This window comes from Acidaminococcus massiliensis (assembly GCF_900095825.1).
In the GTDB taxonomy this organism is placed as follows: Bacteria; Bacillota; Negativicutes; order Acidaminococcales; family Acidaminococcaceae; genus Acidaminococcus; species Acidaminococcus massiliensis.
Window position 1 is genome coordinate 1,266,444 of record NZ_LT608315.1, and the last position, 115,343, is coordinate 1,381,786.

Annotated in this window: 96 protein-coding genes, 2 pseudogenes and 1 other annotated feature (2 of these 99 cut by a window edge); of the genes and pseudogenes, 85 read left to right on the top strand and 13 right to left on the bottom strand. The window is 51.4% G+C overall.

Annotation, left to right across the window (positions count from 1 at the left end; all coding sequences use genetic code 11):
* From typA to BQ2657_RS06250, 7 genes are all read left to right on the top strand, one after another.
* Positions 1 to 1,485, top strand: the 3' portion of a protein-coding gene (gene typA, locus BQ2657_RS06220) for a translational GTPase TypA (protein ID WP_075579853.1). 336 nt of this gene lie to the left of the window's left edge; the window shows 1,485 of its 1,821 coding nt (coding positions 337–1,821); its start codon lies off the left edge, out of view; the stop codon is at positions 1,483 to 1,485.
* A gap of 91 nt (positions 1,486 to 1,576) precedes the next feature.
* Positions 1,577 to 1,891 carry a cell division protein SepF gene (gene sepF, locus BQ2657_RS06225; protein WP_075579854.1) on the top strand — a complete coding sequence of 105 codons (315 nt, stop codon included), beginning with the start codon at positions 1,577 to 1,579 and terminating at the stop codon, positions 1,889 to 1,891.
* Between the two features lie 273 nt (positions 1,892 to 2,164).
* Positions 2,165 to 5,581 (top strand): DNA polymerase III subunit alpha, encoded by a 3,417-nt coding sequence (locus BQ2657_RS06230; RefSeq protein ID WP_075579855.1) that lies wholly within the window; start codon positions 2,165 to 2,167, stop codon positions 5,579 to 5,581.
* A gap of 306 nt (positions 5,582 to 5,887) precedes the next feature.
* Positions 5,888 to 6,679 carry an electron transfer flavoprotein subunit beta/FixA family protein gene (locus BQ2657_RS06235; RefSeq protein WP_075579856.1) on the top strand — a complete coding sequence of 264 codons (792 nt, stop codon included), beginning with the start codon at positions 5,888 to 5,890 and terminating at the stop codon, positions 6,677 to 6,679.
* A gap of 12 nt (positions 6,680 to 6,691) precedes the next feature.
* Positions 6,692 to 7,714 (top strand): electron transfer flavoprotein subunit alpha/FixB family protein, encoded by a 1,023-nt coding sequence (locus tag BQ2657_RS06240; RefSeq protein ID WP_075579857.1) that lies wholly within the window; start codon positions 6,692 to 6,694, stop codon positions 7,712 to 7,714.
* Between the two features lie 69 nt (positions 7,715 to 7,783).
* On the top strand, positions 7,784 to 9,532 hold the full coding sequence (pyk, locus tag BQ2657_RS06245) for a pyruvate kinase (RefSeq protein WP_075579858.1): 1,749 nt from the start codon (positions 7,784 to 7,786) through the stop codon (positions 9,530 to 9,532).
* A 166-nt stretch (positions 9,533 to 9,698) separates the two neighbouring features.
* Entirely contained in the window at positions 9,699 to 10,064 is a 366-nt protein-coding gene (locus BQ2657_RS06250; protein WP_075579859.1) for a four helix bundle protein, read from the top strand.
* A gap of 265 nt (positions 10,065 to 10,329) precedes the next feature.
* Here BQ2657_RS06250 and BQ2657_RS06255 read toward each other — a convergent pair whose 3' ends face one another.
* Complete coding sequence (locus BQ2657_RS06255; protein ID WP_075579860.1) at positions 10,330 to 11,412, bottom strand: acyltransferase; 1,083 nt, start codon at positions 11,410 to 11,412, stop codon at positions 10,330 to 10,332.
* A gap of 300 nt (positions 11,413 to 11,712) precedes the next feature.
* Between BQ2657_RS06255 and BQ2657_RS06260 the strand changes: the two genes are divergently transcribed.
* The 20 genes from BQ2657_RS06260 to rfbB all read left to right on the top strand — a co-directional run bounded on the left by BQ2657_RS06260 (position 11,713) and on the right by rfbB (position 35,862).
* Entirely contained in the window at positions 11,713 to 12,270 is a 558-nt protein-coding gene (locus BQ2657_RS06260; protein WP_075579861.1) for a hypothetical protein, read from the top strand.
* A 574-nt stretch (positions 12,271 to 12,844) separates the two neighbouring features.
* On the top strand, positions 12,845 to 14,014 hold the full coding sequence (locus tag BQ2657_RS06265) for an IS110 family RNA-guided transposase (protein ID WP_075579862.1): 1,170 nt from the start codon (positions 12,845 to 12,847) through the stop codon (positions 14,012 to 14,014).
* Between the two features lie 753 nt (positions 14,015 to 14,767).
* Positions 14,768 to 16,123 (top strand): Trk system potassium transporter TrkA, encoded by a 1,356-nt coding sequence (trkA, locus tag BQ2657_RS06270; RefSeq protein WP_075579863.1) that lies wholly within the window; start codon positions 14,768 to 14,770, stop codon positions 16,121 to 16,123.
* A gap of 15 nt (positions 16,124 to 16,138) precedes the next feature.
* Positions 16,139 to 17,581: a TrkH family potassium uptake protein gene (locus tag BQ2657_RS06275; protein ID WP_075579864.1), complete on the top strand. Its 1,443-nt coding sequence runs from the start codon at positions 16,139 to 16,141 to the stop codon at positions 17,579 to 17,581.
* A 63-nt stretch (positions 17,582 to 17,644) separates the two neighbouring features.
* Positions 17,645 to 18,439 carry a tyrosine-protein phosphatase gene (locus BQ2657_RS06280; RefSeq protein ID WP_075579865.1) on the top strand — a complete coding sequence of 265 codons (795 nt, stop codon included), beginning with the start codon at positions 17,645 to 17,647 and terminating at the stop codon, positions 18,437 to 18,439.
* Between the two features lie 440 nt (positions 18,440 to 18,879).
* A complete protein-coding gene (locus BQ2657_RS06285; RefSeq protein ID WP_075579866.1) occupies positions 18,880 to 19,533 on the top strand; it encodes a polysaccharide biosynthesis/export family protein in 654 nt (217 codons plus the stop codon).
* 15 nt (positions 19,534 to 19,548) lie between these two features.
* A complete protein-coding gene (locus BQ2657_RS06290; RefSeq protein ID WP_075579867.1) occupies positions 19,549 to 20,997 on the top strand; it encodes a GumC family protein in 1,449 nt (482 codons plus the stop codon).
* On the top strand, positions 20,985 to 21,713 hold the full coding sequence (locus tag BQ2657_RS06295; RefSeq protein WP_075579868.1) for a CpsD/CapB family tyrosine-protein kinase: 729 nt from the start codon (positions 20,985 to 20,987) through the stop codon (positions 21,711 to 21,713). The genes BQ2657_RS06290 and BQ2657_RS06295 overlap by 13 nt, the downstream gene beginning before the upstream one ends.
* A 112-nt stretch (positions 21,714 to 21,825) precedes the next feature.
* On the top strand, positions 21,826 to 23,193 hold the full coding sequence (locus BQ2657_RS06300) for a sugar transferase (protein ID WP_075579869.1): 1,368 nt from the start codon (positions 21,826 to 21,828) through the stop codon (positions 23,191 to 23,193).
* An 83-nt stretch (positions 23,194 to 23,276) separates the two neighbouring features.
* Complete coding sequence (locus BQ2657_RS06305) at positions 23,277 to 24,410, top strand: glycosyltransferase family 1 protein (RefSeq protein WP_075579870.1); 1,134 nt, start codon at positions 23,277 to 23,279, stop codon at positions 24,408 to 24,410.
* A gap of 28 nt (positions 24,411 to 24,438) precedes the next feature.
* Entirely contained in the window at positions 24,439 to 25,938 is a 1,500-nt protein-coding gene (locus BQ2657_RS06310; RefSeq protein ID WP_075579871.1) for an O-antigen polysaccharide polymerase Wzy family protein, read from the top strand.
* A gap of 1 nt (position 25,939) precedes the next feature.
* Complete coding sequence (locus tag BQ2657_RS06315) at positions 25,940 to 27,166, top strand: glycosyltransferase (RefSeq protein ID WP_075579872.1); 1,227 nt, start codon at positions 25,940 to 25,942, stop codon at positions 27,164 to 27,166.
* A 17-nt stretch (positions 27,167 to 27,183) separates the two neighbouring features.
* Positions 27,184 to 28,467, top strand: coding sequence for an oligosaccharide flippase family protein (locus BQ2657_RS06320; protein WP_075579873.1), 1,284 nt, complete (start codon positions 27,184 to 27,186; stop codon positions 28,465 to 28,467).
* A 33-nt stretch (positions 28,468 to 28,500) separates the two neighbouring features.
* The gene (locus BQ2657_RS06325) at positions 28,501 to 29,709 is read left to right on the top strand and encodes a glycosyltransferase family protein (protein ID WP_075579874.1); all 1,209 of its coding nucleotides are present in this window, start codon (positions 28,501 to 28,503) and stop codon (positions 29,707 to 29,709) included.
* A gap of 23 nt (positions 29,710 to 29,732) precedes the next feature.
* Complete coding sequence (locus tag BQ2657_RS06330) at positions 29,733 to 30,956, top strand: nucleotide sugar dehydrogenase (protein WP_075579875.1); 1,224 nt, start codon at positions 29,733 to 29,735, stop codon at positions 30,954 to 30,956.
* Between the two features lie 177 nt (positions 30,957 to 31,133).
* Positions 31,134 to 31,697: an acyltransferase gene (locus BQ2657_RS06335; protein WP_222704320.1), complete on the top strand. Its 564-nt coding sequence runs from the start codon at positions 31,134 to 31,136 to the stop codon at positions 31,695 to 31,697.
* Between the two features lie 250 nt (positions 31,698 to 31,947).
* Positions 31,948 to 32,820 carry an abortive infection family protein gene (locus BQ2657_RS06340; protein WP_198524522.1) on the top strand — a complete coding sequence of 291 codons (873 nt, stop codon included), beginning with the start codon at positions 31,948 to 31,950 and terminating at the stop codon, positions 32,818 to 32,820.
* A gap of 265 nt (positions 32,821 to 33,085) precedes the next feature.
* Positions 33,086 to 33,601: a DUF6978 family protein gene (locus BQ2657_RS06345; protein ID WP_143224845.1), complete on the top strand. Its 516-nt coding sequence runs from the start codon at positions 33,086 to 33,088 to the stop codon at positions 33,599 to 33,601.
* Positions 33,598 to 34,386 carry a DUF1828 domain-containing protein gene (locus BQ2657_RS06350; protein ID WP_075579878.1) on the top strand — a complete coding sequence of 263 codons (789 nt, stop codon included), beginning with the start codon at positions 33,598 to 33,600 and terminating at the stop codon, positions 34,384 to 34,386. The genes BQ2657_RS06345 and BQ2657_RS06350 overlap by 4 nt, the downstream gene beginning before the upstream one ends.
* Positions 34,387 to 34,842: 456 nt before the next feature.
* The gene (gene rfbB, locus BQ2657_RS06360; protein ID WP_075579880.1) at positions 34,843 to 35,862 is read left to right on the top strand and encodes a dTDP-glucose 4,6-dehydratase; all 1,020 of its coding nucleotides are present in this window, start codon (positions 34,843 to 34,845) and stop codon (positions 35,860 to 35,862) included.
* A 366-nt stretch (positions 35,863 to 36,228) separates the two neighbouring features.
* Here rfbB and BQ2657_RS06365 read toward each other — a convergent pair whose 3' ends face one another.
* On the bottom strand, positions 36,229 to 37,086 hold the full coding sequence (locus tag BQ2657_RS06365; RefSeq protein ID WP_075579881.1) for an Rpn family recombination-promoting nuclease/putative transposase: 858 nt from the start codon (positions 37,084 to 37,086) through the stop codon (positions 36,229 to 36,231).
* 342 nt (positions 37,087 to 37,428) lie between these two features.
* On the opposite strand from BQ2657_RS06365, the gene BQ2657_RS06370 reads away from it, so the two are divergent.
* Positions 37,429 to 37,695, top strand: coding sequence for a DUF4160 domain-containing protein (locus BQ2657_RS06370; RefSeq protein WP_075579882.1), 267 nt, complete (start codon positions 37,429 to 37,431; stop codon positions 37,693 to 37,695).
* Between the two features lie 4 nt (positions 37,696 to 37,699).
* Positions 37,700 to 37,999, top strand: a complete 300-nt coding sequence (locus BQ2657_RS06375) for a DUF2442 domain-containing protein (RefSeq protein WP_075579883.1) — start codon at positions 37,700 to 37,702, stop codon at positions 37,997 to 37,999.
* Between the two features lie 731 nt (positions 38,000 to 38,730).
* On the opposite strand, the gene BQ2657_RS06380 is transcribed toward BQ2657_RS06375, so the two are convergent.
* On the bottom strand, positions 38,731 to 39,423 hold the full coding sequence (locus tag BQ2657_RS06380; RefSeq protein ID WP_232709023.1) for an Rpn family recombination-promoting nuclease/putative transposase: 693 nt from the start codon (positions 39,421 to 39,423) through the stop codon (positions 38,731 to 38,733).
* Positions 39,424 to 39,430: 7 nt separating this feature from the next.
* Positions 39,431 to 39,589 carry a hypothetical protein gene (locus BQ2657_RS13240; RefSeq protein ID WP_232709024.1) on the bottom strand — a complete coding sequence of 53 codons (159 nt, stop codon included), beginning with the start codon at positions 39,587 to 39,589 and terminating at the stop codon, positions 39,431 to 39,433.
* Positions 39,590 to 40,355: 766 nt separating this feature from the next.
* Here BQ2657_RS13240 and BQ2657_RS13835 point away from each other — a divergent pair.
* The 5 genes from BQ2657_RS13835 (at position 40,356) to BQ2657_RS06400 (ending at position 48,939) form a co-directional block, all read left to right on the top strand.
* Positions 40,356 to 40,544 (top strand): ESPR domain-containing protein, encoded by a 189-nt coding sequence (locus tag BQ2657_RS13835; protein WP_198524523.1) that lies wholly within the window; start codon positions 40,356 to 40,358, stop codon positions 40,542 to 40,544.
* Positions 40,513 to 46,560, top strand: a complete 6,048-nt coding sequence (locus tag BQ2657_RS06385) for a YadA-like family protein (protein WP_198524524.1) — start codon at positions 40,513 to 40,515, stop codon at positions 46,558 to 46,560. Before BQ2657_RS13835 ends, BQ2657_RS06385 begins: the two co-directional genes overlap by 32 nt.
* An 85-nt stretch (positions 46,561 to 46,645) precedes the next feature.
* Positions 46,646 to 47,305, top strand: coding sequence for an MIP/aquaporin family protein (locus tag BQ2657_RS06390; protein ID WP_075579884.1), 660 nt, complete (start codon positions 46,646 to 46,648; stop codon positions 47,303 to 47,305).
* Between the two features lie 149 nt (positions 47,306 to 47,454).
* Complete coding sequence (locus BQ2657_RS06395) at positions 47,455 to 47,859, top strand: hypothetical protein (RefSeq protein WP_075579885.1); 405 nt, start codon at positions 47,455 to 47,457, stop codon at positions 47,857 to 47,859.
* A 129-nt stretch (positions 47,860 to 47,988) separates the two neighbouring features.
* A complete protein-coding gene (locus BQ2657_RS06400) occupies positions 47,989 to 48,939 on the top strand; it encodes a hypothetical protein (RefSeq protein ID WP_075579886.1) in 951 nt (316 codons plus the stop codon).
* Between the two features lie 121 nt (positions 48,940 to 49,060).
* Here BQ2657_RS06400 and BQ2657_RS06405 read toward each other — a convergent pair whose 3' ends face one another.
* Positions 49,061 to 50,446 (bottom strand): NCS2 family permease, encoded by a 1,386-nt coding sequence (locus tag BQ2657_RS06405; RefSeq protein WP_075579887.1) that lies wholly within the window; start codon positions 50,444 to 50,446, stop codon positions 49,061 to 49,063.
* A 106-nt stretch (positions 50,447 to 50,552) separates the two neighbouring features.
* On the opposite strand from BQ2657_RS06405, the gene pcrA reads away from it, so the two are divergent.
* From pcrA to BQ2657_RS06435, 6 genes are all read left to right on the top strand, one after another.
* Positions 50,553 to 52,805 carry a DNA helicase PcrA gene (gene pcrA / locus BQ2657_RS06410; RefSeq protein WP_075579888.1) on the top strand — a complete coding sequence of 751 codons (2,253 nt, stop codon included), beginning with the start codon at positions 50,553 to 50,555 and terminating at the stop codon, positions 52,803 to 52,805.
* Between the two features lie 12 nt (positions 52,806 to 52,817).
* A complete protein-coding gene (gene ligA, locus BQ2657_RS06415) occupies positions 52,818 to 54,845 on the top strand; it encodes an NAD-dependent DNA ligase LigA (protein ID WP_075579889.1) in 2,028 nt (675 codons plus the stop codon).
* Positions 54,846 to 54,981: 136 nt separating this feature from the next.
* Entirely contained in the window at positions 54,982 to 55,953 is a 972-nt protein-coding gene (locus BQ2657_RS06420) for a DMT family transporter (RefSeq protein ID WP_075579890.1), read from the top strand.
* A gap of 14 nt (positions 55,954 to 55,967) precedes the next feature.
* On the top strand, positions 55,968 to 56,858 hold the full coding sequence (locus BQ2657_RS06425) for a LysR family transcriptional regulator (protein ID WP_232709095.1): 891 nt from the start codon (positions 55,968 to 55,970) through the stop codon (positions 56,856 to 56,858).
* A gap of 40 nt (positions 56,859 to 56,898) precedes the next feature.
* The gene (locus tag BQ2657_RS06430; RefSeq protein WP_075579892.1) at positions 56,899 to 57,150 is read left to right on the top strand and encodes a DUF6282 family protein; all 252 of its coding nucleotides are present in this window, start codon (positions 56,899 to 56,901) and stop codon (positions 57,148 to 57,150) included.
* A complete protein-coding gene (locus BQ2657_RS06435; protein ID WP_143224847.1) occupies positions 57,101 to 57,712 on the top strand; it encodes a DUF6282 family protein in 612 nt (203 codons plus the stop codon). Before BQ2657_RS06430 ends, BQ2657_RS06435 begins: the two co-directional genes overlap by 50 nt.
* Positions 57,713 to 57,834: 122 nt before the next feature.
* On the opposite strand, the gene BQ2657_RS06440 is transcribed toward BQ2657_RS06435, so the two are convergent.
* Positions 57,835 to 59,508, bottom strand: coding sequence for a carbon starvation CstA family protein (locus BQ2657_RS06440; protein WP_075579894.1), 1,674 nt, complete (start codon positions 59,506 to 59,508; stop codon positions 57,835 to 57,837).
* Between the two features lie 451 nt (positions 59,509 to 59,959).
* Positions 59,960 to 60,218: a binding site (T-box leader), on the top strand.
* A 45-nt stretch (positions 60,219 to 60,263) separates the two neighbouring features.
* Between BQ2657_RS06440 and BQ2657_RS06445 the strand changes: the two genes are divergently transcribed.
* Positions 60,264 to 61,496, top strand: a complete 1,233-nt coding sequence (locus BQ2657_RS06445) for an SLC13 family permease (RefSeq protein ID WP_075579895.1) — start codon at positions 60,264 to 60,266, stop codon at positions 61,494 to 61,496.
* Positions 61,497 to 61,531: 35 nt separating this feature from the next.
* Here the strand turns inward: BQ2657_RS06445 and BQ2657_RS06450 are convergent, their stop codons facing one another.
* On the bottom strand, positions 61,532 to 61,717 hold the full coding sequence (locus BQ2657_RS06450; protein WP_075579896.1) for a hypothetical protein: 186 nt from the start codon (positions 61,715 to 61,717) through the stop codon (positions 61,532 to 61,534).
* Between the two features lie 193 nt (positions 61,718 to 61,910).
* On the opposite strand from BQ2657_RS06450, the gene BQ2657_RS06455 reads away from it, so the two are divergent.
* Complete coding sequence (locus tag BQ2657_RS06455; protein WP_075579897.1) at positions 61,911 to 62,771, top strand: fumarylacetoacetate hydrolase family protein; 861 nt, start codon at positions 61,911 to 61,913, stop codon at positions 62,769 to 62,771.
* Between the two features lie 58 nt (positions 62,772 to 62,829).
* Here BQ2657_RS06455 and BQ2657_RS06460 read toward each other — a convergent pair whose 3' ends face one another.
* Positions 62,830 to 64,047, bottom strand: coding sequence for a tRNA(Met) cytidine acetate ligase (locus tag BQ2657_RS06460; RefSeq protein WP_075579898.1), 1,218 nt, complete (start codon positions 64,045 to 64,047; stop codon positions 62,830 to 62,832).
* Positions 64,048 to 64,162: 115 nt separating this feature from the next.
* On the opposite strand from BQ2657_RS06460, the gene BQ2657_RS06465 reads away from it, so the two are divergent.
* From BQ2657_RS06465 to BQ2657_RS13625, 15 genes and pseudogenes are all read left to right on the top strand, one after another.
* Complete coding sequence (locus tag BQ2657_RS06465) at positions 64,163 to 65,356, top strand: acetate/propionate family kinase (RefSeq protein ID WP_075579899.1); 1,194 nt, start codon at positions 64,163 to 64,165, stop codon at positions 65,354 to 65,356.
* Between the two features lie 62 nt (positions 65,357 to 65,418).
* The gene (locus tag BQ2657_RS06470) at positions 65,419 to 65,922 is read left to right on the top strand and encodes a YceD family protein (RefSeq protein WP_075579900.1); all 504 of its coding nucleotides are present in this window, start codon (positions 65,419 to 65,421) and stop codon (positions 65,920 to 65,922) included.
* A gap of 24 nt (positions 65,923 to 65,946) precedes the next feature.
* Positions 65,947 to 66,129, top strand: a complete 183-nt coding sequence (gene rpmF / locus BQ2657_RS06475) for a 50S ribosomal protein L32 (protein WP_075579901.1) — start codon at positions 65,947 to 65,949, stop codon at positions 66,127 to 66,129.
* A 146-nt stretch (positions 66,130 to 66,275) separates the two neighbouring features.
* Positions 66,276 to 66,932 (top strand): fructose-6-phosphate aldolase, encoded by a 657-nt coding sequence (gene fsa / locus BQ2657_RS06480; RefSeq protein ID WP_075579902.1) that lies wholly within the window; start codon positions 66,276 to 66,278, stop codon positions 66,930 to 66,932.
* Between the two features lie 115 nt (positions 66,933 to 67,047).
* A complete protein-coding gene (gene fapR / locus BQ2657_RS06485; protein ID WP_075579903.1) occupies positions 67,048 to 67,638 on the top strand; it encodes a transcription factor FapR in 591 nt (196 codons plus the stop codon).
* Entirely contained in the window at positions 67,622 to 68,638 is a 1,017-nt protein-coding gene (gene plsX / locus BQ2657_RS06490; RefSeq protein ID WP_075579904.1) for a phosphate acyltransferase PlsX, read from the top strand. The genes fapR and plsX overlap by 17 nt, the downstream gene beginning before the upstream one ends.
* A complete protein-coding gene (locus BQ2657_RS06495) occupies positions 68,639 to 69,649 on the top strand; it encodes a beta-ketoacyl-ACP synthase III (protein WP_075579905.1) in 1,011 nt (336 codons plus the stop codon). It abuts the gene before it with no gap.
* Positions 69,646 to 70,593 carry an ACP S-malonyltransferase gene (gene fabD, locus BQ2657_RS06500; RefSeq protein WP_075579906.1) on the top strand — a complete coding sequence of 316 codons (948 nt, stop codon included), beginning with the start codon at positions 69,646 to 69,648 and terminating at the stop codon, positions 70,591 to 70,593. The genes BQ2657_RS06495 and fabD overlap by 4 nt, the downstream gene beginning before the upstream one ends.
* Before the next feature lies 1 nt (position 70,594).
* Positions 70,595 to 71,338 carry a 3-oxoacyl-[acyl-carrier-protein] reductase gene (gene fabG / locus BQ2657_RS06505; protein ID WP_075579907.1) on the top strand — a complete coding sequence of 248 codons (744 nt, stop codon included), beginning with the start codon at positions 70,595 to 70,597 and terminating at the stop codon, positions 71,336 to 71,338.
* Positions 71,339 to 71,378: 40 nt separating this feature from the next.
* Complete coding sequence (locus BQ2657_RS06510; RefSeq protein ID WP_075579908.1) at positions 71,379 to 71,621, top strand: acyl carrier protein; 243 nt, start codon at positions 71,379 to 71,381, stop codon at positions 71,619 to 71,621.
* Between the two features lie 87 nt (positions 71,622 to 71,708).
* Entirely contained in the window at positions 71,709 to 72,662 is a 954-nt protein-coding gene (locus tag BQ2657_RS06515; RefSeq protein WP_075579909.1) for a nitronate monooxygenase, read from the top strand.
* 11 nt (positions 72,663 to 72,673) lie between these two features.
* A complete protein-coding gene (fabF, locus tag BQ2657_RS06520; RefSeq protein WP_075581010.1) occupies positions 72,674 to 73,921 on the top strand; it encodes a beta-ketoacyl-ACP synthase II in 1,248 nt (415 codons plus the stop codon).
* A gap of 12 nt (positions 73,922 to 73,933) precedes the next feature.
* Positions 73,934 to 74,635, top strand: a complete 702-nt coding sequence (gene rnc / locus BQ2657_RS06525; protein WP_075579910.1) for a ribonuclease III — start codon at positions 73,934 to 73,936, stop codon at positions 74,633 to 74,635.
* A 222-nt stretch (positions 74,636 to 74,857) separates the two neighbouring features.
* Positions 74,858 to 75,940: pseudogene (locus tag BQ2657_RS13840) on the top strand (transposase); the annotation flags it as partial.
* A gap of 396 nt (positions 75,941 to 76,336) precedes the next feature.
* Positions 76,337 to 77,371 (top strand): annotated as a pseudogene (locus BQ2657_RS13625) (carboxylesterase family protein); the annotation flags it as partial.
* A 765-nt stretch (positions 77,372 to 78,136) separates the two neighbouring features.
* Here BQ2657_RS13625 and BQ2657_RS06540 read toward each other — a convergent pair.
* Positions 78,137 to 79,162 (bottom strand): branched-chain amino acid aminotransferase, encoded by a 1,026-nt coding sequence (locus BQ2657_RS06540; RefSeq protein ID WP_075579911.1) that lies wholly within the window; start codon positions 79,160 to 79,162, stop codon positions 78,137 to 78,139.
* Between the two features lie 188 nt (positions 79,163 to 79,350).
* Here BQ2657_RS06540 and BQ2657_RS06545 point away from each other — a divergent pair, with 188 nt between their 5' ends.
* The 7 genes from BQ2657_RS06545 (at position 79,351) to BQ2657_RS06580 (ending at position 85,362) form a co-directional block, all read left to right on the top strand.
* A complete protein-coding gene (locus tag BQ2657_RS06545) occupies positions 79,351 to 80,349 on the top strand; it encodes an elongator complex protein 3 (RefSeq protein ID WP_075579912.1) in 999 nt (332 codons plus the stop codon).
* Positions 80,330 to 81,523 (top strand): alanyl-tRNA editing protein, encoded by a 1,194-nt coding sequence (locus BQ2657_RS06550; protein ID WP_075579913.1) that lies wholly within the window; start codon positions 80,330 to 80,332, stop codon positions 81,521 to 81,523. The genes BQ2657_RS06545 and BQ2657_RS06550 overlap by 20 nt, the downstream gene beginning before the upstream one ends.
* A 273-nt stretch (positions 81,524 to 81,796) precedes the next feature.
* Positions 81,797 to 82,549: a 30S ribosomal protein S2 gene (gene rpsB / locus BQ2657_RS06555; RefSeq protein ID WP_075579914.1), complete on the top strand. Its 753-nt coding sequence runs from the start codon at positions 81,797 to 81,799 to the stop codon at positions 82,547 to 82,549.
* 35 nt (positions 82,550 to 82,584) lie between these two features.
* A complete protein-coding gene (tsf, locus tag BQ2657_RS06560) occupies positions 82,585 to 83,466 on the top strand; it encodes a translation elongation factor Ts (RefSeq protein ID WP_075579915.1) in 882 nt (293 codons plus the stop codon).
* Positions 83,467 to 83,667: 201 nt separating this feature from the next.
* Positions 83,668 to 84,393, top strand: coding sequence for a UMP kinase (pyrH, locus tag BQ2657_RS06565; RefSeq protein WP_075579916.1), 726 nt, complete (start codon positions 83,668 to 83,670; stop codon positions 84,391 to 84,393).
* The gene (gene frr, locus BQ2657_RS06570; RefSeq protein WP_075579917.1) at positions 84,394 to 84,957 is read left to right on the top strand and encodes a ribosome recycling factor; all 564 of its coding nucleotides are present in this window, start codon (positions 84,394 to 84,396) and stop codon (positions 84,955 to 84,957) included.
* Positions 84,958 to 85,188: 231 nt separating this feature from the next.
* On the top strand, positions 85,189 to 85,362 hold the full coding sequence (locus BQ2657_RS06580; protein WP_075579919.1) for an indolepyruvate ferredoxin oxidoreductase subunit alpha: 174 nt from the start codon (positions 85,189 to 85,191) through the stop codon (positions 85,360 to 85,362).
* Between the two features lie 158 nt (positions 85,363 to 85,520).
* Here the strand turns inward: BQ2657_RS06580 and BQ2657_RS06585 are convergent, their stop codons facing one another.
* Complete coding sequence (locus BQ2657_RS06585) at positions 85,521 to 85,874, bottom strand: transposase (RefSeq protein WP_075579920.1); 354 nt, start codon at positions 85,872 to 85,874, stop codon at positions 85,521 to 85,523.
* Here BQ2657_RS06585 and BQ2657_RS06590 point away from each other — a divergent pair.
* The 18 genes from BQ2657_RS06590 (at position 85,874) to dusB (ending at position 108,412) form a co-directional block, all read left to right on the top strand.
* A complete protein-coding gene (locus BQ2657_RS06590; RefSeq protein ID WP_075579921.1) occupies positions 85,874 to 86,665 on the top strand; it encodes an isoprenyl transferase in 792 nt (263 codons plus the stop codon). The two genes, BQ2657_RS06585 and BQ2657_RS06590, sit on opposite strands and share 1 nt — an antisense overlap.
* A gap of 12 nt (positions 86,666 to 86,677) precedes the next feature.
* The gene (locus BQ2657_RS06595) at positions 86,678 to 87,508 is read left to right on the top strand and encodes a phosphatidate cytidylyltransferase (RefSeq protein WP_075579922.1); all 831 of its coding nucleotides are present in this window, start codon (positions 86,678 to 86,680) and stop codon (positions 87,506 to 87,508) included.
* 11 nt (positions 87,509 to 87,519) lie between these two features.
* Positions 87,520 to 88,674, top strand: a complete 1,155-nt coding sequence (locus tag BQ2657_RS06600) for a 1-deoxy-D-xylulose-5-phosphate reductoisomerase (protein WP_075579923.1) — start codon at positions 87,520 to 87,522, stop codon at positions 88,672 to 88,674.
* Between the two features lie 11 nt (positions 88,675 to 88,685).
* Positions 88,686 to 89,702, top strand: a complete 1,017-nt coding sequence (gene rseP, locus BQ2657_RS06605) for an RIP metalloprotease RseP (RefSeq protein WP_075579924.1) — start codon at positions 88,686 to 88,688, stop codon at positions 89,700 to 89,702.
* Positions 89,686 to 90,786, top strand: coding sequence for a flavodoxin-dependent (E)-4-hydroxy-3-methylbut-2-enyl-diphosphate synthase (gene ispG / locus BQ2657_RS06610; RefSeq protein WP_075579925.1), 1,101 nt, complete (start codon positions 89,686 to 89,688; stop codon positions 90,784 to 90,786). The genes rseP and ispG overlap by 17 nt, the downstream gene beginning before the upstream one ends.
* A 2-nt stretch (positions 90,787 to 90,788) precedes the next feature.
* A complete protein-coding gene (locus tag BQ2657_RS06615) occupies positions 90,789 to 92,504 on the top strand; it encodes a proline--tRNA ligase (RefSeq protein WP_075579926.1) in 1,716 nt (571 codons plus the stop codon).
* 236 nt (positions 92,505 to 92,740) lie between these two features.
* Positions 92,741 to 93,418, top strand: coding sequence for an MgtC/SapB family protein (locus BQ2657_RS06620; protein ID WP_075579927.1), 678 nt, complete (start codon positions 92,741 to 92,743; stop codon positions 93,416 to 93,418).
* Between the two features lie 10 nt (positions 93,419 to 93,428).
* The gene (locus BQ2657_RS06625) at positions 93,429 to 97,001 is read left to right on the top strand and encodes a PolC-type DNA polymerase III (protein ID WP_075579928.1); all 3,573 of its coding nucleotides are present in this window, start codon (positions 93,429 to 93,431) and stop codon (positions 96,999 to 97,001) included.
* 134 nt (positions 97,002 to 97,135) lie between these two features.
* Positions 97,136 to 99,946 (top strand): heavy metal translocating P-type ATPase, encoded by a 2,811-nt coding sequence (locus tag BQ2657_RS06630; protein ID WP_075579929.1) that lies wholly within the window; start codon positions 97,136 to 97,138, stop codon positions 99,944 to 99,946.
* 133 nt (positions 99,947 to 100,079) lie between these two features.
* A complete protein-coding gene (locus BQ2657_RS06635; RefSeq protein WP_075579930.1) occupies positions 100,080 to 100,568 on the top strand; it encodes a S1 RNA-binding domain-containing protein in 489 nt (162 codons plus the stop codon).
* 55 nt (positions 100,569 to 100,623) lie between these two features.
* Complete coding sequence (tilS, locus tag BQ2657_RS06640; protein ID WP_075579931.1) at positions 100,624 to 101,676, top strand: tRNA lysidine(34) synthetase TilS; 1,053 nt, start codon at positions 100,624 to 100,626, stop codon at positions 101,674 to 101,676.
* Positions 101,660 to 102,199, top strand: a complete 540-nt coding sequence (gene hpt / locus BQ2657_RS06645) for a hypoxanthine phosphoribosyltransferase (RefSeq protein ID WP_075579932.1) — start codon at positions 101,660 to 101,662, stop codon at positions 102,197 to 102,199. Before tilS ends, hpt begins: the two co-directional genes overlap by 17 nt.
* A 56-nt stretch (positions 102,200 to 102,255) precedes the next feature.
* Complete coding sequence (gene ftsH / locus BQ2657_RS06650) at positions 102,256 to 104,193, top strand: ATP-dependent zinc metalloprotease FtsH (RefSeq protein ID WP_075579933.1); 1,938 nt, start codon at positions 102,256 to 102,258, stop codon at positions 104,191 to 104,193.
* A 270-nt stretch (positions 104,194 to 104,463) separates the two neighbouring features.
* Complete coding sequence (locus tag BQ2657_RS06655; RefSeq protein WP_075579934.1) at positions 104,464 to 105,459, top strand: biotin--[acetyl-CoA-carboxylase] ligase; 996 nt, start codon at positions 104,464 to 104,466, stop codon at positions 105,457 to 105,459.
* Positions 105,456 to 106,016: a biotin transporter BioY gene (locus BQ2657_RS06660; RefSeq protein WP_075579935.1), complete on the top strand. Its 561-nt coding sequence runs from the start codon at positions 105,456 to 105,458 to the stop codon at positions 106,014 to 106,016. Before BQ2657_RS06655 ends, BQ2657_RS06660 begins: the two co-directional genes overlap by 4 nt.
* Positions 106,017 to 106,275: 259 nt before the next feature.
* Complete coding sequence (locus tag BQ2657_RS06665; RefSeq protein ID WP_075579936.1) at positions 106,276 to 107,046, top strand: type III pantothenate kinase; 771 nt, start codon at positions 106,276 to 106,278, stop codon at positions 107,044 to 107,046.
* A gap of 22 nt (positions 107,047 to 107,068) precedes the next feature.
* On the top strand, positions 107,069 to 107,191 hold the full coding sequence (locus BQ2657_RS13375; RefSeq protein WP_261796380.1) for a hypothetical protein: 123 nt from the start codon (positions 107,069 to 107,071) through the stop codon (positions 107,189 to 107,191).
* Between the two features lie 225 nt (positions 107,192 to 107,416).
* On the top strand, positions 107,417 to 108,412 hold the full coding sequence (dusB, locus tag BQ2657_RS06670) for a tRNA dihydrouridine synthase DusB (RefSeq protein ID WP_075579937.1): 996 nt from the start codon (positions 107,417 to 107,419) through the stop codon (positions 108,410 to 108,412).
* A 126-nt stretch (positions 108,413 to 108,538) separates the two neighbouring features.
* On the opposite strand, the gene BQ2657_RS13630 is transcribed toward dusB, so the two are convergent.
* The 3 genes from BQ2657_RS13630 to BQ2657_RS06685 all read right to left on the bottom strand — a co-directional run bounded on the left by BQ2657_RS13630 (position 108,539) and on the right by BQ2657_RS06685 (position 111,431).
* Complete coding sequence (locus BQ2657_RS13630; RefSeq protein ID WP_408607743.1) at positions 108,539 to 109,414, bottom strand: IS3 family transposase; 876 nt, start codon at positions 109,412 to 109,414, stop codon at positions 108,539 to 108,541.
* The gene (locus BQ2657_RS13635; protein ID WP_075579938.1) at positions 109,381 to 109,959 is read right to left on the bottom strand and encodes a helix-turn-helix domain-containing protein; all 579 of its coding nucleotides are present in this window, start codon (positions 109,957 to 109,959) and stop codon (positions 109,381 to 109,383) included. Before BQ2657_RS13635 ends, BQ2657_RS13630 begins: the two co-directional genes overlap by 34 nt.
* A gap of 77 nt (positions 109,960 to 110,036) precedes the next feature.
* Positions 110,037 to 111,431, bottom strand: coding sequence for a serine hydrolase domain-containing protein (locus tag BQ2657_RS06685; RefSeq protein ID WP_075579939.1), 1,395 nt, complete (start codon positions 111,429 to 111,431; stop codon positions 110,037 to 110,039).
* Between the two features lie 364 nt (positions 111,432 to 111,795).
* Here BQ2657_RS06685 and pepV point away from each other — a divergent pair, with 364 nt between their 5' ends.
* The 3 genes from pepV to BQ2657_RS06700 form a co-directional block, all read left to right on the top strand.
* Entirely contained in the window at positions 111,796 to 113,175 is a 1,380-nt protein-coding gene (gene pepV, locus BQ2657_RS06690; protein ID WP_075579940.1) for a dipeptidase PepV, read from the top strand.
* Positions 113,176 to 113,268: 93 nt separating this feature from the next.
* Positions 113,269 to 114,363 carry a dipeptide epimerase gene (locus BQ2657_RS06695; RefSeq protein ID WP_075579941.1) on the top strand — a complete coding sequence of 365 codons (1,095 nt, stop codon included), beginning with the start codon at positions 113,269 to 113,271 and terminating at the stop codon, positions 114,361 to 114,363.
* 33 nt (positions 114,364 to 114,396) lie between these two features.
* A protein-coding gene (locus BQ2657_RS06700) for a DUF819 family protein (protein WP_075579942.1) crosses the window boundary here: on the top strand, positions 114,397 to 115,343 show its 5' portion. It continues 235 nt past the right edge of the window; only the first 947 of its 1,182 coding nucleotides appear in the window; its start codon is at positions 114,397 to 114,399; its stop codon lies off the right edge, out of view.

Sequence of the window (115,343 nt, forward strand, 5' to 3'; positions counted from 1 at the left end):
GTGCTGCGCAAAGCCCTGGAACATCATCTGAAACCGGTGGTGGTCATCAACAAGATCGACCGTCCTGATCAGCGGGTGGAAGAAGTGGTGGACGAAGTGCTGGATCTGTTCATCGAACTGAACGCCAACGATGACCAGCTGGATTTCCCGGTGGTCTATGCTTCCGCCAAGAAGGGCGTTGCCAAGCTGTCCATGGATGACGACAGCGACAACCTGGAACCTCTGTTCCGCACCATCATCGACAGCATCCCCGCTCCCGATGTGGATGTGGATGCACCGCTCCAGATGCTGGTGAACACCCTGGACCACGATGATTATGTGGGCCGGATCGTGGTAGGCCGTGTGGTCCGCGGGACCATCCGGAACGGCCAGAATGTATGCCTGATGCACGATGACCAGCGCTCCAACCAGAAAATCGGCCGTCTGTACACCTATGAAGGGCTGAAACGGGTGGAAGTGCCGGAAGCCAAGGCCGGGGACATCATCGCCCTGATCGGCCTGAACACGGCAGAAATCGGCGACACCATCGCTGACGTGGACAACCCGGAACAGCTCCAGGGGATCAAAGTGGATGAACCCACCCTGTCCATGACTTTCTCCGTCAACGACAGCCCCTTTGCCGGCCAGGAAGGGGATTTCATCACCAGCCGTCACCTTCGTGACCGTCTGTACAAGGAAGTGGAGACCAACGTTTCCATGCGGGTAGAAGATACGGACAGCGCCGATACCTTCAAGGTATCCGGTCGTGGGGAACTGCACCTGTCCGTGCTCATCGAAGCCATGCGTCGGGAAGGGTTCGAACTCCAGGTCGGGAAACCCACCGTCATCATGCGCCGGGATGAAAACGGCAAGCTGCTGGAACCTATGGAAGCTCTGACCATCGAAGTGCCCCAAGATTTCATGGGTGCTGTGATGGAAGGCCTGGGGATCCGGAAAGCGGAACTCCAGAACATGACCGAAATGGCCGGCTATCTGCGGATGGACTTCATCATCCCGGCCCGGGGCCTGATCGGCTTCCGGAACCAATTCCTCACCGATACCAAGGGCAACGGCATCATGAACCATGTGTTCGCTGGCTGGGGTGCCTATAAGGGCGAGATCCCGGGCCGTACCCGGGGCAGCCTGGTGGCTTTCGAAGCCGGCACCACCACGGCTTACGGCATCGACAAATGCCAGGCCAGAGGCACCATGTACGTGAACCCTGGTGAAGAAGTGTACGAAGGGGAAATCGTCGGCGAAAACAGCCGGGAAGACGATATGGACGTAAACCCCTGCAAGAAGAAACACGTTTCCAACATGCGTGCTGCTGGGAGCGATGATGCGGTCCGTCTGGTTCCGCCCCAGACCTTCTCTCTGGAAGGGGCCCTGGAACACATCAATGACGATGAAACCGTGGAAGTCACCCCCAAGAGCATCCGTATGAGAAAACGGGTCCTGTCCCGCCTGGAACGGGCCCGCACCAGAGCACGGAACGCTCGGGCGTAAGAAAAAAGCTGCCGCATTGCGGCGGCTTTTTTGCTTTCTCCTCCAAATTGGTGTAAAATAAAAAGATACAAAGAAGGGAGGGATGTCACCCATGTTTGCCAGTTTCAAATCCGGGAAAGCTCACCAGGAGGAACGGGAAAATCCCGGCTTGACTCTTTTGGATACGCCCAATCTGGATTTGTGTCTCCGGACACCGGGCAGCCTGGAAGACATCGTCTCCTACGGCGACCTGATCATGGCGGGGAAGGGGCTGCTCGTATGCCTCAACGACCTGCCGGAACCGGATAAGATCCGGGCCCAGGACTACCTGGCCGGCATCGCCTACACCATCGGCGCCACCGAAACCGAAATTTCCCCGGAAGTGACCATGTACCTGCCGGGAGAAGTGGATACGATACGAGGATAAGAGAAAGCTGTTGCTTGGCAACAGCTTCTCAGTCGGGAGTCGGAAGTCTGAAGCCTTAGGACAGGACCTGTCTTAACAGGCAGGTCCTTTTGATTGTGTAGAACCAGGAACGAAATCATTTTTAGAAATCATTTCGTACAAGATTTTGCTTATTCAAAAATTTGCCTGCAAATTTATCATCCGGCTCCAGACTTCAGACTTCTGACTTGAGCCGCTATGCGGCGCTACAGCTAAGGGTGTTGCTACGCAACACCCTTTTTTAAAGGAGCACCCATGAACCAATTCGTCCATTTACATACCCATACCCAATACAGCCTCCTGGATGGGTCCTGCCGTATCCCGGAACTGGTCCAGTATGCCAAGGAACTGGGGATGCCGGCTTTGGCCATTACGGACCACGGGGTCATGTACGGAGTCATCGAGTTCTACCAGGAATGCAGGAAAGCCGGGATCAAGCCCATCATCGGCTGTGAAGTGTACATCACCTCCGGGTCCCACCTGGACAAAAGCCTGGAAACCCGGAACAAGCTCTACCACTTGATCCTCCTGGCGGAAAACAAGGCTGGCTATCAGAACCTGATGAAGCTGGTATCCATCGGCGAAGTGGAAGGCTTCTATTATAAACCCCGGATCGATAAAGAAGTCCTCCGCCAGCACAGCGAAGGGCTCATCTGCCTGTCCGCCTGCATCGCCGGGGAAGTGCCCCGCCACCTGATCCGGGGCGAACTGGAAACCGCCGAGAAGACCATGCTGGAATACCTGGATATCTTCGATAGGGATCACTACTACCTGGAGATCCAGAACCATGGCCTGCCGGAAGAAGCCACCGTCCGCCGGGAACTCCACCGGCTGGCCCAGAAACACAATATCAAACTGGTGGCCACCAACGACCTCCACTACATCCATAAAGAAGATGCTTCCGGCCAGGATATCCTCCTGTGCATCCAGACCAACGCCCGGTACCTGGATCCCCAGCGGATGCGCTTCAACAACGATTCCTACTACCTGAAGAGCCGGGAGGAAATGGAAGCCATTTTCCCAGAAGACCAGGAAGCCCTGGACAATACCCTGGAAATCGCCCAGCGGTGCAGCCTGGAACTGGAATTCGGCCATCTGCTCCTGCCGGAATTCCCCCTGCCTCCCGGAGAGACCATGGACGGTTTCCTGCGGAAGCTCTGTGAAGAAGGCTTCCCTTCCCGGTACCCCCAGGATGACGGCACCGCTCGGAAACGGATGGAATACGAACTGGGGATCATCAAACAGATGGGCTATTCCGGCTATTTCCTCATCGTCTGGGATTTCATCAACTACAGCCGGACCCACGATATCCCGGTGGGGCCGGGGAGAGGTAGTGCTGCCGGCAGCATCGTGGCCTATCTGACGGGCATCACCAACATCGACCCGCTGAAGTACAACCTGATCTTTGAACGGTTCCTGAACCCGGAACGGGTGAGCATGCCCGATATCGATACGGATATCTGTTACGTGAAGCGCCACCTGGTGGTGGATTACTTGGCTCGGAAATACGGGGAGAGCCATGTGGCCCAGATCATCACTTTCGGGACCCTGGCGGCCAAAGCGGCCATCAAGGACGTGGGCCGGGCCATGGACATCCCCCTGAACGTGGTGAATCAAGTGAACAAGCTGATCCCCAACACCCCGGGCACCACCCTGAAAGGCGCCCTGGAAGGCAGCCGGGAACTCCGGGAACTCCGGGACCAGGATCCCAACATCGCCCAGCTCCTGGATTTCGCCCAGAAAGTGGAAGGGATGCCCCGGCATACCTCCACCCATGCAGCCGGCGTGGTGATCACTCCGGGGGAACTGACCAATTATGTCCCCCTCCAGATCACTTCCAGCAGCGACGACGAACATGAATACATCTGCACCCAATACGACAAGGACCGGTCGGAAAGCCTGGGCCTTTTGAAGATGGATCTCCTGGGTCTCCGGACCTTGACCGTCATCGACGATGCCTTGAAGATGATCAAAAAGAACCGGGGCACGGAAGTGGATATCCAGCACATCGACCTCCATGACCCCAAGACTTACAAAATGCTCTGCCAAGGAGATACGGCAGCGGTGTTCCAGATGGAAAGCGACGGCATGACCCGGCTCATGAAGCAGCTGGCTCCAGAAGGTTTCGAAGATTTGATCCCTCTGGTGGCCCTGTACCGGCCCGGCCCCCTGGGCAGCGGCATGGCGGAAGACTTCATCGCCGGCCGCCACGGCAAACGGACCGCCCAGGTGCTCCATCCCCTGATGGAACCCATCGTGGCCGATACCTACGGAGTGATCCTCTACCAGGAGCAGGTGATGCAGATCGTTTCTGCCCTGGGGGGCTTTACCCTGGGGGAAGCAGACATCCTGCGCCGGGCCATGGGGAAGAAAAAGGCCAAACTGCTGGATTCCATGAAAGAGAAGTTCCTGGATGGGGCCCAAAAGCTCCACGGCATCAGCCGGGAACTGGGGGACAAGATCTTTGCCCTCCTGCAGCATTTCGCAGGCTACGGCTTCAACAAATCCCATTCTGCCGCCTATGCCTTAGTGGCTTATGAGACCGCCTGGCTGAAAGCCAACTATCCGGTAGAATACATGGCGGCTTTCCTGAACAGCATCATCACCGTGGCGGACAAGGTGAGCTGGTACATCGGTGTCTGCCGGGATATGGATATCAAAGTGCTGCCCCCGGACATCAATACCAGCGAAGCCGGCTTTTCCGTGGATGGGCACACCATCCGGTTCGGCCTGGGAGCCATCAAGAGCGTGGGGGATGCGGCGGTTTCCGTGATCCTGGAAGAACGGGAGAAACGGGGCCCCTTCAAAGATTTCTTTGATTTCACCCGCCGGGTGGATCTTTCCAAAGTGAACAAGCGGGTGGTGGAAGCCCTGATCAAAAGCGGTGCTCTCAATGGCTTCGGCCTGCGCCGGAGCCAGATGCTGGCCATCATGGACCCGGCCCTGGAAGCGGCGGCCAGTGAACAGCGGGACCGGATCACCGGGCAGCTGGGATTGTTCGGAGAAGAAGAAATCGCTTCGGCCAGCACCATTCCCGTCCCGGATCTGCCGGAAATCCCCAAGGAAGAGATCCTCCGGCTGGAACGGGAACTGATCGGCTTCTATGTCACCGGCCATCCGTTAGATGCTTTCCGCACCGCCCTTCGTCGGCTGACGCCTTTGGCAAAATGCAGCGAGGAGAATTTCCGGGATGGAGAGCGGATCACCGTAGGAGGGATCATCTCGGAACTGCGGATCCGTTCTACCAAGAACGGGGACCGGATGGCTTCTTTCACCCTGGAAGACCTCAGCGGCAGCCTGGATGTGATCGCCTTCCCCCGGGCCTATTCCCTCAGCCGGCTCCAGATCGAGAAGGACCGGATCGTCATGGTCCAGGGCGTCCTGAAATTGGACGAGGAACAGGCCCGGATCTTCGCCAACAAAGTGGAACCCCTCCAGGAGGCGTCCAAAGAAGTCCATCTCCACATCGGACCGGGGAAGAATACCCAAACCGTCCAGCAGCAGCTGGGAGGTATCTTTGCCGCCTTTCACGGAAAGAATCCGGTGTACCTCCACATCGCCGATACCCGGAAAGTGATCCGGACCAATCCCCGATTTTGGGTGGACCTGGAAGCACCCGGCTTCCAAGAAGCCATAGAGCGGGTGCTGGGCAAGGGGAGTATGGAATTGTAGGGGGGTGTTGCCTGGGCAACACCCCCTTTTTCATAAGCAATCCCTTATGTTCTCGGAAAAATCCCCATTATTTGTCGTGCAATTCTGTAGAAATTTCCGTTACAGAACTTGTATAGAATTATCCGTCAATTTAGAATTAAAGAGGAAAAGAGAGGAAAACCCAGTATACAACTGGTGTTTCCGGGGGAGCGGGAGTTGCTACGCTAGTCTGACAAGTTTGTGCAATCCCTTGCATACCGGTAGAACACGTGTTAAAATGAGCTTGTGTGGTTTTGAACTATATGATTTTTAGGAGGTCGCTTTGTAATGAACATCGTTGTATGTGTTAAACAGGTGCCGGATACCGCTGAAATGAAGATCGATCCGGTTACCAACAACCTCGTCAGAGATGGTGTAACCAATATTATGAACCCCTATGACCAGTATGCTCTGGAAACGGCTCTGCAGCTGAAAGACGAACTGGGTGCCCATGTCACCGTCATCACCATGGGACCGCCCCATGCTGAATCCGTCCTGAGAGACTGCCTGGCAGTAGGTGCTGATGAAGCCAAACTGGTCAGTGACAGAGCTTTCGGCGGCGCCGACACCCTGGCTACTTCCGCAGCCATGGCCAACACCATCAAACATTTCGGGATTCCTGATCTGATCCTCTGCGGCCGTCAGGCTATCGATGGGGATACCGCTCAGGTAGGTCCTGAAATCGCAGAACACCTGGATCTGCCCCAGGTTACCGCTGCTCTGAAAGTTCAGGTCAAAGGCGACGAAGTCATCGTAGATAGAGACAATGAACAAATGTCCATGACCTTCACCATGAAGATGCCCTGCGTGGTGACCGTAATGCGCAGCAAGGATCTGCGTTTTGCCAGCATCAGAGGCAAAATGAAAGCCAGAAAGGCTGAAGTTCCTGTCTACACCGCTGCTGCCCTGGAAATCCCTCTGGACATCATCGGCAAAGCTGGCTCTCCGACTCAGGTCATGAAGAGCTTCACTCCGAAAGTGACTCAGGTCCACGGCGAAATCTTCGACGACGAAGATCCTGCAGTTGCAGTCGATAAGTTAGTGAACAAACTGATCGAAGACAAGATTATTACGAAGTGAGGTTGGGTATAAATGGCTAACACGAAAGGTTTAAAGACCGGTAACGAAAAAGATTTATGGGTCTATGTTGAACATTACAAAGGCGAACCTGTCCATGTAGTATATGAACTGTTGGGTGAATGCCGGAAACTGGCTGACAAATGCAACCAGAAACTGGCCGCTGTCCTGATCACCGACGATGCCAAAGACGTTCCGTCCAAGCTGATCGCTCGGGGCGCTGATCTGGTCTATGTCTGCCAGGATCCTGCTTTCAAATATTATTCCACGGATGAATACACCAATGCTTTCTGCGAAATGATCGCTGAATATCAGCCTTCTTCCGTATTCATCGGCGCTACCAACGACGGCCGTGACCTGGGGCCCCGTATCGCTGCCCGGGTGAACACCGGTCTGTGCGCAGACTGCACCATCCTGGATGCAGAAGAAGACGGTCTGATCGAATGGACTCGTCCTGCTGCCGGCGGTAACATCATGGCTACCATCCTGTGCAAAGAACATCGTCCCCAGATGGGTACTGTCCGTCCCAAGACCTTCAAGGCCATGGAACCGGATGCTTCCCGTACCGGTGAAGTCATCAACTACACCCTGAAGAACCATGTGGATGACCGTGTCACCTGCGTCCGCAGAGAAGAAGTGGTCAGCGAAGGCGAAATGGCCATCGATGATGCACCGTTCGTCTGCTCCGGCGGCCGTGGCATGAAAGCCAAAGAAAACTTCTCCCTGCTGTATGACCTGGCCCATGTGCTGGGCGGCGCTGTAGGCGGCAGCCGTGCTGCAGTGGATGAAGGGTTCATCGAACATCCTCGGCAAGTTGGCCAGTCCGGTAAGACCGTTACCCCGAAGATTTACTTCGCCTGCGGGATTTCCGGTTCTGTACAGCACAAAGCCGGCATGAGCAAATCCGATACCATTGTCTGCATCAACAAGGATCCGGACGCTCCTATGTTCGAAATCTCTAAATATGGTATCGTTGGCGATGCTTTGAAGATCCTGCCTCTGCTGACCGCAAAGATCAAAGCCTTCAAAGAATCCTAATTGTAGATACGGAACTGAAAAGTCCGGGCTTTTATAAGTCCGGACTTTTTTTCAGAGGGGGAAACGTTCATGAAGAAAACAAAAATCATCTGCACCCTGGGGCCAGCCACGGACAAAAAAGACCTGCTGGTGGACATGATCAAAGCAGGGATGGATCTGGCCCGGTTCAACTTCTCCCATGGCTCCCACAGCGAATGTGAAGCCCGGCTGAACCTGCTGAAGGAAGCCGAAAAGGAAGCAGGGCGGCTGGTAGGCTATGTGGCAGATACCAAAGGGCCGGAAATGCGTCTGGGGCTTTTCAAAGGGGATAAGACCACTTTGGTGCCCGGCCACGAATTCATCCTCACCACGGAAGACGTGGAGGGGACGGCGGAGAAGGCCCATGTGAACTATGCCGGACTGCCGGAAGAAGTGAAGCGGGGAGATACCATTCTCCTGAACGACGGGAAACTATCCCTGGAAGTGGAATCCACCACAGCAACGGAAATCCGGACCAAAGTGGTGAATGGCGGGGAAATCTCCTCCCGGAAACGGGTGGCTGTGCCTGGGGCCTTCTTGAAACTGCCCTTCCTGTCCGAAGCGGATGTTTCCGATATCACCTTTGCCGCCCAGCACGGCATGACTTATGTGGCTGCTTCTTTCGTGCGGAACGCCCATGATGCCATGGAGATCCGCCGGCTCCTGGAACGGCTGGGGTCCCCCATGGGGATCATCGCCAAAATCGAGAACCAGGAAGGAGTGGACAACATCGACGAAATCCTCCAGGTGGTGGACGGGGTCATGGTGGCCCGGGGCGATCTGGGGGTGGAGATCCCCATGGAAGACGTGCCCATTGTCCAGAAGGAAATCATCGCCAAATGCAATATGCTGGGCAAGCCGGTGGTCACCGCCACCCAGATGCTGGAAAGCATGATCACCAACTACCGGGCTACCCGGGCTGAAGCCAACGACATCGCCAACTCCATCTTTGACGGCACGGACGCCATCATGCTCAGTGGGGAAACGGCCTCCGGCGCCTATCCTCTGGAAGCGGTGAAGACCATGGCCCGGATTGCCAAACGGACGGAAGAAGCCATCGATTATGTCCAGGTGTTCCAGCACAAGGGCATCGGGGCCCAGGTGCAGATGACCGATGCCATCAGCCATGCTACCGTGCAGATCGCCCAGGAACTGGAAGCCAATGCCATCATGTCCATCACCGAAAGCGGCTACACCGCCCGGATGGTGGCCAAATACCGGCCCAAGGCCCATGTGCTGGGGGTCTCTCCCAAAGAAGAGAGCCTGCGCCGGATGAACCTGTACTGGGGTGTGACACCTCTCCAGGGTGAGAACAAGGCCAGCACCGATGCTCTGATCGATGCGTCCCTGAAGAAGGCCCTGGATTCCGGCCTCATCAAGAAAGGGGATTCCCTGGTGGTCACTGCCGGCATGAACGTGGGCAAGGTGGGCAGCACCAACCTGATCCAGGTGGTCAATGTGGGCCAGAAAGTGGTTTCCGGCCAGGGCATCGGCAAAAAAGCCGTCAGCGGGGTGGTCCTGCGGGTGGAAAAGAAAACAGATCTGGAGAAATTCCGCCCCGGTATGATCCTGGCTGTGGCCGCCCTGGAAAATGAAATGGGGACTACAGCAGCCCAGGCCGGCGGCATCATCGCCGAAGAAGGCGGCTTCACTTCCCCGGCAGCCATCATCGGCATCAACTATGGCATCCCCGTCATCGTAGGAGCCAAAGGAGCCATGGAAGCCCTGGAAACCGGCGACCTGGTGACCCTGGACGTAGCAACCGGGAGTGTGTATGCAGGGAAGATCAATGTGAAGTAAATAGTCTCGAGTCTCGAAACCCTGTCTCTGGTCACTTGTCACTGGTCACTGGACGAAGGAAGGCAGCCGGGCTGCGGCTGCCTTTCAATTTATACTGCAGGCTTGGACTCACCTTCGGCTTGTCCTTGCCTTCTTTTCTGAACAAACTGCTACAGGAGTCGCACTCATGGAATACTCACATAAAAAGCTGGTGGTATGGCAACGGAGCATGCAGCTGGCCAACCACATTTATACATTGACCGACCATTATCCATCTAAAGAATTGTTTACTCTGGTAAATCAGATGCGAAGGGCTGCTATATCCATTCCCAGCAATATTGCTGAAGGAAGGTCAAGAGGCAGTGACAGAGATTTTGTCCATTTTCTGCTGATTTCCAGAGGATCCTGTTCTGAACTGGATACCCAACTGCTGCTGAGCCATTCACAGGGGTATATTTCAGAAAAAGAATGTCAGGAAGCCTGCCAGATGTGTGAAGAACTGGGAAACAGACTTACCCGTCTTATCCAGCATCTGGATCCTTCCAAACGCTGATAAGACTCATGTTTGCAAAAAGTGTGCTGCACCATAAAATGCAGCACACTTTTTGTTTGCATTTGAAAAAATGCAGGGTTCAGACAGAATGATAAAATTTGCTAGCAAATTTTAGAATGAGTTTTTCGCCGGAACCAGTGACAAGCAGCCGTATCCAGGAACAGCACAATTTTGGCTTTCTTCCTTCAAAAGAACCCGTTAGCCACGGGTTCTTGCCTGCGGCTAGTGACCAGTGACAAGAGACCAGTGACAGCCTCAAAATCCTTTAGGATTTTGAGGCCCTGAATCGATGCCACATCTCCGCACATCCCCAGGACAGCAGCAGCACCGCCAGATAGAAGGCCTCCATGGGAACATGCTGCATCCCAACGGTCCGGTTCAATACATATTCCAGCTGATCGATGAACACCGGGTGGATCAGGTAGATGATGAAGGAGCGGTCGCTCATGCCCTTCAGGGCTTTTTTCAGGGGGTAGCGGCCGCTTTGGATCACCATGCTGAAGAAGAGTACGGAAGCAATGGTGTATACCAGACCCGGCAGGCTCAGCTGCTGAAGGTAGTTCACCGTGCTTTCATAGGGCATCTGCCATTTGAAGGTCCACCGGTAAAACAGCCAGGTGTTGAACCCAGCGCTGGCAGCAAAGAACGCCGTCAGCAAGGCTTTCCGTTGGGTGATCAGCTGCTGGAATTTGCCATAATGCCGGGCAATCACTCCCCCCAGCATAAAGATGAATAAGTAGAAGAAGGGGAAATAGTTCAGTCGGTAATTGCACAGGTTCAGCAGGGTCGGGCTGGAAGCAATCCATTCAGGATAGACCCAGAACCGGAAATTTCCCTCGAACAGCAGCACTTGGGCCACAAACAACAGAGGCAGGGCCAATTTCAGGCCGATTTTTTCCATCCCTCCCATCAGGGCCCGCCACAGCGGGAACAGCAGGTAGAACCAGATCAGGATCACCAGGAAATAGATGTGGTACTGGGCAGTGCCGAAGAACAGGGAAAACAGGATGTTGGAAGGATCCAGCACGCTCATGTCCCGGTTCAAAAAGGCATAGTAGCACAGGTACAGCAGGGACGCCAGCAGGTAAGGACGGCCGATACTTTTCATCCGTTTCTTCACAAAGCTCCCATACCGGAGAGGTTGCTCCAGAGGCTTGCTGTAGAACAGCCCATAGCCGGAGATGAAAAAGAAGGCCGGTACGCTGTAGCGGCTCAGGATGTTGGTGATGAGCACCAGAAAAGGAGAAGCTACGGCGTCGCTGACCGCCATGCTCCCCACATGGATGGCAATGACCCCCAGCATGCAGATGCCCCGGAGGTTGTCGAATACAAGATTGCGCTGTTTCACAGAAAGCTCCTTTGCAGGTTTACAGGAATATGGGGTACGCAGGATCGGTCCCTGCAGTATTGAAATGAATCTATCTTATCTATTATAATGACCGCCAACGGGATTCTCAACCCTCATTTTGTGAGCACTAGGGTTTTACATCTTCAAAGGAACCTGGCCAGGGGACAGGTTCTATCCAGAGGTTCCCGACTCCAGACTTCCGACTTCCGACTGTTGAACACCGTCCGTCTTGCCTTTTTCCGTCCGGCTGATTACAATAAGTTCAGAATATCTGCACATAACCTGAAAGGAGCCGATCCCATGTCCCATTCTCTCCGTCTTTTGGTCCGGGGCGGCCTGCTCCTGGCCATCGGGGCCCTCAGCCAGCAGCTCCGGCTGGTGCTGCCTCTGCCCGTTCCTGTCATGACTCTCCTCATCGGCACCTTGGTGAACGCCGTCTTGGTGCTGGCGGGCCGGTACACCACCCGGCTCCTGGCCTGGGTCATCTGCGTGGCCTTGGCGGTCATCGCCTTTTTCCAGGGCCATATCCTGGGTCCGGTGGTCCCGGTGATCGCCCTGGGGAACGGCATGTACGTGGAACTGACCCGCAGCTTCACCCGGGGTCCGGTCCTTTTCCTGGGAGCTCCTCTGGGGAAAGCGGTGGTGCTGGGCATCGGCATGGTGGGGGCCCTCCATCTCCTCCAGCTGCCTTGGGCCGCCATCAGCAAAACATTGGCCCTGTTCCTGCCCCTCCAGCTGGCCACCGGGATCCTGGGCCTTTTCCTGGCCAAAGGGGTGGAAAAGAGGCTCCAAGGGAACGCTCCTGCCCCTCAGCCACCCTCGAAAAGGAAATCCAAGGGAAAACAAAAGAAAAAGTGATCAGAACACTGTACGGAATGTAACAAAAATGTGGATTTTTTTCGGCGGCTGGTGTATAGTAGAGGAGATTAACAAGAGGCCCTCTGGGAGGCCAGGGAAGGACGGGCCTGTGGCACGTCCCTACGCCGTTACGGGCGGCTGTTGGGACTATTTGCCGATGGCCCGACACCAACGCCCGTAGGGGCTGGCCAAAGGCAAGCCCTCTGGGAGGCCAGGGAAGGGCGGGCCTGCGGCACGCCCCTCGTATAATAGAGTTGTACCAGATATTCCCTTTTATAGTGAATTACGGTACGATTAGAATGGAGCTGTGGATCGGTTGCGCGCCCCTCGTATAATAGAGTTGTACCAGATATTCCCTTTTATAGTGAATTACGGTACGATTAGAATGGAGCTGTGGATCGGTTGCGCGCCCCTACCGCTTGACGGTTTTTGTAGAGTCCGACCACAGAATTCATTCAATTTGTTAATGAGTTGGATACCGCTCGACGGTTCATATCTAGCGAGGATACATTATGATGAAGTCTCTGTGGCTTTGATGCACAGCTGCCAATTCAAAAAAAGGAGGTTGATTTTTATGCTTTGTGTCGGAATTGACGTTGCAAAGCGGAAACATGACTGCTGTATCATTGACTCGGATGCATTGAAAACAGTTGAATCTTTTACATTTCCCAATTCACGGGAAGGCTTTGACATGCTCCTTTCCAAGATTTCTGAACTGGGCATTCCAAAAGATAAAATAAGAGTAGGATTGGAAGCAACCGGTCACTATTCCTCGAATCTCGCCCATTTCATCTCAGAACATGACCTTCCACTGCTCACTTTCAATCCGCTTCTCACGAATAGATACAAGCAAGGATTCAGCCTGCGTAAGACCAAGACTGATAAAGTCGATGCCTGCGCTATTGCACAGATGATTGTGTCAGGGAAAGGTTCCCAAACCTACTCTTCTTCATTGTACCATAACGAGGAAATGAAATCACTCTCTCGTTACAGATCTCAAACCATGCAGAAGTGTTCCAAGCTAAAGATATCAGTTTCCCGTCTGGTTACGATTTTATTCCCAGAGCTGGAAGGGCTGACATCTTCCATCCATCTTGCTTCAATCTATGCGCTTCTAAAAGCCTATCCTGGCCATGAACAGATTGCTCATTGCAGCATGAAGCGGCTGACGCGCCTGTTAAGTGATGCCTCACAGGGGAGATTTGACAAAAGCAAGGCTTTGGAAATCCACCAGGCAGCATGCCGTTCTATCGGTAAAGTCTCGCTTTCGGCTTCTATGGAACTCGTCCATACCATTACGGATATTGAAGTGTTGAAGCAGCATATCGTTGAAATCGATGAGAAGCTTAAGGAAATGGTGGACCAGGAAGAATCTTCGATTATTGACATACCAGGGATCGGTTATACCCTTTGTGCCAGCATTCTGGGCGAAGTTGGTGATTTCAAGCGTTTTCCGGATGTCGACAAGCTCCTGGCTTACGCAGGGATGTCACCTTCCAAACATGACTCTGGAGACTACCATTCGAAGCATAACAAGATGGAAAAAAGAGGATCCCCCTATCTGCGAAAGACACTGTACCTTGCCGCCCGCCTGGTTGCACAGAACGTACCGAAATTCAAAGAATACCTTGAAAAGAAACTGTCAGAACACAAACCTTACAAAGTCGCTTTGTCCCATGTAGCCAAGAAACTGATCCGATTGATTTACCGGCTGGGTATTAGTGGCTGCCCTTATTTAGCCTGATTTTTTTAAGCCCACAAGAGGGGGCTTGGGTAAGTGCGCCCTTTTGCCAAGATCCATAGCAACTGAAATTTATTTTAAAATTGGCTTGACTTTATATAGTTGGTCTACGCCGTTACGGGCGGTTGTTGGGACTGTTTGCTGATGGTCCGGCACCAACGCCCGTAGGGGCTGGCCAAAGACAAGCCCTCTGGGAGGCCAGGGAAGGGCGGGCCTGCGGCACGTCCCTACGCCGTTACAGGCGGTTGTTGGGACTGTTTGCCGATGGCCCGGCACCAACGCCCGTAGGGGCTGGCCAAAGACAAGCCCTCTGGGAGGCCAGGGAAGGACGGGCCTGTGGCACGTCCCTACGCCGTTACAGGCGGCTGTTGGGACTATTTGCCGATGGTCCGGCACCAACGCCCGTAGGGGCTGGCCAAAGGCAAGCCCTCTGGGAGGCCAGGGAAGGGCGGGCCTGCGGCACACGCCCCTACGCCGTTACAGGCGGCTGTTGGGACTATTTGCCGATGGTCCGGCACCAACGCCCGTAGGGGCTGGCCAAAGGCAAGCCCGTCCCGGCCTCCCGGAGGGGTATTCCATTCCAGCCAAACGCCGCCGCGTTTCTGGATTTAGCGGGCCTCCCAGCATGAGGCCCCTACGGTTTTTATACGCTCATAAGAACTTGGACGAAGGACAAGTTCTGTCCAGGGGCCCGAGACTCGAGGACCCGAGACCCGAGACCAGGGGCGTCAGCCCCTTACAAAAGGAGTTCCTATTATGCAAATCATAGTTGTAGGCTGCGGGAAAGTGGGGCGCAGCATCATTTCTCAGCTTGCCCAGGAAAATAACAATGTGACGGTGATCGATATCGACGCCACCATCATCCGGAACATCTCTACCAGTTACGATGTAATGGGGATCGTGGGCAATGGGTCCAGCTTCAATATCCTGGCCAAAGCCGATCTGGAACATACGGATATGCTCATCGCCGTCACCGAAAGCGACGAAGTGAACCTGCTTACCTGCGTCATCGCCAAGCTGAACAACAGCCAGTGCCATACCATCGCCCGGGTCCGCAGTCCCCATTATTCCGACGAGCGACACTATCTCCAGAAGGGTCTGAACCTTTCCATGACCATCAACCCGGAAATGGAAGCGGCCAAAGAAATCTCCCGGCTGCTGAATTTCCCTTCCGCCATCGAGATCGTCAGCTTCGCCAAAGACCGGATCGACATGCTCCGGTTCCGGGTGCCTGCTTCTTCCGTGCTCATCGGCCGTTCCCTGAAGGACATCGCCGACCTGACTGTGAACTTGTTGGTGTGCATCATCGAACGGAACAGCAACATCCTGGTCCCTGACGGCAATACGGTGATCCAGGAAGGGGACATCCTCACCATCATCGCCATGCCCCGGGATGCCCAGGCCTTCTTCAAGAAAATCGGGGTCCGTACCAACAAATGCAAGAGCGTGATGATCGTAGGGGGCGGCCAGCTCAGCTATTATCTGGCCAAGATGCTCCTGAAGAGCCATACCGACGTGACCATCATCGAACGGGATATGGCCCGGTGCGAAGAACTGGTGGAAGCCCTTCCCGGTGCCACCATCGACTGCGGAGACGGCACCGAGGAAGAACTGCTGAAAGAAGAACATCTGGAAAGCATGGACGGCTTCGTGGCTTGTACCGGTATGGACGAAGTGAACGCCATCCTTTCCCTATACGCCTTGAAGCATATGGGGAAGAAAGTGGTCACCAAAGTGAACCATGTGGATTTCGGGGACGTGATCGAAGGGCTCCAGCTGGACAGCATCGTGAACCCCAAGGAACTCACCGCCCAGCAGATCGTCCAGTACGTCCGGGCTGCCGGCAACAGCATGGAATCCAACGTAGAAACCCTGTACCGGCTCATGAACGGCCGGGTGGAAGCCCTGGAATTCCTGCTGGATAAGGAATCTCCCATCATCGGTCCCAAACTGGCGGAGATGCAGATCAAAAAGAATGTACTGATTGCCGGCATCGTCCGGGAAGGGAAGCTGATCATCCCCGGAGGCCAGGACGCCTTCCAAGTAGGGGATACGGTGATCGTAGTCACCACCAATCTGGGCTTCCACGATATTGAAAACATCCTGGCATAAAGGAGCATGACTTCTATGAATTATCCTGTGATCGGGCAGGTGCTCTCCTGGATCCTCTGTACGGAAGGCACCTTGATGCTGCTGCCCGGCCTCATCTCCCTCATCTATCGGGAAGACCAAGGAATGGTATATTTCGCCCTGGCCCTCCTGGCCATTGCCCTGGGCTTTCTCACCGGCAGGCGGAAAATCGCCAACAAGGCCATCTACCAGCGGGAAGGGTTCGTGGCTGTGGGGCTGTCCTGGGTACTGCTCAGCCTTTACGGAGCCATTCCCTTTGTAATCACCGGGGAGATCCCCTGCTATGTGGATGCGGTGTTCGAGATCGTTTCCGGTTTCACCACCACCGGTTCTTCCATCCTGGGGGATGTCGAAGCCCTGTCCCACACCTCCCTTTTCTGGCGGAGCTTCTCCCACTGGATCGGGGGCATGGGGGTGCTGGTATTCATCCTGATGCTGGTTCCCCCCAACCGGGGCGGCACCCAGATGAACTTGATGAAGGCGGAAAGCCCCGGCCCGGATGTGTCCAAATTCGTGCCCCGGGTGCGGAATACTGCCATTGTATTGTATAAGATCTACCTGGGCATGACCCTTTTGATGATTGCCCTCCTGGCTCTCACCGGCATGAACTGGTTCCACAACCTGTGCATCACTTTCGGCACTGCCGGCACTGGGGGCTTCGGCATCCTCAACGACAGCTGCGCCAGCTATACTCCCATCCAGCAGTGGATCATCACTCTGTTCATGATTGCTTTCGGGGTCAATTTTGGCTTTTACTACCTGTTCTTGATCAATCGCTTCCGGGAAGCCTTCGCCATGGAGGAAGTCCGGGCCTATCTGGGCATCATCCTGGCTTCCGGATTGGCCATCGCCTGGCAGATCCGGGACCGTTTCGATACTCTGGAAGAAACCCTGCGGACGTCTTTCTTCCAGGTGGGGAGCATCATGACTACCACTGGCTACAGCACGGTGGATTTCGACCTGTGGCCCAGCTTTTCCAAGTTCATCCTGGTGCTCTTGATGGTAGTAGGGGCTTGCGCCGGCAGTACCGGCGGCGGGGTGAAGGTGAGCCGGGTGGTCCTGACCTGCAAATCCATCTTCCTGGAATTGGGCCAGGTGCTCCATCCTCATGGGGTCCAGCGGATGCGTATGGACGGGAAGACTGTGGACAGCAAGGTGCTGACTTCCATTTATATCTTCCTGATTACCTATTTCCTGATCTTTTTCCTGTCCATCCTGGTGGTGAGCCTGGACGGATTCAGCTTTGAGACCAACTTCACCGCTGTGGCTGCTACCCTGAACAATATCGGTCCCGGCCTGGCCGGAGTAGGCCCCACCAGGAACTTCTTCGACTACAGCCATCTGTCCAAACTGGTCCTGATCTTCGACATGCTGGCCGGACGGCTGGAACTTTTGCCCATGCTGATCCTGTTCTATCCCAGGACCTGGACGAGGAATTGAAAGGGGCTGTTGCATGCGTATGATTTTTACGCATGCAACAGCTCTCTTTACGAGGTACCACCCATGTTCGACCTTCACTCCCACATCTTATATAACATCGACGGGGACGACGGATCCCGCAGTGAGGCCATGTCCTTGGCCATGCTCCGGCAGGCAGCGGCGGCCGGCACCACCGACCTTTTTGCTACACCCCATTTCCACCGCAGGGGCATCTGTCCCAACTGGGACCTCATCACGGAACGGCTGGTCCAGCTCCAGCAGCAGGCCGACGCTGCCAAGATCCCCATCCGCCTTCACAGCGGGGCGGAGGTGAGCCTGGATGCGGACACCCTGAACTATCTGCCCGGCCCCGGAGAACACCGGGACTGCTGCCTGGCCGGCACCGTCTATCTCCTGGTGGAGCTGCTGCCCACCGCCGCACCCTTGGAAACCTGGAACCTGCTTTACCAGCTCCAGCTCCGGGGCTATCTGCCCATCCTGGCCCATCCGGAACGGTATAAGGCCATCATGGCGCAGCCGCAAGTGGTCCGCCAGTGGGTGGAAAAAGGCATCCTGCTCCAGAGCAATCAGGGCAGCTTCACCGGAGATTTCGGAGAAAGTGCCCTCCGCAGCGTCCACTGGCTCTATGACCGGGGGCTGATCCATTTCCTGGGCAGCGATGCACACCGCGTCGATTGGCGCAGCCCCGATACCCGGAAAGCCCAGGAGGCCATCCGTTCCCTCATCGGGGGAGATGCCTTCCTGGCAGACTGCGATGCCCATGCCCGTCTGCTCCTCCAAGGACGGGTGTTCTATCCGGATCCGCCCCATGAGCCCCTGAAGAAAAAACGGAGCTTCTGGTCCCGCTTTTTCGGCTGAATGTTTTCTGGGGAGTTTTTTGCCCAGCTCTTCTGCTACAATGATGGTGTAGAAGAAAAGGGCCTCCTCCCCGGGACAGCCAATTCTGAGCAAATGACAATGAAATTCACAGAGAAGACATAAAATGGCCTTGAATTTTCATGTTCTTTTCATTTAATTCATTTTTTCATTGCAAAAGTAACCCAATCTTGCTATACTACAGTCATATGGTCTTATACAAAAGTATATACCGATTCAAAACAATCTGCCTGTAAAAAATGGATAAATGTAGTCAACTGTCAACTGAATAAAGCACTTGCGAACAATCTTTCGGGGGGGGGGGTACAGGCGTTTCCTGTACCCTCTTTTAGTTTGTCCTAAAAAGGAATAGTTTTCTTTAACAAGAATATATCGTTTACAGAATTTTTTTGGATGGAATCCATAGACCCAAAGGAGGTCCCATGAAACAGAAAATCCTGGCCATGGCCTTTGCCTTGGCTTCCCTTACCCTGCCGGCAGCAGCCCAGGAATATACCCTGCGCCCCGGCGACCAGCTGAACATCGTCGTCGTCCAGGAGCAGGAAATCAGCTCCAATCTCCAAAATTCCAAGGAGACGCCCTATACTGTCCGGCCTGATGGCACTGTTTCCTTCCCCCTGGTGGGAGAGATCCAGGCTAGCGGCATGACCGTGGACCAGTTCACCCAGTACCTCCGGAACGGCCTTTCCCGGTACTATGTGGAACCGGATGTCACCGTGAACATCGTCCAATTGGGCGGCATCCGGGTCCATGTGTTCGGGGAAGTGAAGAAACCCGGCACCTATGAACTCACCAAGAGCCATACCATCATGGATGCCCTAGGGGCCTCCGGAGGCTTCACCTGGGATGCGGCCAAGAAGAAGGTGTTCCTGATCCACCAGGACGATACCAACAAGGCCATCAAGATCAACCTGAACAACATGCTGAAGACCGGCAACCTGAAGGACAACCTGGAACTGAAGGAAGGGGACATCCTGTACCTGACCAAGAACGGCCGGATCGACTTTGCCCGGGATATCGTACCGTTCCTCAGCGGTGCCTACATGATCTCGGAAATCCATGACAACAATGACTGATAAAGGAGAACCATCTTGAACGAACAGGAAATCGATTTACGGGAATTGTGGCAGATCATCCGCGCCAACCAGAAATGCATCGCCAAGATCACCGGCGGCTTCCTGGGGCTGGCCGTGGCCTATCTCCTCATTGTCCCCAATACCTATCAGTCCACAGCCCTGCTGCGGATCAAACAAGAAAAAGGCCTTTCCAGTTCCATCATGGAACAGCTGCCCCTGGGCAATGCCCAGCTCACCAAGCAGCAGATGAACACCCATGCGGAGATCCTCAAGAGCCGCCATGTGGTGATCCCGGTGATCCAGCAGACCGAAGAAGAGAAGGACGGCAAGTTTCCCCGTTACGAAGATTATGTGAAAACTCACATCATTACCAAGCCCTATAAAGATACGGAAATCCTGGAAGTAGACGTCACCGGTAAGAGTCCGGAACAGGCCCAGGAGGCCAATCAGCTCTTGGTCCAAGGTTTCTTGGATCGGCTCACGGAACTCTCCCATGCAGAATCTGCCGCCACCCGGGAATTTTTGGAACAGCGGGTGAAATCCTCCAAGAAGGAATTGGACGACGCAGAGACCAAGCTGAAGGACTACCAGGTGAAGCACAAGATCTTCTCCACCGACAACCAGATGAAGAGCCTGGCGGAACGGATCACCGAACTGGATAAGGCCAAAGCCCAGAACAAACTGGATATGGAGACCGCCCAGGCGGCTCTGGGGTCCATCAACGGCCAGCTTTCCGAAGCCGGGGCTTCCATTGCCGACAGCCCTTCCATCCAGCAGGCCAAGAGCAAGCTGGTGGACCTGGAGACCCAGAAAGCTGGCTACATGGGGAAATACACCAGCGAGAACCCCAAGATGAAAGAAATCAACCGACAGATTGCGGGGGCCCGCCAGAGCCTCCGCCGGGAGATCCAGGCCATCATCGCCCAGAAAGCGCCGTCTTCCAGCAGCGTCCAGCAGAAGCTCCTCAGCGACAAATTCACCAACGAGGCACTGATCGCCGTAGCCGAAGGGAAGAACCAGGCCATCGACCAGCTGGAAAAAAAGAATGCGGAAGAAATTGCCAAGCTGCCCCAGACCCAGCAGGGCTACCTGCAGGTGAAACGGGACGCGGACGTGGCCCAGGAAATCTACGTGATGCTGGCCAAACGGCTGGAAGAAGCCAAAGTGGCGGAAGTCATGGTCCCCACCGAAGTCCAGGTGGTGGACGAAGCCACCCTGCCCGATAAACCCATCAAACCGCGGAAACTGCTCACCTTGGTGCTGGCCCTGTTCCTGGGCCTCTTCGGAGGCACCGGCTTCACCATCGCCCGGGCCCTGCTGAACCGGAAAATCCGCACCGCCGCCGATGTGGAACAGTATCTGGAACTGCCCGTCCTGGGCGTGATCCCGGAAGCCAAAGGGGCGGAAAAGCAGGAAGAAGAAGGCTTTTGGGCCGGATTGCGGAGGAAATTATGGAAGAAATAAAACTCATCGTGGATAATAACCCCAAGTCTCCCATCGCCGAGACCTACCGGTCCATCCGGACCAATCTCCAATTTGCCGGAGCCGGACGGGAACTGAAGTACATCTGCTTCACCTCCAGCGTACCGGGAGAAGGGAAATCCACCACCATTTCCAACCTGGCCCTGACTTTGGCCCAGGATGGGAAGAAAGTCCTCCTGGTGGACTGCGACCTGCGGAAACCGGTCCAGCACAAGATCTTCGGGGTCATCAACCAGGGCATCACCAACTGCCTGGCCCAGGGCGTCCCCTTTGCCCAGGTCCTCCATCCGGAAGTCTTCCACAACCTGGATCTCTTGACCAGCGGTCCGGTGCCTCCCAATCCCTCCGAACTCATCGGATCGGAAAAGATGGACCAGCTGCTCCAGCAGATCGGGGAAGGGTATGATTACGTACTCCTCGACCTGCCCCCGGTATTGGCCGTCACCGATGCGGCCCTGCTGGGGAACCTGGCAGACGGCGTAGTCCTGGTGGTCCATTCCGGCCAGGTGGCTCCGGAAGAAGTCCAGGAAGCCAAGAAACGCCTCCAGGCCGGCAAAGCCAACATCCTGGGCGTCGTCCTCAACGGCGTTCCCCGCAGACACAGCGGCTATGGCTACGGATATGGCTATTACTACTATGATTACTACGACGAGAACCATGTGAAGCATACCAAGAAGAAAGCGAAAAGCAAGGAGTGATCCGTAGGGGCTGAGCCAGGGCCGCGGAGCGATCCCGCCCAGTCAGCCTGCCTACGGCTCACGATGAACGACAAACGATGAATGACGAATGAACAGGAGGTCGGACCAACCCATGAATACGTCCATGATTAAAAAAATCCAACAGGAACTGCTCAACGGGCTGGATGTCCTGCTGGTCACAGGGGCTTTCTGGCTCTGCTGGCAGCATTTCTACCAAAATCGCATCGACCATCCTTTTTACTACCTGGGCAACCTGATCATGGTGTTCCTGTTCGGCCTCTTCTATTATTCCATCTCCCACCTGTACAACGGCTATTCCGTGCCCATCAGCCGGATCTATGAATTGGTCTACAGCCAGACCCTGGCCGCCTGTCTCAGCGATGGACTCCTGTATCTCATGATCCTCTTGATCAACCGGCACTATATCACGTTCCTGCCCTTTCTGCCCACCCTGGTGCTCCAGTTCTTCCTCATCGTGGGATGGACCGTAGCAGCCCACCAGTGGTATTTCCATCAGTTCCCGCCCAAAAAGACCGTGGTGATCTTGGGACAGGGCCAAAATGTGGATGCCCTGGTGAAACAGTACGGCATGGACGTCCATTTCGATGTCCAGTCCGTGGTCCCGGTGGAGGAGTGCCTCAAAGACCTGCCCGGAACCATCGGCCAGGCCGAAGTGGTGTTCTGCTGTGGCCTCCACAGCCACAATCGGAACCTGGTGACCAAATACTGCGTGGCCCATAAGATCGGTACCTATGTGATTCCCCGGATCGGGGACGTGATCATGGACAGCGCCCGGAAAGTCCATCTCTTCCACCTGCCCATGATGGCCGTCCAGCGCTACAACCCTTCTCCCGAATACCTGATCCTGAAACGGGCCTATGACATCGCCCTGTCCCTGGTGGCCCTGGTACTCTTTGCTCCCATCATGGCCGTTGTGGCCGCAGCCATCAAAGCTACTGATGGGGGAGACATCTTCTACCGCCAGGCCCGGCTCACCAAAGACGGCAAAGTCTTTCAGGTATTGAAATTCCGCAGCATGCGCATGGATGCAGAAAAAGACGGCGTAGCCCGGCTCAGCACCGGCGAAAACGATCCCCGGGTCACCAAAGTGGGCCGCTTCATCCGCGCCGTCCGCTTCGACGAACTGCCCCAGCTGCTGAACATCCTCAAAGGCGACATGGCCATCGTGGGACCAAGACCCGAACGCCCGGCCATCTCCGCCCAGTATGCCCAAGCCATGCCCGAATGGAACCTGCGGTTACAGGCCAAATGCGGTCTCACCGGCTACGCCCAAGTCTACGGTCAGTACAACACCACCCCCTACGACAAACTGCTCCTGGATCTCATGTATATCGCCAAGCCCAGTTTGTTTGAAGATTTCAAGATCATCTTCGCCACGGTGAAGATCCTGTTCATGAAGGAGAGTACCGCCGGGATGGCAGAAGGGCAGGTTACGGCGGAGGCAACAAATAAAAATTAGGTTGTTCGGATAAATTACTCTAGTAATTTATAATAGATTTGCTGGATAAATAGTCAGATAAATTTAGTGAGAAGGAAGATATCATGGAAAACAATGAACCTGTTAGAGTGCTCCAAGTAGTGGGAAGAATGGATCGTGGGGGAATTGAAACCATGATTATGAATCTTTATAGGCATATAGATCGCAGTAAAGTGCAGTTTGATTTTTTAGCTCACTACGGAAGAGAGGCTGCATATAATAATGAAATTCGTGCTTTGGGCGGAAATATTTATGAAATGCCAGCGTTGAGGGATGATACCCATATCTATTACTGGAAATTGCCTACCTATATAATGGCATTGCATCAATTTTTTGCTCATCATCCTGAAATAAAGATTATTCATGGTAATATGACAAATACAGCTGCGATTTATATGCCCATCGCAAGAAAGTATGGCATTAAAACATGCATAGCTCATAGTCACAATACAAGAGGAAAAGCAGGGCTGCTTGGAGTAGTGACAGACATTTTGCAAAAACCAATTATAAAGTATGCAACTGATCTTTTTGCTTGCTCTAAAGAAGCTGCATACTGGTTTTATCCTAAGGAATTAGTTGATGCAGGTAAAATTAAAATTATTCCAAATGCAGTTGATGCCCAAAAATTTAGATACGATCCTATTAAACGTATAAAAATGCGGGAAAAACTTCAAATTGGTAATAGATTAGCAATCGTCTGCGTGGCTAGATTCAGAAAAGAAAAAAATCAAGCATTTCTTGTCCAAGTCTTAAATGAAATAGTCAAGAAACGGAATGATGTGGTTTTATTTTTTGCTGGGGATGGGGAATATGAGAATAATGTAAAGAAACTGGTACAGAAATATCATCTAGAAAATCATGTGGTATTTTTGGGTATGTGTGATTATATTTCAGATCTTCTCCAGGCAATGGATGTATTTGCGTTGACTTCTCTTTGGGAAGGCTTACCAGTGGTAGGTGTGGAAGCTCAGGCCAGTGGCTTGCATTGCGTTGTTTCAGATGGTATTACCAGGGAATTGGACATAATTGGGAATGTAAAGTTTTTATCTTTATCAGTGCCTGTCAGAGTATGGGCAGATCAATTAATAGCAGCAGCTCAACTTCCTAGGCAAGATACATTTAAAGCTATTCAAGCGGCAGGATATGACATTCATACGACGGCTAAATGGCTACAAAATTTTTATTTATCTAAATGTTAATTTATATATGTAGCGGAAGGTGCTTCTGATGATTGTAAAAAAGAATCAATTTTTATCAATCTTCTTTTATTTAATATCGTTTGTTTTGATGATTTTTGCAATATTTACAGAAGCAGAAGAAGCCCTTCTTTCTGTTTCTGTAACAATCATTTTAATTGCAAATATATGTTATTTATGGGATGAATTTCAGAAAAACATATTGCTAATCATGTTTCAATTAACATTCTTTTTATTTTTGATTTCTGGTGTTTTTATACAGACGCTAAATCAAGGAAACTATTTTACGATGTTCAATCCCAGTGAAATTGCAGAAACTATGATATGTTATTGGATGGCTGCATCTTCTATGTGGCTATATATATTGTTTCGCTCTCGTATTAAAATCAAAAAAAATTCAAGGGAGAATATTACAGACGAACTAAAGAAAAGTACTATTCCGTATTCTGGATATCAATTTAATGATGTGCTTCAAAAAATATCTAAGTGGATGTTTTATTTATGTAGTGTTGCTTATCTTGCAAATATTGTAGATAAAATAGTGTTTAGATTTACCCATACATTACAGGCTTATTATGCAGGGTATATATCATCACTTCCTACGTTGTTTGTAAAATTAGGAGATTGTTTTCTTATTTCATTCATGCTCTTTTTAGCCACTAAACCTTCAAAAAAAAGAGCTTTGTTTCCTATTGTCATCTATGTGTTTTTATCTATAATGACGTTGTTATATGGAGTTAGAAATGTTTTTGTATTGAACATTATGTTTCTGATTATGTATGGTACAGCGAGGAATCTTGATAACAAAGAAAAGTGGATTACTCGAAAGATGGTTAATATTGGGATTTTGTTTTTGCCAGTTTCTATAATCCTTTTACAGGCTTTTGATACGATTAGACGAAATGCAGGGTTTTCTATTGACTTATTGGGGGAATTGTTTTCCTGGGATTTAGTAAAGGAGTTTTTTATTTCTCAAAGTGTAAGCTCACAAATCTTACCTAATGCAATTATCAATATGGATGTTTTGGGGGGGCAGCCTGTTCCATATACTTTTGGCACGCTTTATACATATTTGACGCAAAATATGCTTGTCAGATTTTTTACTGGTCAGGCGGCATATACAGCTAATTCTGTTGAAGGCGCTTTTCAGAGTGGGAATTTGGGATCGAGATTGGCTTATGAAATGTATGAGGAGACATATCTTGCTGGTACTGGTATGGGAGGATGTTTTGTTGCTGATTTATATGTGGATTTTTCTTATATAGGAATTATTATTGGAACGATAGTCCTTATGATATTCATTAATATCCTTTCAAAAGGATATTTTACTGCATCTCCATATAAAGATGCTTTTTTGTTTGTAGGCTGGCGCTGGATTCTATATACACCACGCGATTCTTATTTTTCCTGGGCAATGCAGGCTTTTTCGTTCATGAATATAATTTATGTTATAGCAGTATATCTATTGGTGTCTGAAATTGCAAGGAGGAAAGGTTATCGAAAATTTACTTCTTTAAAGAGAGAATACTAAAATGTCTAGAATTGTAATTTTAACTAATACATATCCATATCCAGGAGAAACTTTTCTTGAAAATGAACTTAAATATATTCCTAATCCTAATATAGCGGTAATTTGTCCTATACAAATAGCTGGATTTCATCATGTGGATTCTAAAAAACATAAGATAACAATCTTTCATTGTATGAAAAAAATAGTCTTAACGGATTGGATTGTTAGCGTAGGAAAAGGTATCTACAATATTTTTAAGCACCATGAATTTAAAGAAATAAAAAAAGATAGGTTCATGGTTAAAAACTTCATAAAGGCGATAAAGTTTGCAATTAAATCAGAAACAGCTATTTGTGCAATTACTAGATGGATTCCTGTTTGGAATGTGAATAATGAATCAATAGTATTTTATTCATATTGGTTTTATGAGGCTGCCTATATAGCGGCACGATTGCATGAAATATTTCCTAATAGTATATTTATATCACGATGCCATGGATATGATCTTTACAAAGAAAGACATATTGGTGGATATCTACCATTTCGACAGTATCTCTTGTATTCAGCTAGTGCGGTATACCCTATTTCTCAGCAAGGAGTAAATTATTTGCTTAACAATTATGGCTCTCAATGGGAGGATAAAATTAAAGTTTATAGATTAGGTACAGAAAGACTGTTTAAGCCTATTCTGCGGAAGGAGCCAGATCATATAGTCACCATTGTGAGTTGTTCTAATTTGGTGAAAGTAAAAAGAGTACACTTGTTAGTAAAGGCATTAATGATGACCGATTTACCATTGCGTTGGTATCATATCGGTGATGGCCCCATGAAAGAATCACTGCTTTTATTAGCAAATGAGTTGCCGAAAACCATACGATGGAAATTTTTAGGTGCTATTCCCAATCGTGAGGTGCAGAAGTTTTATGCAGAACATTATGTGGACGCATTTATAAATGTTAGTGAATCAGAAGGAATACCAGTTTCAATCATGGAGGCGCTGTCTTATGGTATACCAGCGATAGCTACAGATGTTGGAGGTGTATCGGAAATTATTGAAGATGGAAAGAATGGTTTTTTACTGAAAAAAAATTTTACTTCAGAGGAATTAATTTCAGCTATTTGTGTTTTTGGTAATTTAACAAAAGAAAATTCTATGATGCGTATTAATGCAGCTACTATGTGGAATGAGAAGTATAATGCAATAAAAAATTATTCCCAGTTCTATCATGAAATTTCTGGGCTACTTTGACTCTATGGAGGTATATTATGCCCAGTTCTGTTGTTAATAATAAAAAATTAATGATACTGATACGGACAGGATTTTTCCATATTTTTGGAAGCAGTGTTATTAATAAAATTATTGCTTTCATGAGCAGTATTGTCTTGGTCAGGATTTTAACAAAACAAGAGTATGGAGTTTTTACATATGCATGGAATATTTACAGTATTGTATTGTTATTTAATGGAATGGGAACGGATTCAGGTGTATTGCAACTTGCTAGCGAAAAAAATGAGGATACTAATTTTGCTAATCGAACTAGTAATTATGGTACCCGATTCGGGATTCGATTCAATGTTATCCTCATGATTGTGCTTCTTAGTATTGGGCTGTTTGTTCCTTTAAAAATTGAAGGTGCTGGAAGATTATTATGTTTTCTTTGTTTAATGCCTATTCCACAGTTGTTATATCAGATGACAACTATATATATGCGATCACAGAAACTAAATCGAGAGTTTGCTAGATTAACTGTTTTCAATACTGCTCTTCTGTTTATTAGTTCAGCCACTATGGCCTGGGGATTTCGCGAGATTGGATTGATTATGGGCTATTATATAGCCTATTTTACTTCATACATTGTTGGATATGTTGTATACCATATCAGTATTCTTAATCATTCTCAACATTTTGGGAAAAAGGATAGATATGATTTGTTGAAGATATCTTTTATTTCCATGTTGAATAATGGTTTGTCTCAAGCAATGTATCTTCTTGATATTTTTATGTTGGGAATAGCAAACCCACAAGAAATAATGTTGGCAAGTTATAAAGTTGCCACGATGATTCCTACTGCATTGACCTTCATCCCCACTGCACTAATTACCTATCTTTATCCTTATTTTGCAGAACATAGAAATAATGGCAGTTGGTGTCTTCAAGCTTATAAAAAAGTTCTTTTGGGCTTGAGCGGAACGAATTTTATAATTGCGATAGTGCTTTTTTTAGAAGCTCCGCTAATTATACAATTGTTTTTTGGAGCTCAATATCTTGATGCTGTGCCTGTATTTAGAATACTATCCTTAAACTATTTTATTTCAGGGACGTTTAGAATCATATCCGGAAATTTATTGGTTACACAGAGAAAATTGACTTTTAATTTTTTTGTGGCTGTGGTATCGAGTATTGCAAATGTGATTGCCGATTATCTATTTATACAATGGTGGGGATCTCTTGGCGCAGCAATGGCAACGGTTCTTGTTGTTGTTATTTCAAGTATACTTAGTACTGGATATTTGGTTCATATTTTCTATCGAAACCGTATAGTAAAGTAGGATTATTGGTTTTATGAACTGGGGATATTTATTATGAAATTGTGTTATTTGGTGTATCGCGAAGATAACGTTATGGTTTACGAATCCCAAGTCTTAGAATATCTACGGGCTTATGAAAGCAAAAATATATTTGATTCAATAGAGCTACTTTTGTTTAGACATGAAAAAAATCTTATTAAAGGGAAAGAATCAGAAAACCGTATAAAGCAATACATTAAAAAGGGCCATACGTTTTGGAGTTTTCCTGTTTTAAGTATGATACAGTTGAAATTTGATGTGCTTCGACTTAAAAATTATTTACAAAATCATTATGATAGAGCTGATAATATTGCGGTTATATGCCGAGGAGATTTAGCAGCCTATATAGGGACACGTGCATTTAGTGGATATCCAAACAGTCGAATTTTGTATGACAATCGAGGATTGGCTTTTGAAGAATCTCTCATGAGCTATCCAAATAGTATTATTCATAAAGTTAATCGCAATATAAAAAGAAAGGCGTTACTTGCAGCGAAAGATTTTTGTGACTCGTATAATTTTGTTACGACCAATATGCGAGAGTATTTTATAAAGCACTATCAATTTGATGAAAATATTCCTTATACGATTATACCAACCTTATATCAGTCTGTAGTGTGTGATGAAATTAAACTTCAACAAATCCGCCAACAGGAAAATTATCATGAAGGTGATACGGTCATTGGCTATATCGGTTCAACTGCTGCCTGGCAATCAATGAATACCTTGGTAAGCACTATGGCTAAAATTGGACAGAAAATGCCGAAAGCTAAATTTCTTATCTTAACAAATGGCGGTATCCCGGAAATACAGAAATTAACAAATAATATAAAGAAGAGAATAGTTATAAAGAATATTCCCCATAATAAGATGAACTATTACTTACAGATTATAGATATCGGTATTGTTATTAGAGATAATACTATTATCAATCATGTTGCAGCACCTACGAAGATTGCAGAATATCTGACGAATGGAATAAAGATTCTTTATAGCGGAGATATTGGGATTATTGATGACTTAAAAGAGTATAACAGTAATGAATTAATGATCAATATGGATACTGATGAACACTGGCTTGAGCATCTGGTTAATGCTAAAAAGGAAAAGCATATAGACCAACGAATTGCTCAATACTTTGATATGGATAGGAGACAGGACGATACCTATAAAATGCTTATACAATCTTTTTTTAATAAAAAACATATGCTTAATAAGCATTGAAAAGTAAGAGGAGGAAATATAAAATGGTTAACGTAATTGGATTGGGTTATATTGGACTGCCAACAGCTTTAATGCTTTCATCCCATGGGATAGAAGTAATTGGTACAGATTGTAATAACACTCTAGTCGATACTTTAAATGCAGGTCATACTACATTTAAAGAAAAGGGCCTTGATATGTTATTTCAAGCTGCTGTCGAGGCTAATATTAAATTTACAACAGAATATCAAAGGACGGATACCTATATTATTTCAGTACCAACACCTTATGATAAATTTACGAAAAAGGTTGATGCCAAATTTGTTGTAGAAGCTGTAAAAGATGTTTTAAAAGTTGCACCAAAGGGATGTACGGTAGTCATTGAGTCTACGATATCTCCAGGAACGATAGATACTTTTGTTCGTCCTCAGATTGAAAAAGATGGCTTTGAAATTGGTCAAGATATTAATCTTGTACATGCACCGGAAAGAATTATTCCTGGAAATATGGTTTATGAACTTTTACATAATAATCGAACTATTGGTGCAGATAATGAAAAAATCGGAGAAAAGATTAAAGACCTTTATAGTTCTTTTTGTCAAGGAGAAATAGTCGTTACAGATATCAAAACGGATGAAATGACAAAAGTTGTTGAGAACACATACCGCGCTGTAAATATTGCCTTTGCCAATGAATTAGCTAAAATCTGCCGATATGCGGGAATGGATGTATATGAAATTATTAAGATTTGTAATATGCATCCTAGAGTAAAAATACTGCAACCTGGTCCTGGTGTTGGAGGACATTGTATTTCTGTAGATCCTTGGTTTTTGGTTGGGGACTATCCAAGAATTGCTAAGGTGATTGATGAAGCTATGAAAACAAATGACAGTATGCCAGAATTTGTGCTGAATCGAATTTACGAAATTATGCAAAAGGAGGGAATTAAGGATATCAGTCGTGTTGGGTTATATGGTTTGACTTATAAAGAAAATGTTGACGATATTAGGGAGAGCCCAACTCTTCAACTTCTTGAGAATCAACGTAGACATTTAGCACCGGAATTAAAAGTCTATGATCCGTTGATTGAAAAAAATATTGTAGCCAATCAATATCATGACTTTGATAAGTTTCTTACAGATATAGATTTGATTGTTATTATGGTTGGGCATGATCAAATTAAACAGCAACTTGATAAATTAAAAGGAAAAGTAATCTTCGATACTAGAAGAGCTTGTCAAGGCATCGATGGTGTATATCAATTATAATGATTTTATTTAAGAAATATTGATAACTGGGATAATCTTTTTTCTTTGATCTTATAAAAAAATTCATATCTATATTTATTTGTTATAAATATAGATATGAATTTTCGTCCAGATATATTTCTCCTTTTTTGATAGGAAATTGAACTCTTCAAACTTTTAAGCTCAGATTAACGATTTATGATTGAAGGATTAAATATGAATAGGTATAAAATATACATAGCATTATATATTTTACTTGCAAAATATTTGCCTGCTAGTTACACAATGTTAGGAAAGTTGCCTAAAAAGATAAGGATTTTTTTTGGAAAAAGAATATTAAAATACTCTGGAGATAGTATCAATATTGAACACGGTGCGGAGTTTAATAGGTTATGTTCATGCGGCACTAATTCTGGTATCGGAGTAAATTGTAAGTTACAGGGGCCAGTAGAAATTGGTGAAAATGTGATGATGGGACCTGAATGTCTTTTTTATACAGTTAATCATGAACATTCCAGATTGGACATACCAATGAATGAACAAGGTGCTACTCAGCCTAAAAAGATTATTATAGAAGATGACGTGTGGCTTGGAAGCAGGGTAATTGTCCTACCGGGTGTTACTATTGGGAAAGGTAGTATAATAGGTGCTGGTACTGTACTTACAAAATCAGTACCGCCTTATTCTATTGTTGCAGGAAATCCTGGAAAAGTAGTACGAAATCGAAAGTATAATGTTATAAAAAATAATAGAAAATTATAATTTCATTGTAGATATATGATAAAAAACAAAAACAAACCATATGTACATCATTAAATATAAAGTAGATTAACGGAAAATACCAGTAGCTTACCGTAATACCATCTTGGATCAGGGAGGAATACTAGATTAAAGGGAAACGTTTATTAACATATTATGAAGAAATCTTGAATTGACTATTCAGATAGGCTTTATTATTAACAGTATTTTTGATTAGCTCATTTAGATCAAAGGCATTGGGATGAGGAATATTATGGCTAACGATGAAAATAAATTTGACTTATTTATTGGATTATTTAATCGCGATGGATATGTTCTTGATTTTAGTAATGCTCGATTTGATTCATTTACTGCTAAGAGTGTTGGAACTGCAGTTCAAGCAAAATATGGATTATCAAAAGGTAAATCATTGAAAGCGTATCTAAATGATTTAAATGTTGATGGAAAAGAAAAATGGAAATTAGTAAAAGATTTACTTGAATATTATGAACAAAAATATGAACAGGAATATACCCCAGATTTAGATAGAAATGATTATATTCCTGGAATTAATGCTGAAGGAGTTGAATACAATAAGGGGTACAGCAAATTATATTATAAATGTAAAAATTTATTAACCAACCATAATAAAATAGGGGAAATATGTATAACGCAAACAGATTTGATAAAAAAAGAATTATTTACCAGTACATATTTACAAAACGAAATAGATTTAATGATAAATGAAATAGAATCAAATCCTACGGATGCTATAGGAAAATCAAAAGAACTTATAGAATCTTGTTGTAAAACAATTCTATCTGAAATGAATATAGAATATGATAAAAAATGGGACTTATCAGCTTTAACTAATAAGACATTAGAATTGCTAAAATTAACTCCAAATACGATATCTGATGATAATCCAGTAAGCTCCCAATTAAGGGCGATATGTGGCAATTTACGTGGCATTGTCACTAAGCTTGCAGAAATTAGAAATGTATATGGAAGCGGTCATGGAAAAGAAGATGAATTTAAAGGTTTAGAAGAAAGACATGCTCAACTTGCAGTAGGCTGTTCTGCTACATTTTGTTTATTTGTATGGAACACCTGGAAAAAACAAAAGAATAATATCAATAATTTCTAGGTCGTTGAAATATAAATGAAATGCATCTTTCTGCCGATAGAGTCAGTGTTAGCGTCGGGTTAATTTAACCAAGTAGAGGCGGGTTAAAATCGCCAATCCTGGTCGGATTAAAATAACCATTACTGATTCCCCTGAAATGATTTTCTAAAAAGCGATACCCTAAATTCATGATGATTGAAAAAAATAATTATAGTATAATGACTGTAAATCACATAACAACAAATTGAACGTTGAACTTTAAGAAGAGTAGATAAGGATGATTCTCATGAGTACATTAACCAATGAAGCAGCAGAAAAATTATTAATGCTTCCGAAAAAAATTATTGTCGATGATGAACCACAGAATCGGTATATGCTCAAAAGTGGTAATCGTCTTTCAGAAAGATTTATTCTTCGTTCTATAGATGGAAATCATTTGTTTTTGTTGGAGATTTCCCAAGGGAAGAGACGCTTAAAAATAACACTTCATTTTCAGGAGAATACACAATTTGTAGGCCTTTTACGGGTAGATTATCAGGGAACGCATCAAAACCCTGTTGAATGCAATGAATTTGTTCCGGATTTTGCAAAGCCATATGCAAAACAGGACATTAAAGAAAATCATATCCATTTTCATGTTCAGGGATATAAAACATTGGCGTGGGCAATTCCGTTACGCATCAGTGATTTTCCCATAAAAGAAATCACGGATATGGATTCCTTTATTGGCGCGTTAGAAGCATTTCAGCGGACAATCCATTTGGATACCAAATTTCTTTATGAGGGGAGGCTGTTTCTATGAACTGGATTGATGAAGCTCTTCAAAATTATTTTGAGTTTTTAAAGGAACATATGAAAGCTACCCCGGTGGATGATCAATGGTATTCCATCAGTACACCTTTTTTGAATATGTTCAATGATTACATTGAAATCTATTGCTGCAATAAAGACGGAAAGATTTATTTGTCCGATGATGGAGAAACCTTGCGGAATTTAAACCTAGCAGGGGTCAATTTATCCCGCTCTGAAACCAAACAAAAGCTCATGAATCAAATCATGATCAATTACGGAATCAGAGAAAAGAATCAAGAGCTGATTCTGGAAACAGATATGAAAAATTTTGCGCAGGCAAAACATAATTTTTTGAATGCAATCTTGGAAATCTCAGATTTTTATGTGCTGTCCAAGCCCAATACGATTTCCATGTTCAAAGAAGATGTACAAAATTATTTGGAAGAGCAGGAAATCATCTATACGCCTGGATTCATTGCAAAAGGAAGTACAGGATTGGAATTTACATTTTCTTTCCAGATTGCAGGAAGAAAGCGGGAAATCCTCATCAATACATTTAATGTAATCAATAAGAGCAACTTAACTTCTTTTTTGTTTGACTGGGGTGACATCAAAGAGGGACGGGAGAAGGTTTCTCAAAAAAGTGTCAGCGGGCTGGCAATCATCAACGACCAGAAAAAGGAGATTGATGCAAAGTATCTAGATGCCATTCGCAATAAAGGAGCCGATTATATTTTGTACTCAGAGAGAAATAAGAAAGAGAATATAGAAAAGCTGAATGCAAATGCTGCATAAAGCAATGTGAAACTCAATGAAAAGTAAGCCTCTGTAATCATGGATCATTGATTTATGTTCGGGTCAGATAATAAAATCCAGTGCAGAGTACAGAGTGAAGGGACGGCGGGTTCTGGAAAGAAGTCAGACACGGCCCTGGCGGGGATTGAGACATATAAAAAGAAGTCAGACACGGCCCTGACGGGCCTTGAGATGTCAGATGTCAGCTTTGTTCGGCTTAGCAGCAGGTTCGATCTGTTCATCGCCAACAAGCTGACGTCTGACTTCTGATAGGCCCGAAAGGCCGTGTCTGACTTCTTGAATCTGACATCTGAATCCGGTCTGACTTCTCATAAAGGGCCAATCTGATGCCTTGCAGTAGTCTTATTATTTTAGCCAGGGTTCAATGGTGATACCGTTCACATTGAGTAATCTTCAAGAGAGGATAAAGTGAATGGATAAGAAAGGAATGGATCAATGAAAATCGCAGTCACCGGCGGCGCCGGCTTCATCGGCTCCAACTTTATCTTCCATATGCTGAAGGCGCATCCGGAGGACCGGGTCATTTGCCTGGACAAGCTTACATATGCAGGAAATCTGTCTACTCTGGCTAGTGTCATGGACAATCCAAACTTCCACTTTGTGAAACTGGATATTTGTGACCGGGAAGGGGTATATAAGCTTTTTGAAGAAGAACACCCTGATATGGTGGTGAATTTTGCTGCGGAGAGCCATGTGGATCGGTCCATTGAGAATCCGGAAATCTTTTTGCAGACCAATATCATCGGGACTTCTGTGCTGATGAACGCCTGCCGGAAATATGGGATCCAGCGGTATCACCAGGTTTCCACGGATGAAGTCTACGGGGACCTACCGTTGGATCGGCCGAATCTATTCTTTACGGAAACTACGCCCATCCATACTTCCAGTCCCTACAGCAGCTCAAAGGCTGGGGCGGACCTGCTGGTGCTGGCTTATCATCGGACCTATGGGCTGCCGGTGACCATTTCCCGGTGCAGCAACAACTACGGGCCATACCATTTTCCAGAAAAGCTGATTCCCCTGATGATCATCAACGCCCTCCACGATAAACCCCTGCCGGTCTATGGGGACGGTCTGAACGTCCGGGACTGGCTCTATGTGGAAGACCACTGCCGGGCCATTGATCTGATTCTTCAAAAGGGAAAAGTAGGCGAAATCTATAACGTGGGCGGCCACAATGAAATGCGGAATATCGACATTGTGAAGCTGATCTGCAAAGAACTGGGCAAACCGGAAAGACTGATTACCCACGTAACCGACCGGAAAGGCCACGACAGGAGATACGCCATCGACCCCACCAAGATTTACAACGAACTGGAATGGCTCCCAGAAACCAAATTTGCCGACGGCATCAAAAAGACCATCAAATGGTACCTAGAAAACCAGGAATGGTGGGAGAATATTGTGAATGGCGAGTATCAGGGGTATTATGAGAGGATGTATGGGAGAAGGTAATCATTCATCGTTTTAGTTACTACTGAGATGATTGGTACGATTTCTTGTCGATAGTTACAATCGTATAATAAAGTGGATTGGTTGGCAGCCCCTCACATAAGTGGGTAAGGGACCAGGTGCATTATAACGTTTTTTAGAACTTTCTAACAAGAAAGGAGCTCTAAGTCTCCCAAATCACTTAATCACCTAATCACTGAAGCGGGCTTCGAAACATTAAAAAGAAGTCAGAACACGGCCCTAACGGGCCTTGAGACGTCAGATGTCAGCTTTGTTCGGCTTAGCAGCAGGTACAGTCTGCTCATCGCCAACAAGCTGACGTCTGACTTCTGATAGGCCCGAAGGGCCGGTCTGACTTCTTTTATCTTTTTACAGGAGTCCGTGCATCTTTCCCAGTTCCTGGATCTGGTCCAGGGAATAGTGGGTGATCCGGGAAATGGTTTCCACGGGAATCTTTTCTTTCAGCATGGCGACAATGTTAGATTCCCTCTCTTCCTGGCGTCCTTCCTGACGTCCTTCCTGGAGACCTTTCTGGAGACCTTTCTGAAGACCTTCTTCTTCAGCTTCTCTCTGGCGTCTCCTGATTTCATCGCTTAGAATCATATACTCTCGCCTCACTTTATCCATGCTTTTCACAAAATGGACTTCCTGATCCAATCTTTCTGCAAAATGCCCTTCCGCTGCTTTTCCGTCCACGTACCGGAGAAAAGCAGCGATATCGGGATCTGCTGCATTTTCACTGCCTTTGCTGTTCAAGAACATCCGGGTCTCCTCGTCTTTTAATTGTACCTTGTTATCCTCTTTACAGCAATGGGTGAATGTGTAAATGGGCAGCCCTTTGTGGAAAGGGTCAAAGGTACAGATGAAGATGACGTAGGATGGGTTCAGGTCTTCGTAAGGCTTGCCCTTATCCAGCAGTTCCCCATCGATCATGCTCTGGTAAAAACGGCTGCGTTTGGCCAGGTCGTTCTTGGGGGAATTGGAACACTGCATCTCGATGTCATAGACTCGCCCTTCATTGTCTTCCACATAGACATCCAGACGGATGCTTTTCCCATCCAAGCGGAGATCAATGGTTTTTTCGAAATCCTGATAGCGGAGGGAACGGATTTTGATGTCCAAGATTTTTTCGATGAGATAGGTACAAAGCCGTTCATTGCGCATGACATGTTGAAAGAGAAAGTTGTCCTGGATGGTGAGTTCGTCAAAGGTCTTGATTTTTTCCATAGCTCTGCCTCCTTATAGAATGGGTATAGAGACCCTATTCGGCAGGAAACAAGAACTTCCTTCCTGGGTGGAAAAAGACCGTCATCAAGTGGAAAAAAGTGCTGTAAGTGAAAAAAGAAGTCAGACACGGCCCTGACGGGCCTTGAGACGTCAGACGTCAGCTTTGTTCGGCTTAGCAGCAGGTCCGATCTGCTCATCGCCAACAAGCTGACGTCTGACATCTGAAAGGCCCGAAGGGCCGTGTCTGACTTCTTGAATCTGAAACAGAGACTAATTTGTACGAGCTGTATAATTGGTTTTGTTTGGTGATTTTGCTATAATTAAATCGAATGGGGAATGAAAATGCCTGAAATCAGCTTATTTTTTGGAATTCGTATCACCATATATTATAACGATTACAATCCTCCACATATCCATGCTGAATATGCCGGCCAAAAAGCATTGATTGATATCCAGAATGCATCGGTGCTAAAAGGTTTTCTTCCGGGGAGACAATTAAAAATTGTTTTGGCTTGGTGTGTTTTGTATCAGGATGAATTGATGCAGAATTGGGAACTGGTGAAGGAAGGGAAAGAACCCAATCCGGTACCTCCAATGAGAAAGGAGTGATACCATGGATGGACAGCTGATTCCGGAAGTTTTGCAGGTTGTTCCGGGAAAAGGGTACAGTTTTTATGCGTATTTCAATGATGGAACGGTTCATTATTATGATGCATCGTCTTTGATACAAAAACCTGGTATTTTTCAAAAATTGAAGGATCAAGATGTCTTTCACAATTGCCTTACGGTCATGAATGGGACGGCTGCATGGGACTTGGAAGGGAAACGGGATCCGCGGAAATGCATAGACCTTGATCCTTATGATGTCTATGAGGCACCGGTTGTAAAAGATCCATTGGAAACGGTTGCATAAGAGGGGAAAATAAAAGAAATCAGATTCGGTCCTGACGGGCCTTGAGAGGTCAGACGACACGGCCCTGACGGGCCTTGAGAGGTCAGACGTCAGCTCTGTTCGGTTTAGCAGCAGGTACGATTTGCTTTATCACGAACAAGCTGACGTCTGACTTCTTTCTTACTGTTTAAAGGCAGATGCGGCAACATTTGGCATCCGAAACGATGAATGGCCAACGATGAACCCACAGGTTTGCCCAGGGGGCTCCAGTTCTTATCATGGGCATCCTTATCTTGGGCAGCGCCATTGCAGCCATGGAGGGAGGGGAAAAGCGGCAGGGCCGCTTTTCAGTCTCACGCCGATGGAGATCATCTGCCGGGGACAGATGATTAGATGATTCTGAACATATAAAATATAAAACCAGCGGCCGGGAAGGGCGTGCCTGCGGCGCGCCCTACGCCGTTGGGGTCGGATGTTGGATACAACGGTCACAGGAACGGATTTTTTGACAACCCCGTTTCTCTGATTTTTCGTGGGAGCTCTGACATCAACGTGGTAGGGGCTGCCCGCAGGGAAGCCCTTCCCGGCCTCCCGGAGGGCATGAAAAGAAATCAGAAATGGCCCCAACAGGCCTTGAGACATCAGACGTCAGCTTTGTTCGGCTTAGCAGCAGGTCCGATTTGCTTATTGCCAACAAGCTGAAGTCTGACTTCTGATAGGCCCGAAGGGCCGGTCTGACTTCTTTTATCTTTTTACAGGAGTCCGTGCATCTTCCCCAGTTCCTGGATCTGGTCCAGGGAGTAGTGGGTGATGCGGGAAATGGTTTCCACGGGAATCTTTTCTTTCAGCATGGCGACAATGTTAGATTCCCTCTCTTCCTGGCGTCCTTCCTGGCGTCCTTCCTGGAGACCTTTCTGAAGACCTTTTTGAAGACCTTCTTCTTCAGCTTCTCTCTGGCGTCTCCTGATTTCATCGCTTAGAATCATATACTCTCGCCTCACTTTATCCATGCTTTTCACAAAATGGACTTCCTGATCCAATCTTTCTGCAAAATGCCCTTCCGCCGCTTTTCCGTCCACGTACCGGAGAAAAGCAGCGATATCGGGATCTGCTGCATTTTCACTGCCTTTGCTGTTCAAGAACATCCGGGTCTCCTCGTCTTTTAATTGTACCTTGTTATCCTCTTTACAGCAATGGGTGAATGTGTAAATGGGCAGCCCTTTGTGGAAAGGGTCAAAGGTACAAATGAAGATGACGTAGGATGGGTTCAGGTCTTCGTAAGGCTTGCCCTTATCCAGCAGTTCCCCATCGATCATGCTCTGGTAAAAACGGCTGCGTTTGGCCAGGTCGTTCTTGGGGGAATTGGAACACTGCATCTCGATGTCATAGACTCGCCCTTCATCGTCTTCCACATAGACATCCAGACGGATGCTTTTCCCATCCAAGCGGAGATCAATGGTTTTTTTCGAAATCCTGATAGCGGAGGGAACGGATTTTGATGTCCAAGATTTTTTCGATGAGATAGGTACAAAGCCGTTCATTGCGCATGACATGTTGAAAGAGAAAGTTGTCCTGGATGGTGAGTTCGTCAAAGGTCTTGATTTTTTCCATAGTTCTGCCTCCTTATAGAATGGGTATAGAGACCCTATTCGGCAGGAAACAAGAACTTCCTTCCTGGGTGGAAAAAGACCGTCATTAAGTAGAAAAAAGTGCTGTAAGTGAAAAAAAGTCAGATTCGGCCCTGACGGGCCTTGAGACGTCGGACGTCAGCTCTGTTCGGCTTAGCAGCAGGTCCGATCTGCTCATCGCCAACAAGCTGACGTCTGACTTCTGAAAGGTCCGAAGGGCCGGTCTGACTTCTTTTATCTTTTTACAGGAGTCCGTGCATCTTCCCCAGTTCCTGGATCTGGTCCAGGGAATAGTGGGTGATCCGGGAAATGGTTTCCACGGGGATCTTTTCTTTTGGCATGCCAAGGATGTGGGCTTCCCATTCTTTTCGCATATAAAAATGAATATATATATGCAGAATAAAATAAAGCATCAAAAGCGCGAATCCCTAGTAGCACAAAAATCTATAATTATATAAATAAAATATAATTATAGATTTTTGCGTATTTACAGTAGAGAGTTTTTAAATATTTTTTGTAATTAATAACCAAAACACACAATATATAGTAGAGAATATACAAAATATGACGATAATATGTCAATATATAGATATATGACTAGACATAAAATATTATAAAAATATAGGAAAATATATTGTTAAGTAGAAATAAGAATGATAGAATAAGGCAGAACAAATTTATGAAATAACAAAATTAATTCAATGATTTTGCCACATAAATGAATATTTTTTCAAAAGGAGGCGATTAGATTGAATAGAATTTATAAGGTTATATTCAATCGCGCAAAAGGGCAGTACCAGGTTGTTTCAGAATTAGCCAAAAATGGTGGAAAAGCGTCGGGTAATTCTTTATTAAGAACAATTATTAAATCGGGGGGGGGTACTGACCAGTTCTGTATTAACAGCTGTGTTCGTATTTGGAAGTGCACTTTATGCTAACGCTGAAGCTGTTCATGACGGTGATATTTTGAAGGCCGGAACGAATATCTCTGTAACGAAAGACGACACAACAAAGACAATCACAATATCCACTGATGGGGTAGCAACCAGTGCAGAAGTGGATGCAGTAAAAACAGACGTACAAAATAACCAAACAGCTATTGCTGCCAATACGGACAAAATTGCGGATAACAGCACAGAGATCGCTAACAATAAAGTTGGAATCAATCAAAATTCCAATGACATCCAGCAAAACAAGACGGATATTGCGGCGAATAAAGATGCAATTACGGCCAATACAGGAAAAATCAACAATAATACGGCTGATATTACAGAACTAAAAAATGTGAATTCTGCTTTGGGCTTGGATAAAACAAAACCGGGAATGAAGTATTTCCGTGCCAATTCCACAGGAGAGGACGCTGCAGCTGTGGGGAAAGAGGCTGTTGCCATCGGTGTCAGTGCAAAAGCGGATGGCAAAGATTCTGTGGCTCTGGGTGATGCTGCTCGTTCTGCTTCATCTGCTGAAAACAGTATTGCCATTGGCCGAAAAGCTGTCAGCGGATCTTTTAACGGTATGACGGCCGATGGCGACAGTTCTACTGTGGTTATAGGCGGAGGCAAAGCAAGCATATCCATCGGTGATGCAGCCAATGCTCGGGGAAATTCTTCGATTGCACTGGGGGATGGAGCGACGGTCTATAATGATGGGACCAATGCTCAGCTCAACGATAACAGCATGGCAATTGGAACGAAGGCTAGTACGGTTGCTTCGAATCATGCAATTGCGATGGGCAACAATGCTGCTGTGACGCAAAACAGTCATAGTGCTGCAGCGATTGGAGACAGCGCAAAGGCTGAGGCGGAAGGCGCACTGGCTCTGGGCAAAAGTACGGCTGCTTCTGGAGCTGACAGCATTGCGGTTGGAACAGAGGCAGCAGCCAGTGGAGCAGATGCCTTGGCTATGGGTAAGAGTGCGCAAGCCAGTGGGGCAGATGCTGTTGCTATTGGGAACGGAGCTGTTGCTGGGAGCAGTGCTTCTGTGGTTTTGGGCAAAGATGCCAGTGCAAATGCTGTCCGGTCTGTCGTACTTGGCCCTAATGCAGGGGTCGGTATGGTAGGGGATGTATTAGGGGCGAAAGGATCCCATGTAGTCATCGGAGACGGTGCCGGCAACAATATTGACGGACAGCAGAACATTGCAATTGGCTATAAAACGGGAAATGATGTCAAAAGCGATCATAATGTTGCCATTGGTTCTGAAGCCGGGACCAATATCGGATCAGGTGGAAACACATCTGAAGGGAAAAATGTTTCTATTGGATATCATGCCAATAAAAACGATTCAGCTGTATCTCGAATCCAGTCTACCGCTCTGGGCAGTGAGACAAAAGCTGCCGATGACGCTGTAGCCGTAGGGTATCAGGCGCAGGCGAATGGGAATGGATCTACGGCAGTTGGGTTTAACGCCCAGGCTGCAGACGCAGCCAGTGTGGCTTTAGGACAGGGAGCACAGGCTTCTGGTGGGAATGTTGCTATCGGCAATGATTCCGTAGCGAATGCCGCTATGATCAGTGGGAACGGATATCTGACAGGCCAAGCGGCACCTAAGACGGCTGTTTCAGTCGGCAGTGCATCGGCTTTGCGCCGCATCACCAACGTTGCTGACGGGGCACTGGACCAGGATGCCGTCACTGTGGCACAGCTCAAAAAATCAATCGATGCTACGGTAGCTCAGGTCAATGCGAATGTTTCTTCGGCAACGGCAAGTGGAGTATATTATGATACGGTCACTTCTGGAGATGGAGACAGTATTACCCTTCGTAATAATGACAATAAGGGAACGAAAATCCACAATGTTGCGGCAGGGACACTGGGGACTGATGCAGCGAATGTAGCTCAGGTCAATAAGATCGTTGATACGGCAAAAACACATTACTACTCTGTAAAATCTGCCAATCTGAATAATTATGACAATGATTTGGCTACGGGTGAAGACTCTATGGCAGCTGGCGTCAGTGCAAAAGCTTTAGGGGACAGGAGTGTTGCGCTGGGGAATAATACAGAAGCGCAGAGTCTTGGCAGTATCACTGTGGGAGCCGGCTATGAAGATCCGGATAACCCGGGCAGCCTGAAACAGACTCTAGCCATCAGCGGTTATCAATATAACACGGCAATCGGGGCTGGCGCTCAGGCTGCCGGAAATGATTCGCTGGCTATAGGGACTTTGGCAACCTCCTCTATAAAAAATGGGGGAAGCAGCGTAGATAAAGCTATTGCCATTGGCTATTCTGCTGGCGTTTCTGATGACAAAGCCATCGCCATCGGCAGCGATGCCAAGAGCAACAGCAAAAGTGCTTCCGCTCTTGGTGATACGGCTCAGGCACTGGCAGAAAATGCTCTCGCAGTGGGGACAAATGCACAGGCAGAAGGTGTTTCTTCTGGGGCAATCGGTACCAAAAACAGGGTCACTGGAGCAAATACATATGTTTTGGGGAGCCAGAACAGTACGGCTGCAACAGGTACAGCTGCTGATGTAAGTGCTTCGAATTCGGGGATCTTTGGGAATGAAAACCGAATGGAAGGGGACAGCAATCGTATTGTCGGGAATCAAAACGTACTGAAAATGGAATCCCTTTCCAATAATTCTGCCAACCCGAAAGCCTTTGAAAATATCTTTGTAACGGGCAATCAGAATATGGTTACTGGGGATCCGGATACAAGTACAGCAGGCGATGCGGGCAATGTATCTGATATCGTGATTGCCGGTTCCCAAAACACCATCCGGGCCAAAAATCAAAAAAACAAGGATTTGACGGATATCCAAATCATTGGCAGCCAGAATACCCTTGATGCCACAACTCAGAATACGGATTTGTCCAATACCCAGATTTTGGGCAGCCATGTAACAGCCACTTTGGGGAATTCCGTCTATCTGGGCAGTAACTCTGCTTATGTTGTATCAGGAGCCACTACGAAAGGGAAGGAGGCTTACAGCAGCAACGGAACCTATCAATACGCTGGGGGGACCCCTGCTGGGATTGTAACGGTGGGCTCTGTGGGGAAAGAACGGCGCATCCAGAACGTTGCGGCCGGTCTGGTCAGCGCAAAGAGTACGGATGCTGTGAATGGAAGCCAGCTTTACACCATGACGCGGCCTCTGCGGTTTGCTGGAGATAATTCGACCATTGGCAATACTTCGGAAGCAGATGTCAATGTGCTCCATCGCGGTTCTGATCAGGCCATGTCCCTTTTGGGCGGTGCTGACAGCAACAATTTAAGTGATGATAATATCGGGGTGGTTGCCAATTCAGCCAATAATACGATGACCGTAAAATTGGCAAAAGATGTGACTGGGCTGAACAGTATTACATCGAAAACTGTAAACGCTGAGACGGTAAAGGCCGGCGATACCACCGTCAATAATCAGGGAGTGACCATAGCTGGCGGACCTTCTGTAACCAAAGAAGGAATCAATGCCAACGGCACGAAAATTACCAACGTAGCTGCTGGTACAGCGGATACAGATGCTGTCAACGTCAGTCAGTTGACGAAACAGTCTGCTGATTTAACGGAAAAAGGATTTGGCTTAAAGGATCAGGATGGGAATATCGTCCACAAATCTCTGGGAGAGGATATTGAGGTTACCGGGGACGGCAAAAATATTTCTACGAAAGTGGAAAACGGAACGATGAAAGTGGTCCTGAAGGATGATTTGAATGTAAACAGTGTAACTACCGCCGATACGAACGGAAATAAGACCGTGACCCAGGGAAGCGGCATGACCATCACGGATAAAGATGGGAATGAAACAAAGATTGGTGCTGGCGGTATTACGATTACACCGAAAAATCCGGCACCAGGGACTTCTCCAGTTTCTTTGACAGAAAAGGGGCTGGATAATGGCGGCAATCAGATCCACAATGTGGCTGCCGGCACTGCTGGAACGGATGCGGTGAATGTCAGCCAACTGAAAGATGAAATTGCCAAGAATGCCACCAAATTGGTAGACGGAAAAAATACGACAGTTACAGGCATAGGCACAAAGGAAGATCCCTACAAGGTCAATGTCAATGACAATCTGAATCTGGGTGAAAAAGGCGAAAATGGTATAGACGGTTCCATCGGTGTGGCGGGCAAAGATGGCTCAGCTGTTACCATCAATGGGAAAGATGGCTCTATCGGGATGAATGGAAAAGACGGGAAAGATGGGCTTACCATGAAATCTGCGAAGGGTCAGGACGGTGTGGCTGGTTCCAATGGTACCAATGGTATGACCTGTATTGTTTACGAAGATGATGGGCATGTCACCCATGAAGTTGCCACATTAGATGATGGACTGAAGTTTGCGGGAAATACAGGATCTGTGGCCAAAAAACTGAACAGCACCATGACCATCAAAGGGAATGGTACGAAAGCGGACGCGGAATATGATGCTTCCAACATCAAGACTGTAGTGGATGCAAATGGAGATCTGGTCATCGGACTGGACAAGAATCTGAAGGCAGATACTGTTACCGTGGGCGGCCAGGGCAAAGACGGTGCTGATGGCATCAATGGGGCTATTGGTGTAAAAGGTGCCGATGGCAAAGATGGGGTTACCATTTCTTCTATAGGGAAAGACGGAACCAATGGTACCGATGGTCATATTGGCATCAATGGCAAGGATGGTGCTTCTGCTGACATCCATGTTGTAAAAGGTGTGAATGGAGTAGACGGTACGGATGGCTATAATGGCACGGATGGTATTGATCGGATCGTCTATGAAGATCACAATGGGAATACCCAGACGGTCGCTACTATGAACGACGGAATGAAATATGGCGGCGACGTAGGGAATGTAATCAGTAAAAAACTCAATGGGCAAGTGAATGTAGTTGGGGGCATTACGGATTCTTCTAAACTGTCAACGGAAGACAATATCGGAGTGGTATCTGATGGAAGTGATAACCTGAAAGTGCGGCTTTCAAAAGATTTGAAAGGACTGGATTCGGTTACTACGAAGACTGTTACAGCAGACACTGGGAATATCACGACGGTAAATGCCAGCACTGTCAACGTTGGAGACACCACCATAACGACGGGAGGGATGACAATCCAAAACGGTTCCGCAGGTCAGGATGTTACGCTCAATAAAGATGGGTTGAATAATGGTGGAAATAAGATCACCAACGTAGCTCCTGGAGATATTTCATCGACCAGTACGGATGCCGTAAATGGAAGCCAGCTGTACCGTGCGGAAAACAGGATCAGCCGATTGGGAGATCGAGTGAATCGTGTTGGGGCAGGTGCCGCGGCACTGGCAGGATTGCACCCCTTGGATTTCGATCCAGATGACAAATGGGATTTTGCTGCAGGGTATGGGAATTATAAAGATGCTCATGCAGTCGCTATCGGAGTATATTATCGTCCTAACGAAGATACGATGTTCAGTGTGGGAGGCTCCTTTAGCGGAGGCGAGAATATGGTGAATGTAGGAGTCAGTTGGAAATTTGGACAAAAGAACCATATCTCTCGCTCCAGAGTATCCATGGCCAAGGACATGTTGGCCATGAAAAACCAAATTGAAACACTTACGAAAAAATTGGCTGCTTATGAATCAGGCCAACCTGCCAAGGCAATCCCTGCATCTACGCACAGCATGAACTTCCCTGATGTACCAGAGAACCACTGGGCTTACCAATATGTGAAGACATTGGCAGAAAAAGGCTACTTGGAGGGATATCCGGACGGAGAATTTAAGGGAGATCGTTCTATGACCCGCTATGAGTACGCTGCAATCATCTACCGAGCTTTACAGAATGGGGCACCTTCTGATGGAAATATGGTCCGGTCGGTGGATGAATTTGGACCTGAACTGGTCAAAGTTCAAAATATTGACCGGTTCCGTGTGGATCGTATTTCTGGTAAGGATAATGACCGTCATAAGGTAGAACGTGTCCGTATCAATGATAAGGATGATAAAAACAGAGGTGATTTCCGGGATGTGTATGGATCCCATATCCAGAAATCATAAAAGTATGTAGGATAATAAGACATTGGGGCAATGCTTGATTTCATTGCCCCAATTCTCTATTCAATTGTATTTAGGAGGAAAAACTATGAAAAAGTACATTGCAGAGTTCATTGGGACGTTTGTTTTGGTCGTGTTTGCTTGTGGAACGGCGGCTGTCTCGGGGCCCAAAGTCTTGAATGGCATGTTCATGCCAGCTTATTTTGCAACGGCTTTTGCCTTTGGCCTTTCTATTGTGGCAATGGCCTACTCCATTGGTAATGTTTCCGGCTGCCATGTAAATCCCGCAGTATCTCTTGGCGTATTTCTTTCGGGGAGGATGAGTGGACGAGACTTTATTGGATATGTGATTGCTCAGTTTTTAGGGGCTATCATCGGAGCGGCTGTCCTTTTTTCGTTAATTGGTACGACAGGAAACTTGGGCTCTAATGGGCTCTACTTAAATGATGTCGGTGCCTCTCTGACAATAGAAATCATTCTGACTTTTGTCTTTGTTTTAGCGGTGTTGGGTGTTACTTCAAAAGCAGAAAATAATGTGGTTGCTGGATTGGTCATCGGGCTATCTTTGACGTTAGTCCATTTATTGGGCATTTATTTTACAGGAACTTCAGTAAATCCTGCACGGAGCTTTGGCCCGGCAATCTTGTGTGGAGATCCAGCCGCTTTATCTTGCGTATGGGTGTTCGTCGTAGGCCCGTTCATCGGTGGGGCTTTAGCAGCATATGTATATCATTTTATTTCAGAATAAAAAAGGTATTGCAGGAATTTTGCTGTTTTTGTAATAAACAGTGGGAGTTTATGGATAGGTATATTTATATTCTTCCACTGTTTCTAGGAATATCATTTTATCGGTCTGCACTGCTGGCAGGCTAATCATCAAAAATGGGGAAGAGACATATGGTAGAAGATCATTCAGCCAGTTGTTTGTATGCAATGCTCGTTCTTTTGGTCCTGAATTTGGTTATCAGCATATGGGATAGGCAGGTACAGGATAAAATACTCTATGTGATAAATGCTGTATTAGCGGGAGTAGAAGTTATAACGTATCTCATCCTGAAATCTCTGCCGCTTGGGTGGGGAGCAGACCACCCATACCTAGGCTTCCTTCCCTTTCTATGGCTGGGGTCTGTAATAGGAATCATGTTGATGTCTTATTTTTGTTTATGGGACTTCTTTGACGCACATCGCAAGACATGGTGGGGAAAAACAGGAATGACATTGTTGATTTTAGCACATATTGCCATTATAGCGGTCGGGTTATTCATCTTGTTTGGAGCGCTTTATTCACTGAAATGGGGATAATGGCAGAGAGAACAGGGCAAGCCAATGACAGTTTTTTTGAAAGTCGAAGAGAATCGATCAATTGCTTGAGAGGCTGAAAAAAGGAATCAAATGCTGTGAAATTAAAGTCACTCAATATCGGAGGCCGTTATGACAGAAGAAGAACGAGTGAAAAAATGGAGCCGGGGAATTTCCGAAATGGATGAGCTGTCCATGGAGGAGAAGAAAATGGTCTGCCATCAGGCAGCGATGCAGATGGTTGTTTTATGGGGTGCCCTAGAGCTGATGGTTATAGGTTTCCTCGTATGGGCGGCATTCCAGTATCCGGAAATTATACCTAGTTTCAACCGCATAACCGATCTGGTGAACAGCAACATTGAACATAGCGGAACACGGGCTAAGCGCATAGGAGCTATCATAGTCAGCCTGCCTGCTCTTCTTCCCTTAATCGCAACGGTACTGATTTCCATGATCGGGGTTTTTGCCGGATGCAGAAAGTACTTGGTCAGAAGGGCAGCGGGGAAGCTGTCTCATCAATGGCGCATGGAAACAGATTTGAAAATGACACGGGGGATTGCCTTTGCGGATGTGAAACAGGGAATGGAGCTTTTACCGGATGATAAGATCCAGTATTTGGGTGTATCGCCTGAGAAGGTACCAAAGGAATTATTGAAGAATGTGTATTGGATGTTCAATGAAATAATATATGTTTCGGCAGATACTTTTTCTCATGACGTGGTGGAATACATAGAGGATAATCAAAAGAATTGGCATCCCGGGGAAATGGCTGTCGAGGCGGAGAAAATATATATTATTTTTGAAGCTTTTATTATTGGAAAGGAAGCATTGCTTGCCAATGAATATGTTACGGACATTTCGACGTTAGAGGAAAAATGCAAAATAGATGGATTGTTCCAGACCGATATTGCCGCACTTCTTTTTGCTGATAATGGAGAATACTTTACAAACGAAGAATTATTGATGAAAATCCATAACCAGATAGCTGGGAAAAATTTAGGCAATCATATGTTTTTTGAGGGGTTGGAAAGATGTAACCCGTTAGAGGGGATTTCTTGTTACTGCGTTTTGCTTGGATCATAAGGGAAAATAGATACGGTACAGGCCCGAAGGGCCGGTCTGACTCCTTATCAAGGTCTGGCCTGACGTTTTCCACTAGCCAGTGACCAGGGCAAAAAAAAAGACCGCCGGAGCGGTCTTTTTTTTACAATAGCACATATTTCAGTACGAACAGCACGGCCAGGACGTACATTAGGCCGCTGATCTTGTTCTTGTGTCCGGTGAGGACGTTGAGGATCACGTAGGTGATGACTCCGAAGGAGATCCCTTCCGAAATGCTATAGGCGAAGGGCATGGCGATGATGGCGATATAGGCGGGGATGGCTTCGCTGAGGTCGCTCATGTTGATCTTGGTCACGGAGGAGAACATCAGAAAGCCCACGATGACCAGAGCGGGAGCGGTGGCGAAGGAAGGAATGGCCATGAAGAAGGGGGAGAAGAACAGGGAGAGCAGGAACAGCACGGCCACAGTGATGGCGGTGAGCCCGGTGCGGCCCCCTTCAGAAACCCCGGCTGCACTTTCCACGAAGGTGGTGACGGTACTGGTCCCCAGGAGGGCTCCGGTGCAGGTGGCGCAGGCATCGGCCATCAGGGCTCCTTTGATGTGGGGCAGCTGGCCTTTTTCGTCCAGCATATCGCTTTTGGCGGCGACCCCGATGAGGGTGCCCAGGGTATCAAAGGTATCCACGAACAGGAAGGCGAAGATGACGGCAAAGAAGTTCAGGCTCAGCACATGGGAGAAGTCCAGCTTCAGGAACAGAGGAGCCGGGCTGATGGGGGCAAAGGAAGCCAGACCGCCGGACAGGTTGGGGAATACGCTGAAGGTCCCCAGTTCCGGATTGGGCACGTACAGGCCAGTGGCTTCGCAGATCATGCCCAGAATCCAGGTCCCCAGGATGCCGAAGAGGATGTTCCCCCGGACGTTTTTGATGATCAGGAAGGACGTGAACAGGATCCCCAGCATGGCGATGAGCACGGTGATCCCCACGCTGTGGAAGGTGCCGTCGGCCATAGCCTTGGTGAAGGAATAAAGGGAGACCTTCGTAGCCGGGTTGGCCACGATGATCCGGGAATTCAGCAGTCCGATGAAGGCGATGAAGAGCCCGATCCCTACAGAAATGGCCTGCTTCAGGGTCATGGGGATGGCATTGAAGATGGCTTCCCGGATGGAGGTCAGGGAAAGGATGACGAAGATGATCCCTTCGATGAGGACGGCGGACAGGGCCATTTCCCAGGAATTTCCCATCTGGAGGCAGACGGTGTAGGCAAAGTAGGCGTTGAGCCCCATGCCCGGTGCCAAGGCAAAGGGATAGTTGGCAAAGGCGGCCATGAAGAAGGTACCCAGGGCAGAGGCGATGGCGGTGACGGTGAGCAGGGCCCCTTTATCCATGCCTGTGGCACTGAGGATGGAGGGGTTCACGATCAGGATGTAGGCCATGGTCATGAATGTGGTGATCCCGGCGATGATTTCCGTCCGCATGGTGGTGTGGTTTTCCTTCAAATGGAAGACCTTTTCGCAGAATTGTTCCATGATAAACTTCCTTTCTTTCAGTCTTTTAAAGGATTCTTCTATTATAGCAAAAAAAGGCTGAATCTGTTAGAATATTAGGGAACAAAACGAAAGAATCGAGGAAAAAATGAGAGACCTTTTAGCTTCATTGAATGAACAGCAGGCTGAGGCAGTCCGTCAGATTGCCGGGCCTATTTTAATTTTAGCCGGGGCCGGCAGTGGCAAGACCAAGGCCCTGACCACCAAGATTGCCTATCTCCTGGAAAAAGGGGTGAAACCCTGGAACATCCTGGCCATCACTTTCACCAACAAGGCGGCCAAGGAAATGCGCCAGCGGGTGGATGCCCTGGTGGGCCCGTCCGCCAAGGATGTATGGCTGTACACTTTCCACGGGTTCTGCAACCAGCTGCTGCGCCGGGAAATCGGCCATCTGCCCGGGTATACCACGGCTTTTTCTATCTATGACCCTTCCGACTGCAAGAATGTGCTGAAGGAAGCCCTGAAGAAGCTGAACCTGGACGAGAAGTTCTATCCTCTGCCCGGTCTCCTGACCACCATTTCCAATGCCAAGAATGCCCAGGTGGATGCGGCGGAATTTGCCCGGCAGGCCGATGACTTCCATGCCCGGAAGGTGGCGGAAATCTATGGGGAATACCAGAAACACTTGGTCCAGAGCAATGCGGTGGATTTCGACGATCTGCTGCTGCTGACGGTGAAGCTGCTCCAGACGGTGCCGGAAGTGCGGGAAAAATACCAGAATAAATTCCATTATGTGCTCATCGACGAATACCAGGACACCAACCATGTCCAGTATCTCCTGGCCAAGCTCCTTTCTGCGCCGGAAAACAACCTGTGTGCCGTGGGGGATATCGACCAGAGCATCTATGGCTGGCGGGGTGCGGATATCAGCAACATCCTGGATTTCGAAAAGGATTATCCCCAAGCCCGGATCTATAAACTGGAACAGAACTACCGGTCCACCCAGGTGATCTTGGATGCGGCCAATGAGGTGATCAAGCACAATGCGGCCCGCCGGCCCAAGAACCTGTGGACGGAAAACGGCAACGGCCAGCCCATTGCTTATTACCAGGCCCGGGATGACCGGGAAGAAGCAGAATTCGTGGTGGGACAGATCCGGAAGCTCCAGCAGGAAGGCACGAAGCTGGGGGATATGGCCATCCTGTACCGGACCAATGCCCAGAGCCGGATGTTCGAAGAGAACCTGATCAACAACGGCATCCCTTATGTGATGGTGGGGAGCTTGAAATTCTACGACCGGAAAGAAGTGAAGGATACCCTGAGCTACCTCCGGTTCCTGGCCAATGAACGGGATATCCAGGGGCTGGAACGGATCATCAACGAACCCAAGCGGGGCATCGGGGCAGCCACCGTTGCCAAGGTGCGGGGACTCCTGGAAGAAAGCGGCATGCCCTTGCCGGAAGTGCTCCGGACCGTCCAGGCCCAGGAAGTGCTGGGCCGTTCCCTGGGGAAGATCCAGGCCTTCAGCCAGATGATGGAAGAACTGGCTCGGGTGAAGGACACCCTGCCGGTGAAGGACCTGATGGAACAGGTGCTGGAAAAGACCGGCTATCTGGAAGCCCTGCGGCTGGAAGGTTCGGACCAATCCAAGAGCCGGCTGGACAACCTGAACGAATTCCTCCGGATCGCCGATGAATTTGCCAAGGACCCGGGAGAGGAGAACAACAAGACCCTGGAAGATTTCCTGAACCATGTTGCCCTGGTAGCGGACATCGACGACGCCAAGCTGACCCAGGATTCTGTCACCCTCATGACCCTCCATTCTGCCAAAGGACTGGAATTCCCGGTGGTGTTCATCGGAGGCATGGAGGACGGGCTGTTCCCCAGCCAGCGGAGCCTGGAGGACGAGGACAAGCTGGAAGAGGAGCGGCGGCTGTGCTATGTGGGGATCACCCGGGCCAAGAAACGGCTGTACCTGACCAGCTGCCGGAACCGGATGGTCTACGGCCATGTGGTCATGTATCCGCCTTCTCGGTTCTTGGAAGAGATTCCCCGGAACTTGATCGAAAATGTGGCGGTGCGCCGGAGCACCTATGGGGGCTATGGGGGATACCGAGGCCAGAACCCGGCGGCTGCACCCCATGCCAGCCTGCGGAACATTGCCCGGAAGCGGGGGGGCAGCATCTTGGATACTCCATCTCCCCAAAGCCGGTTTGTGCCGGAAGGGGACAGTGTGCCGGAATTCCATCCCGGTGACAAATGCCGGCACAAGAAATTCGGAGTAGGGACCATCATCGAGGCCCGTCCTGACGGCAGTGAGGGGCAGCTGGTGACGGTGGCTTTCCCGGGCAGCGGCATCAAGCAGCTGGCCACCAAGTATAAGATCCTGCAGAAAATCTGAGGGGGTAAGGCCATGAGTGAAATGACGAAAGAGGCGGCGGCAGCCCGGATCGATGAGCTGCGGGCCGTCATGAAGAAAAATTCCTATCTGTATTATGTCCAGGACAATCCCCTGATCACCGATGCGGAATACGATGCCATGATGCGGGAGCTGAAGGAGCTGGAAGCCCAGTATCCGGAACTGGTGACACCGGATTCTCCCAGCCAGCATGTGGGGGGCTATGCCAAGCCGGGCTTTACGGAAGTGAAGCATATGACGCCTCTTTTGAGCCTGGCCAACGCCTTTTCTCCGGAAGAGATGGAAGAATTCGACCGGCGGGTCCATGAAGGGCTGCCGGCGGGCACCAAAGTCCAGTATGTGGTGGAGCCCAAGATCGATGGACTGGCCTGCAGCATCATCTATGAGAACGGCCGGTTCGTTCGGGCGGCTACCCGAGGTGATGGGGTGGTGGGAGAAAATGTCACGGAAAACGTCCGGACCATCGCCAACATCCCCAAAGTCCTGAAGCCCATTCCCGGCATGGAGATCCCGGAGCTTTTGGATGTGCGGGGGGAAGTATACATGCCCAGGCAGGCCTTTGTGAAGCTCAATGAAGAACGGCAGGAAGCCGGGGAACAGGAATTCGCCAACTGCCGGAATGCAGCGGCGGGCTCTCTGCGGCAGTTGGATCCCCGGGTGACGGCCAAACGGTCCCTGGCTTTCTTTGCCTACGGCATCGGGGTGGGGGCCGGGAACCTGCCCACCCACAATGCGTCCATGGATATGCTCCAGCAATACGGTTTCACGACCACAGAAGGCCGGGCCCTGGTGGATACCATCCAGGAGGCCAATGAGCTGATCAAGAAGCACGGGGAACGCCGGGCTCTCCTGGGGTATGATACGGACGGCGTGGTGGTGAAGGTGAATGACGTGTGGCAGCAGGATATACTGGGGGCCACCGGCAAGGATCCCCGCTGGGCTATGGCCTATAAATTCCCTCCGGAACAGGCGGAGACCCTCTTGGAAGACATCGTGATCCAGGTGGGGCGGACAGGGGTACTGACACCCACGGCGGTGCTCCAGCCGGTGCGTCTTTCTGGGAGCACCATCAGCCGGGCCACCCTCCACAATGAGGACTTCATCCGGGAGAAGGATATCCGGATCGGGGATCATGTGATCATCAACAAAGCCGCGGAAATCATCCCGGAAGTGCTCCGGGTGGTGCCGGAAAAAAGGACCGGGGAGGAAAAGGTATTCCACATGCCGGAAACCTGTCCGGAATGCGGCTGGAAGGTGGAACGGAAGGAAGGGGAGGCGGCCTGGCGCTGTACCAATCCCCACTGCCCGGCCCTGGGACGGGAAGGGTTGATCCATTTCACCAGCCGGGATGCCATGAACATCGACGGCTGCGGACCCAGTGTGCTGGCCCAGCTGACGGCGGCAGGGCTGGTGAAGGATCCGGGAGATCTGTACCTTTTGACCCGGGAGCAGGTCCAGCAGCTGGACAGGATGGGCCCAAAAAGTGCGGACAATCTGATCAATGCCATTGAGGGCAGCAAGAGCCAGAGTCTGGATAAGCTGCTCTTTGCCTTGGGGATCCGCCATGTAGGGGCCAAGGTGGCCCGGACTTTGGCGCTGAAATACGGGACTATGGACAAGCTCATGGCGGCCAAACAGGAAGAATTGGCCCAGATCCCGGATATCGGGCCGGTGATCGCGGAAAGCGTGGTCACCTGGTTCGGAGAACCCATGAACCAGGCTTATGTGGAACGGCTGAAGGAATTGGGGCTCAACATGGAAATGACAGCCGGCCAGGCCCAGGATGAGAACCATCCCTTCTACGGGAAGACCATGGTGTTCACCGGCACCCTGCCTACCTTGGACCGGGCTACGGCCCAGACCATGGCCCAGGATGTAGGGGCCAAAGTCACCAGCAGCGTCAGCAAAAAGACCGACTACGTAGTGGCCGGCGCCGACCCAGGGAGCAAGTACACCAAGGCACAGAGCCTGGGTGTGACGATCCTGGATGAAGCGGAGTTCCTGCGGCTGTTGGGGAGATGAAAAATAGAGGTGTTGTATAAGAATGTGCAACACCTTTTTTTTTATAGGTCACTGCTGAAAATATACCAAATTTGGTATGTATAATGCATAATAATGGCATTGGACGTATAAACTCTATGGCGCTATACTGGTCCATATGGAAAAGAAAAAGGCTTTGTTATACATGTTGGCTGCTGCTCTGCTTTTTTGTTTTACAGAAATCAGCCTGAAAAAATTAAATGGGTCGATCAACAGTATTGAAGTGAATTTCAGCCGGTACTTGCTGGCGGGGATACTGCTTTTGCCTGCCGGGATAAAGGAGCGGAAAAGGCGCAGGGTCCGGCTGGGCAGAAGACACATCCAGTGGTTTTTCTTGTTGGGGTTCATTGGCATTGCCTTGGTGGGGCCTTTGTATCAGCTGGCCACCGTTTATCTGGATGCAGGTGTGACCGGTGTGATTTTTTCCATCAACCCCATATGCATCGGAATCTTGGCTGCATTTTTGCTGAAAGAACCGATTTCTTCTCAGCAGGCTGTGGGATTTGGACTAGCATTTGCCGCAATCTTGGTAATCGTAGATCCTTTCCATGTGAGCATGGATCCCATAGGTCTTTTCTTACTGGGGCTGACTGTCCTTTTTTACAGCCTGTATGCAGTGCTTGGCAAGAAAATGACTGATGAACTGGGAAGTGCTGATATGACGGCAGGCAGCTTCATCTGTGGCGGTTTGCAGTTGTTCCTGTTTGCTGCTGCCAGCCACGTGCCGTTGCTCAGTGACTTTGCACGACAGGCGGGGTTTCCCGGATTTGCGGATATTCCGTTGTTTTCCGGATATACCCTGAAGAATCTGCCATGGGTCCTTATCCTGTATGTGGGAGTGACTCTGGGCGCGTATTATTTCTGGTTCCAGGCCATGGAATATGGCAGTGTGGCCATTGGAGGCATGACATATTTCATCAAACCAGTACTGACACCGTTTTTTGCGCTTCTTGTTTTGGGAGAAGGAATCAGCGGAAGGATGATGACCGGCATCCTGCTCATGCTGGCGGGGGCGGCAATCAGTCTTGGCAGGAAACAGACAGGCAGGACAGGGACAGAATCGATTGAGGATGGAGGGAAAAAATCTTGATGGATCTGCAGAATATGAAAGTGTTCCTGAAAATAGCGGAGTATGAAAATCTCAGCAGAGCTTCTGATGAACTGCATATAGCCCAACCCCATCTTACGAGACAACTGAAAGCTATGGAAAAAGATATGGGAGTCTCCCTGTTTACCCGGGAAAAGAAACGGCTCCATATTACTCGGGAAGGTGTGTATCTGGTCCATCAGTGCAGGGAAATGTTGAGCCTGGAAGAAGAAACGAGGAACAGGCTCCTGGAAATGAGCCAGGGGACGGCAGGACGGATTTATCTGGGGGCCATCGAAACTGCAGGAACGGTATTCTTGCCAGATTGGATCGAAGGATTCCAGAAACGGTATCCCTTAGTCCGTTACTATATATGGACAGCAAATTCAGAAGATGTGGTAGAGCGGCTTCGACATCATCTGATCGATCTTGCTTTGATCCGTACGAAATTCGATAAGGAACAGTATGAAGGGATGCCCATTGGACAAGAACGGTGGATTGCTCTGATTTCTCGGGATCATCCTCTTGCCCGAAAAAAAGAGAAACTCTCTTTGGAAGAACTGAGCCAGGAGTCTCTGATCATACCCACCACACGGTCTCGGGAAATTCGAGATTGGTTTGGAGATGCTGGTTTGTCCGCTAATATTTTCTGCGAGTTTTCCCCTTTGATGAATGCTTTGGTCATGGTGGAGCGGAATCTTGGGATTGCTATCCTTCCGGAATCTGCCATTGTGCATTTCAAGATGCATCCGGTGGTTATCAGGCAGCTGCAGAAGGAAGTCGTGACGGAGGTATCCCTTATCTGGCGAAAAGATAATACCTTATCGGGTGCGGAGCAGAAATTCGTGGAATATGTACGGGAAGTGAAGGCGAACGATGAAAATAAGATTTCTGAAACAAACAATTGACACCCATGTCCATACTATACCTGATGGAGCACCGAGAAAAATGACGGATCTGGCATTGGCTATGGAAGCGGTGAAAGCAGGCATGGCTGGATTTGTCACCAAATGCCATCAGGGAGATACCAGCGCACGGGCAGCCGTAGTGGAAGAAGCCATGGGACTCTTATATCCTGGAAAGGATTTTCGGGTGTGGGGCGGTGTGGTCTTGAACCATGGAGCTGGTGGACTGAATCCTTCCGCAGTCTATGCATCCGGAAAGATGGGGGGGGCGGTTTGTCTGGTTCCCTACTGTTGATGCGGAAAATGATGCACTGTATAAGAAAAAACACGCGTCACAGCAAGGTCTGGGGAACGCCAATGAACAGCCCATCAGAAAAAACAAAATAAGGATTCTCGATGAGCAGGGAGTCCTTATTCCGGAAGTGAAAGAGATTCTGCAGCAAGTGAAAGCTTTCAATATGGTCCTGGCCACGGGGCATATTGCTGTTCAGGAAAGTCTGGCTCTGGTGCGGGCAGCTGCGGCTATGGGAATCCAGAAGATACTGGTCAACCATGTGAGTCTGCCCATTACCAACGCCTCCCTGGCACTCCAGAAAGAATACATAGACAACGGTGCCATGGTGGAGCATTGTTATTACACGCCTATGGCTGGGCTGTGTTCCTGGGAAGAAATTGCAGAGAGCATACGGACACTTGGGCCGGAGCATGTAATCCTTTCTACTGATTTGGGACAGCCGGCTAATGGTTCTCCCGTAGAGGGAATGGAAAAGTTTGCAGAACAGCTTCATTCTTTGGGCATTCTGGAAGAGGAACTCTATCAGATGATGGCAGTCAATCCTGAAAGATTGCTTTATTGAATGTGTATATCGAATCTATAGGGTGAGGCAGGCCTGATTTCAGACTAAAAAAAGCTGCTGCATCTGCAACAGCTCTTTTCGGAGTGATGAAAAAAGACTGCCCGCGAGGGGCAGTCTTTTTGTTATTTGTCGGCGACTTCTACTTTGCCGGTGAACAGTTCTTTGGTGCAGCTCCGGACTACGTTGATGGCCAGGAACATCAGGCACAGGGCAACCACCAGCTGGAGACCTTCCACCATGGGGAAGAAAACGCCAGCCATGGCTTTCTTGTAGATGCCGTAGATGGACAGGCACAGGGCACTCATGGTCACCAGGAACATGAAGGTCATGGGGATGTAGAGCATCCAGCTCTTCCGGCCGGTGACTTTCAGGAATACGGCCAGGGCAACCAGTACCAGAGCACTCAGCAGCTGGTTGGCAGCACCGAACAGCGGCCAGATGTTCATGTAACCGCCCAGGCACAGCAGGTAGCTGGGAATCAAGGTAACGATAGTGGCAACGTAGGTGTTGCTCAGGAATTTAGCAGCAGCACCCTGTTCTTTCCCTTCTTCCGGAGCCAGGATTTCCTGGAGCATCATCCGGCCGATACGGGTCACCGCATCGATGGTGGTCATGGCCAGAGCAGATACGCACATGGTCACGATGCAGGTGCTGTAATATTTGGGAATACCAAACATGGTGAAGTAGCCGCCGATGGCACTGCCGAAGATGGCGAACGGAGTGGCTTTGGGCAGCTGGCCGTTCACAGCTACGGAGCAGGCGATAACCAGGGAAACCACACCCAGGGTGGATTCAATCAGCATGGAGCCGTAACCTACGGGCAGCATGTCTTTTTCGTTAGAAATGGTCTTGGAGGAAGTACCGGAAGAAACCAGAGAATGGAACCCGGATACAGCCCCGCAGGCGATGGTGACGAACAGGATGGGGAACATGGGCTTGCCGGCTACTTCGAAGGAAGTGAAGGCAGGCATATTGATGGAAGGATTTCCGACGATGATGCCCAGCACGCCGGCCAGGATCATCCCCAGCAGCAGGAATACGGACAGATAGTCACGAGGCTGGATCAGCAGCCACATGGGCATGATGGAAGCAGCGAAGCAGTAAGCGTAGGTCACATACAGCCAGGTGGTACGGGAAGCATACATGGGGTAAGCGATTCCCAGGCTGACCATGGCAATCATGCAGATGATGCCCAGGATCAATTCTTTGGCACCGGTGATGTTGAACCGGCGGGTCACGATCCCGAATACCACAGCCACAGCGATGTAGATCATGGAGATGGAAGCGGCAGAAGCGTTGGGCCCCATCATTTCACCGGTCTTGGAGAAGCCGTTGAAGGTGCTGGCCATGATATCAGAGAAAGCGGCGATGACCAGCAGGGAGAACAGCCAGCCGAACATCAGGAACATCTTGCAGCCGGTACGGCCTACATACTGTTCGATCAGGGCACCCATGCCCTTGCCGTCGTTCTTCACGGAAGCATACAGGGCAGTGAAATCCTGGACGGCACCGAAGAATACGCCGCCGACCAAAATCCATAAGAATGCAGGAACCCAACCGAACATGGCGGCGATAATCGGGCCGGTTACAGGGCCGGCACCCGTAATGGAAGAAAACTGATGGGCAAATACCGTGAAGCGGGAAGCGGGAGCAAAGTCCTTGTCATCCCGGAAGCGATAGGCAGGAGTCTTCGCATCCGGTTCAATTCCCCAGGTCTTGACCAGCCAGCGTCCATAAAACATGTACGCACAGATAAAGATTACAATTGAAAGACACACAAGCGTTAATCCGTTCATCTTCATCACTCCTTTGAAAAAAATCGGCACTTCTGTTCGCAAGTGCCGCCATCAAATCGGATGCTTGTTGATAGTTACGTAATTTACCACTTGTTCACGCTCTTGTCAACATTTTTTTGTATACTTCATACATTATTTTTTCAAAGTGTTATCGTACTAAAGACAGGTGCCCGAATTTACAGAGAATTAGTCCATTCTCAAAATACCATATAGAGGAAGTTCCAAGGATTTGTCTTTTCGGAATGGAATAATGTCTGGTAGGATAGGAGCGGGTGTTTCCCATAAAACCATTTGAAGGAAAGCGGAAAAAAGGGAAAATCCTTCTGCGGGAAGAAAAGGTGTGTCATTTAAAACAAAAAAAGATGCTTTTTCGGGCTGAAAAAGAAAAATGAAAAGAAAGGTTGCATTTCTGGAAACATCGTGCTAGGCTATGAACCATCAATTCCACAGGAAAAATGCTACGAAGAGAAGGAGTAGGCTCCGGAATCCCTTCAGAGAGCGCCCGGCTGGTGTGAGGGTGCAGGGAAGAAGAAGCTGAACTGGTCTCAGAGCAGCTGCCTGAAAGCCTGGTTCCAGGAAGTAGGGCACGCCGGAAGCCTGACCGTTAGCAGACAGGAGGATATCGGCCGTTGGCCCGTATCTGTACAAGCGCATGCAGCTTCGGATGCATGAACAAGAGTGGTACCGCGAAATTTCCTTTCGTCTCTTAGGAGACGGAAGGATTTTTTTATGATCAAATTTCAGGAGGGGTAAGAATGGTTCAAATTGGATCACTGGCATTATTGTTCTTTGTTATTTTCTTAGGGATGATCACCAAGAAAAATGTGGGGATCATCGGTTTCTTGGCGGCTTATGTCTACGGCACCTTTGTCACCGGGATGAAGGCCAAGGAGATTTACGCGGGCGGGTTCCCCACCACGGTGTTTTTCCTGATCATGGCTTCCACCTTCCTGTTCGGCATTGCCAATCATAATGGGACGTCCACGGTCCTGGCCAAGAATGTCTCTTTTCTTTCCCGAGGGAACAATAAATTGATTCCCTGGATGTTCTTTGCAGCAGCAGCCATCCTGGCAGGAGTGGGCGGCTCCATGCTGATTTTGGTGGTGATCATGCCCATTGCTTACAGTACCTGCCTGAGCCGGCAGCTGGATGTGACCATGACTTCCATCATCGTACTGGCCGGCGGGATGATCGGCGGTCTTTCTCCCATTACTTTGAATGGAATCGTGGCCAATACCCTGGCCATCCAGAATGGGGTGGACAACTACATGCCCATTTGGGGAGCTTATTCTCTGTCCATTTTTGCCATGGCCTTCATCGCTTATCTGGTGTTCCAGGGCTGGAAAGTCCCCAATACGGAACCGGATAAGGATTTCACCCCTTTTAACCGGGCCCAGATCGTAACAGTGATTTCCATTGTCCTGGTGTGTGTGGCTACTATTTTCTTCAAACAGAATATCGGCCTGCTCTGCCTGGCTTTTGCTGCAGTCCTGATCCTGCTGGGGTATTGTGATCAGAAAGTAGCCATCGCCGCCATTCCCTGGGGGACGCTGATCCTGATCACCGGCATGAGCATGCTGCTCCATGTGGTGGATAAATCCGGCGGGATCACCTATCTGACTTCTATGCTGGCGAAAGTCATCACGCCGGCTACGGCCCAGCCCATCATGATCCTTCTGGGCGGCCTCATGGGTGCAGTGGCCAGCGGCACCGGCGTGGTGATGCCCACCTTGATCCCTCTGGCAGCGAAACTGGCGGCTTCCAATCCGGCCCTGGACGCTACGGCTTTGATGCTGGGGGTCATCGTAGGGACCAATGGAGTGGTGCTGAGTCCCTTTTCCACGGTGGGGGCCCTGGCCTGCGGCTGTGCACCGGAAGGGGTGGATGTGAACAAGCTATACAAGAACCTGCTCCTCACCGCCATCCTCTTCAGCCTCTCCGCTTTTGCGGTGTCCTATCTGGGAATCTATAATATGTTGTTTTTGTAAAGAAAGTAAGGGGCTGTTGCATGCGCAACAGCCCCTTATTCATAATGATTCAAGATATTCCGGACTCTTTCTTTCTTCGATTTGGGGATCTTCCACTGGTAATTCCTGTAGTTGTTCTCTCTGTGGTCGGTGGAGTAATCGGCGTAATCGAAATCCACATCCCGTTCATAGCTCCGATTGTAGTCTCCGTGCCCGTCATCCAGGTAAAAAAACGTCTGCATCTTGCTCCTTCTTTCTCAAAAGCTTCCTAATATATGGAAAGCAATAAATAAATCAGAATAAGGCCCATAAGAAAAGTTTACATTTCAGCGGATTTCCTTCTTTTACTAGTAATTTTATCACAAACCGTGTACAATGAATACATAAGAAATGAAAACACTGCGTCAGTGGATTCAGATAGGGGAGTGGAAAGCCATGAAAATCGTAACTTTTGCGTACGATGACGATGTCCAGGTAGGGATCATTTCCGAAGACGGAAAAAGTGTCATCCCTGCCAACAAATTTGAAAACATGTATGACCTGATCCAGCATGCTGGTTTTGAAGAACTGCTGGGTATTGCCCGGGTGGCTATGGGAGCGGTCCCCCTGGAACAGGTGAAGATCCTGGCTCCCCTGACCCGTCCCCGGAACGACATCATCTGCCTGGGGATCAACTACAAATCCCATGACGAAGAACTGCCGGATGAATACGTACCGGAAAAAATCGTCCAGCGTCAGGTTCCGGTGTACTTCTCCAAGCGGGTGGACCGGGCTGTGGATCCCGATGGGATCATCGACGGCCATTTCAATGTGGTGAAGGAACTGGACTACGAATGCGAACTGGCCGTGATCATCGGCAAAGAAGCCAAGAATGTGGAAGAAAAAGACGCCGGAGATTATGTGTTCGGCTATACCATCATCAATGATGTGACGGCCCGTGATGTACAGGTGGCCCATAAACAGTGGTATTTCGGGAAGAGCTTGGATACCTTTGCTCCCATGGGGCCCTGCATCGTGACGGCGGATGAATTCGATTTCCCGCCGGCCCTCCATCTGACCTGCCGGGTCAACGGAGAACTGCGTCAGGACAGCAATACGAAACTCCTGGTCCATGGGATCCCCTACATCATCAGCGAACTGTCCAAAGGGATGACCCTTCGGGCCGGCACCATCATTGCTACTGGTACGCCTGCCGGCACCGGTATCGGCATGAACCCGCCCCAGTTCCTGAAGAGCGGCGATGTGGTGGAATGTTCCATCGAAGGGATCGGGACCCTGCGGAATAGGGTAAAGTGAGGAAAAGAAGTTTTGGCCGCGCGTCGCGACGAGGGTGTGGATTTTTCCACACCCCTTTTCATTTCTCCCTCACCGGCTGCATCCGGTAATCTTTGTCAGTGATCCGGCCTTCGGTGAGGAGCTGGTACAGGTTCTGGGCCCGGAGGTCCAGTTCCAGCTGCTGGCGGAAGGCCGGGGTGGGGGCCTGGGCCAGGGTGTTCTTCCGGAGCGCGGTGAGAAGGGGCAGCCGGGCGGTTTCCTTCATGGCTCGGAGCAGCTGCCGGCCGGTTTCCGTAAAGCCCAGCACCCGCAGATAGGAAGGAGGCTGGGCCGCGGCTTCCCGGAAGGAGAGTTCCGGGCTGGAAAGGAGCAGCTGCCAGAGGATCCGCCGGAGCCGGGAGGGCGGATAGCGCCGGGTGCTGCAGGCTTTTACTAGGGCGGCAAAGGAGCTGGCCCGGCGGTGTTTCCAGATCCGGTCTTCCAGACCTTCGGATACTTGGGCCCAGCTGGCCAGGAGGCTGGGGGACGCTTTTTCCAAGGCTGCGGCAAGGAAGAAATCGAGAGGTTTTTCTGTATCCGGCAGGCCTGTATCTCCATACCAGGCCTGGCATAGGGGACGGAGAGGTGCCGGGAGGCCTTCCAGAAAGCTGGCTGTACAGCCTCGGGTGCAGATTTCCTGCCGGAGAGCGGAAGCACTGGGGAATGGGGCTCTTTTAAGCTGGCTTTCCCCGTAGGCCTGGCCTTCCCGGTGGATGGGAAGGGGCCGGATCTCCGGATGGGAATGGAGGGCTTTCAGATATTCTAGGGCTAAGAGATTGTTGGAGCCGGTGAACAGCCCTCGGTAGGCCGGGTTTCGGGCGGCGGCCAGGCTGGCTGCCGCATTGGCATAAGAGCTGCCGTCGGCCAGGGCTTTTTGCCAGTCGTCCGGAGCGAAGGTTTCCTGGGAGAGGGACAGGAGCAGTGCAGGGTCCTCCGTTTCACAGCCGAAGGAGAGATGGGTCACAAGGCCGGCAGCAGCCAATGTTTCCACCCCGAAAGAGGCAAAGCCTTGGGCACTCTGGAGGCTGCCGGTGACGGGCAGTTCCAGTACCAGGTCCACGCCTCCCAGCAGGGCCAGACGGGTCCTTTGCCATTTGGCCCACAAAGGCAGCTGCCCCCGCTGGGTCAGGCTGCCGCTCATGACGGCTATGACGGGCGCCGGGCCCAGCTGTTTCCGGGCTTTGGCCAATTGGCGGGCATGGCCCCGGTGGAAGGGATTGTATTCGGCTACCAGGCCGATGACAGCAGAAAATTCCATGGGCTCACTCCAAATTTTTATTTTACAAATCCGTAAAACTTTGCTACCATATATTAGTATTATAGCATAAGCATAATACTGGTTTAAAATCAGTAGTCGATCAGGAGGCAATGTAATGAAGATTTTTGTTGTAAACTGCGGCAGCTCTTCCATCAAATATCAGCTGATTGATATGAAGGATGAATCTGTCATCGCAAAAGGTCTGGTAGAACGTATCGGCATCGAAGGGTCCGTTCTGACTCATACTCCGGCTGGGAAGGACAAAGTAAGACTGGAAAGCGCCATCCCCGACCATGTTGACGGCATCAAGAAGGTCCTGGCTGCGCTGGTTGATCCCAACCATGGGGTCATCAAATCCATGGATGAAATCGATGCTGTGGGCCACCGGGTGGTGCATGGCGGCGAAATCTTCAACGAATCCGTTGTGATCACTGATGAAGTGCTGAAGCAGATCGAAGACCTCAGCGACATGGCTCCTCTCCATCAGCCTGCCAACGTGGCCGGGATCCGTGCCTGCCAGAAGCTGATGCCCAACACTCCGCAGGTTGCCGTATTCGATACTGCTTTCCATCAGACCATGCCTCCTGTGGCATATATGTTCGGCGTGAAATATGAAGAATACAAGGACTATGGCATCCGGAAATACGGCTTCCATGGGACTTCCCACAAATATGTATCCGGTGTGGCTGCCAAAATGCTGGGCAAAGACATCAAAGATACCAAGATCATCACCTGCCATCTGGGCAACGGTTCCAGCATCACCGCCATCGACGGGGGCAAATCCGTGGATACTTCCATGGGCTTCACTCCTCTGGACGGCGTGCTGATGGGTACCCGTACCGGTTCCATCGACCCGGCTGTGGTTCCCGTGCTGATGCAGAAGAAGGGCCTGGATGCTGCCGGTGTTGACAAGTACATGAACAAGGAATGCGGCGTCCTGGGCGTTTCCGGCGTTTCCAGCGACTTCCGGGATCTGGAAGATGCGGCCGCCAAAGGCAATGAAAGAGCCAAACTGGCCTTGGATATGTTCTGCTATCAGGTGAAACGCTACATCGGTGCTTATGCAGCTGCTATGGGCGGCGTAGATGCCATCGTATTCACCGCCGGTGTAGGCGAAAACGATATCCATACCCGTCAGCAGGTCTGCTCCGGACTGGAATTCCTGGGCGTGAAACTGGACGCTGACCGGAACAATGTCCGCGGTAAAGCCACCGAAATCAGCGCTGCTGATTCCAAGGTGAAGGTGTTCCTGATCCCCACCAACGAAGAACTGGCCATTGCCCAGGATACCCTGAGACTGTGCAAATAAGATGATTGGGGCTTTTGCTTGACAAAGACCGCTTTCGTCGATATAATGTAACGGTTGATAATATGATCAAAATCAATGTAGCAGAAATCAAAAAAAGACTTGTAGGGTCAGAATCTTTCCAGTACGATCTAGCCCCGGCCCAGCTGAACCTGTCGCCGGAGGATGCGGATCTGGAAGGGCATATCCTGGTGGAAGGGGAACTTTCCAACGGGGGAGATGTGATCCTTCTCACGGCCGCAGAACAGTTCGTCTGCCATGGCACCTGCGCCCGCTGCCTGAAAGATGTGCGGCTGGAGCTGACGGCCAGGGTGGAAGAACGGTACTATCCGGAAGGCACAGAAGGACTGGAAGAGGATGCCTTTACCTATCAGTTCGACATGGTTGATGTTACGGATGCTTTGAGGGAGTCCCTGCTGCTGGCCATCCCGGCCAGAGTCCTGTGCAAACCGGACTGCAAGGGGATCTGTCCTGTCTGTGGAGCGGACCGCAATGTGACGGAATGCCACTGCGATACCCATTCCATAGACCCCAGGCTGGAGGCTCTTAAGGCGTTGTTAGAGAAATAGGTTGAGTTTAGGAGGTGTAATACAATGGCAGTACCAAAGAGAAAAATGTCTAAGGCCCGTCGGGATTCCCGCCGCGCCAATTGGAAACTGGCTGCTCCTGGCTTGGTTGAATGCCCTCAATGCCACGAGCTGAAGCGCCCTCACCATGTATGCCCTGAATGCGGTTATTACGATGGTAAGGAAGTCGTGAAAGAAGACGAAGAATAAGGGAAACGGGCAACCGGGAACCTTAAAAAAGAACGCTGTCCCTGCGGGGACGGCGTTCTTTTTTTATGACCCTTCCTAAAACCGGGAAACTGGCTTATAATGATAGAATAGCAACGATTAAATAATTGTGAGGGGAGCAGCCAGTTATGAAATTTTTCATTGATACAGCGAACCTGGACGAGATTCGGGAAACCGAAGCCATGGGCATCATCAGCGGTGTCACCACCAACCCTTCGCTGATCGCCAAGGAAGGCCGGGATTACGAAGAGACGCTGCGGGAAATCGCCCAGATCGTGGACGGCCCCATTTCCGGGGAAGTGAAGGCCAGCACCACCCTGGCCCGGGACATGGTGATGGAAGGCAGAGTCATCGCCCAGATCCATCCCAATATGGTGGTGAAGATCCCTATGACCAAAGAGGGACTGCAGGCGGTGAAGATCCTCTCTTCTGAAGGGATCAAGACCAACGTGACCCTTGTGTTCTCCGCTACCCAGGCCATCTTGGCTGCCCGTGCGGGAGCCACCTATGTTTCTCCTTTCCTGGGCCGGCTGGATGACATTTCCACCGACGGCACCCGGCTGATCAAGGAAGTGATGGAAATCTTCCGGCTGTATCCGGACATCACTACTAAGGTGATCTGTGCGTCTATCCGCCATCCTATGCATGTGGTGGAATGTGCCAAGGTGGGGGCTGACATCGCCACGGTGCCGTACAAGGTCCTGATGCAGATGGTCCAGCATCCCCTGACCCTGACGGGGATCGAGAAATTCTGCCAGGATTTTGAAGCGGTGTTCGGCCGCTGAAGTATGAAATTGCTGTAAAATCTGTAACAGATATCCCTGCACGTCTTGTATTTTATCCGTACTCTGGTATAATGAATGCTAGTGTTAAGACTAGGTACTAAAAGTAGGTGGTAGGATGGGTTCTGTGGGACAGAAAAAGGCAAGACAGCAGCGTCTGCAGCAGCTGCTGGCCAGGAATCCGTTTTTAACCGACGAGCATCTGGCCGAAACCTTTCAGGTGAGCATCCAGACTGTACGGCTGGACCGTCTGGCTTTGGGGATCCCGGAACTGCGGGAGCGGACCCGCCACATGGCGGAAGATGCCCAGGAAAAGCTGAAAGCCATTACCAGTGAGGAAATCGTCGGTGAACTGATCGACCTGGAAATCGGCGTCAGCGGCATCTCCATGATGACGGTGGACCGGGAGATGGTGCTGCAGAAAACCGGCGTCTGCCGAGGGCAGTACATGTTCGCCCAGGCCAATTCCTTGGCTCTGGCGGTGATCGATGCTCCGGCTGCTCTCACCGGTGTGGCCAATGTAAAGTACAAGATCCCTGTGACCGTGGGAGCCATTTTGGTGGCGAGAGCCGAAGTGGTCCGGAAACAGGAAGACAAATATACCATTTGGGTAAAGATCAGGAACAACCACAAGGAAGTGTTCCGTGCCAAATTCCTGATCGTTGCCATTCCGGAACAAAGGAGCCAAGAAGATGAAAATCGCAGTTGACGTAATGGGAACTGACTATGGCCCTGCTGAGATCATCAAAGGTGTGCTTCAGGCAGTAAACGAATATGGCTGCGACGTGGTACTGGTGGGGGATCAGGAAGTGATCCGGCAGGAACTGGCCCGGGAGCACCAGGAAAACAATCCTAAGATCACCATCCATCACGCCAGCCAGGTAATCGAGATGAAGGATCATCCGGGAATCAGCGTGAAGAAAAAACGGGATGCTTCCATTGTGGTGGCCACCCAGCTGCTCCATGAAAAAGAATGCGACGCGCTGGTCTCTTCCGGCAGCACAGGGGCGGCAGTGGCTTCGGCCCTGTTCGGCCTGGGCCGGATCCGGGGCATCGAACGGCCGGCCATCGCTACGGTGATCCCCAATGTGAAGGGGGCCACGGTACTGGTGGATTCCGGTGCCAAGGTGGATGCCAAACCAGAACAGCTGGTCCAGAATGCCATCATGGGTTCCATTTATGCTGAACTCCAGCTGGGGATTCCCCAGCCTCGGGTGGGCCTTTTGAATATCGGGGAAGAGGAGACCAAGGGCAACGAACAGTGCCTGGCCACCTATCCCTTATTGAAACAGGATCCTCACATCCATTTCATCGGAAATGTGGAAGGCCGGGACATCAACAAAGGAACGGTGGACGTGGTGGTCTGTGACGGCTTCGTGGGAAATGTGGTCTTAAAGACCATGGAAGGATTGGCTGCCGCCGTCATGGAGATCTTGAAGAAGACTTTGATGGAAAGCGGGATCTTAGCCAAACTGGGCGCTCTCCTCATGAAGCCGGCCCTCCTGCGGATGAAAAAGCAGATGGATGCTTCCGAATACGGAGGAGCCTTGCTGATGGGGGTACGGGCACCGTTCATCATCTGCCATGGCAGTTCCAAAGCCAAGGCCATCAAGAATGCTGTGCGGGTGGCCATCGAACTGACCCAGAAAGATGTGGTGGGGCGGATCCGCAAAGAAATCATGCACGACGAAGAAAGTGGTGAGTTATAAATGAGTAAACCAGCAGTAGGCTTTCTGGGCATGGGGTATTATGTGCCGGAAAAAGTGCTGACCAATTCTGATTTGGAAAAAATGGTGGATACCAGCGATGAATGGATCGTGGAACGGACCGGGATCCGGGAACGGCATATCGCTGCTCCGGAACAGGCGACTTCTGATCTGGCCTTCATTGCTGCCCAGCGGGCACTGGAAGACGCTGGAATCAGGGCGGAAGACCTGGATCTGATCGTAGTGGGGACGGAATCTCCGGATATGAAATTCCCTTCCGTGGCCTGTATCCTCCAGGATAAGCTGGGGGCTGCCCACGCGGCAGCCTTCGACCTGGCTGCCGGCTGCTCCGGTTTCGTCTATGCCTGCGGCATTGCCAGCCAGACCATCTTCAGCGGACTGTACAAACATGTGCTGGTGGTGGGAGCGGAAACCCTGTCCCGGATCCTCAACTGGCAGGATCGGAACACTTGTATCCTCTTCGGGGATGGGGCCGGTGCCGCTGTACTGGGACCGGTGGAAGAAGGCTATGGTATCCTGTCCGTCGACCTGGGAGCCAATGGAGCCGGGGGCCAGTATCTGACCATGCCGGCCGGGGGATCCCGGAAGCCGGCCACCCATGAGACGGTGGATGCCCATGAACACTGCATCCACATGGTAGGGAAAGAAGTGTTCAAATTCGCCGTAAAGGTCATGGGGCACAGCGCCCTGGCCGCCTTGGAAAAAGCTGGGATGGGCAAGGAGGACATCGATCTTTTGATCCCCCACCAGGCCAACCAGCGGATCATCGATTCCGCGGCCAAACGGCTGAAACTCTCTACGGATAAGATTTTCGTGAACTTGGAAAAATACGCCAATACGTCGGCGGCTTCGGTGCCCATCGCCCTGTGCCAGGCACGGGATGCCGGCCGGCTGCATAAAGGGGAGAACGTGGTGATGGTGGGCTTCGGCGCCGGCCTGACCTATGGGTCTCTGGTAGTGAAATGGCAAAAAGATGAGGAGGCCAGAGCATGAGTAAAATTGCTTTTGTGTTCCCGGGACAGGGGTCCCAGAGCGTCGGCATGATGAAGGAGCTGTATGACAATTATGCCTGCGTCCGTGAAGTATTCAAGGAAGCCGATGAAGCATTGGGCTTTTCCATGACCGATCTGTGCTTCAAAGGGCCGGAAGAACAGCTGCGGCTCACCTACAATACCCAGCCTGCCATCCTGACCTGCAGCATTGCGGCCATGAAGGTGCTGAACGAGAATGGGGTGTTCCCGGCTGTGGCTGCCGGCCACAGCCTGGGCGAATATTCCGCCCTGGTCTGCGCTGGTTCCCTGAAATTCGCCGATGCAGTACGCACCGTGCGGAAACGGGGTCAGTTCATGCAGGAGGCAGTGCCGGTGGGCCAGGGGGCCATGGCGGCCATCATCGCCTTGGATGCGGACAAGATCCGGGAAATCTGTGCCCAGATCCAGGATAAACGGAACGAAGCGGTGCAGCCGGTGAACTTCAACTGCCCGGGCCAGGTGGTCATCGCCGGGGCCACGGAAGCGGTGAAGGAGGCCTGTGATACCCTGAAGGCCGCAGGTGCCAAGCGGGCCATCCTGCTGCCGGTGAGCGCTCCTTTCCACAGCACCTTGATGCAGCCGGCGGCAGACCGCCTGAAAGAGGTACTGGATGCCATCGAAGTGGCGGATGCCAAGATCCCCGTGATCGCCAACGTCACCGTCCGTCCGGAACAGAAGGGGGACGAAATCCGCCAGGTCCTGGTGAAACAGGCTGCCAGCCCGGTGCTCTGGGAAGACAGCGTCCGGTACATGATGGAAAACGGCGTGGATACCTTCATCGAAGTGGGCCCGGGGAAAGTCCTCACCGGGTTCGTGAAAAAAATCGACCGGTCCTTTACCGGCCAGAATGTAGAAGACCTGGCCAGTTTGGAAAAAACCCTTGCTTATTTAAAGGAGGTCAGATAAAATGACTTTAGCCGGGAAAGTAGCACTGGTAACGGGCGGCTCCCGCGGCATCGGCCGGGCCATCGCCCTGACTCTTGCGGAACACGGAGCAGATGTGGCCATCAACTATGCCGGGAACACGGCGGCAGCGGAAGAAGTCAAAGGGGCCATCGAAGGCATGGGCCGGAAGGCCATCTTGGTCCAGGGCAGTGTTGCTGATACCGACGGTGTCCAGGCCATCGTGAACCAAGTGGTGAAGGAACTGGGCCGTCTGGATATCCTGATCAACAATGCAGGAATCACCCGGGACGGTCTCCTGATGCGCATGAAGGAAGCGGATTGGGATGCAGTCCTGGAAACCAACCTGAAAGGTGTGTACAATTGTTCCAAGGCTGTGATGCGGACCATGATGAAGCAGAAAAGCGGCCGGATCGTGAATATGGCGTCCGTGGTGGGCGAAATGGGCAATGCCGGTCAGGCCAATTATGCGGCTGCCAAAGCCGGTGTCATCGGTTTCACCAAGAGCCTGGCCAAGGAAGTGGCCTCCCGGGGCATCACCGTCAATGCGGTGGCTCCTGGTTTCATCGCTACTGACATGACCAGTGTCCTCACGGACGAACAGAAGGCTGAAATGGCGCGGACCATCCCTCTGGGACGGGCGGGCCAGCCTCAGGATGTTGCCAATGCAGTCTTATTCCTTGTGTCCGAGGAGGCTGCTTATATAACCGGCCAGGTTTTAAATGTGGACGGGGGCATGGTAATGTAGTATCATTATATGTTAGAGGATTGGAAGGAGGTGAAACGGAATGAGCGAAAAAGATACTTTTGAAAAAGTAAAGGCTATCACCGTTGACCAGCTGAGCGTTGCTCCGGAAGACGTAAAGATGGACTCTACTTTTATCGATGACTTGGGAGCTGATTCTCTGGACATTGTGGAACTGATCATGGCTTTCGAAGAGGAATTCAACACTGAAATCCCCGACGATGTTGCTGAAAAGATCCGCACTGTCAGAGACGCAGTCGAACTGTTGGATAAAGAAGGCAAATAATAGCATCCCATTATTTTCGGAAGGTCCCTGTTACAGGGGCTTTCCGAACTTTATCCATGATCTTTTGATCTGAAATGGGGGATTTTTTTGAAAGTGCCAGTGCTGAAGATTGGTGAAAAAGTAGCAACTATACCTATCGTCCAAGGCGGTATGGCTATACGCTTGTCCACGGCGCGTTTGGCAGCTTCAGTGGCCAATGAAGGCGGTGTGGGTCTGATCGCTGCTTCTGGTCTGCCCTTCGATGAGCTGCGTAAGGAAATTCGCCTTGCCCGGAAATTGTCCAATGGCAAGGGAATGATTGGAATCAATGCCATGGTAGCCGCCCGGGAATTCAAGGGCCTCATTACGACTGCGGCCCAGGAGAAAGTCGATCTGATCGTGGCCGGGGCTGGCTTTTCCAGAGATATGTTTTCTGTCGGCAAGGAATATAATGTTCCCATCGTGCCGATAGTGTCCTATGCCAAGTTGGCAAAAATCGCGGAACGGCTCGGTGCTTCTGCCGTTGTGGTGGAAGGGACTGAAGCAGGGGGCCATTTGGGGACCCAGCGTTCCATTAAAGATATCCTGCCGGAAATCCTTTCGGTGGTAAAGATCCCCGTCATTGCTGCTGGTGGCGCTGTTACCGGCAAAGATGCGGCGGAATTGCTGAAGATGGGTGCCAGTGGCGTCCAGATGGGCAGCCGGTTCGCTGCCAGTGAGGAATCCAATGGATCTCCTTTCTTAAAACAATTTTATTTGAAAATGACCCAAGATGATGTGGTTCAGATAGATAGCCCGGTCGGTTTCAAGGGCCGTGCCGTACTGACTCCTTTTTCCAAGGCGGTGCTGGAGGGACATCCTTTGAAGCCCACCACCTGTGACAGCTGCCTGAAACACTGTTCCCGCAGCTTCTGTATCATCCGGGCGCTGACCCGGGCACAGCAGGGGGATCTGGAAACAGGGCTGGTCTTTACCGGGGCCAATATGTGGAAAATCAAAGAAATCCTTCCGGTTCATGAAATCTTTAGACGAATCAAGGAAGATTTGGACAATATTAAGTAGAGGTGATCCTGTTGAAACGAAGAGTGGTAGTGACCGGCCTCAGTGCGATTACGCCCATTGGTATCGGCAAAGAAGCATTCTGGAACAGCCTGATGGAAGGCAAATCCGGTATTGGGCTGATTACCCAGTTCGATACCACTGATTTTAACTGTAAAATCGCCGGGGAAGTCAAAGACTTCGATTTTGCCGATTACGGCGACCGGAAAGAAGGCAAACGGATGGATCGGGTGACCCAGTTCGCCGTGGCCTGTGCCAAAATGGCGGTAGAAGACTCCAGCCTGGATCTGGAAAAGGAAGATGCGGACCGGATCGGTGTGTGCGTAGGCACCGGCATCGGCGGGATCCATACTTTCCTGGATGCGGCTACGAAATTGGTGGAAAAGGGACCCAGCCGGATCAGTCCTTTCTTCATTCCCATGGAAATCCCCAATATGCCGGCAGCCCAGATTGCCATCGATCTGAAGGTGAAAGGCCCCAATACGGCCATCGTCACCGCCTGCTCTACCGGCTCTGACTGCATCGGGGATGCGCTCCGGACCATCCAGTACGGAGATGCGGATGTGATGCTGGCCGGCGGGACGGAAGCTGCCATTTCTCCCATTGCGGTGGCCGGGTTCGATAACATGAAAGCCCTGTCCCGGGAAAATGATGCGCCGGAAAAAGCTTCTTGTCCTTTCGATAAGAAGCGCAGCGGCTTTGTCATGGGGGAAGGGGCCGGGATCCTGGTCCTGGAAGAATTGGAACACGCCAAAGCCCGTGGGGCACAGATCTATGCAGAACTGGTGGGCTACGGCCACAACAGCGACGCCTATCATATCACCGCTCCGGATCCGGAAGGGGATATGCAGGTGAAATGCATGGAAATGGCCATCAAAGATGCAGGCCTGACGCCGGCAGACATCGACTATGTGAATGCCCACGGCACCAGCACCCATCGGAACGACCTGAACGAAACCAACTGCTGCAAGCGGGTATTTGGTGACCGGGCCAAAGAAGTGCCCATCAGCTCCATCAAATCCATGACAGGCCATCTGTTGGGCGGTGCCGGCGGTGTAGAAGCCGTTGCCACCATCCTGACCATCAAGAACGGCATGATCCCGCCCACCATCAACTATGAAGACGTGGATACGGAAGAAGGCCTGGATCTGGATTACGTGCCCAACGTGGCCCGGAAGGCCGATGTGAAAGTGGCTCTGTCCAATAACTTCGGTTTCGGCGGCCACAATGCCATCCTGTGCTTCAAAAAGTACGAAGACTAAGGGGCTTCCGTGATGGAGGAACAGCGTCAGAAAGAGCTGGAAGGGCTCTGCCACCAGTTGGGCATGGTGATGGAAGACCTGCATCTGCTGGATATGGCACTGACCCATACTTCCTATGCCTATGAATCCAAGAGGAATCCCCGGCCCCAGCACAATCAGCGGCTGGAGTTCCTGGGAGATTCGGTGCTGAGCCTGGTGGTCAGCACCCATATCTATCGGCATTATCCCCAGATGGACGAAGGGGAGCTGTCCAAGCTCCGGGCTTTCCTGGTCTGTGAGGAGACCTTGGCCCAATTGGCTACGGAAATCCATCTGGGTGACCACCTGCTCCTGGGCAAAGGGGAAATCAACCTGGATGGAGAGGAAAATCCTTCCATCCTGGCCGATGCCTTCGAAAGTGTCCTGGGAGCCTATTATCTGGACCAGGGTTTCGCAAAGGTGACGGAACTGCTGGACCGGCTGCTGATCCGCCGGATCCCGGAATTGACCGCCGACGGCATCGACAGGGACTACAAGACCCGGCTCCAGGAAGTGGCCCAGAAAGACGGCCCAGTGGAAATCCTGTACGAACAGGTTTCCGCAGACGGTCCCAGCCATAACCGTACTTTTGTCATGCGCGTCCTGGTGAACCAGGAAGAGCGGGGCAGAGGACGGGGCAGGACCAAAAAAGAAGCCGAACAGCGCGCCGCAAGGGAAGCGCTGAGAGGGAAATAAAAGGGGCTGTGAAATAATAGCTCCATGAACATGAAAAAGGACTTTCGATTCTTGCGGATCGAAAGTCCTTTTTCGTGTTAGAATTTAACTGGGATGAAAAACCTAACTGTGTATTACAGTACCCTCAAACAGGGAATTTTACCAGCATTTTTTTCTGAGTGCCTGGATCTCACAGATTCGGTTTTCACGTTTGACAGATTTATGGAGGGAATCGATTTACGTAAATATCTGAGCAAACTTCCTGCTCATGAGTTGGGAAGAATCAGATATAATCCCGTCAATATGTTGAAAACGGTTCTGTTCGGGTTTATGGATGAAGGATGCATCTCTCTCAGAAAGCTGGAAGATAATTGCAAAGTCAATATCCGCTACCAATACCTTATGGACGGCAAACGCCCATCCTATTGAACCTTTGGATATTTCATCAATATTCGAGGCCAACGCCAATAAATACTCCTGGGTCTGGAAAAAGGGTACGGAGAAATCGAGATTCCGGCTGTTTGCCAAAATCTCGGCACTCCTGAAAGAAATCAACGGGATGCTGAGCTGTAGTGGACTGAAAGTCGAGATCAATTCGGAATATGCTCCTGAATATCTGGAAATCATCCTGAGCAAGTTTCGTAAAATCTGGAACCTGGATGAGGAAAGAGTTGTCCATGGCAAAGGGCACCATAAGAGTCCGGAACAGCGGAATTACGAGAAACTAAAAGAATATCTGAATATCCAGTAGCTGACGCAGGGTATGGTTCATTCAATAATTATCTGTACTGCAGCGAACATGGGATGGAAGCCTGTATGAAATTCCCCATGTTCCTCAAGGAAACGAAGGACAAGAAGTATCACGAGGACCTGTTCCGTGCGGTCAATTTCAAGACGCCGGCCGATGGAGCGTTACTCTGTCCCAACGGAAAGAAGTTCAAATTCGTCTACAGGAAAAATATACGAGGCAACCAATATGGCCGTCAGGAAGAAATCTATGAATGTGAGGAATGCAGTGGCTGTCCTTATGCAGAACATTGCAAGAAAACACCTCATAACAGACGGATCAGCCTGAATCGTGAACTCACAAAAATCCATGCTGACGTCATCGGACGATTGACAGATACCCGCGGATTTCTGCTGAGAAGGAACCGTGCGATCCAGGCAGAAGGTACTTTCGGAGTGATGAAGAACGACCGGGAGTATGACCGGATTGTCCGAAGAGGCATGGATTCAGTGAAAATGGAAGTTTTTCTGGTTTCTATTGGCTTCAACCTGTACAAATACCATGGGAAGCAGCAGGCACAAATGGATATGGCATCTTAAATTAAAAAAGCTGATTTTTGGGGGAAAGGGGGAAATATGCCCTTTTCCTCTTGTTTTTTACTGCCGGGAGTGAAAAGGGACAAAAAACAAGGGACTGTGAAGAAATGAATCCTCATTTCTTCACAGCACCTTTTGTAAAAAGGTGAGAGCAACTTTTACATTACGTATATGTTATACAAGTCCATAGGCGTTAAGGATTATGACTATATTCATCAGAAAATTGTTCAGATGATTATGAATATGATTATGAATATGATGGATAAATGGATCAATATAATTCATTAGTCAAAATAATCAGATAGAACTATAATGAAAACAGTGATGAGAGGAGGTTCTACTATGGTAAACAAGAAAAATCTGATTGTCCTTTTAACGCTTCTTTCTTTCCCTGGTTGGATGAATTCAAATCCAAGAGTTGTTTCGGCGAATCAACTCATTCAACCATCCAAAATCCAAATCAACACCAATGTACCTGCTTACACCCATACCTTGATCCAAAATACTGCAAATGGGCTTGTAAAGGGATACTTGGATAGAAATACTATGGTTTGGAAAGGAATACCCTATGGAACAGCAGGTAGATGGAAAGCCCCTCAGCCTCCTAAAAACTGGAAGGGAATCCTCGATGGCACCAAACCGGGTCCAATAGCCATACAGGGAGCCATTGGGAAAACAACAGGACAAGAAGAATGTTTAAACCTTGATGTCTTCCGACCTAATACCACTGAAACCAATTTGCCTGTCTTGCTATATATCCATGGTGGAAATAACCAAACAGGCAGTTCTGCCCAGCAAAGTGCTAATTTCCAACAGCTGGCTGAAAAAGCCAATATCGTGGTGATCCCTATCAACCATCGCCTGGGGGCACTTGGTTTTAACCCTCTCCCTGCTTTGAAGGAAGGAACGGCAGAAGAAAATTCTGGAAACTATGCTGTACTTGATTTTGTACGCAGCCTTGACTGGATTAAAGACAATATAAAGAGCTTTGGCGGTGATCCCGATAATATCACCATTTCTGGCTTTTCTGCCGGCGGCCGGGATGTAATGGCCCTCCTTATTTCACCGATTGCTAAAGGTAAATTTCAAAAAGCCATTTCTATCTCGGGCGGGATGACAGTATCAGATATGGAATGGGCACAGAATATTTTTGCAGAGCATTTTGCTCCTCTTGTTGTAGCTGACGGTATCAAAAAGAATGAAGCAGAAGCTAAGAAATGGCTGTTAGAAAAGAATCAGGATGTGCGCAATTATTTGATGGATCTGCCGGCTGAACGGGTTGCTGCAGCATTCGGCGGGGCCAGTATCAGAATGTATAAATTCCCCCATCTCTATCCTGATGGAGTAGTCTTGGAAAAGAAAGGATTCGATACAAAGACATATAATCAAGTTCCGCTGATGATGATTACCGGAACAAATGAATTTTCACAGTTTGCCAAAACTGATCCTTATTTTAAACCTGCCATAGCCGATAAAACAATCTTTACCAATCCAGAACTTGCCAAAGAATATAGATTTTCAACCAAATATGGTAGCAAACTTTATGGATTATTCAATGCCGAAGAGTCTGCCGTCAAAATGTTTGATTCCTATAAAGCAGCACCCATTTATACCATGGCAATAGCTTATGGTGGAAATCCTCTCCTGGTAAGTAAGGAATCAGCATTCATCACGGGAGCGACTCATGGGATTTGGCGTCCCGTCATTACGGGATATCCTACAGGCGGTTTCCCTGATTATGCTTTTGCAAACAAAGGGGCTTTGGCTATGATTGCCCAGACACAAGCATATATCGGCAACTTTATGAGGACGGGGAATCCGAATGGAAAGGGACTTGTCGAATGGAAAGCCTGGACTGGGAAAAAAGAAGGGCCAGCGCAGCTGATTGTTGACGCAACAGCAGATAAGGCAGTATTTTATCAAGAGTCCCAAAGAGTTCATTATGATGATATCCTTAAAGAAATGGAAAATGACAAAACAATCAGTGAAGCTCAAAAAGAGTTCCTGATTAAAAATGTCCTCAACGAACGTTGGTTCAGCAAAAAGCTGGATAAGCATTTTAAAAATAAGATCCATTGATTGCGAAAAAATACAAAAGAGATAATATGATCTAGGATATGGAGTCATCATCACATGGATTATGGAGCAATGGACTAAAAAAAAGACTGCTGCGCGGGCAGCAGTCTTTTTTAGTCCAGCTTATTTTACTTCGTGGATCCAGCCTTCCGGGCCTTCGATCTCGCCCATCTGGATGCCTCTCAGGGTCTTGTACAGTTTGGTGAGCACAGGGCCCATTTCATCCATCCCGCTGGGGATGCAGATTTCTTTGCCATGGTCTACGACCTTGCCCACCGGGCAGATGACGGCTGCGGTGCCGCACAGACCGGCTTCTGCAAATTCGCTGACTTCGGAGAATTTCACCGGACGGTGTTCCACTTTCATGCCCAGCATATCCGTTGCGATGGAAATCAGGGAACGGCGGGTGATGGAGGGCAGGATGGAATCGGATTTCGGGGTGACCAGGGTGCCGTCTTTCTTGACGAACAGGAAGTTGGCGCCGCCGGTTTCTTCTACAAAGGTACGGCTTGCAGGATCCAGGTACATGTTTTCATCGAAGCCGTTCTTGTGAGCGGTGATGTAAGCATGGAGGCTCATGGCATAGTTCAGGCCAGCTTTGATATGGCCGGTACCATGGGGGGCCGCACGGTCGAAATCAGACACGCAGATGGTGATGGGTTTTACGCCGTTCTTGAAATAGGATCCTACCGGGGTCCCGAACAGACGGAACTGATATTCATCAGAAGGTTTTACCCCGATGACCGGGCCGGTAGCGAACAGATACGGACGCAGGTACAGGGCACCGCCGGTTTCAAAAGGAGGGATGTAATCTTTGTTGGCCCGGACCACTTCGTCCACGGCTTCCATGAACATCTCTTCGGAGACAGGAGGCATTTCCAGACGTTTGGCGGAATCGATCATCCGTTTTGCATTCTGGTCAGGACGGAAGGTGACCGTGCGGCCATCTTTGGTCTTGTAGGCTTTCAGGCCTTCGAACACTTCCTGGCAGTATTGCAGGATACCGGCACATTCATTCAGGACAACGTTGGGATCATCCGTGAGACCGCCTTTGCCCCATTTGCCGTCTTTGTAGTTGGCCACATACCGCTGGGCGATCGGCTGATAATTGAAACCCAGTTTGGACCAATCGATGTTTACACTTGACATACAAACCCCTCGTTTCTTCTTCTAGCTCATGTTACAAAATGAATTTTGTATACTTAATAATATTAATCATCTGCAATGCTTTTGTCAATGGAATATTAGAATTTCCGTTGGGGTGCCCTCAGAAGTTGAACCATTTGGTACAGAAAGGGTATAATAAATCATCATTGCATGAAAGGAGCCTGAAGCCTATGATCCTTCCCGTATTCATCCCCCATGCCGGGTGTCCCTACCAATGTATTTTCTGCAACCAGCGGACCATCAGCGGAGAGCAGGACAGCAGCCTGGAAGGGGCCCGCCGGCAGATTGAAGGGCTCCTTGCCTGGGCCCGTCCAGATCCTTCCAATGAATTGGCCTTTTATGGAGGGTCTTTCACGGCTTTGCCCATGGATCGGCAGCGGGCCCTCTTGGAATTGGCGGAAACCTATCGGGCAAGGGGATTGTTCGGCCCTCTGAGGCTGTCCACCCGACCCGATGCCATCACCCTGGAGATCTTGGCGCTGCTCCGGGAGCACCAGGTAGAAACCATCGAGCTGGGGGCACAGTCCTTGGATGACCGAGTCTTGGCTGCTGCCCGGCGGGGCCATACGGGAGCTCAGGTCCGAGAGGCTTCCCAGCTGATCCGGCAGGAGGGCTTCCGGCTGGGGCTTCAGCTGATGGTGGGGCTGCCGGGACAGGGAAAGGAAAGCTTGGCTGCTACCTGCCGGCAGGTGGTGGAAATCCATCCGGATCTGGTGCGGATCTATCCAGTGCTGGTGATTGCTGGGACGCCCCTGGCAGAACTGTGGCGCCAGGGAAGCTATCGGGCTCTGACGGTGGATGAAGCGGCAGCTGCCTGCTGGCCCCTGTACCATGCCTTTACTCGGGCGGGGATCCGGGTGATCCGGATGGGGCTCCAACCGGACCGGGAACTGTGCGCTCCGGGCCACATCCTGGCAGGCCCCTTCCATCCGGCCTTCGGGGAAAAGGTAAAGAGCTGGGGCATCGGGCAGCAGGTGCTCCGGAAGATTGCAGAGCAGCCTTCTGGGAATTATAATATGGTTATCACCTGTCCGGACAAGATGGCCTCCCTGGTGCGGGGCCAGCACCGGAGCAATGTCCGCCTGTGGGAACAGACGGGGAAAGTCCGGGTCTTTTTCCAGACGGGAGAAACCTTTGAGGTGATGTTCCATGACAGAAAAACTTTATGAAAACGATTCCCTCCTCCGGGACTGCCAAGCTACGGTACGGAGCTGTGAAAAGAAAGAAGATCATTATGAAGTGATCCTGGACAAGACCGTGATCTTCCCAGAAGGGGGCGGCCAGCTTTCTGACCGGGGCTGGCTGGATGATGTGCCGGTCTACCATGCTTCGGAAGATGGAGCAGAAGTCCGCCATTGGACCCGGACCCCTGTGGAACCGGGGAAGACCGTGGCTGTGAAATTGGACTGGCCGGTCCGTCTGGACCGGATGCAGCAGCACTGCGGGGAACATATCCTTTCCTATGCCTTCTGGAAAACCTGCGGGGCCAACAATGTGGGCTTCCATATGAATGAAGACAGTGTGTTCATCGATTTGGACCGGGAAATCGATGAAGAAACGGCCCAGAAGGCGGAATGGATGGCCAATGGATGCATTTGGGCCAACGAGCCCATCACCCTCCATTATGTAGACTCCACGGAACTGGGGAAATTCCCTCTGCGGAAAAAGAATGAAAAACTTCGGGGCACCGTGCGCCTGGTGGATATCCATAACGGGGACATCTGCACCTGCTGCGGCACCCATCCCCCCTATACGGGCATGGTGGGGGCCATCCAGATCATCCGGTTTGTCCAGCACAAGGGAGGCAGCCGGGTGGAATTCCTCTGCGGGAACCGGGCTCTTCGGGAGATGCACAAACGGAACCGGATCTTGGAAGACACCAGCGATCTCCTGTCGGTGAAGGCGGAAGAAGTGCTGCCGGCGGTGGAGAAACTCCATCAGGAAATCCTGGAGCTCCGGGCACAGGTGCGGGAAAAGACCCAGGAGCTGATCCGTCTCCAGCTGCCGGAACAGTTGGACCAGGCTCCTGTCCTGAAAAACGGGACCAAGCTTCTGGTGCTGACCTTAGAAGGGTCGGCAGCGGACGGAAAGAGTGCCATGAAACTGGCCAGTGCTCAGCCAGGGGTGTTGGCAGCGGTGTTCACCAAAGACGGGGACCGGCTTCTGTATCAGTTCGCTTTGGGGGAAGGTGCGGAAGGAGACTGTAAAGCCTGCTGCGCAAAAGCCAACGAACTTTTCGCAGGCAGAGGTGGCGGACGGCCCCAGAGCGCCCAAGGCGGCGGCACCGCCGGACCGGACTGGGAGGAAAAGGTAAAGGAACTGGTGGAAGAAATCAGCAAGTAAAAAAATCAGCAAGTAAAAATGGGAAAGGAACCTGCGGATGCAGGTTCTCTCCATCGGCCACTGACCGTTGACAGTTGACCGCTGACAGCAAGAGGGTATGGCACGTTCCGTGCAATACCCTCTTGCAACTTTTGTAACAGATATGATATAATTTCTAACGGCTGTGAAGACACAGCTGTCAAAAAACACACGCAGAGTCAGGACGCGGCTGTCTTCTCTTTGGGAAGTTAAGCGAAAAATGATCTGCGGAGGGTAAAACAGGAGGAAACAAAAATGGCAATTGTCTCTATGAAACAACTTTTGGAAGCTGGCGTACATTTCGGTCATCAGACCCGCCGCTGGAACCCTAAGATGGCTCCTTACATCTTCACCGAACGGAACGGGATCTACATCATCGACCTGCAGAAGACCGTGAAAAAGGTAGAAGAATGCTACAACTTCCTGCGTGAACTGGCTGCCCAGGGCGGCACTGTGCTGTTCGTCGGTACCAAGAAGCAGGCTCAGGCTGCCATCAAGGAAGAAGCCGAACGCTGCGGCATGTTCTATGTGAACGAAAGATGGCTGGGCGGCATGCTGACCAACTTCAAAACCATCCAGACCCGGATCAAGAGACTCCACGAACTGGAAAAAATGGAAGAAGAAGGCACTTTCGATGTACTGCCCAAGAAGGAAGTCATCGTCCTGCGCCATGAAATGGCCAAACTGGAAAAATACCTGGGCGGCATCAAAGATATGAAGAAACTGCCGAGCGCCCTGTTCGTCATCGATCCTCGGAAAGAACACAACGCCATCATGGAAGCCCGGAAACTGCACATCCCCATCGTGGCTACTGTGGATACCAACTGCGATCCTGACGAAGTGGATTACCTGATGCCTGCCAACGATGACGCCATCCGTGCCGTCCGTCTCTTGACCAGCAAGATGGCTGATGCTGTCCTGGAAGGCAAAGCCAGCGCTGTGGATGAAGAAGCTGCTGCCGCTGCGGAAGAAGAAGCCGCTGCTGAAGAAGCCAAAGACGCTGAATAAGCATATCATTCCATAAAGGTACAGGAGGAATACTGATGGCAATTACTGCTAGCATGGTAAAAGAACTGCGTGAACGTACAGGTGCCGGCATGATGGACTGCAAAAAGGCCCTGACTGCTACCAACGGGGATATGGACCAGGCAATCGACTACCTGAGAGAAAAAGGCCTGTCCAAAGCTGCCAAGAAGGCCAGCCGTGTAGCTGCTGAAGGCCTGGTGGCTGATTACGTGGATGAAGCCAATCATGTGGCTGTACTGGTGGAAGTCAACTGCGAAACCGACTTCGTGGCCAACACTGATGAATACAAGAACCTGGTGCTTTCCGTGGCCAAACACATCGCTGCCCACAAACCGGCCGATGTAGCTGAACTGAATGACCAGACTTTCGAAGGCACGGACAAGAAAGTCAGCGAAGTGATCACCGAAGCCATCGCCAAGATCGGCGAAAAGATCGATATCCGCCGGTTTGCTGTGTATGAATACGGCAATGATACCCTGGGCCATTACATCCATGGGGCCGGCAAGATCGGCGCCCTGGTGGAACTGGAAGGCGGAGATGCTGAGGTGGCCAAGGATGTGGCCATGCACATCGCAGCTGCCAATCCGTCCTATCTGGATCGGACTCAGGTCCCTGCCAGCGAACTGGACCATGAAAAAGAAGTCCTGGCAGAACAGGCCAAGAACGAAGGAAAACCGGAAAAGATCATCGAAAAGATGGTCCTGGGCCGTATCCAGAAATTCTATAAGGAAATCTGCCTGGTGGATCAGGAATTCATCAAAGATCCGGACAAATCCATCAGCACCCTGCTGAAGGAACACAATGCCAAGGCTAAGAGATTCGTCCGCTTCCAGCTGGGCGAAGGCATTGAAAAGAAACAGGAAGACTTCGCTGCAGAAGTCGCCAGCTTCGTAAAATAACACTCTTGCAAGGGGCTCTCGCTTGTGCGGCAGCCCCTTGTTTTATGAGACATTTTAGATTCAGTCTTGCAGGAAAGAAAAAATTCACCTATAATGATATGGAACGAACGGATGCCGGGCAGCTGGCTCTGGAGAGAATGATCAGAGTGGGTGGATGGCTTCTTGTTCAAGATCTGCGGAACTCTGTGGGAGGTACTGTCAGTGTCGGGTAAAAGAAAGTTCAAACGCGTAATTCTGAAACTCAGTGGGGAAGCCCTGGCCGGTGAAAAAGGCTATGGGATCGATCCCAAGACGGTGGATGCCATCGCGGCACAGATCCAAGCAGTCCGGGAAAGCGGGCTGGACGTGGCTGTAGTCAACGGCGGCGGCAATATCTGGAGAGGGCTGGCCGGAGCATCCAAAGGGATGGACCGGGCGACGGCAGATTATATGGGAATGCTGGCTACAGTCATCAACTCCCTGGCACTGCAGGATGCCCTGGAAAACCGTGGGGTGCCCACCCGGGTACAGACGGCCATCGAAATGAGAGCTATCGCAGAACCTTATATCCGTCGGAGAGCGGTCCGCCATCTGGAAAAGGGCCGGGTCGTGATCTTTGCCGCAGGCACTGGGAATCCGTATTTCTCTACAGATACTACGGCTGCTCTGCGGGCGGCTGAAATCGAAGCCGATGCCATCCTGATGGCCAAAAAAGGCGTGGATGGCGTTTATGACAGTGATCCGGCTGTCAATCCCACGGCTGTGAAATTCGATCATCTGGAATATATCGAAGTCATTCAAAGAAATCTGGGTGTCATGGATTCCACCGCAATCAGCCTGTGCATGGACAATCACATCCCCATCGTGGTGTTCAACATCGACGAAGAGGGGAATATCCTGAAGGCTGCAGCCGGTGAAGAAATCGGAACCCTGGTAGGAGGATTCTAAATGGCAACATTGGAAGAACTGCAAACCAAGACCCAAGAAAAAATGGATAAAGCGCTCCAGGCGCTCCGGAATGAACTGACCAACATCCGCACAGGACGGGCAACTCCCTCCCTGCTGGATCAGGTCAAGGTGGACTATTATGGGGCTCCTACACCGGTGACCCAAGTGGCCAATGTTTCTGTTCCGGAACCTCGTATGATTGTGATCCAGCCCTGGGACAGAAGTCTTCTGAAAACCATCGAAAAGGCCATCATGACTTCTGATCTGGGCCTGAACCCCAACAATGACGGCACCGTGATCCGTCTGAACCTGCCTCTCCTCACGGAAGAGCGCCGGAAGGAACTGGTCAAGGTGGTCAATAAAAAAGGCGAAGCCAGCCGGGTGGAAATCCGGAACATCCGCCGGGATTTCAATGACGCTGTGAAAAAACAGGTAAAAGCCAAGGAAATCACCGAAGATGATGCCAAAGATGCAACGGATTTTTCCCAGAAGCTGACGGACAAGTACACCAAGAAAATCGATGATGTGCTGGCCCAGAAAGAAAAGGAAGTCATGGCGGTGTGATGACGGCCTCCCTCAAGGCACCTGACGTTTTGGCCCGCCCCCTCTCCTATGCTTTGCAAAAGCTGGAGCAGGAGGGTTGGCAGGCGGAAATCGTCCGGGCAGAGCCTTATTTTCACCATCCTGCGCAAGTCTGGCATGATGAATCTGCTTACGTACTAAAGCAGACCGTCGTGTCTGACCATACATTACAAATAATTGTTGGTTGCAAATTCGAAGGGAGGTGTACTGACAATGGCACACAAAATTAACCAAGACGAATGCATCGGCTGCGGTTCCTGCGCTGGGACCTGCCCGGTAGGTGCAATCGCTGAAGACAACGGCAAGTACAAGGTTGACGAAGCCAGCTGCATCGATTGCGATGCTTGCTCCGGCGCTTGCCCGGTTGGCGCTATCAAAGCTGAATAAGCTTTATAGTGTGTTGCGCAGCCCGCGTAAGCAGGCTGCGCAAATTTTTTTATAGACCAACTATATAAAGTCAAGCCAATTTTAAAATAAATTTCAGTTGCTATGGATCTTGGCAAAAGGGCGCACCTACCCAAGCCCCCTCTTGTGGGCTTAAAAAATCAAGCTAAATAAGGGCAGCCACTAATACCCAGCCGGTAAATCAATCGGATCAGTTTCTTGGCTACATGGGACAAAGCGATTTTGTAAGGCTTGTGTTCTGACAGTTTCTTTTCAAGGTATTCTTTGAATCTCGGTACGTTCTGTGCAACCAGGCGGGCGGCAAGGTACAGTGTCTTTCGCAGATAGGGGGATCCTCTTTTTTCCATCTTGTTATGCTTCGAATGGTAGTCTCCAGAGTCATGTTTGGAAGGTGACATCCCTGCGTAAGCCAGGAGCTTGTCGACATCCGGAAAACGCTTGAAATCACCAACTTCGCCCAGAATGCTGGCACAAAGGGTATAACCGNATGCCAATGCTGAAAAAACTCTTAGGCCTCACTTCCAAACCGGAGCCCATCCCGGAAATCGACGGGGTGGATACCTCCATGCTTCAGCCCGACCTGATTCCCCGCCATGTGGCCATCATCATGGACGGCAACGGCCGGTGGGCCAGAGCCCAGGGAAAACCCCGGACCTTCGGCCATGCAGCCGGTGCCCGTACCCTGCGGCGGATCGTGAAGTTTGCCGATCATCTGGGCATCAAGGCCCTCAGCGTCTACGCTTTTTCCACGGAAAACTGGAAAAGGCCGGTGACGGAAGTCCGGTTCATCATGGACCTTTTGTGTCAGTATCTTACCAGTGAACTGGAAGAATTCAATCAGTACAATGTGCGCATCCGCTTCATGGGATCCCGTGAAGGGCTGCCGGCCATTGTCCAGGAAAAAATGGACCATGCCCTGGAAGTCACCCGTGACAATACGGGCATCATCCTCAACATTGCAATCAATTACGGCGGCCAGAAGGAAATGGTGGAGGCAGTGCGGGAAATCGCAGAAGCCGTCCGTCAGGGGAAGCTGGCTCCGGATGCTATAAATGAAACGACCATCGAAGAACACCTCTATACCCGAGGGCTGCCGGCACCGGATCTCTTGATCCGCACCGGAGGAGACCTGCGGGTGAGCAATTTCATGCTCTGGCAGATCGCTTACGCGGAATTCTGGACTACGCCTGTGTATTGGCCGGATTTTTCCGAGGAACTGCTGACGGAAGCGGTGTTCAGCTATGAAAAACGGGACCGCCGGTTCGGCGGCCTGAATCAGAAATAAGAGGCGGGGAACATGGGACAGAGAATACGGACGGCCATTGTGGCCATCCCCATAGCATTGTTTTTGATCAGAATGGGCGGCCTGCTGTTCGCTCTGGGAGTCCTGATCCTAGGGCTGGTAGGCTTTTGGGAATACCGGAACATGCTCACCCGGGACGGGATCCGGGTGTACCAAGCTACAGGGATCCTGGGCATCGGGCTCCTGATTGCAGGAGCGGGCCTGGGAAAGCCGGAATGGCTGCTGCCCCTGACTACCCTGTTTTCTCTCCTGGTGATGCTGGAAGGGCTGTATTTCTATGCGGAAGGCCATTTTCCGGAAAATACCGGCCTCACCTGCATGGCCCTGGTGTACCTGGGCCTGCCTTTTGCCCATTTTATCCTGCTCCGGGAACTGACCGGCGGGATGCACCCGGTACCCCTGTGGGGGGAAGTGAGCCTGGGAGAAGCCCTTTTGTGGACGGTGATGTTCGCTACCTGGGCCAGTGATACCTTCGCTTATTTTGGCGGGCGGGCTTTCGGGAAGACCAAGCTGCTCCCCAAAGTGAGCCCCAAGAAGACACGGGAAGGAGCCCTGTGCGGTTTTATCGGCTGCGTGGCGACGGTCTGGGCCCTGGGCAGCCTCTGGCTCCAGTATCCCCTGGTGCCGGTGCTGCTGCTGGGAGTGGGCATCGGTTTCTTCGCCCCTTTGGGGGACCTGGTGGAAAGCATCTTGAAGCGGTCCTGTGACATCAAAGATTCCGGCAATTTCTTCCCCGGCCATGGGGGCGTGCTGGACCGGTGTGACAGCCTGATCTTTTCCGTGCCTTTTGCCTACTATTTCATTACCCTGGTCCTTTTGGGCTGAAGGAGGTTTTTATGAAGAAAATCGCAATCCTGGGATCTACAGGATCCATCGGCACCCAGACCTTGGATGTGGTAGAGGCCAATCCGGAACGGCTCCAGGTGGCGGCGTTGGCTGCCCACAAGAATGATGTGCTGCTGGAAGCCCAGATCCGGAAATTCCATCCTTCAGTGGCAGCTCTCTCCGATCCGGAGGCTGCCCAGCGGCTGCGCATCCGGTACCAGGGTCCCACGGAGATCCTCAGCGGTCCTGAAGGCGTCATGGCGGTAGCCACGTGCTCGGAAGCGGATACGGTGCTGGGGGCTATGGTGGGCTATGCTGGGCTGCGGCCCACCCTGGCGGCCATCCAGGCCGGGAAAAACATTGCTTTGGCCAATAAGGAGACCTTGGTGGCGGCCGGGAGCCTAGTCATGGACGCTGTGAAAAAGGCGGGGGTCCAGCTGACTCCGGTGGACAGTGAACACAGTGCCATTTTCCAGTCCCTCCAGGGCAATGCCCACAAGGATCTGAAGCGGATCCTCCTGACTGCTTCTGGAGGGCCTTTCCGGGGAAAGAAACGGGAAGAACTCCAAAACGTGACGGTGGAGCAATGCCTGCACCATCCCACGTGGACCATGGGAACCAAGGTGACCATCGATTCTTCCACCCTTGCCAACAAGGGGCTGGAAGTGATCGAGGCCCACTGGCTCTTTGATGCTCCTTATGAAAAAATCGTTCCGGTGATCCATCCCCAGAGCATCGTCCACAGTTTGGTGGAATACAGTGACGGAGCGGTGATGGCCCAGCTGGGTGCGGCGGACATGAAGCTGCCCATCCAATATGCCCTCAGCTGGCCGGACCGCTGGCCGGTGGCTTTTGACCAGCTGGACCTGATGAAGGCCGGGCCCCTGACCTTTTATGAACCGGACACCGATCTGTTCCGGGCCCTTCCCTTGGCCATCCAAGCAGGGAAAACGGGGGGGACCCTTCCCTGCACCTTCAATGCGGCCAACGAAGTGGCTGTAGCGGCATTCCTCCAGGGAAAGATTTCCTTCCTGGGGATCGCCGAACTGATCGAGAAAGTCCTGTCTGCCACGGTCCCGGTCCCGGTGGATTCCTATGGAACCATCGTAGAAGCGGATCGGAAAGCCCGGGAGCGGGCGGAAGCCTTTGTGCAGCAGGAACAATAGGAGGATTTGCATTGTTGACCATCTTAGCGGCCATTGTCTTGTTTGGCGTACTGATCACGGTCCATGAACTGGGCCATTTCCTGGCGGCCAAGGGTACCGGGATGCAGGTTACGGAATTTTCCATCGGATTCGGACCCAAGGTATTCCAGAAACAGGCGGGAGAAACCCTGTATTCCCTGCGGCTGGTCCCTCTGGGGGGCTACAACCGGATCACCGGGATGGAGCCGGGGGAGGCTGTGATGCCTCGGGGGTTCAACGGCCGGCCTATGTGGGCCCGGATGCTGGTGATCCTGGCAGGGCCCTGCATGAACTTTCTGCTGCCTTTCTTGATTTTCTTCGGGGTGTTCGCTGTGAAAGGACTGGCCCTGCCGGTGGATGAACCGGTGGTGGGGTCCCTGATGGAAGGGTATCCGGGGGCAGAAGCTGGGCTCCAGGTGGGAGACCGGCTGGTGAGCATCAATGGCCAGCCCCTGGAACGCTGGAACGAAATCAACAGTCTGGTCCAGGAAAATGGACCGGCGGACAGCCGACTGGTGATCCAGCGGCAGGGAAAACAGCAGGCGCTGACCTTGAAGCCACGGTATGATGGGGAATCCAAACGCTTCCTCATCGGGGTCCGGCCCCGGATCGAGCACCGTTCCCTTTCTGTTGGGGAAAGCCTGAAGACGGCGGCTCTTTCCGTGATCCGGATCACCGGCGCCATGGTGGACGGGCTGCGGATGATGGCGACTGGGAAAGTCAGTGCGGAAATCGCCGGGCCCATCGGAGTGGCCCATATGGCCGGGGACGTGGCGGCCCAGGGCGCCGTTCCCTATTTGGAGTTCATGGCTTTCTTGAGCCTGAACTTGGCGGTGCTGAACCTGGTGCCCATCCCGGCCTTGGACGGAGGCCAGTTCCTGGTGCTGGTGGTGGAGGCGCTCCTGGGCCATGCCCTGGCTCCCCGGGCCAAGGAAATCATCCAGATGATCGGGGTGGCCTGCATCATCGCCCTGACGGTTTTTGCCACCATGCATGATTTGCTGCAGTAGGAGGGAGACCACGACTATGGAAAGAAGAAAGAGCCGGACTGTGACCATCGGGTCGGTAGCCATCGGAGGGAGAAATCCGGTGGCCGTCCAGTCCATGACCAACACCAAGACGGAAAATATCCCGGCCACGGTGGAGCAGATCCGCCGGCTGACGGACCGGGGCTGTGAACTCATCCGCTGTGCCGTCCCCACCCTGGAAGCAGCCCAGGCCCTGAAGGCAATCCGGGAACAGATTACCATCCCCCTGGTGGCAGATATCCATTTCGATTACCGGCTGGCCTTGGCGGCCTTGGAAAGCGGAGTGGATGCCCTGCGGCTGAATCCGGGGAACATCGGGGGGCGGGACCGGGTGGAAAAAGTGGTGGCCGCCGCACGGGAGCGGCAGGTGCCCATCCGGATCGGAGTGAATGCGGGATCCCTGCCCAAAGACCTGCTGGAGAAATATGGGCACCCTACAGCAGAAGCCCTGGTGGAAGCTGCCTGGCGGCATATTCATATTTTGGAAGAGATGGATTATAATAATATCGTCATTTCCCTGAAGGCCCATGATGTCCCTCTGACCCTAGGGGCCTACCGGCTCATGGCCCAAGAATGTGAGTATCCCCTCCACGTGGGGATCACTGAAGCCGGCACCATCCACAGCGGTCTCATCAAGAGTGCCGTGGGCATCGGTACCCTCCTGGCGGCGGGAATCGGGGACACCATCCGGGTCTCTCTCACTGGGGACCCCTTGGCGGAAATCGATGCCGGGTTCGAGATCCTGAAATCCTTGGGCCTGCGCCAGCACGGACCTACCCTGGTCTCCTGCCCCACCTGCGGCAGGACCAGCGTGAGCCTGGAAAACATGGCCAGGGAGGTAGAAACCCGTCTGGCAGAGATCCCGGATCCCATTACCGTCGCGGTGATGGGCTGCGTGGTGAACGGACCGGGAGAAGCCCGGGAAGCCGATGTGGGCATCGCTGGAGGCAAAGGCGAAGGCCTGCTGTTCCGGAAGGGGAAAATCCTCCGGAAAGTGCCGGAAGACCGGCTGGTGAAAGAATTATTTGAAGAAATCCATAAGATACTAGACGAAAGGAAGTTGTAACCATGCGTGTTTCCCAATTGTATGCACCCACTCTCAGAGAGGTACCGGCAGAAGCCGTCATTGAAAGCCATAAGCTGATGCTCCGGGCCGGATATATCCGGAAAGTAGCCGGCGGCCTCTACTCTTATCTGCCTCTGGCCTGGCGGAGCCTGCGGAAAATCGAAGAGATCATCCGGGAGGAAATGATCCCCACTGGAGCCCAGGAAATCATGATGCCCATTGTCCAGCCGGCGGAAATCTGGCAGGAAAGCGGCCGGTGGCCGGCTTACGGTGCAGAAATGTTCAAACTGAAGGATCGGCACGGCCGGGACTTCTGTCTGGGGCCCACCCATGAAGAATTGGTGACCACCCTGGTCCGGGATGACCTCCGGTCCTACCGGCAGCTGCCTGTGACCCTGTACCAGATCCAGAGCAAGTTCCGGGATGAAAAACGGCCCCGGTTCGGGCTCATGCGCAGCCGGGAATTCATCATGAAGGACGGTTATTCCTTTGACAAGGACGCAGCCGGCCTGGACAAATCCTACCAGGATCAGTACGATGCCTACGCCCGGATCTTCACCCGGTGCGGTCTGGATTACCGGCCTGTGGAAGCGGACAGCGGGGCCATCGGCGGTAAGGGCAGCCATGAATTCATGGCCCTGGCGGACAGCGGAGAAGCGGGGATCGTGTACTGCGATACCTGTGACTACGCCGCCGACGTGGAAAAGGCCGAATGTGCCGCTATCGAAGCCCCTGCCGAAGAAGCCCTGCCTCTGGAAAAGAAGGAAACCCCTGGCTGCAATACCATCGAAGCGGTGTGCCATTTCCTGAAGGCTCCGGTGGAAAAAAGCGTGAAGGCCGTGGCCTTTGTCACCGACGAAGGGAAATTGGTGCTGTGCTTTGTCCGGGGGGACAAGGAAGTCAACGATACCAAAGTGGTGAATGCCGTGGGCTGCAACGAAGTGGATATGGCTCCCGATGATTTGATCCGGGAAGCTGGCACGGTGCCTGGATTCATGGGGCCCGTCGGCCTTAATAAAGACAAGGCCGTCATCCTCATCGACCAGTCCGTGATGAACATGCACAATGTGTGCTGCGGTGCCAACGAAAAGGATGTCCACTATGTGAATGCGGAACCCTCCCGGGATTTCGTATATACCCAGGTAACGGACATCAGCACCGCTGTGGCCGGAGACAAATGCCCCCACTGCGAAGGGCACCTGAAGGAAGCCCGGGGCATCGAAGTGGGTCAGGTGTTCAAACTGAATACCAAGTACAGCGAAGCTCTACATGCCACCTATCTGGATGTGGACGGGAAGGAACATCCTCTGGTGATGGGCTGCTACGGCATCGGCGTGGGCCGGACCCTGGCGGCTGCCATTGAACAGCACCACGACAAGGACGGGATCATCATGCCCAAGAACATCGCTCCCTATCAGGTGATGGTGCTGGCCATGAACGTGAAGGATGAAGAAAGCTGGCAGAAAGCCGTGGAAGTCCACGATGCCCTGAACGCTGCCGGTATCGATACCCTGCTGGATGACCGGGATGAACGGGCCGGGGTGAAGTTCAAGGATGCGGACTTGATCGGCTGTCCGCTGCGGATTGTCATCGGGCCCAAGACCATGAAGCGGGGCGCTATGGAAACCAAGCTCCGGTGCAATGGAGAAATGACCGACGTGTCCTTCGAAGGAGACTGGATCCAAGCCATCCGGGAGATTTTGGACAAGGCGCTGTAATAGGGTCACGGGTCGCGGGCCATGAGTCGCGGGCTTTGACCGCAATCTCCTGAGGATCCTGCTGCTTTGCAACAAAAGACAGAGCATGATTCTGCAGATGGGAAAAACGGCCTTCTGGTTCAATGGAACAATGCTCGCGACCCAGGCTGCTTTCAGCAGCTGACCGTTGACAGTTGACCGTTGACGGTTAAAAGGCAACAGTTGACAGTTGGCAATCTAGGAAGGGAGGCAAAGGCATGGATAACGGAATGCTGGCCCAGCTGACGCTGCGGATCTTGATGGCTGCGTTCCTGGGCGGGCTCATCGGTCTGGAGCGGAGCAGCGGGGACCGGCCGGCAGGGCTCAGGACCCATGTGCTGGTGGCCACCGGATCCGCCCTCCTGATGGTGGTTTCCATTTATGGTATCGACGGCCATCCCCAGGCTCGTGATCCGTCCCGGATCGCTTCCCAGGTGGTCAGCGGCATTGGGTTCCTGGGGGCCGGGACCATTCTCCACGAAGGGCTGACGGTGAAAGGACTCACCACCGCCGCCAGCCTGTGGATCGTATCGGCCATCGGCCTCACCGTGGGCTGCGGCATGCTGGCCCTGGGGATCTTCGCTACGGGGATCACCTTGGTGACCTTGATCCTGATCCGGGGACTGGAAAAAAAGGTGCTCCCAGCAGGGAAGGCCACCCGCTGCAACCTCCATGTGACCGTCAACAAGGATCCGGACAGCATGATCGAGGTCATGGGCTATCTCCAGGAACGGAATATCAAGACCCGGATCCTGGGCATGCGGAACGATCCCCAGCGGAATGTGCTGGAAGTGGACCTGGCGGTGAAGATCGGTAAATATTACAATGCCAACGAAATCATCAGCGGGCTGAAGAATACCAAGGCGGTGCAGAAAGTCGTCTTGCAGGATGAATAATGAGGTTGGAATGAATTCATGCTATAAAATCGTACCCAACAGGCATGTTTTCCTGGATTTCATGGTGACCCTGGACCTGAGTCCGGAACAGCGCCACTGTGTGGAAAACTTTCCCATCCGGTATGTGGAAGTGGACGAGGCCAGGAATACCTGGAAAATTTCATATGATGCAGCAGCAACGCCTCTGGAGCAACAGGAACTGGCAGCGGTAGCCCAAAAGCTGGCCGCTGCCTGTTCTGTCGCTCAGGTGACCTTCGTGAATGTGCATGCAGACCAAGTGGCCGCTCCCTGCTTGGAGGATGAGGAAATCCCTTTGCCGGAAGAACCGGAAGAACCGGAAGAAGAAACGGCTTCGGAAGATGACTTTTTCCAGAGTGAGGAGTACCTGAAGGCCTTGGAAGCGGTCCAGGGAAATACGGACGCCGGGAAGAGCAAAGATGGGGTGGTCTACGGCCGGAAGATCTCCAAAAAGGCCCGGACCATGGCAGAAGTAGTGGAAGAAGAGAACAATGTGGTGGTGGAGGGCACCGTGGTGGGCTTCGACCAGCGGGAACTGCGGACGGGGGCCGTCATGCTCACCATCAAGCTCACAGATGCCACGGAAGGGCTCTTTGTGAAGATCCTCTTCGGGGAACGGAACGAAGGCAATGACTTGAAGAAGAATCAGAAGGAAGCGGCCGACCTCCAGGCCAAGATCCCGGAAGGCTCCCTGGTCAAAGTCCAGGGCAACATCACGGTGGATAAGTACGCCAATTCTGAACTGGTGATGGTGAATGTCAAAGGAATCATGAAGGAACCGGTGACCCGCCGGGAGGACCAGTCCGAAACCAAGCGGGTGGAGCTCCACTGCCACACCAAGATGAGCAAGATGGACGGGCTCACCCCCATCAAGGAACTGGTGGATACGGCGGTGCGCTGGGGCCACAAGGCCCTGGCCCTTACGGACCACGGGGTGGTCCAGGCCTTCCCCTTTGCCTACGACGAAGCCAAGGCCCTGAAAGACAAGAACGGCTGGGAGCTGAAGCTGATTTATGGGACGGAAGGCTATCTCTGCCACAGTCGGGAGGACAAGAAGAACTATCACATCATCCTCCTGGCGAAAAACGTGGAAGGCCTCCGGAACCTGTACCGGCTGGTGTCCCTGTCCCATTTGCAGTATTTCGGAGGCAAACCTAAGCGGCCCCGGCTCACCAAAGGGCTCCTGGATCAGTACCGGGCTGGGTTGATCATCGGGTCTGCCTGTGCTGCCGGGGAAGTGTACCGGGCCATCCTGGCCGGAGTTCCGGAAGAGGAACTGAAGGAAATCGCCTCCTATTATGATTATCTGGAAATCCAGCCTACCGGCAACAACAACTACCTGATCCGGGATCCCCGGTTCCCGGAAATCAAAACGGTGGAAGACCTCCAGGCCATCAACAAAAAGATCTTGGCCCTGGGGGATGAACTGGGGAAACTCACTGTGGCCACCTGCGACGTCCACTTCCTGAATCCGGAAGACGCCCTGGCCCGGAAAATCCTCCAGGCGGGAATGGGCTATCCCGACGAAGAACAGCCGCCTCTCTACTATCGGACCACCGAAGAGATGCTGGAAGAATTTTCCTATCTGGGAGACCGGGCCTATGAAGTGGTGGTGGAGAACTCCAACAAGATCAGCGACCAGGTGGAGCACTTCAAGCCGGTGCCCGACCGGGACCAGCTGTATTCGCCCACCATCCCTGGGGCAAAGGAGAAGGTGGAATCCCTCAGCTATGCCAAAGCCCACGAATGGTACGGCCCCAAGCTGCCGAAAATCGTGGAAGACCGGCTGAAGCAGGAACTTTCTTCCATCATCGGCAATGGGTTCTCGGTGCTCTACTACATTGCCCATCTGCTGGTGAAGAAATCCAACGACGATGGGTACATGGTGGGCTCCCGGGGATCCGTAGGATCTTCCTTTGTGGCCACCATGCTGAACATCACGGAAGTGAACCCTCTGGTGCCCCATTACCGGTGCCCTCACTGCTTCCATACGGAATTCTTCACCGACGGTTCTGTGGGGTCCGGGTTCGACCTGCCGGAAAAGGACTGTCCTGAATGCGGGACTCCCATGATCCGGGACGGGCACAACATCCCGTTTGCCGTATTCTTGGGGTTCCACGGGGACAAGGTACCGGATATCGACCTGAACTTCTCCGGGGAATACCAGCCCCGGGCCCACAAATACACGGAAGAACTGTTCGGCCGGGACAATGTGTTCCGGGCGGGCACCTTGGGGACCATCAAGGACAAGACCGCCTATGGGTATATCAAGAAGTATTATGAAACCCGGGGCGAACCCAAACGGACGGCCTTCATCGAAGGCCTGATCCCCAAACTGGCCGGGGTGAAACGGACCACCGGCCAGCATCCTGGGGGCATCGTGGTCATTCCCCGGAACCTGGATGTCCACTACATCACTCCGGTCTCTTATCCTGCAGATGATCCCAGCTGCGGCACCATCACCACCCATTACGACTTCCACTCCATTGACGAACGGATCGTCAAGCTGGATATCCTGGGCCACGATGATCCCACGGTGATCAAGATGCTGGACCGGATGCTGGGAGAGGATTACTGCCGGAACATCCCCATCGGGGACAAAGATACCATGGAACTGTTCCTTTCCACCAAATCCCTGGGAGTGACCCCGGAGCAGATCGGGACGGATGTGGCCACTTACGGGGTGCCGGAATGCGGCACCCGTTTCGTCCGGCAGATGATTTCCGACGTAAAGCCTAAGAACTTTTCCGACCTGCTGCGTATTTCTGGGTATTCCCATGGGACGGATGTGTGGCTGAACAATGCCCAGGATCTGATCAAGGCAGGGACTCCCACGGAAGATACCATTTCCACCCGGGATGACATCATGAACTGGCTGATCAACAAGGGCATGGAACCCAGCATGGCTTTCGGCATCATGGAATGGAGCCGGAAGGGAAAAGCGCATAAAAAGGGATTCAAGCCCGACCAGCTGGAGGCCTTTGAGAAGGCCCATATCCCGGATTTCTACATCAAGGCCTGTACCACCCTGCAGTATCTGTTCCCCAAGGCCCACGCGGTGGCCTATGTATTGTCCGCCTACCGGATCGCCTACTGCAAGGTGCACCATCCCAAGGAATTCTACGCGGCCTACTTCACGGTCCGGGCTCCGCATTTCGACTATACCCTGGTCCATAAGGGCTTGGATTACATGAAGCAGTTCATCAAAAATGTGAATGCCCAGGGAACCAAAGCCTCTGTCAATGACAAGGATACGGCTACCTACATGGAACTGTGTGTGGAAATGCTGGAACGGGGGTTCTCTTTCGATAAGGTGGACCTGTATAAATCCGATGCCCATAAATTCCTGGTGACGGAAAAGGGCCTGCTGCCCCCGCTGGGTGCCATTGGCGGCATCGGGGGCGTGGCGGCGGAAGGAATCGTGGAAGCTCGGAAGAAAGGACCTTTCATTTCTCAGGAAGACCTGCGGAACCGAGCCAAGATCAGCACATCCAATGTGGAGATCTTGGACGAACTGGGGATCCTGGAAGGGATGCCCAAGACGGACCAGATCGAACTGTTTTAAAGGGATTGCTGCACGTGTGAAAATCAAACATGTGCAGCAATCCCTTTTCCTCTTGACAAATCTCCCCTGACAGAGTATGATATGACCATAAAGAAAGGGTACCCTGGTAGGGTATTAGAAAGAGAGGTCCCACCATGAAACAATATATCGTAACGGGCATGACCTGTGCATCCTGTCAGGCACATGTAGAAAAAGCCGTAGCAGGCGTGCCCGGTGTCAAGAATGTATCTGTATCCCTCCTGACCAACAGCATGGGAGTGGAAGGGACGGCTTCGGATGCAGAGATCATCAAGGCCGTAGAAGACGCAGGCTACGGAGCGTCCGTCAAGGGAGCGGCCCAGGCCAAGCAGGGCATGGCGGAAAAACTGGCCGCCGATGAAGAGGCCCTGAAGGACCATGAGACACCCCGGCTCCGCCGCCGGCTGTTCACTTCCCTGGGGTTCCTGTTCGTGCTCATGTACATCACCATGGGCCACAATATGCTGGGCTGGCCGGTGCCGTCCCTCCTGGACGGGAACCATCTGGGGCTGATGCTGACCCAGATGCTGCTGGCCATCATCGTCATGTACATCAATAAGGATTTCTACACCAGCGGGTTCAAGACCCTGTTCCATGGGGCACCCAACATGGATACCCTGGTGGCACTGGGGTCGTCCGTATCTTTTTTCTGGAGCCTGGCGGTATTCTATGATATTACGTTCCTGACGGCCCATGGGACGCCTTTTGCTGAACTCCACCACATGTATATGCACGACCTATATTTTGAGACCGCAGCCATGATCCCTTCTCTGATCACCCTGGGGAAGATGCTGGAGGCCATGAGCAAAGGACGGACCACTGATGCACTGAAGGGCCTTATGAAAATGGCCCCCAAGACAGCGGTGCTGATCCGGGACGGGAAAGAAGTCACCGTTTCCATCGATGATGTGCAGAAGGGGGACATCTTTGCCGTCCGTCCCGGGGAAAACATCCCGGTAGACGGGGTGGTGGTGAAGGGCAATTCCGCCGTCAACGAAAGCGCCCTCACTGGGGAAAGCCTGCCGGTGGACAAGAAACCGGGGGACAAGGTCTCCACGGCCACCATCAATCAGTCTGGCTACCTGGAATGTGAAGCCACCCGGGTCGGGGAGGATACCACCCTGAGCCAGATCATCAAACTGGTCAGCGATGCGGCGGCTACCAAGGCTCCCATCGCCCGGATCGCTGATAAAGTCTCTGCCGTATTCGTGCCGGCCATCATCAGCATTGCTGTGCTCACCACCCTCGGCTGGCTGCTTGCCGGGGCTCCTCTGGGCTCTGCCATCGCTCGGGGCATCGCTGTCTTGGTCATCGCCTGTCCCTGCGCCTTAGGGCTGGCAACCCCTGTGGCCATCATGGTGGGCAGCGGCGTAGGGGCCAAGAACGGCATCCTATTCAAGACTTCCTCTTCTTTGGAAAATGCCGGGAAAGTGGCCGTCGTTGCCTTGGACAAGACCGGGACCATTACCAAAGGCCAGCCCAAAGTAACGGATGTGGTGCCGGCGGAAGGCTATACCCAGGAAAGCCTGCTCCAGCTGGCCTATGATCTGGAGCAGAAATCCGAACATCCCCTGGCCAGAGCTGTGGTGGAAGAAGCGGAAGCCAAAGGCCTCCAGGCGGAAACCGTGGATGATTTCCAGGCCCTGCCGGGGAATGGGCTCCAGGTGGTCCAGAAAGGGAAGAAACTCATCGGCGGCAGCCTGAGCTTCCTGAAGAGCCTGGGAGCTGTGGACAGCAGGTTGGAAGCCCAAGCTGCTGAACTGGCCGGCCAGGGCAAGACACCCCTGATCTTTGCCAAAGACGGGAAACTGGCGGGGATGATCGCTGTGGCCGACGTAATCAAGGAAGATTCCGCCAAGGCCATCAAAGAACTCCAGAACATGGGGATCGAAGTGGTCATGGTCACCGGGGACAACCAGCGGACGGCTGAAACCATCGGCCGGCAGGCCGGGGTGGATAGAGTGGTGGCTGGCGTCCTGCCGGAAGGTAAAGAAGCGGTGATCCGGGAACTCCAGAAAGCCGGGGGCCTGGTGGCCATGGTGGGAGACGGCATCAACGACGCACCGGCTCTGACCCGGGCAGACATCGGCATCGCCATCGGTGCCGGGGCGGATGTGGCCATCGATTCTGCCGACATCGTCCTGATGAACAGCCGGCTTACGGATGTGTCTGCAGCTGTACGGCTGAGCCGGGGCACCGTGACCAATATCCACGAGAACCTGTTCTGGGCCTTCTTCTACAATGTAATCTGCATCCCTTTGGCAGCCGGCCTGTTCAGCTATAAGATGAACCCCATGGTGGGAGCAGCTGCCATGAGCCTTTCCAGCTTCACCGTATGCATGAATGCCCTGCGGCTGAACCTGTTTAAGCTCCATGACGCCAGCCGTGACAAGAAACGGAAGAACCCGGCTGCAGCTGTGGTGGAAAAAGCGGACTTGGCACCTCAGCCCGCCGGCTGTCCGGTACCGGCAGTTGCCGGAACTCAGGTGACCTATCAGGTGAAGGGTATGATGTGTGCCCACTGCGAAGGCCGGGTGAAGAAAGCTTTGGAAGAGTTGGAAGGAGTGGTCAGCGCCAAAGCGGACCATACCGTCGGGACCGTGGTAGCCACGGTGACCAAGCCTCTGGACTATGCCCAGGTACAGCAGGCAGTGGCCAAAGCCGGCTATGAAGTGACCGGGGAAGAAAGAACAGCTGACGGAGAAAGTGACGGTACCACCGTGACCCTGAAAGTGAAGGGCATGATGTGCGCCCACTGTGAAGGCCGGGTAAAGAAAGCCCTGGAAGGACTGGAGGGGGTCACCAGCGCCAAAGCCGACCACAATTCCGGCACCGTGGAAGTCACCGAAACCCGGAATGTCCCAGAAAACGACTTCAAGAGCGCCATCCTGAAGGCGGGGTATGAATATGAGGGGATGGAAGCATAGGATCGTCAGCCGACTGTTGACCAAAGGGGCTGCCGCTTCGGCGGCAGCCCCTTTTCCCTCTTGACGAAAATTCGTTAACAACGGTATAATGGTTAACGTAATACCCACTGAAAAAGGAGGATGTCTTTGACTTATGGCTTTGGAAAAAGGCGCAGTTGTAGATGGTATTGTCACCGGGATTACAAATTTTGGTGCATTTGTGTCATTGCCCGAAAATAAGGTTGGTCTGATTCACATTTCTGAGGTTTCCAATGTCTTCGTCAAAGATGTACATGATTTCCTCAAAGTTAAGGACAAAGTTACCGTCAAGGTGGTTTCCATTGATGAAAAGGGGAAGATCGGTCTGTCCCTGAAAGCCCTGATGCCTCCGGCACCGGCACCGGAACGGAAACCGGCCGGGGAAAACCGGCATTTTGAAAACAAGCATCTGGACAACAAACGGTTCGACGGAAAGAAGCGGTTTGAGAACAAACCCTTCCATGGAGCTCCCCGGGCACAGGGTCCTATGAGCTTTGAAGACAAACTTTCCAAGTTCCTGAAGGAAAGTGATGATCGTCTGCTGGATCTGAAACGGAATACGGAATCCAAACGGGGCGGCCGTGGTGCTCGCAGAGGAGATTGATGAACACAAAAGGTACTTCCTCGGAAGTACCTTTTTTTAATTAGAAGGTGAAAGCGTGAGTATTTTAGAAGACAGCCTGCGGCATCTGGTGGCCGCGTCTCCCCTGTGGCAGCCTCCTGCTCCGGCAGTGGCGGCTTGCAGCGGAGGAGCGGATTCCCTGGCTCTCACCGATGCCATGGCCCGGCAGGGAGAGGAAGATGGCGTGAGGATCCTGGTGGTCCATGTCCAGCATCATCTTCGGGGCGCCGAAGCAGAACGGGATGCGGCACTGGTGGAAGCCTACTGCCGGGAACATGGCCTGGACTTTCGGCGGATGGATGTAGAACCGGAAGCTCTGGCCCGGGAAGAGGGCCTTTCCCTAGAAGAAGCGGCCCGGAAGCTGCGGTACGAGGCTCTTGAAAAATGTCGGAAAGAAGCGGGAGCCAGTGGAATCTTCTTGGCTCATCACCAGGATGACCAGGCAGAGACCGTGCTCCTGAACCTGCTCCGGGGTGCCGGGACCCGGGGAATGCGGGGCATGCTGCCTGTGAGCGGATATCTGGCCCGTCCTTTCTTGGAAATCACCCGGCGGGACACGGAAGCCTACTGTGGAGAACAGGGACTGGAGTACTGTTTGGACAGCACCAATGAAGATCTGACTTTGAAACGGAACTGGGTACGGAAGAAACTCCTTCCCCTCCTGGAAACCCAGAACCCTCGGATCCGAAAACAGCTGGCCCAGGCCGCCCGTCTGGCTGCCAGCGATGAGTCTTATCTGGAGGAACTGGCCGGCCGGTATCTCCGGGCCTATGGCCGGGAGGTCTTCGGCACCTTCGATGTGAAGGTGGAAAAAGAATTCGGGGAACTGCCCCTGGCCCTCCGGAGCCGGGTGATCCGGATCCTGGTCCGGAAAGCCGGCGGCGCCGAGCTGGGCTACGACCATGTGGAGAAAATCTTGGAAATGATTGCCCGGGGCGTAGGGAATAAAGCTCTGGATGTCCCTGGCAATGTCCGGCTGATCTATCTGAACGGCCGGCTGATGGCCGGAAAGAACCAACGGTCCCGGGAAGCTGAGCGGGCCGACAAGTTAGCACAAAAGGAGCGTCAAAGAAATGAACGAAAAAATTGAAAGAGTATTGATCGACGAGAAAACCCTGAAAGCCCGGATTGCCGAGATGGGCGCTGAAATCAGCCGGGATTATGCGGGAGAAGAACTGGTGGTCATCGGTCTGCTGAAAGGGGCCGCCTATTTCCTGACGGAATTGACCCAGCATATCACTGTGCCGGTGCGGATCGATTTCATCAAAGCCTCTTCTTATGGTTCCGGCACCAAATCCTCCGGCAAGGTGGATATCGATTATGATACCTCCCGGAATATCGCTGGCAAGAACATCCTCTTGGTGGACGATGTGATCGATACGGGACTGACCCTGAAGGCCGTGGGTGAACTGTTCCACAATCGGAACCCCAAGAGCCTGAAAGTGGCCGCCATGCTGGATAAAAAAGAACGCCGGCTGGTGAAAGTGCTGCCGGATTACGCTGGGTTTGCCATCCCGGACGAATTCGTGGTGGGCTTTGGTCTGGATTATGATGAAGAATACCGGAACCTGCCCTACATCGGCATCCTGAAACGTTCCGTCTATGAAAAATAATTCTCCATGTCTGCCTTCTCTCCGGAAGGGACTCCAGACAGGAAAGGAGCTCAAGTGTGAGTAAGTTTATCCGCAATCTTGTGTTTTACCTGCTCATTGTCATCGTAGGGGTCTGGATCTATGACTACTACAATGCCTCCAGCACCCCCAAGAATGAGATGAGCTACAGCAACTTCATGAAGGAAGTCCAGCAGGATGAAGTGAAGAGTGTCACCATCGTGGACAATTCTGTGATCCGGGGCAAATTGAAGAACGGAGCAGAATTCACCGCCATTGCGCCTCGGGATGAGAAACTGGTGGATACCCTCCGGGCCCGGGATGTGGAAATCAAAGCGGAGCTGCCTCCTCAGCCTTCCATGCTGAGCAATCTGCTCACTTCCATCCTGCCCATGGTGGTCATCGTGATCCTCTGGTTCTTCATGATGAACAATGCCCAGGGTGGCGGCAGCCGGGTCATGAGCTTCGGCAAGAGCAAAGCCAAGCTCTACGGGGACGGCAAGAGCCGGGTCACCTTCAAGGATGTGGCCGGGGCTGACGAAGCCAAACAGGAACTGGAAGAAGTGGTGGAATTCCTGAAGGCTCCCCAGAAGTACAACCAGCTGGGGGCCAAGATCCCCAAAGGGGTGCTGCTCTACGGACCTCCCGGCACCGGGAAGACCCTCCTGGCCAAAGCTGTGGCTGGGGAAGCGGGGGTGCCCTTCTTCAGTATCTCTGGTTCTGACTTCGTGGAAATGTTCGTGGGCGTGGGGGCATCCCGTGTCCGGGACCTGTTCGATCAGGCCAAGAAGAATGCGCCCTGTATCGTATTCATCGATGAAATCGATGCAGTGGGCCGCCAGAGAGGCGCCGGATTGGGCGGCGGCCATGATGAACGGGAACAGACCTTGAACCAGCTGCTGGTGGAAATGGACGGCTTCGGGGCCAACGAAGGGATCATCATGATCGCAGCCACCAACCGGCCGGATATCCTGGATCCTGCCTTGCTGCGTCCGGGCCGTTTCGACCGGCAGATCGTGGTGGACAAGCCGGATATCCGGGGACGCCGGGCTATCCTGCGGGTCCATACCAAAGGGAAACCTATCGATCCTTCCGTGGATCTGGGAGTCATTGCCCGGCAGACACCGGGCTTTACCGGAGCTGATCTGGCCAACCTGGTGAACGAAGGAGCTCTGCTGGCGGCCCGGCACAACCAGGTGACCATTACCATGAGTGACCTGGAAGAAGCCGCGGAACGGGTGATGATGGGACCGGAGCGGAAGAGCAGAGTCATTACCGATGAGGAAAAGAAACTGACCGCCTATCATGAAGGGGGCCATACCTTGGTGGGAATGCTCCTGGACCATACGGACCCGGTGCACAAAGTCACCATTATCCCCAGAGGACGTGCGGGGGGCTATACCCTGAGCCTGCCTACGGAAGACCGGTATTATGCTACCCGCAGTGAGATGCTGGATCAGCTGAAGGTGCTCCTGGGGGGCCGGGTGGCGGAAGCCTTGGTACTCCATGAAATTTCCAGCGGTGCCAGCAGCGACCTCCAGCGGGCTACGGAACTGGCCCGGCGGATGACCTGCGAATACGGCATGAGTGAAGTGCTGGGGGCAGTGACCTTCGGCCATCGGCAGGAACAGGTATTCTTGGGACGGGATATCGGCCGGCAGAATGATTATAGTGAAAAAGTGGCAGCTCAGATCGATGGGGAAATCCGTCGGTTCATCGATGAAGCCTATGAAGGAACGGTGAAACTCCTTAATGACAACATTGACAAGCTGCGCTTGATCGCCCAGAACCTGATGGAACGGGAAACCCTGGAAGGCCATGAAATCCAGGAACTGCTGAAATACGGTCATATCCTGGAAAAAGGTGAAGTGCCGCCCCAGGAAGAACCGCAGAAACCTGAGGATGGGACTCCGGCCCCCATTGGTCCGGTCCCCGTGGAAGAACCGGCGGAAGCCCCTGTAGTGGCACCGGTTCCCAAAGAAGTGCCGCAGGCGTAGGTGTCTGCCACTTGGCGGCAGACAGGGTCACGGGCCATGAGTCACGGGTCGCTGGCTTGTTCGGCGCATTGCGAAAGCTGCTGCTTTATAATCGGACAATGGATCCTCCTCTGAGGGATGGACAAGAAACGGGGGAGAAATTCCATCGGGGTCAGGCTCGCGACCCGCAACCCGCGGCTCGCGACCTGGGGTGCTGCTTCTGCAGCACCCCTTTTTCCAAGCAATTAGGTTAACATCTTTTCCCCAAAAGGGAACGAAAGGAAGACTGTCATGCGTACTGAAATCCTGAAAATCCTGCGTGAAAAAGCTCCGGAACCGGTTTCCGGGGAAGAATTGGCCCGTACCCTGGGCATCACCCGGACGGCCATTTGGAAGCATATCCAGACTTTGAAAAAAGAGGGGTATGGCATCGAAGCCTATACGAAAAAGGGCTATGTGCTGACCTCCGTCCCAGACAAATTGCTGCCCTCAGAAATCGCTGCCCGGCTCCATACTCGGTTCCTGGGCCATGCCATCTGCTATCAGGAAAGCGTCACCAGTTCCAATGAAGTATTGAAGAAACTGGCGGACAAGGATGCAGCCGACGGGACTCTCTGTGTGGCCGAGGAACAGACGGGGGGCAAAGGAAGGCTCTCCCGGGGCTGGTTCAGCCCCAAGGGAAAGGGTCTATGGTTTTCCCTGCTGCTGAAACCCACTTTCCTGCCCCAGGAAGCGCCTAAGATGACTCTTTTGAGTGCCGTGGCGGTGGTCCGGGCCATCCGGGAGGTCTGCCAGGTGGATGCCCAGATCAAATGGCCCAATGATGTGCTGCTGAATGGGAAGAAATTGGTGGGGATCCTGACGGAAATGAGCGCGGAATTCGGCCATATCAATTACCTGGTAGTGGGCATCGGCATCAATGTGTGCGTCCCTCGGGAGATGGTGCCGGAAGAGCTGCGGCCGGCGGCCATTTCCATTGCGGATGTGACAGGAAAGAAAGTGGACCGGGTGGCCCTTTTGGCCAAAGTTTTGGACTATATGGAAGCCTATTATGAGATTGCCTGCCGGGAAGGGTTCGGCCCGATCTTTGACCAGTGGCGGAAATATTCTATTACCCTGGGCAAACAGGTAAAGGTCATCGCTCCGGACAAGACCTATATCGGGACGGCACTGGATATCGATTCTACCGGAGCCCTCCAGGTGAAGAAAGAAGACGGCATGGTGGAAACTGTCCTGGCCGGAGACGTTTCCATCCGTCCGGCCCAAGGAAAGGGGAAATACGCATGAACCGTACACGGAATATGATGGGGGCAGCCCTCTTTACGGCACTCCTCATACTGAGTTCCTATGTGACCATTCCTGTGGGACCGGTGCCGGTGACCCTCCAGACCCTGATGGTGCTCCTGGCCGGGTTCTTGCTGGGACCGGTCTGGGGACCGGCCAGCGTGCTGGTCTGGATGCTCTTGGGCTGTGTGGGCTTGCCGGTGTTCAATCAGGGCCAGGCAGGAATCGTGATGCTGGCAGGGCCCACCGGAGGCTTCATCCTCAGCTTCCCGGTAGTGGCCTGGCTGGCGGGGAAAGTCAGCCGTGGTTCCTGGGCCGGGGACAGCCTGGGGAAGAACTTCCTGGCCCTGGCCGGGGTGACGGTGGTGTGTTATCTCATCGGTGCCCTGGGCTTTCGGCTGAGCTTCGCCTTTTTCCTCCACAAGCCCATGACCTGGGAAAAGACTATGGTCCTTGCCGTGGCGCCTTTCCTGCCTCTTGACATCGTAAAGGCCTTCATCACCGCCTTCCTGGGCATCCGGATCCGCCGGGCCCTTAAGGCCGGGGGGATGTGGGAGTAAGGGGGCACGTTCTATGTGCAACACTCCCGGTCTCATGAGCCGCATAGCGGCTCGAGGACTCACGACTCGAGACCTGAAAAAGGGGTTGTTGCCCAGGTGACAACCCCTCTTTTCCTTGACAACTCCCCCCATTGCCCCTATAATAAAGTCGTTTATGGACCGGACTTGGACGGAGAGAGAATGCCGGGAACCCTGCTGCAGGGTGTTCCTGTGGGATTCCCAGACCGGTCATTCTAGAAACCGATTTGGAGGGTTCACCATGTTAATGGTAATGGATGTTGGAAATACCAACATCGTGGTTGGAGTTCATGATGGCAAGACTTGGCAGGCCCACTGGAGGATTTCCAGCAGCCGTTCCCGGACTTCGGATGAATTCGGCATCATCCTGGGGAGCATGTTTGCCTACAGCGGAATGGATATGAAGGACATCGAGGATATCATCATTTCCACGGTAGTCCCTCCGCTCCTGGTTCCTCTGTGCAACATGTGCAAACGCTTTTTCAGCATCACTCCTTTTGTAGTCACCAGTGAAATCAATACGGGACTGAAGCTGGACTACGATGATCCTTCCCAGATCGGGGCGGACCGGATCGTGAATGCGGTGGCGGCCCACAACATGTACGGGGACAAGGGGAACCTGATCATCATCGACTTCGGGACGGCCACCACATTCTGCGCTCTGACGCCAGCCGGAGAATATCTGGGGGGAGCCATTGCTCCAGGCATCGGCATTTCTACAGAAGCCCTGTTCCAGAAAGCAGCAAAGCTGCCCCGGATCGAACTGATCAAACCCCCAAAAGCCATCTGCCGGGACACCATCCATGCCATGCGGTCCGGGGTCATCTTCGGTTTCGTGGGGCAGATGGACGGTCTGATCACCCGGATGAAGAAGGAACTGGGAGGCCAGGCTTTTGTCATCGCTACCGGCGGCTTCGGCAAGCTCATGGCCAGCGAATCCGAATTGGTAGACGTAGTGGAACCTTTCCTGACCCTGGAAGGCCTGCGGATCTTGCATGAGATGAACAAATAATTTCGTCATACGTCAGACACCGATGGAAGCCAGCTTTGCTGGCATCAAGATAGGAGTTGCCAATAAGAGAGTAAAAAGGAATGCCGGTATTTTTGGCTTTGGATATACAGGTATTAATTTCTTCTTGTTTGCACGGTTTGAATAATGCAAGAAGAGATGAAGATGATGTATTCCTATAAAAAACTAAGTGTGTGGCAAAGTGCAATGAACTTAGCAGTATTAGTCTATCAACTTACTCAGATAACAAGCATTAAAGCCTAAAATGAACCATTCGTGCAAATAAGAATGAATCAATTAAAAGCCAGGAATCCAATCAGATTCCTGGCTTCCTTAAGCGTATGACGTATGACCTTCAAACGGAGAAAAGAAAATGACAACTCAAACCCAACAAACGCTGCAAACCTTCCGCCCGCCCCAGACAACTCCCATTGCCCTTGCCCCTATGGCCGGAGTTACGGATCTTCCTTTTCGGGTGATCTGCCGAGAGCTGGGGGCGGATTATACGGTTTCGGAAATGGTCAGCGCCAAGGCGCTGCTGTTCCGGAATCCCAAGACCTTTGCCATGCTGGAAGTGGATCCCCGGGAGCATCCGGTGGCCATCCAGCTGTTCGGTTCTGTACCGGAGGAACTGGCCCGGGGGGCAAAGATTGTGGCAGAACACGGGGCGGACATCATCGATTTCAATATGGGCTGTCCGGTGCATAAAATCGTGGCCAACGGGGAAGGGTCCGCCTTGATGAAAGATCCGGAACGGGCCTATGCCTGTCTGGCTGCCCTGGTAGATGCAGTGGATCTGCCAGTGACGGTGAAGTTCCGGGCCGGCTGGGATGAGGAACACCGGAACGCGGTAGAAATCGCCCAATTGGCGGAAAAGGCCGGGGTGGCGGCAGTGGCGGTCCACGGACGCACTCGGGGCCAGTTCTACAGCGGCAGGGCAGACTGGGACATTATCCGCCAGGTGAAGGAAGCGGTGTCCGTTCCCGTGCTGGGGAACGGGGACGTATTCAGTGCCCAGGACGCCCTAGACCTTTTGGAAGCTTCCCACTGTGACGGGATCATGATCGCTCGGGGCGCTCAGGGGAACCCTTGGATCTTCCGAGAGGTGAAGGCGGCCCTGGCAGGCCTCCCCATCCCCCCGGTGACCCTTGAGGAACGGTTCACCATGGTCCGGCGCCATCTCCGGGACCTCATCGCTTTCAAGGGAGAGAAGGTGGCCATCCGGGAAATGCGCCACCACGGAGCCTGCTATTTCACTGGTCTCCCTCATAGTGCCCGCTACCGGAACGTCATCAACCAGTGCTTGACCCGGGACGCCTTTGAACAGGTATTGGAGGAATATGAGGGGGAATTGGAAAAGGGGGAGTGAAGCAGGGCTTCACTCTCCCGTCAACGGCCGCTGACCGTTGACAAAAAAGGGCTGTTGCGCTGCATGATGTGACCCCAAAAAGTTAGACCTTAGTAACGAGATGGTTTTTACTGTCTCGTTACTTTTTTATGCTGCCAGCAAAGAAAGCCTGTATTGAACAGGACTTTTCCAGCCCAGTTTTTCCTTGATCCTTTGTTCGTTATAGTATTTGATGTATCGTTCGATAGCGGCTTTTAGTTCTTCGTAGCTGTAGTAGATCACTCCATAATACATTTCCTGTTTCATTAAGCCGAAAAAGTTTTCCATTACAGCGTTATCATGACAGTTACCCTTTCGAGACATGCTCTGAAAAATTCGTTCTTTTTTTAGTTTCCTGGTATAGGCCTTCATTTGGTATGCCCAGCCCTGATCGGAGTGAAACGTTCTTCGATATGGACAATCAGCAGTAATTTCGATTGCTTCAGCTTGAGCTTCCAGTATGCTTTCAGCCGAAGGACGTTTGGCTATTCCATAGCTGATGATTTCATCATCGAACATGTCCAGGAAAGGATCCAGATAAAGCTTGTGCAGGGTCAGATGTCCCTGTGTATCTACTTCATAATATTTGAATTCTGAAGTATCGGTCGTAATCTTCTGATGTGGGATATTCGTCTCAAAACGACGATGTATTCTATTCGGAGCAATGGTCCCTACCTTACCCTTATAGGAACTGTATTTACGGCTTTTCCGGGTAAAGGATGTTACCTGAAGGCTCAGTTTCTGCATGATACGTTGAACTTTCTTCTTGTTCACGCAAATCCCTTGATTCTTCAGCTCACCGGTCATGCGCCGATATCCATAATCTTTATGCTGGCTGCGGATTTCCTGTATTTTGTCCTCTACTTCCTGGTCTGGATTCACGCGGTCAAACCGTTTCTGCCAGTACATATAGGTCGCTTTGGGCATTTGAGTATAGGAGAGAAGGTCTTTCAATTTGAATGATCTTCGGAGACTGGAGATGATTTTCGCAACTCTCTCATTTTTGCTTCGTCCTCTAAACGCAGTCTCCTCAGTTCTTTTAAAAAAGCATTCTCTATACGGAGTTTAAGATTTTCATCCTCTAACTCCTTGACATGTTCCACACTGATGTCGACCATCGGCTGCTGAACCTGGGTATCTGTTTTTTTTGTTTGAGATTTGTTCAAAGTTCTCTTCCTGCCTTTTTTATATGACCGTAAAGCATCTGGTCCCGCAATTCTAAATTCATTGACCCATCTGGCAATCATTGATGGGTTGTTGATCCCTACTTGAATTGCTAGTTCCTGATATGAGATTTCATTTGTTAAGTAAGACTCTACCACAGAAAGTTTTTCTTTGAAAGAGTATATTTTTTGAGAGCGGGATCTTTTCAGTCCATCATCACCAAATGCCTTGTAAGCAGCAACCCACTTTAGCAGCTGGCTGCTACTTGCCATCCCATATTTACGTGAAATAGAAATACACCCTTCGTCACTGTTCAAATATTCCAGTACTATTTTTTTCTTAAATTCATAGCTGTGTTTTGCCATAAAAAACTGACCCCCAATTGTTAGATTTTTGGTCTAACAATTGGGGGTCAGCTCAGCAAGCAGCAGCCCCTTTTTTGTCAGAAAAACGCCTCGTCACAGATGGCATCCATGATATTTTCTTCCCACACGTAGTGTCCGCTGAATTTTCCTTCGCTCCGGGGATCATCGTCCTCAGCCACCGCTTCCCCGTTCATCATGTAGAGGAATCCGTTCTTGGTGCCGGGCACTACAAAGAGGCCGGACAGCAGGCCGTAGGCTTCTCCGGTGTGGCCCCACAGATTTAGTGCATGGTCCTTCACCCCCCGGGAGGTGCCGTTCCCGAAAATGGGATACATGGCCAGCCCGTAGGCTTCGATGGATCCTCTGTTGGTATCCCCGTTCTGTTTGGCCGGATCATAGGTCCACTGGGTGGTCATCATTTCCCGCAGAGCTCCGGGTCGCAGTACTTGTTTCCCTCTGTATTTCCCATTGTTCAGGATCATTTGGAGGGCGTGGCCCAGTTCATCGTAAGAAATCCGCAGGCCTCCCTGGGGGGAGAAGAAGGTGGCGTTGGTACCGGGCTGGTAGTCCTCCAAGCTGTAGAAGGCATCCAGGTCCCGGTGGTCCGGGTTCTGTACCTTCACCTGGTCTTTGGGCGGCTGTTTTCCCTGGTAATCGTCGATCTGAGGAATCCAGGGCCCGTTTTCTTCCCACTTCCCATGGTTATTCTTCTGGTAGATCACTCCCAGATTCTTGAAGGCCCCCCTGGAAAGGTTCCCCACCGTGTAGTCACCTTTGATGTCCAGCTGTTTCAGGATGTGCTTCTTCTGGTACAGATCGAATCGCTCTCCGGTGACTTTTTCGATGATGGTACCCAAAAGCCCATAGTTGATATTGGAATACTTGAAGTATTCCCGGGGTGCCTGGCCGGCTGGGGCGAAATGGTCCCCGTTTTCATAGAATTTCCCGTCCCTCACGAAAAATTCCCGAACGGAATAGGAAGGTGGGATGGCATAGAGCTTCCCGTCCCGGAGACTGGAGGTATGGCTTAAAAGCATCCGGATAGTAATGGGGGTATCCGGATAGTTGGGGTTCCGCAGGGGGAACCCCAGGATTTCACTGACATCCTGATCCAGTCGGATCTTTCCCTCATCCACCAGCTGCATGATGGTAAAGCCGGTGAACATCTTGGAAACGGAGGCGGCCCGGAATCGGGTATCCGGGGTTATGGGCAGGTCTTTCTGACCAGGCTTTTCCGCAAAATACCGGTGGCCGGCGAAATGGGTGTAGACTTTTTTTCCGTTCTTATACACTTCCGCTCCCAGCCCGGGCACATGGGTGCCTTCGTGGCCCACCATGGCATCCAGACGGGCCGTGAGGGCTTTGGCGTCCCGAGGATCCATGGCTTTTTTTGCCAGGGCACCCTGGGGAAGCAGGAAGGCAATACAAAGGCTCACTGTGGCTGCCCCTATGAGACAGTATTTCAAATCCATACAGGAAACGACCTCCTTTTTTGGTATCAGATGACGGCAGGGGAAGGCGGCCTCTGGGGATCTGAGGCTGCCCGGTCTTGTCTCTTTCACGATCCATTATACCTGTGAACAAAAAGCAGGTCAATATGTATACAGAATACTATATAATGTTAAAATTTCCGACGAATTGATTGACAAGCAAAGGACGATGCGCTAGACTTAGATTGACAAACTAAGAGGGATGCTGTTTCATTTTGTGTGGACTATCCCAATAGTCCAGCAAGCATCATGAGACCCAGCAAAGGTGCAAAGGGAGTAGTGCACCTTGCTGGGCTTTTTCGTGTCCCGGCATTCCTGGAAGAGATGCAGCAAGGGAGGTTGTGCCATGGAACTGGCAAAACTGGTGGAAAAAAATCGTGAGGCAATGGTCCGTACCCTGCAGGGGGCTGTCCGGATCAAAAGTGTACAGGAAGAAGCCCTTCCAGGGAAACCTTTTGGTCAAGGACCGGCCCGGTGCCTGGCCTATATGCTGGAAGAAGCGGAGAAAATGGGATTCCGTACCTGCAATGTGGACAATTATATGGGCTGGTGCGAATATGGGGAAGGGCCTGAAATGGTGGCCGTCCTAGGGCATCTGGATGTGGTCCCGGAGGGGGACGGCTGGACCCGTGATCCCTACGGGGGAGAAACCGATGGGACCAATGTCTACGGACGGGGCACCATGGATGATAAAGGCCCTACCACGGCGGCCCTGTATGCCTTAAAAGCCCTGAAAGACAGCGGCGTTCCCCTGAAGCGGCGGATCCGGATCCTATTCGGGACCAATGAAGAGACTGGCAGCCGGGATATGCAGCATTATCTGGAACAAGGCGGAGAGATCCCTGTGTGCGGCTTCACTCCCGATGGGGAATATCCAGTGATCAATGGGGAAAAGGGCATCATCAATGTGACTTTTGAACGGGAATATGATCAGACCGGTCCTCTGTTCTTAGAAGGAATCAAAGGCGGCTCAGCTTTTAACGTGGTGCCGGCGTTGGCTTCTGCCATCCTTCGGTGTGAACCGGCGGAAGGGATTCGGCTGCTGGAAAAATACGGGGAAAAAGATCCCAAAGTCCGGTGGGAAGTGATCCCAGAAGGTCTGAAAGTGACGGCCCAGGGTGTCCAGGCCCATGCCGCTTCTCCGGAAAAAGGGGAAAACGCCATCGGCCGTCTCCTGGCTGCTCTGGCACCGCTGCCTTTTGATCCTGCCCTCCATCGGGCCCTGTCTTTCCTGGGAGAGAAAATCGGCCTGGAAGTCCATGGGGAATCCTTGGGCATTTGCCTGGAAGATCCGGAATCGGGGAAACTTTCTCTTAATATGGGGGTCATCCAGGGAGATGCCGGGAAAATGACCCTGAAGATCAACTACCGGTATCCGGTGACCAAAAGCTATGGAGATTGTGCTCCCAAGCTGGATGCTCAGTTTGCGGACGCCGGTTTCCAGAAAGTCAGCGAAGCCCACAAAAAGGCCCTGTATGTGGACCCCAGGACAGATTACATCCAGACCCTGCTCCAGGTGTATGGAGAACTGACAGAATTTGCACCCAAGACCATCTGTATCGGGGGCGGAACCTATGCCAAGAGCATCCCCAATATCGTGGCCTTTGGGCCCATTTTCCCGGGGGATACGGTCCGGGAACATTTGCCCAATGAATATTGGGAAATCGATAAAATGGTGCTGAATGCCAGGATCTATGCGGAGGCTTTGTACCGGCTGGCAAAATAAAAGGCTTTCAGCTGTCAATGGGCAGCGGCCCAAGAAAGACGGTGCAGCCGGCTCTGGACGAGTCAATAAGTGTATATCAAGGAGGGAAAGCCGATGAAAATTACCAAAGTGCGTCTGGGGAAGATCTCTGTCCCCCTGCGGGTGCCGTTCAAGACGGCTCTGCGCCAGGTGAACAGTGTGGAGGATGTAATCGTGGAGATCCATACGGATACCGGTGAAGTGGGGTTCGGAGAAGCGCCTCCCACCGGGGCCATCACCGGGGATACCACCGGGGCCATCCTAGGAGCTTTCCAGGATCATATCACCAAGACCCTGGTGGGCCGTGATGTGGATGCTTTTGAAGACATCACCCGGGCAGTCCAGGACTGCATCGTGAAAAATACCAGCGCCAAAGCCGCAGCGGATATTGCATTGTGGGATCTCTATGGCAAAAAGTATGGGATCCCGGTGTACAAGATGCTGGGAGGGGCCCGGAACAAAATTGTCACCGACATTACCATCAGTGTGAACCCGCCGGAAGAAATGGCCCGGGACGCGGTGGATGCCATCCGGCGGGGTTATGATACCCTGAAGGTGAAGGTGGGCATCGATCCCTCCCTGGATGTGGCCCGGCTGGCTGCCGTCCGGAAGGCTGCGGGACCGGATGTGCGGATCCGCATCGATGCCAACCAGGCCTGGAGCCCCAAACAGGCAGTACGCCTGTTGAACCAGATGCAGGATAAGGGCCTGGACATCGAACTGGTGGAGCAGCCGGTGAAGGCCCATGATGTGGAAGGGCTGAAATATGTGACCGAGCGGTCCTATGTGCCGGTACTGGCCGATGAAGCGGTGTTTTCTGTGGAAGATGCCCTGAAGATCGTCCAGATGCAGGCTGCGGACCTGATCAACATCAAACTGATGAAATGTGGAGGTCTGACCAATGCCCTGAAGATTGCTGCCCTGGCGGAAGTGTGCGGGGTGGAATGCATGATCGGCTGCATGCTGGAAGCCAAGGTCAGCGTCAATGCGGCGGTCCATCTGGCCTGTGCCCGGAAGGTCATCACCCGGGTGGATCTGGACGGACCAGTGCTCTGTTCGGAGGACCCGGTGGAAGGGGGCGCCCTGTTCAACGAAAAGGAAATCACCGTCAGCGATGCGCCAGGGCTGGGTGTCACCGGGATCCGGGGCATCCGGTATCTGGACGACTAACCTCTTCACGGGGAAAAGAAAGGGGAGATTTCTATGGTCATCACCAACGGTTTTACCTACATTGCGTTCCTGATGTGCCTGGCAGGAGTGCTGCTGGCCTTGGAAAAATATACCAAGTGGAAGATCTTCAACCTGGTTCCGCCTTTGGTATGGATCTATGTATTGAACATGATCTTCTGCACCATGGGCCTGTACCATTCCAAAGAGGTTTCCGCAGCCTACAAAGCGCTGAAGAATAATTTGCTGTATGCTATGATCTTTGTGATGCTGCTGCGTTGTGACTTTCGGAAACTGGCCAAATTAGGCGGCCGGATGGTTGCTATCTTCTTAGGCTGCTCGGTAACTTTGTTCATCGGTTTTGTGGTGGGCTATCCCATTTTCAAAAGTTCCCTGGGCCATGATACCTGGGGCGCCGTAGCGGCTCTCTATGCTTCCTGGGTGGGCGGTTCCGCCAATATGGCGGCCATGCAGGCGGCTCTGCCGGTGGATGCAGGTGCCTACAGCTGTGCCCTGGCGCTGGATACGGTGTGCTATTCCGTCTGGATCGCCCTGCTGCTCCTTATGGTGAAGCATGCAGACAAATGGAACAACTCGGTGCAGGCCGATACCTCCAAGCTCCAGGCCGTAGCCGATGCGGCGGCTGCAGAAGTGGCTAAGGAAAAGAAAAGGGCAACAGCGGCGGATTGGATCTTCCTGATCGGCATTTCTCTGATCGTGTCCGCCCTTTCCCAGAGTGTGGGGACTTCCCTCAATACCCTGCTGAAGGGGGTAGGCCTGGCCATGTTCGACAAAGGTACCATGACCACCGTATTCGTCACCGTCCTGGGCCTTGTGTGCGCTATGAGCCCGCTGGGGAAGGTGCCGGCGGTGGAAGAACTGTCCAGTGTCTATCTGTATGCGGTGGTTTCCCTCTTGGCTTCTACGGCATCCGTTACAGATCTTTTGAGTGCTCCCATGTGGGTAGTCTACGGGTTCTTCAT

Bases quoted from the DNA above. Each gene is read 5' to 3' on its own strand.
- BQ2657_RS06350 (WP_075579878.1), top strand. From the start codon at position 33,598: ATGAACTGGATTGATGAAGCTCTTCAAAATTATTTTGAGTTTTTAAAG.
- BQ2657_RS06310 (WP_075579871.1), top strand. From the start codon at position 24,439: ATGATTGTAAAAAAGAATCAATTTTTATCAATCTTCTTTTATTTAATA.
- BQ2657_RS06315 (WP_075579872.1), top strand. From the start codon at position 25,940: ATGTCTAGAATTGTAATTTTAACTAATACATATCCATATCCAGGAGAA.
- BQ2657_RS06320 (WP_075579873.1), top strand. From the start codon at position 27,184: ATGCCCAGTTCTGTTGTTAATAATAAAAAATTAATGATACTGATACGG.
- BQ2657_RS06470 (WP_075579900.1), top strand. From the start codon at position 65,419: ATGATCAAAATCAATGTAGCAGAAATCAAAAAAAGACTTGTAGGGTCA.
- fapR (WP_075579903.1), top strand. From the start codon at position 67,048: ATGGGTTCTGTGGGACAGAAAAAGGCAAGACAGCAGCGTCTGCAGCAG.
- tsf (WP_075579915.1), top strand. From the start codon at position 82,585: ATGGCAATTACTGCTAGCATGGTAAAAGAACTGCGTGAACGTACAGGT.
- BQ2657_RS06375 (WP_075579883.1), top strand. From the start codon at position 37,700: ATGGATGGACAGCTGATTCCGGAAGTTTTGCAGGTTGTTCCGGGAAAA.
- hpt (WP_075579932.1), top strand. From the start codon at position 101,660: ATGAACGAAAAAATTGAAAGAGTATTGATCGACGAGAAAACCCTGAAA.
- BQ2657_RS13240 (WP_232709024.1), bottom strand. From the start codon at position 39,589: ATGGAAAAAATCAAGACCTTTGACGAACTCACCATCCAGGACAACTTT.
- BQ2657_RS06405 (WP_075579887.1), bottom strand. From the start codon at position 50,446: ATGGAACAATTCTGCGAAAAGGTCTTCCATTTGAAGGAAAACCACACC.
- BQ2657_RS06250 (WP_075579859.1), top strand. From the start codon at position 9,699: ATGGAATACTCACATAAAAAGCTGGTGGTATGGCAACGGAGCATGCAG.
- sepF (WP_075579854.1), top strand. From the start codon at position 1,577: ATGTTTGCCAGTTTCAAATCCGGGAAAGCTCACCAGGAGGAACGGGAA.
- BQ2657_RS06660 (WP_075579935.1), top strand. From the start codon at position 105,456: ATGAACCGTACACGGAATATGATGGGGGCAGCCCTCTTTACGGCACTC.
- BQ2657_RS06685 (WP_075579939.1), bottom strand. From the start codon at position 111,431: ATGGATTTGAAATACTGTCTCATAGGGGCAGCCACAGTGAGCCTTTGT.
- rfbB (WP_075579880.1), top strand. From the start codon at position 34,843: ATGAAAATCGCAGTCACCGGCGGCGCCGGCTTCATCGGCTCCAACTTT.
- BQ2657_RS06495 (WP_075579905.1), top strand. From the start codon at position 68,639: ATGAGTAAACCAGCAGTAGGCTTTCTGGGCATGGGGTATTATGTGCCG.
- BQ2657_RS06260 (WP_075579861.1), top strand. From the start codon at position 11,713: ATGTCCCATTCTCTCCGTCTTTTGGTCCGGGGCGGCCTGCTCCTGGCC.
- BQ2657_RS06595 (WP_075579922.1), top strand. From the start codon at position 86,678: ATGGGACAGAGAATACGGACGGCCATTGTGGCCATCCCCATAGCATTG.
- trkA (WP_075579863.1), top strand. From the start codon at position 14,768: ATGCAAATCATAGTTGTAGGCTGCGGGAAAGTGGGGCGCAGCATCATT.
- BQ2657_RS06340 (WP_198524522.1), top strand. From the start codon at position 31,948: ATGGCTAACGATGAAAATAAATTTGACTTATTTATTGGATTATTTAAT.
- BQ2657_RS06420 (WP_075579890.1), top strand. From the start codon at position 54,982: ATGGAAAAGAAAAAGGCTTTGTTATACATGTTGGCTGCTGCTCTGCTT.
- rpmF (WP_075579901.1), top strand. From the start codon at position 65,947: ATGGCAGTACCAAAGAGAAAAATGTCTAAGGCCCGTCGGGATTCCCGC.
- BQ2657_RS06615 (WP_075579926.1), top strand. From the start codon at position 90,789: ATGCGTGTTTCCCAATTGTATGCACCCACTCTCAGAGAGGTACCGGCA.
- BQ2657_RS06440 (WP_075579894.1), bottom strand. From the start codon at position 59,508: ATGAACGGATTAACGCTTGTGTGTCTTTCAATTGTAATCTTTATCTGT.
- pepV (WP_075579940.1), top strand. From the start codon at position 111,796: ATGGAACTGGCAAAACTGGTGGAAAAAAATCGTGAGGCAATGGTCCGT.
- fsa (WP_075579902.1), top strand. From the start codon at position 66,276: ATGAAATTTTTCATTGATACAGCGAACCTGGACGAGATTCGGGAAACC.
- BQ2657_RS06580 (WP_075579919.1), top strand. From the start codon at position 85,189: ATGGCACACAAAATTAACCAAGACGAATGCATCGGCTGCGGTTCCTGC.
- BQ2657_RS06285 (WP_075579866.1), top strand. From the start codon at position 18,880: ATGAAACAGAAAATCCTGGCCATGGCCTTTGCCTTGGCTTCCCTTACC.
- fabD (WP_075579906.1), top strand. From the start codon at position 69,646: ATGAGTAAAATTGCTTTTGTGTTCCCGGGACAGGGGTCCCAGAGCGTC.
- BQ2657_RS06655 (WP_075579934.1), top strand. From the start codon at position 104,464: ATGCGTACTGAAATCCTGAAAATCCTGCGTGAAAAAGCTCCGGAACCG.
- BQ2657_RS06265 (WP_075579862.1), top strand. From the start codon at position 12,845: ATGCTTTGTGTCGGAATTGACGTTGCAAAGCGGAAACATGACTGCTGT.
- BQ2657_RS06325 (WP_075579874.1), top strand. From the start codon at position 28,501: ATGAAATTGTGTTATTTGGTGTATCGCGAAGATAACGTTATGGTTTAC.
- BQ2657_RS06540 (WP_075579911.1), bottom strand. From the start codon at position 79,162: ATGTCAAGTGTAAACATCGATTGGTCCAAACTGGGTTTCAATTATCAG.
- BQ2657_RS06465 (WP_075579899.1), top strand. From the start codon at position 64,163: ATGAAGATTTTTGTTGTAAACTGCGGCAGCTCTTCCATCAAATATCAG.
- plsX (WP_075579904.1), top strand. From the start codon at position 67,622: ATGAAAATCGCAGTTGACGTAATGGGAACTGACTATGGCCCTGCTGAG.
- BQ2657_RS06445 (WP_075579895.1), top strand. From the start codon at position 60,264: ATGGTTCAAATTGGATCACTGGCATTATTGTTCTTTGTTATTTTCTTA.
- BQ2657_RS13635 (WP_075579938.1), bottom strand. From the start codon at position 109,959: ATGGCAAAACACAGCTATGAATTTAAGAAAAAAATAGTACTGGAATAT.
- BQ2657_RS06300 (WP_075579869.1), top strand. From the start codon at position 21,826: ATGAATACGTCCATGATTAAAAAAATCCAACAGGAACTGCTCAACGGG.
- BQ2657_RS06235 (WP_075579856.1), top strand. From the start codon at position 5,888: ATGAACATCGTTGTATGTGTTAAACAGGTGCCGGATACCGCTGAAATG.
- BQ2657_RS06665 (WP_075579936.1), top strand. From the start codon at position 106,276: ATGTTAATGGTAATGGATGTTGGAAATACCAACATCGTGGTTGGAGTT.
- BQ2657_RS06630 (WP_075579929.1), top strand. From the start codon at position 97,136: ATGAAACAATATATCGTAACGGGCATGACCTGTGCATCCTGTCAGGCA.
- BQ2657_RS06280 (WP_075579865.1), top strand. From the start codon at position 17,645: ATGTTCGACCTTCACTCCCACATCTTATATAACATCGACGGGGACGAC.
- BQ2657_RS06425 (WP_232709095.1), top strand. From the start codon at position 55,968: ATGAAAGTGTTCCTGAAAATAGCGGAGTATGAAAATCTCAGCAGAGCT.
- dusB (WP_075579937.1), top strand. From the start codon at position 107,417: ATGACAACTCAAACCCAACAAACGCTGCAAACCTTCCGCCCGCCCCAG.
- BQ2657_RS06695 (WP_075579941.1), top strand. From the start codon at position 113,269: ATGAAAATTACCAAAGTGCGTCTGGGGAAGATCTCTGTCCCCCTGCGG.
- BQ2657_RS06240 (WP_075579857.1), top strand. From the start codon at position 6,692: ATGGCTAACACGAAAGGTTTAAAGACCGGTAACGAAAAAGATTTATGG.
- BQ2657_RS13375 (WP_261796380.1), top strand. From the start codon at position 107,069: ATGGAAGCCAGCTTTGCTGGCATCAAGATAGGAGTTGCCAATAAGAGA.
- BQ2657_RS06295 (WP_075579868.1), top strand. From the start codon at position 20,985: ATGGAAGAAATAAAACTCATCGTGGATAATAACCCCAAGTCTCCCATC.
- BQ2657_RS06370 (WP_075579882.1), top strand. From the start codon at position 37,429: ATGCCTGAAATCAGCTTATTTTTTGGAATTCGTATCACCATATATTAT.
- BQ2657_RS06430 (WP_075579892.1), top strand. From the start codon at position 56,899: ATGACGGATCTGGCATTGGCTATGGAAGCGGTGAAAGCAGGCATGGCT.
- rpsB (WP_075579914.1), top strand. From the start codon at position 81,797: ATGGCAATTGTCTCTATGAAACAACTTTTGGAAGCTGGCGTACATTTC.
- frr (WP_075579917.1), top strand. From the start codon at position 84,394: ATGGCAACATTGGAAGAACTGCAAACCAAGACCCAAGAAAAAATGGAT.
- BQ2657_RS06545 (WP_075579912.1), top strand. From the start codon at position 79,351: ATGATCCTTCCCGTATTCATCCCCCATGCCGGGTGTCCCTACCAATGT.
- BQ2657_RS06460 (WP_075579898.1), bottom strand. From the start codon at position 64,047: ATGGAATTTTCTGCTGTCATCGGCCTGGTAGCCGAATACAATCCCTTC.
- BQ2657_RS06335 (WP_222704320.1), top strand. From the start codon at position 31,134: ATGATTGAAGGATTAAATATGAATAGGTATAAAATATACATAGCATTA.
- BQ2657_RS06275 (WP_075579864.1), top strand. From the start codon at position 16,139: ATGAATTATCCTGTGATCGGGCAGGTGCTCTCCTGGATCCTCTGTACG.
- BQ2657_RS06365 (WP_075579881.1), bottom strand. From the start codon at position 37,086: ATGGAAAAAATCAAGACCTTTGACGAACTCACCATCCAGGACAACTTT.
- fabG (WP_075579907.1), top strand. From the start codon at position 70,595: ATGACTTTAGCCGGGAAAGTAGCACTGGTAACGGGCGGCTCCCGCGGC.
- BQ2657_RS06435 (WP_143224847.1), top strand. From the start codon at position 57,101: ATGCATCCGGAAAGATGGGGGGGGCGGTTTGTCTGGTTCCCTACTGTT.
- BQ2657_RS06450 (WP_075579896.1), bottom strand. From the start codon at position 61,717: ATGCAGACGTTTTTTTACCTGGATGACGGGCACGGAGACTACAATCGG.
- BQ2657_RS06395 (WP_075579885.1), top strand. From the start codon at position 47,455: ATGGTAGAAGATCATTCAGCCAGTTGTTTGTATGCAATGCTCGTTCTT.
- rnc (WP_075579910.1), top strand. From the start codon at position 73,934: ATGGAGGAACAGCGTCAGAAAGAGCTGGAAGGGCTCTGCCACCAGTTG.
- BQ2657_RS06600 (WP_075579923.1), top strand. From the start codon at position 87,520: ATGAAGAAAATCGCAATCCTGGGATCTACAGGATCCATCGGCACCCAG.
- BQ2657_RS06390 (WP_075579884.1), top strand. From the start codon at position 46,646: ATGAAAAAGTACATTGCAGAGTTCATTGGGACGTTTGTTTTGGTCGTG.
- ligA (WP_075579889.1), top strand. From the start codon at position 52,818: ATGAGTGAAATGACGAAAGAGGCGGCGGCAGCCCGGATCGATGAGCTG.
- BQ2657_RS06230 (WP_075579855.1), top strand. From the start codon at position 2,165: ATGAACCAATTCGTCCATTTACATACCCATACCCAATACAGCCTCCTG.
- BQ2657_RS06635 (WP_075579930.1), top strand. From the start codon at position 100,080: ATGGCTTTGGAAAAAGGCGCAGTTGTAGATGGTATTGTCACCGGGATT.
- BQ2657_RS06550 (WP_075579913.1), top strand. From the start codon at position 80,330: ATGACAGAAAAACTTTATGAAAACGATTCCCTCCTCCGGGACTGCCAA.
- BQ2657_RS06510 (WP_075579908.1), top strand. From the start codon at position 71,379: ATGAGCGAAAAAGATACTTTTGAAAAAGTAAAGGCTATCACCGTTGAC.
- BQ2657_RS06330 (WP_075579875.1), top strand. From the start codon at position 29,733: ATGGTTAACGTAATTGGATTGGGTTATATTGGACTGCCAACAGCTTTA.
- BQ2657_RS06590 (WP_075579921.1), top strand. From the start codon at position 85,874: ATGCTGAAAAAACTCTTAGGCCTCACTTCCAAACCGGAGCCCATCCCG.
- pcrA (WP_075579888.1), top strand. From the start codon at position 50,553: ATGAGAGACCTTTTAGCTTCATTGAATGAACAGCAGGCTGAGGCAGTC.
- BQ2657_RS06400 (WP_075579886.1), top strand. From the start codon at position 47,989: ATGACAGAAGAAGAACGAGTGAAAAAATGGAGCCGGGGAATTTCCGAA.
- pyk (WP_075579858.1), top strand. From the start codon at position 7,784: ATGAAGAAAACAAAAATCATCTGCACCCTGGGGCCAGCCACGGACAAA.
- BQ2657_RS06620 (WP_075579927.1), top strand. From the start codon at position 92,741: ATGGATAACGGAATGCTGGCCCAGCTGACGCTGCGGATCTTGATGGCT.
- BQ2657_RS06625 (WP_075579928.1), top strand. From the start codon at position 93,429: ATGAATTCATGCTATAAAATCGTACCCAACAGGCATGTTTTCCTGGAT.
- BQ2657_RS06305 (WP_075579870.1), top strand. From the start codon at position 23,277: ATGGAAAACAATGAACCTGTTAGAGTGCTCCAAGTAGTGGGAAGAATG.
- BQ2657_RS06455 (WP_075579897.1), top strand. From the start codon at position 61,911: ATGAAAATCGTAACTTTTGCGTACGATGACGATGTCCAGGTAGGGATC.
- ispG (WP_075579925.1), top strand. From the start codon at position 89,686: ATGATTTGCTGCAGTAGGAGGGAGACCACGACTATGGAAAGAAGAAAG.
- BQ2657_RS06345 (WP_143224845.1), top strand. From the start codon at position 33,086: ATGAGTACATTAACCAATGAAGCAGCAGAAAAATTATTAATGCTTCCG.